We start from the raw sequence: 97,869 nt of genomic DNA on the forward strand, positions 1-97,869 counted from the left end.
ATCACCTATCTCAAAGAGTTGGGACTTCCGTTCCGCAGGGAGGGTTAGCGGGCGGGGCGGGTGAAGATTAGTTCGCGGCCGTCTTCGTCGTCCCATTGTTCGCCTGTGAAGGTGAAGCCCTGGCCGGCGATCGTGGCGAGGGACGCCTGGTTGTCGGGGCTGATCGTGGCGCGGACGGTGGTGACGGTCGGGTCGGCGGCCGCGCGTTCCTGGAGGGCGGCGAGCATCGCGCGGGCGTAGCCCTTGCGGCGGTGCGCCGGGTCGACGGAGTAGGCGATCGTGACCGTGCCGTCCTCGGGCGCCCCGTGGAAGCCGGCGTGGCCGACGACGTGCCCTTCGGGTTCTGCGACGGCGGCCCGCACGATCCACGGGGCGTGGGACGGGTCGCGGGCGAGTTGGGCGAGGCGGAGGCGCCACAGCGACTTCGCCTCGTCGGTGATGAAGTAGTCGGTGAGGGGGACGTCGGCGGCCGCGCTCGCCGTGGCGAGGTCTCCGTCCAGCAGTGCGGTCATCGCGGCGGGCGGCAGTTCGACGAGCCGGAGCATGGGCGCCTCCTTGAGTCGGGGGGCGCCAAGCATAGGGCCGGGTTTGCGGTGGTCGCGATCGATTTACCGGGCCTTCGCGTGGTGGTCGGCTAGGCGGGTGAGCAACCCGATGAGCTGTTCGCGTTCCTCAGGGGAGAGCGGCGCGAGGAGTTCGTCCTGGATGCCGGCGAGGACCTTCTCGAGTTCGCTGAGGTGGCGGGAGCCGTCCGCGGTGAGCGTGACGATGTTGCGGCGCCGGTCGGACGGGTCGGGGGAGCGTTCGACCAGGCCCTTCGCGGCGAGCTCGTTCAGCGCGGCGACGACGTCGCTGCGGTCGATGCCGGTGTCGCGGCCGAGCGCGGCCTGGCTGGACGGGCCGTGCTCGTCGAGGGCGGCGAGCAGCCGGAAGTGGTAGCCCCGGGCGCCCGCGGCGGCGAAGCGGGCGGCGACCAGGCGGTGGCTGTGCGCCGAGACGAGGTTGATCAGCCAGCTCGGGGCATGCCGGAGGCGCTCGGGCGTCCGGGCGTCGGCCGTCATCATGCCGTCAGTCTAGGGGTTGTTGGTAGGGCCAATGAATTCCGTGTTAATGTTGGTCGCACCAATGAATGGAGTGGTCATGGACCATGTGCAGGAGTTGTCGACGCTGGTCAGCCGCCTCGGGCGGTGGCTGGACGACAAGAGCCCCGGCGACGGACGCGCCCTGTTCACCGAGGACGCGGAGGCGCACACTCCGGGCGGCGTCTCGAAGGGCGTCGACGCGCTCGTGGAGCAGGCCCGCCGCAACCACGCGGTGCCGACCCAGCACTTCATCACCGGTCCGCTCATCGACGTGGACGGCGACACGGCGCTGATCAGCGCGAACCTTCTCGCCGTCTTCGCGCACGAGGGCGGTCCGCGCCTGCTCGGCGAGCGCTACGAGCTGCGGGCCGCCCGGACGCGGGAAGGCTGGCGCCTCTCCCGCGTCCAGGCCCATCCGATATGGGAAGCCGCCTGACCGCGGTCAGGGCGACGTGAGGTCGTCCGAGATGGCGCGCAGGCGTGCGCGGGCTTCCGGGTCGTATGCCTGGTCGTCCGCGCGGCCTTCGTGGAGGCCGTTGAAGAAGCGGCCCGAGACGTCGTCCAGGGCCGGGTCGGTGACGAGGCGGTGCGTCGCCTCCACGCCTTCTTCGAGGGTGCTGACCGGCGAGGAGACCATCTTGGTCGGCATGAAGGTGGCCGGGTGCAGGGCGTTCGCGGTGACGCCCGTCCCGGCGAGTTCGTCCGCGAGGTCGATGGTGAACAGGATCTGGGCGAGCTTGCTCTGGCAGTACGCGCCGAAGGGGCGGTAGCGGCGGGTGAGCATCACGTCGTCGAAGTCGATCGCCTGCTGGCCGAGGCTGCTGACGTTGACGATCCTGGCCGGCGCCGAGGAGACCAGGGTCGGGAGCAGCAGCCGTGTCAGCAGGTAGTGCGACAGGTAGTTGACCGCGAACGTCAGTTCGTGGCCGTCCGCGCTCGCCTGCCACGAATCCGGTCCGGCGATGCCCGCGTTGTTGACCAGCACGTCCAGCCGCGGATGGTCGGCGCGGACGGCCTCGGCGAGCGCGCGGGTCTCGGCCAGCGACGACAGGTCGGCCCGGTACCAGGACGTCCGGCCGCCGATCTCCTGGAGGGTCGCCTTGCCGCGCTGGTCGTCCCGCCCGTGGACGAGCACGGTCGCGCCTTCGGCGGCCAGCCGGGCGGCCAGGGCGCGGCCGAGCCCGTCGGTCGCGCCCGTGATGAGAATGGTCTGCTGATCGATGGGACGCATGCGACCCATCGTGCTCGGTGCGCGCGGACTCTAACAGGGACCGCCCAGCCTGGTATGGGATGTAACCGGCTCCGCTAGGGGCGGTCGAAGAAGTCCCGGACGAGGTCCACGAACTCGTCGGGGCGCTCCATCATCACGACGTGCCCGCTGTCGAGCTCGGTGTACTCGCTGCCGGCGATGGCCGCGGCCACCTCCCGGTGGTTCTCGACCGGGACCGTCCGGTCCTGGGTGCAGCCGACCACCAGGGTCGGCGCCTCGATCTTCGGGAGCAGGTCGCGGATGTCGAGCCGGCGGAGGAGGTCGAGCTGGCGCAGCCGCCCGTCGGTGGGCTGCATGAAGCCGTGGAGCTGCTCGATCGCCTCGGGCGCCATCGTGTTCAGGAACGCCGGGCTGTAGGCGGTCAGGGTGCCCAGGCGTCCGAAGCCGCCGGGTTCGCCGGTGAGGGCGAACCACGCGTCGACCAGCTGCCGGAGGTACCGGTCGCCGCCGTGCGCGAACCCCGCGACGGGCATCAGGCGCCGGACGAGGTCGGGGCGCAGCGCGGCAGCTGCGGCGGCCACCGGCGCGCCCATCGAGAAGCCGAGCAGGTTCACCGGCGCGGCGCCGGTGTCCTCGATCACGGCGATGAGCTGGGCGGCGAGCGCCTCGACGGTCAGCGGCGAGCCGTCGTCCTCGACGGGGTCGGAGCCGGCGAGGTCGGGCAGGACCACGGTGCGGCGGTCGGTGAAGCGGCCGACGAGCGCGTCCCACATGGCCGCGCCGGGGCCGACGCCGTGGACGAGGACGAGCGCGGGGCCGGAGCCCTCCGCCCGGTAGGTGATATGGGCGTTGCCAACGGTCAGGTTCGTCATGCTTCCGACGCTGCCAGCGCGCGGCGGGCGTGAGAAGCGGACCGCGCTGGCTAGGACAAACGATCCCAGGCTCGGCGGCGTCCGAGGACGGATCATTGAGGTATGGACATGAACCGCCGCGACCTCGCCGACTTCCTCCGCCGCTCCCGGGAGCGGCTGCGGCCGCAGGACGTCGGCCTGCCGGCGGGGCCGCGGCGCCGCACGCCGGGGCTGCGCCGCGAGGAGGTGTCGCAGCTCGCGGGCATGTCCGCCGACTACTACATGCGGCTCGAGCAGGCCCGGAGCCCGCAGCCGTCCACCCAGCTGCTGGGCGCGCTCGCCCGCGCGCTGCGGCTCACCGAGGACGAACGCGACCATCTGTACGTCCTCGCCGGGCACCGCCCGCCCGCGGGCCCCTTCGCCGGCGAGTACGTCCGGCCCGGCCTGCTCTACCTCCTTGACCGGCTGGACGAGACGCCCGCGCACATCCTCGGCGACCTCGGCGACCTGCTCGCGCAGAACGCAATGGCCGAATCGCTTTTCGGGTGCGTCTGCACCGTGGAAGGGCCTGACCGCAACATCGTCTGGCGGTGGTTCACCGATCCGTTCGTCCGGGCGGCGTACCCGCCGGAGGACCACGACCGCTACAGCCGCCTGCACGTCGCCGACCTGCGCGCCGCCGTCGCCCGCCGGGGCGGCGACGAACCGGCGCGGGCGCTCGTCCGGCGGCTCCGCGAGGCCAGCGACGAGTTCGCCCGCCTGTGGGACCTGCACGAGGTCGCCGTCCGCCGCACCAGCCGGATGAGGGTGCTGCACCCCCAGGTCGGGCCGATCGAGTTCGACGCGGAGGTCCTGCTCACGCCGGCCGAGGACCAGCGCCTCGTCGTCTACACCCCGACTCCCGGCACCGCGGCGGTCGACGCCCTCGCCCTCCTGCGCGTCATCGGCCCCGAGACTGCGCACCGCAGCCACCTCTGAGCGGTCGCCTGCCGGGCTCAGGCGGGGCGAAGGCGCCAGAGGGACGTCGTTTCGGCGGCGCGGGCCGCGTGGAGGGGGTCGTCGGGGTCGGTGGCGCGCGGGTGGACGGGCCTGGTGTCGAGCCTGCCGGCGACCTCCAGGCCGGACGACGCGAACAGCCCGCGGAGCTCGTCGCGGGTGCGCAGGCCGAGGTGCTCGGCCAGGTCGGACATGATCAGCCAGCCTTCGCCGTCCGGTTCGAGACGGCCGGGGAGGCCGGTGAGGAAGCCGCGGAGCATCCGTCCGCCCGGGTCGTAGACGGCGCGGTCGAGGGGTGACGTGGGCTTGGCGGGCACCCAGGGCGGGTTGCAGACGATGAGCCCGGCGCGTCCCTCTGGGAACAGGTCGGCTTGGACGACCTCAACGTCCACCTTCAGGCGGTCGAGGTTCTCTTGGGCGCAGGCAAGCGCGCGCGGGTCGAGGTCGGTGGCAACGACATGTGGCACGCCACGACGGGCCAGGACCGCGGCGAGGACGCCGGTGCCGGTCCCGATGTCGAACGCCGTCGTCACAGGTGGAAGCGGCGCCTCGGCGACCAGGTCCACATACTCCCCTCTGATGGGCGAGAAGACCCCGTAATGGGGGTGGATGCGGTCGCCGCCCAGCGCGGGGATCGGCACGCCCTTCACACGCCACTCATGGGCGCCGATCAGCCCGAGCAGCTCGCGCAAGGATGTGACGTAGGGCTGGTCGTCCGGCCCATAGACCTCCGTGCAGGCGTCCTGGACGGACGGTGCGCGCCGCAAGGGGATCACGTGCCCCGGGTCGACCGGTATGAGGAGCATGCCCAGCGTCCGCGCGCGCTGTGCTCGTGCCTGGCGATGGAGGTGGAAAGCCTGCGCCCCGGACGGTCCGGGCTTGTTCCTCCGCCGGCGCGGTGGCCGGTCGATCCGCCGCGCGATCGCCGTGAGCAGCTGCCGCGCGTTCTGGAAGTCGCCGCGCCACAGCAGCGCGGTGCCTTCGCAGGCCAGCCGGTACGCGTCGTCCGCGCGGGTCTGGTCGTCCGCGACCACGACGCGGCGCGGCGGCGGGGTGCCGTTCTCCGACCGCCAGCGGACGCGATGATCCAGGCCGTCCTCCCGCCAGGAGATCTCGTCCACACCAGGTACGGTATCGGGGTGCGCCTGCCCGGGCCCTTGCATGTGCTGAACGAAGGACTCGCCTTCCTCCTGGAGGTCGTGGCCATCGTCGCGCTCGCCTGGTGGGGTTTCACGACCGGCGGCAACGTCCTCGTCAACATCGTGCTGGGCATCGCCGCGCCGGCGGCAGCGATCGTCCTGTGGGGCCTGTTCGCCGCTCCCCGCGCGCGGTTCAAGGTCGCGCTACCGGTCGTCCTCCTGGTGAAGGCCGCCGTCTTCGGCGCGGGCGCGCTGGCGCTCTACGGCGTGGACCACCCCGCGGCGGCGATCGTGTTCGCCGTAGTGGCCTTCCTCAACACCGCCCTCGCCACGCTGGACCGCGAAGCGCATTTCCGTGCGGCGCCCGACGCCGACCGTTAGACCAGGCCGGCGCTGAGAAGCCGCCGCGGGTGCGCCGGAGGCCGCCCGGCACACCCGCTCGCCCGCTTTCAGGCCGGGACCTTGTCGAGGAACCCGGTCACCCGCTCGAACCGGCCGTCGTCCCCGAAGACCGCCACGTCGAAGCCGGCGGCTATCGCCTCCCCGCCCTCCGGGCCGAGCTCCCAGGTGAAGCGGGCCACGTTGTGGTGGGCGTCCACCGGGCCGGCCGGGCGGAACACCAGGCCGGGGAACTGCTGCTGCGCCGCGCCGATGAACGCGTCGATCGCGTCCCGCCCCTCCGCCACGCCGAGCGGGTCGACGTAGAGGGGGTGCTCCGTCCACAGGTCGTCGATCGCGGCGCGGCGCGCGGCCGGGTCCGTCTCGTTCCAGATGGCCAGGTAGCGCTCGACCCGCTGCTGAACGTCGCTCATGTCATGACTCCCGTCTGATCGACCGGGTTCGTTCGCCCGGATGACCCTCACGCTGCCAGCGCGGAGGCGGGAGATCGATTACGTCGGAGGTCATCCGCCCGCGGTGCCGGGCCGGGACGATAATGTCGTTTTCTCGCTAGTGGGCGCCGCCGCCATCGTCGATGCTGGGTGCATGCACGAGGACGTGGAGAGGTGCGTGCGGGCCGTCCAGTCGAAGGACGCCCGCTTCGACGGATGGTTCTTCACCGGGGTGGTGACCACCGGGATCTACTGCCGTCCGAGCTGCCCCGTCGTCCCGCCCAAGCCCGGGAACATGCGCTTCTACCCGAGCGCCGCCGCGGCGCAGCAGGCCGGTTTCCGCGCCTGCAAGCGGTGCCGGCCCGACACGTCCCCCGGCTCCCCCGAGTGGAACCACAGGGCGGACGTCGTCGCGCGGGCCATGCGCCTGATCTCCGACGGTGTCGTCGACCGGGAGGGCGTGCCCGGCCTCGCCGCGCGCCTCGGCTACAGCACACGCCAGATCGAACGCCAGCTCAACGCCGAACTGGGGGCCGGCCCGCTCGCCCTGGCGCGAGCCCAGCGCGCTCAGACGGCACGTCTCCTCATCGAGACGACGACCCTTCCGATGGGGGACGTCGCGTTCGCGGCCGGGTTCGCGAGCATCCGCGCCTTCAACGACACCGTCCGCGAGGTGTTCGCGCTCACCCCCACTGTGTTGCGGGACCGTGTCGCCAAGGGGCATCCTCCGGCCGGCTCTGGGGCGCTCTCCCTGCGCCTGCCGTTCCGCTCGCCGCTCTGCCCGGACAACCTCTTCGGCCATCTGACCGCCACCGCCGTGCCGGGCGTCGAAGAGTGGCGGGACGGCGCGTTCCGCCGCGCCATGCGTCTCCCCCACGGACACGGCATCGCGACCCTGCGCCCCCAGCCCGACCACGTCGCCTGCACGCTCAACCTCACCGACCTGCGCGACCTCACCATCGCGATCAGCCGCTGCCGCTGGATGCTCGACCTGGACGCCGACCCCGTCGCCGTGGACGACCTGCTCCGCGCCGACCCCGTCCTGGCGCCGCTGGTCGACAAGGCCCCCGGGCGGCGTGTGCCCCGCACCGTGGACGCCGCCGAGTTCGCCGTGCGGGCCGTCCTGGGGCAGCAGGTGTCGACGGCCGCCGCCCGCACCCACGCGGGACGGCTGGTCACCGCGTACGGGGACCCCATCGACGACCCCGGCGGCGGGCTGACGCACCTCTTCCCGACGCCGTCCGCCCTGGCCGATCTCGACCCGGAGGCGCTCGCGTTCCCGAAGACCCGTCGCACCACCCTCCTCGCCCTTGTCGACGCATTGGCGAGCGGACGGATCGACCTCGGTGTAGGGAGCGACTGGGAAGAGGCCCGCGCGCGCCTGTCCGAGCTACCGGGCTTCGGCCCATGGACCGTCGAGACCATCGCGATGCGCGCGCTCGGTGACCCGGACGCCTTCATCCCGAGCGATCTGGGGATCCGGGCCGCCGCCAAGTCCCTCGACCTGCCGTCCACTCCGGCCGCCCTCACCCGACGCGCCGCACGATGGCGTCCCTGGCGGGCCTACGCCGTCCAATACCTGTGGGCCACTGGCGACCACCCCATCAACCTGCTTCCGCCACACTGAGGAACCTCATGCCTGCACACGTCGTCCTGGACAGCCCTGTCGGCCCGCTGACCCTGGTCGCCACAGACGGAGCCCTGTCCGGGCTGTACATGGAGAAGCAGCGGCACCTTCCGCCTGTCGAGACCTTCGGCGCGCCCGGCGACCCGGAGGCAGAACCCTTCGCGACGGCCGCCGCCCAGCTCGCCGCGTACTTCGCGGGGGAGCTGACCCGGTTCGACATACCGCTCACCCTCCGCGGGACGCCCTTCCAGCAGCGCGTCTGGGCGGCGCTCCAGGAGATCCCCTACGGCGAGACCACCACCTACGGCGAACTCGCCGCCGAACTCGGCAACCCGTCGGCGTCCCGCGCGGTCGGCCTCGCCAACGGGCGCAACCCGATCTGCATCGTCGTCCCCTGCCACCGCGTCATCGGCTCCACCGGCTCCCTCACCGGCTACGGAGGCGGCATCGACCGCAAGCGCCACCTCCTCGACTTCGAACGCAAGGTCCGCGCCGGCGCGGGCGAGGTCATGCTGTTCTGACTCTTTGTCAGTGCCGGCGGCTAACGTGCTCCACATAGACGTTCCCCGTGGGAAGGCTGATCGAGGTGGAGTTCCGAGTCGACCGGCAGACGCTCGCCGACGCCGTCGCGTGGGCCGCGCGGACGCTGCCGACGCGCCCCGCCCTGCCCGTCCTCGCGGGCATGCTCATCGAGGTCACCGACCAGGGCGAACTGACCCTGGCCGGCTTCGACTACGAGGTGTCCGCGCACGCCCGCGAGGAGGCCGCCGTCACCGAACCGGGCCGCGCCCTGGTGCCCGGCCGCCTGCTGTCCGACATCGTCCGCAACCTCCCCCCGCACCCGGTGGAGGTCTTCACCAAGGGCTCCGAAGTGGTGGTCCGCTGCGGCCCCGCCGAGTTCGGCCTGCTGACGATGCCCGTCGAGGACTACCCGACCCTCCCGCAGCCGCCCGCCCGCGCGGGCACCCTCCCCGGCGACCTGTTCGCCACCGCGGTCGGCCAGGTCACCCCCGCCGCCGGGCGCGACGACACCCTGCCGATGCTCACCGGCGTCCGCATCGACTTCGAGGGCGACACGATGTGGCTCGCCTGCACCGACCGGTACCGCATCGCCGCCCGCGAGCTGACCTGGTCGCCGGACGACCCCGATTTCACCGCCGGCGTCGTCGTCCCCGCCCGCACCCTCGCCGACACCGCCAAGGCGATCAAGCGCGGCGCCGAGGTCGCGATCGACCTCGGCGGCGCCGGAGACACCCTCATCGGCGTCTCCGGCGGCGGCCGCAGCATGACCAGCCGCCTGCTGGACGACCAGTACATCAACTACCGGTCGCGGCTCACCGGCACCTGGTCGTCCGTCGCCGAGATCCCCGTCGCCCCGTTCGTCGAGGCGATCAAACGCGCCGCCCTCGTCACCGAGCGCGGCACCCCGATCCGGCTGGCGTTCACCGCCGACGAGGTCCGCATCCGCGCCGCCACCGGCGACTCCGCCCGCGCCAACGAGGCCCTGGGCGTGACCCTCACCGGCGACGACATCGACATCGCCTTCGCGCCCCAGTACCTCCTGGACGGCCTGGCCGGCATCGACACCGAATACGCCCGCCTCGAATGCGCCGGCCCCACGAAGGCCGCCCTCCTGACCGGCATCCCCGACAAGAAGGACGACGAGGAGGCCCCGCCCGAGACCGACACCGGCTTTCGCTACCTGGCCATGCCCGTCCGCCTGACCTCCTGACCCGCCCTGCCCGGCCGCCGTGATCGCCGGGTCAGAGGTCAAGGACGGCGAGGACGAAGCGGACTTCGCCCTCGCCCGTGTTCCCGTACGAGTGGGGGCGGTCGCCGACGAACACGGCCGCGGCTCCCTCCTCGACGAGGTCCGTCCGGCCGTCCACGCCGAGGGTCAGCGTGCCGCGCTGCACGTAGACGATCTCCTTGGTGCCCGGCACGTGCGCGTCGCTCTCCCGGGTCTCCCCGGGCTGCAGCACCCAGTTCCACAGCTCCAGCGACGGCCGCGGGTCGCTCCCGGCCAGCAGCGTCCCCGTCCCGCCGTGCTCGCCCTCCCATAGGACGACGTGCCGCTCGGGGCGGAACATCCGCACCGGCGGCTCCTCCTCCACCTGCACCAGCCGCGTCAACGGCACGCCGAGCGCGTCCGAGATGCGGATGAGCGTGCCCAGGTTCGGGTTCCCGCGCCCCTGCTCCAGCCCGACGAGCACGCCCTTGCTGACCCCGGCGCGTCCGGCCAGCTCGTCCAGGCTCCACCCGTGACCGGCCCGCAGCGCCCGCACGGTCCGCGCCACGGCCTCCCCGATCGCCTCCTGCCCGCTCAATCGCCCTCCCGCACTGCTCCGTTGACCGCGGAACCAGTCTCCCGCAGCGCCGCCCCGTTCCTGGATCATCGGCGGATGAGCCTTTGCACCTTTTGTGAGATCGTCGCCGGCCGGCTGCCGTCCAGGGATGGCGTATTCGCTTTGAGGTCGCCCGCGTCGGTCGATATAGTGTCATCTGGATTTCATTAAAGTGACCGTTGGAAGGGGCGAGATGCTGGAGCAGGTGAGGGTGGACGAGGCCGTCCTGGAGCTGCGGCCCGACTTCGCCGTGCTCGTCATGACCGCCGAAGGGCTGGTGAACGGGCCCGGCGATCAGGTGTCGCAGGCGTGGCTGGCCGACGCCGCCGGCAAGGCGGACGCCGGCGATCCGCACGTCGAGGCGTGGCGGGAGGCCTACCGGGCCTTCGGGGCCAAGCCGCAGCGGACGCGGCCGTCGGTTGACGCCCTGCTCCGGCGCGCGAACGCGCTCCCGTCCATCAACAAGGTCGTGGACGCCTACAACGCGGTGAGCGTCGAGTACGCGCTGCCGATCGGCGGCGAGGACCTCGACGCCTACCGGGGTCCCGCGCGGCTGGTCAGGGCCGCCGGCGACGAGCCGTTCGACGTGATCGCGGGCGGTGAGCCCGCCGTGGAGCACCCCGACGCGGGAGAGGTCGTCTGGCGGGACGACGCCGGCGTGACGTGCCGGCGCTGGAACTGGCGGCAGTGCGTCCGGACCCGGCTGACGGAGGACACCGAGAACGGGCTGTTCCTGCTCGAACGGCTGGAGCCGTACCCGGTCGAGCGGCTGGCCGAGGCCGGCGACCGGCTCGCGGAGCGGCTCCGCGAGATCGCGCCGGACGTGCGGATCGAGAGCCGGCTGATCGGCGGTCGGTGATGGTCACGGTCCTCGCGCTGAGCGCCGCGCTCGCCTACGGCGTCGCCGACTTCCTCGGCGGCGCCGTGGCGCGGAGGTCGACGGCGCTGAAGGCCCTGACCTGGTGCGTCCCGATGGGGCTCGCGGTCGTGCTCGTGTCCGCGGTGCTGGCCGGCGGGAGCGCCGGGGCGGGGCCGGTCGCCTGGGGGTTCGCGGCCGGGGTGAGCGGCGGCGCGGGCCTGATCGCGTTCTACCGGGCGCTGGCCCGCGGTCCGATGAGCGTGGTGGCGCCGGTGTCCGCGCTGGCCGCCGCGGTCCTGCCGGTGGCGGTGGGCATCGCCAGGGGCGAGCGGCTGGACGCGTCGGTGCTGGTCGGGGTGCTGCTGTGCCTGGTCGCGATCGGGCTGGTCAGCATGGAGGACGGCGAAGGCGGCAGGGCCGCCGAGGGGCGGCGGCTCGTGGATTCGGGGCCGCTCATGGCCCTGGTGTCCGGCACCTGCTTCGGCGTCTTCTTCGTCCTGCTGAAGGCGGCGGGGGACGGCAGCGGCCTCTGGCCGATCGTCGGCGCACGCGTCGGCAACCTGGTCGTCGTGGCGGCGGCGCTGCTGTTCATGGTGCTGCGCGGCCGCGACATCGGCCCCCGCGTGTCCGGGCGGACGCTGATCGGGCTGGCGCTGCTGTCAGGGAGCCTGGACGCGGGGGCGAACGTCCTGTACTTCCTCGCGGCCCACAAGGGCATGCTGAGCCTGGCCGCCGTCCTCACGTCCCTCTACCCCGCGATCACCGTGCTGCTGGCGAGAGCCGCCTACAGCGAACGCCTACGCGTCGTCCAACGCGTAGGCATGGCCGTAGCGATAGCCGGCGTAACCCTCGTCACCGTGGGCTGACCCCCAGGCATGCGCACGGCCCCGTCCACCCCGGCACAACCCACCATGTCGGCTGGGTCGGCGACGTCCATGGACGCAGGGAGCGGTCGAACCCGACATCATGTGAACTGCTGGCTCGTCGCGCTATCTCTCTCCGCATCGAGTGAATTAGGCGGACACCTGGACCCTGCGAGGCGGCAGAGGCCGGATGCGCCCCTTGCGACGATGGCCGCCCAGCCGGGTTGAGGCTGGACGCTGCCGTCAGGGGCGGTGCTGAAGATCGTGGATGCCTGCGCGGATCTCGGCCACTAGAGCGTGGAATGCAGGGCGCCCCAGCATCAGCACCGGGCCGCCAGGGGCTGTCGAGTCTCGCACCCCGACGACGTCCGACAGGTTGCATGCGACTTCAACGCAGGTGTCAGCGTCCTTGCTCCGGCTGCTCTTCCGCCACTCAGTACCGGTCAGGTTTTGCGGTATGGGCATGAATCGCAAACCCTCATCTCTTGGCAGCGGCGTTGATCAGTGACAGCGAGTCGTCAGGGTCGAGGGCAGCTTCGCAAATCCTCTCAAAAGCCAGCCTACAGTGAGCGACCTGCTGAGGGCTCTCCATGTAGACGACACCGAAGAAGCCTTCGGCGTAGGCGACATCGGGGTCGGCGGGTTCGGCGAAGCGAAGCATGATCAAGGATCCTTCGAGTCCGCAGTGCGTGCCCGCGGACTGCGGCAAGACCTGGATCGTGACGTTCGGGCGTGCGGCCTCCGAGGCGAGGCGGTGGAGCTGTTCGCGCATCATTGCCGGGCCGCCAATAGGGCGGCCGAGCACGGCCTCGTCCAGGACGACGTGAAGGTTCGGTGGGCTGTCCTCTCGGGTGAGAAGGGTCTGGCGCACCATGCGGGCCTGTAGGCGGCGTTCGATGTCGCTGGCCTTGCCGAGCTCACCGGCTTTGATGATCTCGCGTGCGTAGTCCTGGGTCTGAAGCAAGCCCGGAATCACCTGGGGTGCCCAATTGCCGATCTCGGCGGCGGCGTCTTCCAGGGCGACGTAGGGACCGTTCAGGACGTCGATGTAGTCGGTCCACCAGCCGCGGTCCTCGGCCTCCCGAGCGAGAGTCAAGATCGCCTCGCGGTCGGGGCTGCCGACGCCGTAGAGATTGAGCATCAACTCGACGTCGCGTTCGTTCGGCTTGTTGCGGGCGCTCTCGATGTGGCTGACCTTGCCCTGGCTCCAACCGAGCCTGGCAGCGGCAGCGGTTACGCCGAGTTCGGCCTGTTCGCGGAACTCGCGGAGGCTGCGTGCGAGGCGTCGAGCGCGCACGGATGGGATGTACCGGGGTGGCATGCCTCAACTGTCGCTTTCTGTGATCAGATAACTGCCCTGTGTGGCCAAGTGTGGCCAAAGATGAGATCCTCGCACGCAGTAATCATTACTTTCATCATGTCATCATGACGGCGCAGCGCGCATGACGCATGAAGCAGCGGTCGGATACCCGGTGGCGGAGGTGACGGATGCGCGTGGCGCCGTGAAGAGCCGCCGCGCGGTCGGGGCTGAGATTGGGAGACCTCCCCCGGCCGCGCGGCTACCACCCCGATAGAGGAGGTGCCGCCATGCTAGACGCGCCGAGGGCGGCGAACGGAACCGTGCTCGAAAGGATTGACCTGAGCGGTCTGTGCCCCGGCTGGTGCACGGAGCGAATCGACGGCCGGCTCGTCGCCAGGCGGCTTCGGCCGCTCACCGACTACCAGCTCGGCCACGGGTGCCTTGAGACGGTGACGGCGCGGTCGATCACCGAGTTGGTGATCGTCTGCGAAGCCCAGCACACCCTGGCCGGGCGGATCGAGATCGCCGAGACGGTCGAACGAGGCTTCACCGAGCCGACGACATGACCGCCGCCGTAGACGGGGTCGGCCGACCCCCATGGGACATGGCCGACACCGATCCCGGCGTCGTGCTCACCGAGGCGCACCGAATGCTGCCGGGCGTGGTCGCATGGGCGGGCGAGTTCACCGGGTCGTTCTGGCTGTTGCGCGGTGACCGCCTGGAGGAGTCCCGGGACCCGTGCGCTCTGCTCGCGCGGGTCGGCGAGATCGCCGCGTCGGCTCGACCGGCATCCCGATCGTCGAGGATCGGGTCGCCGGACGCTGGACAGCAGGGCCGCCGGCCGGACGCGGCAGTCTCACCTCAGGCACGGACGATCGGTGAGGCGGCTCCTCGACGTCCTGCGCATGGATCTGCTCGCACGCGCGCGGACGCCACCGGGGCACATGCCAGACGGGTGTCCGCCGAGTCGGCCATGCGTCCCCACTCGCCCGATCTCTTCTTCCCACCGCCGGGCCGGTTTCGGCGGTTTCTCGCGAGGTGCCGACAGTTCGTCGGTGGAGAGAACGACCCCGACCTGTGAGCGGGTTCCGCAACTGAGACCGACCACCGTCCAAGTGCGCTCATGCACGACGACATGAAGTTCACGAGTCACCTGCTGAGAGAGGGCACGTCCGCCCCCTCTCAGCAGGTGGAGCAGCGCTGAAGAGTCCGGTCAGAGGACTCCTGGAACCATGGAGAAACGCGATGCCACCTCTCGTCCCCGAACGGCCGAACGGGCTGCTCTGCCGGACAGCGAATCCCGCGGCCTGCTCGCTCGGGTCGGCGAGCGCCGGACCCCGTCATGCGGTTCGACGCGGCCGGCTGATATGCGAAGGCCCGTTGACTGTTTCTCGTCAACGGGCCTCACGCGGTGGCGGTGGTGGTGGGATTCGAACCCACGGAAGGTTGCCCTTCACACGCTTTCGAGGCGTGCGCCCTCGTCCACTAGGCGACACCACCGCGGCAGAGCCTACCGGACTCTGCGGTGCGTGAAGAACTCGATAAGCAGTGCGGCGCACTCGTCGGCCATCACCTCGGCGATGACTTCGGGCCGGTGGTTGAGCCGCCGGTCACGGACGACGTCCCACAGCGACCCCACGGCGCCGGCCTTCTCGTCGACCGCGCCGTAGACGACACGGTCCAGGCGTGCCTGGACGGACGCGCCCGCGCACATCGTGCAGGGCTCCAGGGTGACGACCAGCGTGCAGCCCGACAGGCGCCACGTGCCGAGCGAGGCCGCCGCGGCGCGCATCGCGATGATCTCGGCGTGCCCGGTCGGGTCGGCGGAGCGCTCGCGGTCGTTGCGGCCCGCCCCGATGACCTCGCCGGACGCGTTGAGCACGACCGCGCCGACCGGGACCTCGCCCTCGTCGAACGCCTTGCGCGCCTCGTCCAGCGCCAGCCGCATCGCCGGCAGGTACCCCGCGATGACGGGATCGCTCGTGTCCGCCCCGGCACGCCGTTCGCCCTGATCAGCGGGCATCTCGGGATGTGCGGCGTTCCGGCCGGCGGTGGCCGCCTCGGCCTCCTCGCCCGCGAGGGGGGACTTCGGGGGCCTGCCGGGCGGGTCAGTCACGGAGGCGGTCGAACTCTTCGCCGAAGCCGGCCTGCTCGGCGACGGCGAGGAGGGCGTCGCCGGGCAGGGCGCGCTCGCCGAGGTCGGCGAGCCGCTTGGCGTCGAGGCCCAGGTCTTCGAGGAGGGCCGGGTCGCCGGCGGAGTCGCCGTCCGGGACCTCGCCGACGAGCTGCTGGAACAGCGCGCCGAGCCCGTCCTCGCGGACGGTGGAGATGAAGGCGCGCGGCTCGTCCTCCCCGTCCAGCCGGACGACGGCGAACCAGTCGTCGTCCTGCTCGATCATCAGCAGTACCGGGTCGCCGTAGGACTCGACGGCGGCCTCCCGCATCAGGTCGGCGACGTCGTCGACGTGGTCCGCCTCGGCGAGCACGGCCTCGGTGCCGACCCATCCCTGCGGGGTCTGCGCGAACACGGCGGCGAAGTAGGACACGTGCTCATTGTGACCCACGAGGTTGCCCCGGTCACACCCCCTTTCGGGCGCCGAGGCCGGGATCGCCTGCCCGGCGACAGTTGTGAATAAACTTCGGATTTTGTCCGGTGGCGGACGGGACGCCGTCCTTCCCCCGTGTCGCAGAAGTCCGCATACTGCACAGCGGCCCCGATCCGGGAGGAGACGCCATGGGCGCGGACGAACTCACCAGGCGCGGATTTCTGGCGGGGACGGCGGGCGCCGCGGCGATCCTCGCGACGAGCGCCGCCGGGGGGTCGTCCACCGAGGCCCACGCCGCCCAGCTCGCGGCGGCGAAGCGCGCGCCCGTCAGCGAACTCCCCGATCCGGAGGAATCCGGCATCGACCACATCGTGGTCGTGATGATGGAGAACCGGTCGTTCGACCACTACATGGGCTGGCTCCCCGGCGCGGACGGGCGCCAGGCCGGCCTCACCTTCACCGACGCCGAAGGCAACGCCCACGACACCCACCATCTGAAGGTGCCGTGGGGCTGCGGCTTCCACGACCCGGACCACTCGTACGCGGGCGGACGCATCGAGTACAACGGCGGGCAGTGCGACGGATGGCTGCGCGCCGGGGAGAACGACGTGTTCTCCATCGGCTACTACGAGGGCCCCGACCTCGGCTTCCACGGCCGCGCCGCGCTCGACTGGACGGTCTGCGACCGCTACTTCCCGGCCGTCATGTCGTCCACGTTCCCCAACCGGATCTTCCAGCACGCGGCCCAGACCGACCGGATCTCGAACGAGCTGACGATCTCCGAGACCGCCACCATCTGGGACCGGCTGAAGGCCAAGGGCGTCTCCTGCCGCTACTACTTCAGCGACGTCCCGTTCACGGCGCTCTGGGGGCTCCGCCACCTCGACATCACCCGGAACATCGCGGAGTTCCGCAGCGACGCCCGGCACGGCCGGCTGCCCGCGGTCAGCTTCGTCGAGCCCGCGTTCCTCGGCGAGATCTTCCTGCCCGGCATGTCCGAGGACGAGCACCCGCTCGCCGACATCCGCTTCGGGCAGGCGTTCCTGAACGAGGTGTACTCGGCGGTCGTCACCTCGCCGAACTGGCCGCGCACCCTGTTCGTGATCAACTACGACGAGTGGGGCGGGTTCTTCGACCACGTCCCGCCGCCCGAGGGCCCCGACCCGCGGCCCGACCTCGGCACCGGGCTGCGCGGCTTCCGCGTCCCCTGCCTGCTGATCTCCCCGCGGGCGCGGCGCGGCGCCGTCGCGCACGAGGTGTACGACCACACGTCCGTGCTGAAGGCGATCGAGTGGCGCTGGGACCTGGAGCCGCTGACCGTCCGGGACGCCGCCGCCCGCAACATCGCCGAAGTCCTCGACTTCGACGGCCCGCCCGACCTGCGCGCACCCCGCTACGGCGCGAAACGCCCGATCAGCCTTGGCTGCCTGGATCCGTCGCACAGCCACACCGGCGACGACTGGGCCGGGCTCAGCGCCTACGCCCGCACCCACGGCTTCCCGCGCCCGGCCTGACCTTCTAGGAGATGGTGTCGAGGGCGCGCTCGAAGGCGGGGGCGAATCCGATGCGGCCGGCGATGCTGAGCAGCATCTCGTCCGGGTAGAGCTCCAGGTCGCCGGAGATCGCGCCGAGCTCCATCTCGTCCAGCCCCAGGTCGGCGAAGATCGACATGTCGCCGACGGGGAGGACCTGGTCGAGTTCCTCGTCTTCCGGGATCGGGATGTCCAGGTACTCCAGGACCTGGGCGGCGAGCGGCCAGTCGACCGAGGCCGTGACGTCCGACAGGAACACCATGACGTCGTCGCCGAGCAGGCGGATCGCGACGAAGAAGTCGTCGCCGACCGAGACCAGTCCGACCGTGCCGCCGAGGCTCGGCTGCTGCCGCAGCGCATGGATCAGCCCCGCGAGATCCTCGGTCAGCGCGACCGGGAGGATCTCGGCCTCCCAGCCCTCGTCTTCCCGGTACACCACGACGGCGAAGTCCGTCGCGTCCACATCCGTCATTTCCACCCCACCGGCGCGTCTCCTGCCAGGGCATGGTCGCAGATGCGGCGCGCGCTCGCGTGCCCCACCGTCAAACTCGGCGCCCCGCCCCCGGACGAGGCCGGGAGGCGGCACCACGTACTGGTACCTGGCGCCAAGAACCTATCCAATCCGCTCAGTTGATGCGGAAGGTGCGGCGGCGCAGCACGGCGTGGATCCGCGCCCGGCGGGACCGGTGCGGCGTCACGCGGGCGCGCAGCTCGCGGGCCTCCGCGAGCTCGCGCAGGAAGATCGCTCGGCGGCGCAGGTGCTCGCGCACCTGCTCGGGGGAGATGTCGCCCTGCGGGCCGGGACGCGGCGGGACGTCCTCGCGGGGGGCGCCGGCGCCTGTGACATCGGTCACCGCGTCGTCCGCGGGCGGGGGCGCGCTATCGGGAGCCTGGGCGGGAGCGGCGCCTTCGGGGCGTTCGGGGGGTTCGGGGGCTGCGGGGGGCGGCGCCGGTCCTCTCGGCTGGTGATCGCTTTCGCTGTTCATACCGCCATACTGCCCAGCTCAGCGGTGTCCTATCCTAGATCGGCACGGTCCGGCCGAGCGCGCCCGGTGGGCTACGGTGAGCCCATGCAGACCCTCGCCGTCGACCACCCCCTCGTCGCGCACAAGCTCACCACCCTGCGGGACGTCCGCACCGACTCCCCCACCTTCCGGCGCCTGGCGGACGAGCTGGTCACCCTGCTCGCCTACGAGGCCACCCGCGACGTCCGGGTCACGGAGGCGACCGTCACCACCCCGCTCATCGAGGCGCGGGGCGTCCAGCTGGCCAGCCCGAAGCCGCTGGTCGTGCCGATCCTGCGCGCCGGGCTCGGGATGCTCGACGGCATGACGCGGCTGCTGCCCACCGCCGAGGTCGGGTTCCTCGGCATGATCCGGGACGAGGGCACGCTGCAGGCGCAGACGTACGCGACCCGGCTGCCCGACGACCTGTCGGGCCGGCAGTGCTACGTCCTCGACCCGATGCTCGCCACCGGCGGGACGCTCGCCGCCGCGATCCGGCTGCTGATCGACCGCGGCGCCGACCACGTCACCGCGATCTGCCTGCTCGCCGCGCCGGAGGGGCTGAAGCACCTGGAGCAGGCGTTCTCCGACATCTCCGCGCCGGTCAAGGTGGTGACCGCCGCGATCGACTCGCACCTCAACGAGCAGGGCTTCATCATGCCCGGCCTCGGCGACGCGGGGGACCGCCTGTACGGCGTCGTCTGACCCCGGGCCGGCCGGCGCCGGCCCGCCCAGGGCACCCGATACCGGACGTGACCTGGGATGTTCGTATACCGCGACAGGGGGTACCAATCCTCTGTGGAACGCCACGCGCGTTCCCTCCGCCGTCCCGGCACAGGGGACCGTTAACGGACCGGGCGGCGCGAGCGAGCACGAGGAAACGTGATGGCTCACCAAGGGGACGATCTGCCGCGCTACGCCGCGATCGGCGAGCGGCTCATCGAGGAGTTCGACGGGGTGCACGGGGCCGACACGGTGGACCGCTGCGTTACCGCCGCGCGGTACGGCGCCGAGGAGGTCACCGGGTCGGCGCCGCCCGAATTCGTGGAACGCATCGCGCGCCGGCACCTGGAGGTGCTCGCGACGGTGGCGGCCGAGAAGCGGCGCAAGGCCAGCCGCTCCTCGCTGGACAACGCGCCATAGCCGCCGCCGGGGCGCGCCTCCGGCGGGCCCGCGGGGTTGCGGCAACGCGCCAGAAGCCTTGCTTTGCCGGTCGGGTGCGCTGTGCGAGACTGAACCGGGGTCCGTGAGTCAACGCTCCGGGAGGCAGCCGTGCCCGCCAAGAAGTACCTGACGTGGGCCGCCGTGGCCTTCGTGGCGTTCTACGTGATCAAGCAGCCGGACGGCGCGGCCCAGTCGGTGGAGAGCGCCGCCAACGGCCTCGCGTCCGCCGCCGGGTCCCTGGCCACCTTCGTCAACGCGCTCGCCTGACGGGGCCGCGATGAGACTCGTCACCCCCGGAGACTCGGCGCCGGCGTCGGTCAACAAGTACCTGCTCCCGCACGAGAGCCAGGTGATCACCGTGCGGCGGCACCCCGCCATCCTGATGGCCCCGATCGGGCTCCTGCTCGGCGGGCTGATCCTCGCGGGGGTGCTGAGCAACACGCTCGCCAGCGACGCGGGCACCGTCATCAGCTGGATCTGGTGGGGCTGGCTGATCCTCCTCGGCTGGTTCGTCTGGCGGGTCGCGGAATGGTCCGTCGACTACTTCGTCATCACCAACCAGCGGATGCTGCTCACCACCGGCCTCATCACCCGCAAGGTGGCGATGATGCCGCTGGCCAAGGTCACCGACATGAGCTTCAAGCGGACGATCACGGGCCGCATGCTCGGCTACGGGGAGTTCGTGCTGGAGTCCGCCGGCCAGGACCAGGCGCTCACGAACGTGCCCTACCTGCCCTACCCCGAGCAGCTGTACCTCGAAGTCTGCGAAATGATCTTCCCGCAGAAGGACGCGCCTCCGCCCCCGCCCCCGCCCCAGACCACCGACCCCAAGCTGCAGGAGCTCGTGGAGAGGCTGGAGGCCAACGTCGACAAGCTCGGGGGAGAGGTGGACGAGCTGGAGGGCAACGTCGACCGGCTGAAGAAGAAGCGGCCTGCGGAGGACGTCCCGACGACTCCCGATCCCAAATCCTGACCGCCAGGGTGCCGACCAGGGGAGATCCGGCCGGGAGGCGCGGCGGGCCGGAGGAAATCGGCGGTGTTCGAGATCTTGTCGGCCGGGGTCGGATAGCGTCGGCGGGTGACAGACGCCGCGACCGCCGGACGTGCCGCCGCGAACCGGCGCGCCGGAGCGCCCCCGCGGGGTGCGCGCCGGAGCGGGACAGGCCCGGCCGTGCGGCGTCGTCGATCCCGCTTCGTTGCTCTCGATGTGCGACAACCCACAATGTGCAATCATGTCGGCACCCCAGCCGCCTGTTTACTTCCGCTAAGTGAGTCCACATGCCGGGTCCAGGCAACGTCGGAGAACGCGTCCGCAACCTGCGGCTGACAAGACGCTTGTCGCAGGCGCAGCTCGCCGGTCACGACCTCTCCGACAGCTACATCTCTTTGATCGAGTCGGGCAAGCGCACGCCGACGCCGACCGTCCTGCGGATGCTGGCCGAGCGCCTCGGCTGCACCCCGGAGTACCTCGCCGAGGGCGTCGAGCCGGAGCAGCGCGCCCACCTGGAGGTGCGGGAGCGGCACGCCCACCTGGCGCTGCTGCGCGGTGACGCCGCGACCGCCGAGGCCGGTTTCGACGAGGTGATCGCCCGCAGCGACGACCCCGACCTGACGTCCCGCGCCCGCTGGGGCCGCGCCCGCGCCCTGGAGGAGCTGGGCCGGACGGACGCCGCCATCGCGCTGTTCGAGGAGCTGCGCGAGCAGGCCGAACGCGACCCGGGCCGGGCCAGCTGGCTGCCGCCCGTGATCGCGCTGGCCCGGTGCTACCACACCGTCGGCGACCTGGGGCAGGCGATCGCGCTCGGCGAGCGCGCCGTCGCGCGGCTGGAGCAGCTGGGGCTCGGCGTGGGCCACGAGTACACCGAGGCCGGGCGGATCCTGCTCCTCGCCTACGTGGATCGCTCCGATCCCGTGCGCGCGCACGATCTCGGGCGGCGCCTGCTCCGCCCGGAGCAGTCCGCGCAGGACGAGCCGGTGAGCGTCCACTACCAGCGGGCGAGCGTGCGGGCGCTGGAAGAGGGGACCATCGGCGACTCCCTGTACTTCGCCGACCAGGCGCTGGCGGCGCGCAGCGACTCCACTCCCGTGCAGAGCCGCGCTCGTCTCGCCCTGGCCGGGGCCAAGGCGCTGCTCAGGGGCGTCCTTCCGTTCTCGGCCGCGGCCCCGCCCGTTGTGCCGGCCTCCAGCGAGCTAGGGATCGGGCGCCCGCGGCCGGAGGGCTCGCGTGAGGCCGCGCAGGAGGCCCTGGAGCTTCTCCAGGGCACGGCGGATCTCGAAGGCGAAGAGTCCACCGAGAGCACCATCGCCAAGGCGCGCGCGCTCGTCCTCCTCGGCGAGCTGGACGACGCGATCGCCACGCTGGAACGCTTCCTCGACACCGGGATGGCGCTGGCCCCTCCGACGGGCACCCAGAGCGTGACGGTCACCCCGCAGCCCGGCAGCGACCTCGCGGTGCGCACGCAGAAGACCATCCTGGCGCGGCTCGTCCTCGCGCGCGCACGCGTGGCGCAGGGGGACCTGACGGCCGCGCAGGTCGTGCTGCGCGCCGCGTCGGAGCAGCTTGCCGCGCTGTCTCCGGGACGTCCGGCGGCGCACCTGTACAGGGAGCTGGGCGAACTGTACGAACTCGTCCAGGACACCGAGAGCGCCGCCGCCGCGTACCGCCAGGCCCTCCAGGCGGCGGGCCTGTCCGCGTCCCAGATCACGTCTGCGCCCTCCGGCACCAGGACGCCGTCCCTCCACGGCCCCCACGACGACCCGGGCCTGTGAGCCCGGCCGCCGTGCCTCGCACGGCACTCGGCCGCGAGCAGGTCGGACTCGCGCAGCCGGATGGCGGGCAGTGCGAGCCCGCCGTGGACGGCCCGGCCGAGCGGGACGTGTGACCGATCTCGCCCCCGAGCGGGAAGAAAGCCGACCCGATCACGCCTTACGATTAAACATAGGATGATTGGTTGACCGGAGGTTGCGGATGGCTCTGCGAACGGCTCGCCGCTCGTCGCTGGTCGACCAGGTGATCGGCCAGCTCAGGGACGAGATCGTCGGCGGTGCCTGGGCGGTGGGCGCCAAGATCCCGCCGGAGCCGGTGCTGTCGGAGACGCTGGGGGTCGGGCGCAACACCGTCCGCGAGGCCGTCCGCGCGCTGACCCACGCGGGCCTGCTGGAGAGCCGGCAGGGCGACGGGACGTACGTCCGCGCGACGAGCGAGCTGTCCGGGGCGGTCCGGCGGCGCCTGGAGACGGCGGAGCTCGTCGAGATCCTGGAGGTGCGGCGCGGGCTGGAGGTGGAGGCCGCCAGGCTCGCGGCCACCCGGCGCACCGACGCCGACGTCGCCGCCATCGCGGTCGCTCTCGCCCGCCGTGACGCCGCCTGGGCGGCCGGAGAGCACTCCGCGTTCGTCGAGGCGGACCTCGCCTTCCACACCGCCGTCGTCGAAGCCACGCACAACCGCGTCCTGACCGACCTGTACCGCGACTTCAGCGCCGCGCTCCGGGCCAGCATCGGGGCCGCCGGCGTCCTGCTCAAGCACGCCGACGTCCCCCACGGCCCCATCGCCGCGGCCGTCGAGGCGGGCGACGCCGAAGCCGCGACCAGGGCCGCCCACGCGTGCCTCGACCAGATCCTGGCCTCCACCGCACCGCCCGGCCATGAGGGGCGCCATGAGCCCTGACCACCGCGGTCACTTCGGCCGCAAAGGCCCCCGAACCGGCGAACCCGACACGCGTCATGTGCCCTGACCGCCACGACCGCTGCGGATGCAAAGCCCCGCAGCGGCAAGCCTGACGCGCGCTGTATGCCCTGACCATCCCGAACCCCGCTGCGACCACATGGAAGCACCCGCGCCGGCGAGCTTGCGCGGGCCGTGACACCGGCCGCCCGCCTCGGCTTCACGGGCTGATGCGGCGGACCGGTCGAAGACCGCGGCCGGTGGAAACGCATGACGCCGCACGCGTGCGGTGTGCAGAGGAACGTGCCCGGCGGTCGACGCCGGGAAGACGCGACGACGAGCAAGGTGAGATGAACAGTTCTGCGACGACTCCGGTTTCCCGCGTCACGGCCGTCTGGTCGCTGGCCGGGCTGGTGCTGCTGACCGTCAACCTGCGGGCGGCGATCACCGGGATCACCCCCGTGCTCGGCGAGCTGCGGGACGTCTTCGGGCTGTCGGGCGCCGAGGTCGGCGTCCTCACCACGCTGCCGGTGCTGTGCCTGGGTGGCTTCGCCGGCGTCGCGCCGGCCGTGGCGCGGCGGCTCGGCACCGAGACCGCCATCGCCGCGTCCCTCGTCATGATCACCGCGGGAATCGTGCTGCGCGTGGTGGAGTCGCCGGTGTCGCTGTTCGTTGGAACGGTCCTGGCGGGTGCCGGGATCGCGATGGGCAACGTCCTCATGCCGGCCGTGATCAAGCGCGCGTTCCCGTCCCGCGTGGGGTCGCTCACCGGCCTCGCCATGATGCTCATGGCGGCGAGCGGCGCCGTCGCGGCGGGGCTCGCGGTGCCGCTGGACGAGGCGGGCGGGTGGCGGCTCGCCCTCGCGGTCTGGGCCGTCCCGTCGCTGGCCGCCGTGCTGGTGTGGGGGCCGCTCGCGCTCCGCGGCCGCCGCGCGCCGGCCGCCCCCGCGCCGGCTCCGCGCGGGGAGGGCACGCTGCTGCGGTCCCCGATCGCCTGGTACGTCGCCGCGTTCATGGGGCTGACGTCGCTGATGTTCTACGTCCTGATGTCGTGGCTGCCGGAGATCATGCGGGACGCGGGATTCGCGCCCGCGGCCGCCGGGATGATGGTCTCCGTCATGATGATCGTCGGGATTCCGCTGGGGTTCGCGGTCCCGGTGTTCGCCGCGCGGCTGCGCGACCAGCGTCCGGTGATCGCCGGTGTCGCCGTCACGATGGCGGCGGGCCTCGCCGGGCTACTGCTCGCCCCGTCCGCCGGCTGGGCGTGGGCCGTGGTCCTCGGGATCGGCACCGGCAGCGCGTTCCCGCTGGCGTACACGCTGCTCAGCCTGCGGTCGCCGAGCCCGTCCGCGGCGGCGGGGCTGTCCGGGATGGCGCAGACGGGCGGCTACCTCCTCGCCGGCGCCGGCCCGCTCGCGGTCGGGGTGCTGCACGACGCCACGGGCGGCTGGCACGTCCCGATCGTGCTCCTGCTCGTGCTGCTCGTGCCCGAGATCGCCTTCGGGCTGCTGGCGGCGCGTCCCGGATACGTGCGCCCGGCCGCGCCGCGGCCGCGTCCGGAGAAGGCTCCCGCCGCGCTGGAGCCGGCGGCCCGCACGCGCTGACGCCGGTCAGCCCATGTCGACGGCGTCCAGGTCGAGGACGCGGGCGTGCAGGACGAGCCGCTGGTGCAGCGCCGCCCGGAGCGCGCGGTGCAGGCCGTCCTCCAGGTAGAGCTCGCCCTGCCACTGGACGACGTGCGGGAACAGGTCGCCGTAGAACGTGGAGTCCTTCGAGAGGAGGGACTGCAGGTCCATCTCGCGCTTGGTGCTGACGAGCTGGTCGAGGCGTACCTGGCGAGGCGGGATCTTGGCCCAGTCACGGGACGAGAGCCCGTGGTCCGGATAGGGCCTTCCGTCACCCACCGCCTTGAAGATCACCCTTCGAGTCTACGGCGTCGTCCTCCGGCCGGAGAAGGCAACGCAACAACATGTGTCACTCAAGTTGTCCCATACGGTAAACCAGTTACCTCCCAGTTCAGGCCGTTCGTCACAAAGTTGCGGCGTACCGTTGGCCCATGACGGGTGCGCGTCCTTCCGGTGTACGGCTCGCCGAGCTGGTGGGCGCGCTCTCCCTGGCCGTCGACCTGGGCCTGGGGCAGCCCATGGAGCACGTGGCGCGCTCCTGCCTGCTGGCCTGCCGCCTGGGGTCCCGCATGGGGCTGGACGAAGCCGACCGCGCCGCCCTCTACTACACGGCGCTCCAACGCCGTCCGGGAGGGCATGGACGGCGACATCCAGTGGGTCCAGACCTACGTGGCGGGGGACCGGTTCTTCTGCGTGTACAACGCCGAGAGCGAGGACCTGATCCGCGAGCACGCGGCGCGGGGCGGCTTCCCCTGCGACCACGTCCGCCAGGTCGGGGCCGTCATCGACCCCGTCACCGCCGAGCAGTGACCCGGCCCGCCTAGCCCGCGACATGGAAAGGCCGGTGCCCGACGCGGGCACCGGCCTCGATGTGGCGGAGGATGCGAGATTCGAACTCGCGAGCGCTTGCACGCAACACGCTTTCCAAGCGTGCGCCCTAGGCCACTAGGCGAATCCTCCACGGGGAAGCCTACCGGGTTCCGGGCAGTGATCTGACATCAATTACGGCGGAGACCGGGATCGGCCCGTAGACGTGCGGGAAGACGTCGTCACCGGCGGGTTCGTACCGGACCGGGGCGTCCAGCCGGGTCACGTCGACGGTCAGCAGCACCAGGTCTTCGCGCGGGACGCCCGTGTAGAAGCGGGCGAGGACGCCGGCGACCTGGGCCATGTCGGACGAGCAGTGGATGAAGCCCTCGTCGTCCAGCGTCCGGCCCAGCGTGGACATGGTGTACGGCGCACCGGACGCGCGGGCGGATTCCCAGTGGGTTCGTTCGGCGATGTGCAGGAGCGTGTCGCGGGTCGAGGCGGGCATGAGGCGGAGACTACGCGGGAAGCGTGGCAATCCAGGGCCGGGGATGACATAGACTCTGGGCAGACCCCTCGCATGGCGTCATCCTGTGAACCTCCCCAGGGCCGGAAGGCAGCAAGGATAAGCAGGCTCTGGCGGGTGTGCGGGGGGTCCTTTTCGCTTGTGACGCTCTGCTTCTCCAGGAGGGCGGACCCCCATGAGTCTGGCGCTGTACCGCAAGTACCGGCCAGCGACGTTCGCAGAGCTGAAAGGACAGGAGCACGTCGCCGAGCCGCTGCAGCAGGCGCTGCGCAACGGCCGGATCAACCACGCGTACCTGTTCAGCGGCCCCCGCGGCTGCGGCAAGACGTCCAGCGCCCGGATCCTCGCCCGGTCGCTGAACTGCGAGCGGGGGCCGACCCCCGACCCCTGCGGCGAATGCGACTCGTGCGTCGCGCTCGGGCCGGCCGGGACGGGCCACATCGACGTGATCGAGATAGACGCCGCGTCCCACGGCGGGGTCGACGACGCCCGCGACCTGCGGGAACGCGCCTTCTTCGCCCCGGTCTCCGCGCGCTTCAAGGTGTACATCATCGACGAGGCGCACATGGTCACCCGCGAGGGCTTCAACGCGCTGCTGAAGCTCGTCGAGGAGCCGCCGCCGCACCTGAAGTTCGTGTTCGCGACCACCGAGCCGGACAAGGTCATCGGGACGATCCGGTCCCGGACCCACCACTACCCGTTCCGGCTGATCCCGCCCGGCGTGCTGCAGGAGCTCGTCGAGGAGATCCTGCGGGCCGAGAACGTCCCCTACGAGGCGTCCGCGCTGCCGCTGGCGGTGCGCGCCGGCGCCGGCTCCGCCCGCGACACGCTCTCGATCCTCGACCAGCTGCTCGCCGGGTCCGACGAGAAGGGCATCACGTACGCGCGGGCCGTGTCGCTGCTCGGCTACACCGACTCCGCGCTGCTGGACGAGATCATCACCGCGTTCGCCGCCCGCGACGGCGCCGCCGTCTTCGCCGCCGTCGACCGGGTGATCGAGAGCGGCCAGGACCCGCGCCGGTTCACCGCCGACCTGCTGGAGCGCGTCCGGGACCTGGTGATCCTGTCGAACGTCCCCGAGGCGGGCGGGACGGGGCTGCTGAACGTTCCGCCGGACGAGCTGGACGCGATGCGGCGCCAGGCGTCCTCGATGGGGCCGGGCGAGCTGACGCGCGCCGCCGACCTGCTGCACACCGGCCTCACCGAGATGCGCGGCGCCACGTCCCCGCGGCTGCTGCTGGAACTGATCTGCGCCCGCATCCTGCTGCCCGCGGCCTACGAGGACGAGGCGTCGATGTTCGCCCGCCTGGACCGCCTGGAGCGCCGAGCGGCCGAGGGCGGCCTCGCGGGCGCCCAGCCCGGCCCGGGCATGACCCAAGCCGTCAGCAGCGCCGTTCAGCCGCATGAAGATCACTCCCCGCCCTCCCCGGAGGGCGACGCCGCTACCAGCGACAACCCCCGCCCTCCAGCAGCGCCGCCAAAGGAGCGTCCTGCGGATAACACCCGCAGCACACCCCGCGCCAGTTCGTCGGGACGTGCCGCGCAGCCGGCGCCCGCCGCGGGTCCGGCTGAGGCCGCCGGGCAGCAGGGTGCCGGCGGGGGTGTGGATTTCGGGGCCGTCCAGCGGCTGTGGCCGGACGTCGTCGAGGCGGTCAAGCAGAAGAGCCGCGCCACCTGGATGACCATCATGTCCGGGGTGCAGCCGGTGTCGCTGGACGGCAAGGTCCTGACGCTGGGCTTCGACGCGGAGGGGCGTCGCCTCGGCTTCGTCAACGGCGGACGTGACGCCGTCCTCCGCGAGGTCTTCAAAGAGCGCATGGGGGTCGACTGGCGCATCGAGACCGTCGTCGGCGGCGGAGGCGGCGCCATGGGCGGACGTCCCCCGGGTCAGGGCTCCGGAGGCGGCGGGCGAGCGGCCGGCGGGAACGGCGGCGGCTTCGGCTCCGCGCAGTCGTCCGGCTTCGGGTCGGGCGGCGCCGCGCCGGGCGGCTTCGGCGGCGCGCCGGAGGCGCAGGCGCAGCGGCCCGTCTCCCAGCAGTCCCGGCCCGCGAACCCCGTCCCGCGTCCCGCGAGCGGCGGGGGCCCGGCGCGCCAGGCGGACCCGGGTCCGATGGCTCCGCCGCCGGACGAGCCTCCGCCGCCCCCCGAACCCGCGCCGGTGGACGAAAGCGACGAGGTCGACCCCGAAGGCGACGCGGACGCCGACGGCACCGAGGCCGAGATGAGCGGCATGGCCCTCATCCAGCGCGAACTCGGCGGCCAGATCATCCGCGAGATCGACAACTCGAACCCGCAGTAGCCCCGGCCGCGGCCGTTCACAGGGAGCGGATCACCTTGGCCGGGTTGCCCACGGCGACCACGTCCGGCGGGACGTCCTTCGTCACGACCGAGCCGGCGCCGATGACGCTGTTGGCGCCGATTGTCACGCCGGGGAGCACGATGGCGCCGCCGCCCAGCCAGACGTTGTCGCCGATCACGATCGGTTCGGCGGCCTCCAGCTTCGCGCGGCGCTGCCCGGGGTCGAGTGGGTGCGTCGGCGTGAGCAGCTGCACATGAGGGCCGATCTGCACGTCGGCGCCGATCGTGATGGGCGCCGCGTCCAGGGCGGTGAGCCCGTAGTTGGCGAACGTGCCCGGCCCGACGGTGATGTGGGTGCCGTAGTCGACGTACAGCGGCGGACGGATATGGGCGTCCGGAGCGATCGACCCGAGCAGCTCCTCCAGGACGGCGCGGGCGGCGTCCTGGTCGGTGACGTAGACCTCCCCGTATCGATGGGCCAGGGCGATGGCGCGCTTGGACGCCGCCTCCAGCTCCGGGTCGTCGGCGATGTACAGGTCACCGGCGAGCATCCGCTCGCGGTTGCCGCGGGGATCCCCGGCGAAGAAATCACTCATCGATCACGATCTACCCAGGAAACGGGTGCGGACCCCGCTGTTCGACCCGGGCCGCGCGCGGCGCCGCGCCCGCCAAGATCATGACCGGCGTACTTACCGCATCATGGCGCGAACCCGTAGTCTCGGGGGACGACGTCCGGCGGCTGGCGGAGCGCCAGAGAGCAGGCCCTCGGGGGCCGGAAGAGGGAGTGCACCGTGGAACCCGGTGGTCAGCTCAACATGCAGGAGCTGCTGCAGCAGGCGCAGGCCATGCAGGAGCAGCTCTTCAACGCGCAGCGCGAGCTCGCGGAGGCCGAGGTGAAGGGCACCGCCGGCGGCGGGCTCGTCACCGCGACGGTCAACGGGCAGGGCGAGGTGGTCGGCCTGTCGATCGACCCGGAGGCGATCGACCCCGGCGATCCGGCCGACACGGCGGAGACCATCGCCGACCTCGTCCTCGCCGCGATCCGGGACGCCGCCCGCGAGGCGCAGGAACTGCAGCAGGAGAAGATGGGGCCGCTCGCCCAGGGCCTCGGCGGGCTGCCGGGCGGCGGCGACCTGCCCGGCGGCTTCCCCGGCCTCGGCGGCGGCCAGGGCGCCTGAGCGCGGACGATCTGGGAAAGGAGGGGTCCGTTGTACGAAGGGGTGGTCCAGAACCTCATCGACGAGCTGGGCAGGCTGCCCGGCGTCGGCCCCAAGAGCGCGCAGCGGATCGCCTTCCACCTGCTCGCCGCCGACCCGGCCGACGTCGAACGGCTCGCCAAGGCGCTCAAGGAGGTCAAGGACAAGGTCCGCTTCTGCAAGACGTGCGGGAACGTCGCCGAGGAAGAGGAGTGCCGGATCTGCCGGGACGCCCGCCGCGACCCCCACGTCATCTGCGTCGTGGAGGAGTCCAAGGACGTCGTCGCGATCGAGAAGACCCGCGAGTTCCGCGGCACCTACCACGTCCTCGGCGGCGCGATCAGCCCGATCGAGGGCGTCGGCCCGGACGACCTGCGCATCCGCGAGCTGATGCGGCGGCTCGCGGACGGGACGGTCACCGAGCTGATCCTCGCCACCGACCCCAACCTGGAGGGCGAGGCGACCGCGACGTACCTCGCCCGGCTCGTCAAGCCCATGGGCATCACCGTCACCCGTCTGGCCAGCGGCCTGCCGGTGGGTGGCGACCTCGAGTACGCAGACGAGGTGACGCTGGGCCGCGCATTCGAAGGACGGAGGCTGCTCGATGTCTGACACCAACAGCCCGCAGGACTGGAACGCCCTCGCCGAGCGCGTGGCGTGCCACGTCGACAACTACCTGGACGGACTGGAGGCGGTCGCCCGCGGCGACGGCGGGACGCACACGATCCCGCTGCTCCTCCTCGAAGTGTCGCAGGTCATCCTGGCCGGCGCGCAGCTCGGCGCCAGCGCCGACGTCATCCTCCCGGACAACTGGGAGCCGGAGGTCGGCGACGACCCCGACCTCGACTCCGTGCGGCAGGGCCTGTCCGAGCGGCTCGTCGCCCTGGACGAGTACGTCGAGGTCTTCGACCCGTACAAGGACACCGAGCCCACGGCGTACCGCCTGTCGGACGACCTCGTCGACGTCGCCAGCGACCTCGTGCACGGGCTCCGCCACTACAACCAGGGCCGCCCCCTGGAGGCACTCTGGTGGTGGCAGTACTCCTACTTCAACCACTGGGGCAACCACGCCGGCGCCGCGCTGCGCGCCCTGCACGCCTTCGTCGCGAACGCCCGCCTGGACGTCGCCCCCGAAGCCGCCACGGAGGCGGCCGCGGAAGTCGCCACGGCCTAAGCGGACCCGCGACGGCGTAGCCGCACGCGCGACGGTCTAACCGCATGTGGCGGGGCTGACCGGCGCCTCCAGCGCCGAGGCGACCGCCTCGGTGGCCTTGTCGACGTCCGGGCCGATCCGCCCGCCGTCCGCGGAGGCCCACGCGAACACGCCGAGGTCGTCGTCCCAGACGACCTGGGCCGTCCGCCCCCGGTACGCGACGTGCAGCACGTCGTCCTCCGGACGCGCCGCGGACACCTGCGGGGCCCGGCGCCGCAGCGCCGCGTACAGCGAATGCAGCGGCCCCCGGCGGACCCTCGGCAGCTCGTCGAACGCGCCCATCAGCTCTCCCATCAGCTCCGGCCCCGCGGCGCACCGCGCCATGGCGGGGTCGCGGACGCAACGGATCACCGGTGGACGAGACGAACCGCGGCACCCCGCCGACCCCTGCCGATACGTAGACGCTTTGCCCCGCTTTCAGGTGGTCCGCTGAGACGATCCGTGTGCCGGGTGAGCCGTCCGGAAGAGGCCGCGCGCGCCGCGCCGCGGAGGTTCGGTGAGCGGCGGCCCCGTCCGGTTCGTCGGGCCGCGGGACAGGTCAGGCCACGCGGCTCAGCAGGGTGCCGGCGTTCTGGAAGGCGTCGCTCAGGACGCGGCCGACCTCGTCCAGCTTCTTGCGGACCTTGGCGACGCCGATGGCGCCGCCGGACAGGCCGGTGGTGGCCAGGCCGGCGTCGACGATGAGGGTGCCGTCCTGCTGCGGGTGCAGCAGGATGCGGTACTTGTAGTGCGTGGCGAACGCCCCGAGGAGGAGCGCCTTGGTGCGGCTGCCCTTCTCGATGATGCAGTCGCCGGGGTTCTCCCAGGTGAAGCGGAACCCCTCGGCCTGGAGCACCTGCTCCAGGAACGGGCGGACCTGATCGGGGGTACCGGTCACCTGCAGCTTGACGGAATCGGCCATGGTGCTCCTCTTCGGGGGTGCGAATCTCAACGCTGTCGAAGCATTAGGACGAGCGTTTCGGCTCAAGTGTTCGGGATGGTGAGGAGTGAATCACATTTTGTGGTGATCCGGGGGCGTCAGACGAGCCACCGGCCGTCGCGCATCAGGTCCCGGCCGGGGATCTCGTTCACCTCGCGCCATGCCTGGATCCGGCGCGGAGTGATGCGGAACCAGCGGTACGGCGCGTCGAGCGTGCGGGGGTCGAAGCCGGTGCGCTCGGCGAACAGGTCGGCCCGTTCCCGCGGCAGCGCGGCCGGCTCGACGACCTCGACGTCGCCGTCGATCATGCACACGTCGCGGGTGCCGCCGAGCGCGAGCCGGGCGGTCCGGGTGGCGGCCAGGTTCCGGCCGGTCGGGCTGTCCGCCGGGGTGGCGGCGAGGAGGGCCTCGCCGTCCCAGTCGAAGGACAGCGGCACCAGGTACGGCGCGCCGTCCGGCGACGCGCTGGCCACCCAGACGTCGACGTCGTGGGCGAGACGGTGCTCGGTGTCGCGGCGGCGCCGCGCCCGGGGGCGCGGCTCGGCGGGACCGGTCATGGTCACTCCTTGATGGCTGGGCCGATGCGGCTGATCGCCGCCGTCCCAGCGTGTCCCGGCCGGCGGGCGGGCCGCCTCCGTGCCGGGCACGGAGACCGCTACGGATAATGAGTCGGTGTCCAGCTCAGAGATCTCCGCCCGGGAAGCCGAAGTGCTCGCGCTGGTCGGCGAGCACCTCAGCAACGCGGAGATCGCCGCGCGCCTCGTCATCTCCGTCCGCACCGTCGAGTCGCACGTGTCCTCGCTGCTGCGCAAGCTGCAGTTGCCGGACCGGCGGGCGCTCGCCCGGCACGCGGCCGAGTCCGCCCGCGCCGAGCCGGCGGCCCCCGCGCTGCCGGCGCCGTTGACGGCGTTCATCGGCCGGGCGCGGGAGCGCCGGGAGCTGGCCGCCGCGGTGCGGGAGCACCGGCTGGTGACCGTGTCCGGGCCGGGCGGGGTGGGCAAGACGCGGCTGGCGCTCGCGGTCGCGGAGGACGTGGCCCGCGACTTCGCGGACGGCGTCTGGTTCGTCGACCTCGTCCCCGTCACCGAACCGGGGCGGGTGGGCGCGGCCGTCGCGGCGGCCGCCGGCGTGGGCGAGCAGCCCGGGCGCGGCATCGACGACGCGGTGCCGGCCGCGCTCGCGGACCGCCGGGCGCTGCTCGTCCTGGACAACTGCGAGCACGTCCGCGACGGGGTGGCGCCGTTCCTGGAGCGGCTGCTGGCGGCCTGCCCGCGGCTCCGGGTGCTGGTCACGAGCCGGGCGCGGCTGCTGGTGCCGTTCGAGCGGATCTTCCCCGTCCCGCCGCTGTCCCGGGAGGGCGGGGAGGAGTCGGAGGCGGTGGCCCTGTTCATGGACCGGGCGGCGGCGGTCGGGCGGCCGCTCGGCCCGGCGGTGAGCGAGGGCGTCGTCGCCGTCTGCGAGCGGCTCGGCGGGATGGCGCTGGCGATCGAGCTGGCGGCGGCGCGGTGGTCCACGCTCGGGCTGGACGGCCTCACCGCCGGCCTCTCCGACCAGCTGCGCATCCTCACCGGCGGGCCCCGCGCCGACGACCGGCACCGCTCCGTGCGGGCCGTGCTGGACTGGAGCCACGACCTGCTGGAGCCGCACGAGCAGGCGCTGCTGCGCCGCACCTCGGTGTTCGTCGCGCCGTTCACCGCGGAGGCGGCCGCCGAGGTCGCCGGGTTCGCGCCGCTCGACCCCGCCGCGGTCGTCGACGGGCTCGGCGGGCTCGCCGAGCAGAGCCTGCTCGCCGTGACGCCGTCCGAGACCGGCACCCGGTACCACGCGCTGGAGACCATCCGCCAGTACGGGACGGAGCGGCTCGCCGGCGCCGGAGAACTGGCCGGCGTCCGGTCCCGGCACCTCGGCTGGTGCCTGGCCGGCGCCGCCGCCCTCACCGGCGCCGAAGGCGCGGACTGGCGGGCCCGTTTCGACGCCGTCGCCGAGGACATGCGGGCCGCCCTCGCCTGGGCCGCCGAGCAGCCGGAGCACCGCGCGGACGCGCACCGGCTCGCCTCGGCCATGGCGGAGCTGGCCTTCGCCCGCAACCTGCTCGGCGAGGCGCAGCAGCGGTTCGAGCAGGCGGCCGGGCTCGCCGACGCGTCCGCCGCCCCCGAGGCGCTGCGGCAGGCGGCCGCCGTGGCCGGGTGCCGCAGCCTCGACGGCGACATGTTCCGCCTGCTCCGCGCCGCCGCGGAGGCCGCCCGCCGGGCCGGGGACACCGCCGGCGCCGGCCGCGACCTGGCGTTCGCGGCGACCGTCGCGTACCGCTTCTCCAGCTCGTTCGCGCAGACCCCGCCGGTGGACGAGGTGACCGCCATGCTGGCGGAGGCCCGGAAGCTGGCCGGCGGCGCCCCCGCCGCCGAGGCGGCGGTCGCGCTCGCCGAGGCGGCGGTGGTCGCGGACGCGTTCGGCGCCGTCCAGGGCGACCCGGACAACCCCGCGCAGGAGACCGTCGAAGCCGCCCGGCGCGCGGTCGAAGCCGCCCGGCGCGCCGGCGACCCGGAGGCGGAGTCGGCCGCGCTGGACGCGCTGTCCGGCGCGCAGAGCTGGGCCGGCGACGGCTTCGCCGCCGCGGCCGCCGCGCGGCGCCGCCTCGAACTGCTGTCCGCCGGGCCGCGCACCCCCGCCCGCACGCACGAACTGATGGACGCCCTCGCCATGGCCGCCGGAACCGCCGTCGGCGTGGGCGAGCTGCCGGAGGCTCGCCGGTGGGGCGGGCGGCTCGCCGGCCATCCGCTGCTCGCCGAGGCCGGCCACCACGCCACGTCCTGGCTGCTCATCGCGGACGCGTTCAGCGGCCGCGCCGAAGAGGTGCTCGCCACCAGCGTGCGGTTCCTGGACGCGTGGGAGCACAGCGGGCGCCTGCGGTCGCGGTCGTCCGGCCCGGCCGCCGCGTCCGTCGCGATGATCCACGGGTTGCGCGGCGACGACGAGGCCCGCGCGGACTGGCTCGCGATCGTCGGCGAGTCCGGCCCGGAAGCGGACCACCGCCTCGGCTACGGCGCGGTCTTCGACGCCATGGTCCTGCTCCACCGCGGCGACGCGGACGCGGCGCTGGAGCGCGTCGCCCCGCCGCCGGACCGGGTGTGGAAGTGGGTCTGCTGGGTCTGGCTGCACTGGTACACGGCGCTGCGCGCGGAGACGGCGGTGCTCGCCGGGCGCCCCGACGCCCGCGACCGCATCGCCGCCGCCCGCGCCCGGGTCGCCGGCAACCCGGTCGCCTCCGCACAGGTCGACCGGGCGGAGGCGCTGCTCGACGGCGACCTGCCGCGGCTGCTCGGCACCGCCGCCGCGTTCGACGCGGCCGGCTGCCGCTACCAGGCGGCGCGCACGCTGGTCCTCGCCGGCGGCGAGCACGCCGCCGCCGGGCGGGCCGCCCTCGCCCGGCTCGGGCTCGCGCCCGCCCGGTAGCGCCCGCGGTCAGCCCACCGCCCGCTTCACCAGCTCGGCGATGCGCTTCTCCACCTCGGGCGTCACCTCGGTCAGGGCGAACGCGGTCGCCCACATCGGGCCGTCGTCCAGCTTCGCCGCGTCGTTGAACCCGAGCGTGGCGTACCGCGCCTTGAACTTCGCCGCGCTCTGGAAGAAGCAGACGACCTTGCCGTCCAGCGCGTAGGCGGGCATCCCGTACCAGAGCCGCGGCGCGAGGGCCGGGGCGTTCACGGTGACGATCTCGTGGACGCGCTCGGCCATGACCCGGTCCGAGCCCTCCATCTCGGCGATCTTCGCGACCACGTCCCGCGCGGCCTCCGCCGCCTTCTCGGCCTGCGAGGCGCGGCGCGCCGCCTTCTTCCGCTCCTGGGCGTGCTCCTTCATCGCGGCCCGCTCCTCGGCCGTGAACCCCTCGTACGTGCCGCTCTTGTCCGCCATGGTCACTCCCGTGGTCGTCGTCCATGATCGGCCCGGACCGTCCCGCCGGGCCGATCGCCGTGGTCACAGCCTCCCCCGGCCGGCGTCCGGGCCGCCTCCGTGCTCACCACGGAAACGTCCACGGACGCCGGGTCGGTGCCGCGTCAGGAGGGCCTGCCCGCCAGGGCGGCCTTCACCCCGGCCTTCACCCCGGCCTCACTCGGCCGTCTCTTCGCCGGCGACGATCCCGGCCGGCCGGCCTCCGGGCGCGGACCGGCGGGCCGGAGCGGACGGCGCGGTAGCTTTACCTGGTCGTAATCCAGTGGCGCGGCCTCTGTAGACTCGTCGTCCGGAACGCCTGACCCCGATCCGAGGAGCGCCCACTCGTGGCTCTTGTCGTGCAGAAGTACGGTGGCTCCTCCGTCGCCGACGCCGACGGCGTCAAGCGGGTCGCCCAGCGCATCGTCGCAACGAAGAAGGCGGGCAACGACGTGGTCGTCGTCGTGTCCGCGATGGGCGACACGACGGATGATCTCATCGACATGGCCAAGCAGGTCAGCCCCCTGCCACCGGGCCGCGAGCTGGACATGCTGCTCACCGCGGGTGAGCGCATCTCCATGGCGCTGCTGGCCATGGCCATCGCCAACCTGGGCCACGAGGCCCGCTCGTTCACCGGCTCCCAGGCGGGTGTGATCACCGACGGATCGCACGGGAAAGCCAAGATCATCGACGTGACGCCGGGCCGGATAAGGACCGCGCTGGACGAGGGCTCGATCTGCATCGTGGCCGGCTTCCAGGGCGTCTCGCAGGGCACCAAGGACATCACCACGCTCGGCCGCGGCGGCTCCGACACGACCGCGGTCGCGCTCGCCGCCGCGCTGGACGCCGACGTCTGCGAGATCTACTCCGACGTCGACGGCGTCTTCACCGCCGACCCGCGCATCGTGCCCGCCGCCCGCAAGATCCCGAAGATCTCCTACGAGGAGATGCTGGAGATGGCGGCGAGCGGCGCGAAGATCCTGCACCTGCGCTGCGTGGAGTACGCGCGCCGCTACAACATCCCGATCCATGTGCGGTCCTCGTTCAGTCAGAAGGAGGGCACGTGGGTCGTCGACAGCAGCGAGATCGAAGGACAGGACATGGAGCAGGCGATCATCTCCGGTGTCGCGCACGACCGGAGCGAAGCCAAGATCACCGTGGTCGGGGTGCCCGACAAGGTCGGTGAGGCCGCCGCGATCTTCTCGGTGCTGTCCGAGGCCGAGATCAACATCGACATGATCGTGCAGAACGTGTCGGCGGCGTCCACCGGGCGGACCGACATCTCGTTCACGCTGCCGGCCACCGACGGGCAGAGCGCGCTGACCGCGCTGAACAAGCTGAAGGACCGCATCGGCTTCGAGTCGCTGCGCTACGACGACCGGATCGGCAAGGTGTCGCTGATCGGCGCCGGGATGCGCTCCCACCCGGGCGTCACCGCCAAGCTGTTCAGCGCGATCGCCGACGCCGGGGTGAACATCGAGATGATCTCCACCTCGGAGATCCGGATCTCGGTCGTCGTCGCCCAGGACGACATCGACACCGCGGTCGCCGCCGCGCACCACGCCTTCGACCTCGACGCCGAGCAGGTCGAGGCCGTCGTCTACGGCGGCACCGGCCGCTGACCCTCCGCGCGGGCCGCGCCGCCCCGGCGACCCGCCGGGCGCGGCGCGGCCCTTCGCATCGGCGCGGTCTTTCATGCGCGGCCCTTCGTGCGCGGTCTATGCGCGGCCCTTCGCGTCCGGCCCGCCCGCCGCGCGGGTGCCGGTATGTGGGTGTTCGCGGGTGATGGGGGGGTTTCGGGAACCGCGCGGGGACGGCGGTAGTTCTGAAAATGTGCGTGCGACGATGGGTTCCGCCTCCGAATCGCCGACCCTCGCCGTCGTCGGTGCGACCGGAGCGGTCGGGGCCGTGCTGCTCGACCTGCTGTCCACCCGCCGCAACGTGTACGGGGAGATCCGCCTGATCGGCTCGCGCCGCTCCGCGGGGCGGAGCCTCCGGGTGCGCGGCCGGCGGGAGGAGGTGCGGGCGCTCGCCCCGGAGGTCTTCGAGGGCGTCGACATCGCGGTGTTCGCCGTCCCGGCCGGGGTGGCCGCCGAATGGGCGCCGGTCGCGGTCCGGCACGGCGCCGTGGCGGTCGACGGGTCGCGGGCGTTCCGGGCCTTCCGCGACGTCCCGCTCGTCGTCCCCGAGGTGAACCCCGAGCGGGTGCGGGACCGGCCGAGGGGCATCGTCGCGGGCCCCGGGTGCGCGACGCTGTCGATGATCGTGGCGATCGGCGCGCTGCACGCGCGGTACGGGCTGCGGGAGCTGGTGGTCGCGTCCTACCAGGCGGCGTCCGGTGAGGGCCGGCGCGGCGTCGACACCCTGCACGCGCAGCTGGAGAAGGTCGGCGGCGACCGGGCGCTCGGCAACCGCGCCGGCGACGTCCGCGGCGCCGTCGGCGACCTCGGGCCGTTCCCGGCGCCGCTCGCGCTGAACGTCGTCCCGTGGACGGGGACGCACGAGCACGGCGGCTGGACCTCCGACGAGATCGGCCTGCGCGACGAGACCCGCCGCGTCCTGGGCCTCCCCGGGCTGAAGGTCGCGGCGACCTGCGTCCGCGTCCCCGTGGTCACCGGGCATTCGATGGCCGTGCACGCCGTGTTCGAGGAGCGCACCGACCAGCGGGAGGCGCAGGAGGTCCTCGCCCGCTCGCCCGGCGTGGTCCTGTGCGACAGCCCGGGAACGCACGAGTTCCCGACGCCCGCGGACGTCGCCGGCACCGACCCCACGTGGGCGGGCCGCGTCCGGCGCTCGCTCGACGACCCGCGGGCCCTCGACCTGTTCCTGTCCGGGGACAACCTGCGCAAGGGCTCCGCGCTCAACACCGCGCAGACGGCCGAGCTGATCGCCGCCGAGCAGGCCGGCTGAGCCCGCGTCCCGCCCGGCCGCCCGCGCCGCCGTCCCGGCCGGGACGCGGCCGCGCCGCGGCGGCCGGGCCCGCGGCATGAGCGGGACGCCGCGCGCGGGCTTTAGGGTGGCATGCGTGACCGAGACGAAGGCCGTGAAGTCCGAGCAGACGCGGGCCGTGATCGTCGAGACGGCGCTGCGCCTGTTCCGGGAGCGCGGATACGAGGCGACGACGATGCGGGCGATCGCCAAGGAGGCGGGCGTCTCGGTCGGCAACGCCTACTACTACTTCGGGTCCAAGGAAGAGCTGATCCAGGCGTACTACGACGAGCTGCAGGAGGAGCACGTCGCCGCCTGCCGGGCCGTCCTCGACACCGAGACGGGGTTCGCGCCCCGGCTGCTCGGCGTGCTGCGGGCCCGCGTCGACACGATGGTCCCGTACCACGAGTTCGCCGGGAAGTTCTTCAAGTTCGCCGCCGAGCCGACCAGCCCGCTCAACCCGTTCAGCGCCGAGTCCGGCCCGGCCCGCGAGTCGGCGGTCGCGATCTACCGCGAGGTCGTCGAAGGCTCCGACCTGAAGATCGACAAGGAGTTCCGCGCGGAGCTGCCCGAGCTGCTGTGGATCTACTCGATGGGCATCGTCCTGTACTGGGTGCACGACAGCTCGCCCGGCTGCCGCAAGACGTACCTCCTCGTCGAGCGGACGGTCCCGCTCGTCGACCGCATGGTGTCGATGTCCCGCCTGCCCGGCTTCAAGTCGGTGACGCGCGAGCTGGTCGGCATCATCCGCGAGGTCCGCGGCTGACCGCCGCCCGGCCGGCGGCCGCGGGGGTCAGCGGAAGGTGATGTCCCAGTGGTCCTTCTCGCGGGCGAACACCGTGCCGTCCGGTGCGCGGTGGAGGCGGGCGCCGTCGCCGCGCGTGCCCGCGGCCGGGTAGCGCTTGATCGCCCGGTCTACGCACCGGCTTGGCGCGATGTCGAGCTTGTAGCCGTTCGCGTGGCTGTAGGTGCCGGGCGCGTGGCCGCGCTCGGTGCCGCCGGTGACGGTGACCTTGCAGCCGCTCGACTTCGCGAAGCCGATCAGGCCCTTGACCGTCCCCCAGCGGACGCCCTCGAACGAGGTGCAGGTGCGGATCGTCCGGTCGGAGCAGCCCCCGGTCGAACGCCACCGGATGCCGTTGCCGCGCAGCACGTACTCGGCGAACCGCTGCTCCAGCCGCAGCGACTCGGGCAACTCGGGCAGGGAGCCCTTCTCCGGGACGTCCTGCGCCGACGTCAGCGTCGCGTCGCCGGTATCCGGCGGAGCGGGTGACGGCGTGCCTTCCTGCTGTGCGGGCGTGCCGGGGGTCAGAAGGGCGTCGCGAGTGGGGGTGCCGCCGGGCGACGGGCTGGGCGATGCCGGACGAGGAGCCGGCGGCGTCTTCGGCGACGGTGCGCCGCTCGGCTCGGACGAGATCTCGTCCGGGGCCGGTGTGCTCGACCCGGCCGTGTCGGGGACGGCCCCGCGCGCGGGCGGGGCGGCGAGTACCGGGGCGGGGGTGAGGGTCGTGGCGGCGACGGTCAGGGACATCGCCAGCGCCGTGAGGCGGCGGGCCGGGCGGCGCCGGCCCGGTATTCGGTCGGCGAAGGCGTGCCGGACGTGCGCGTGGGCGTGCCGCGGGCGTGTCATCGTGCTCCCCCCATCGGTGATCTTCGATTACCGGGGGGTGGGCCGCGCCGTCATGATCAGCGGCCGGTCCGTGCATGCCCGAGGTCCGATCTTGTAAACCGGGGGGCGGGCGGCCGTCCCGCCCGTCCCCCGGAAAGATCACGACATGCCGAGATGTTTGCGGGCGAAGTTCATCTCCGCGGCCATCTGCGCGATCCGCTCCTCGACGACGAGGGAGCCGTGGCCCGCGTCGTACCGGTACACCTCGTGCGGAAGGCCCAGCTCGGCGAGCCGGCCGAGGTAGTTCTCGATCTGCCGGATGGGGCAGCGCGGGTCGTTCTCCCCGGCCAGGATCAGCACGGGCGCCCGCACCCGCGAGACGTAGGTGATCGGGGACGACTCGCGGTAGCGGTCCGGGACCTCGTCGGGCGAGCCGCCGAACAGCGAGCGGTCGAACGCCTGGAGGCCCTCCATCTCGTCCTCGTACGCGGCGACGTAGTCGGCGACGGGAACGGCGGCGACGGCGACGCTCCAGTCGTCCGGCCGCGTGCCGATGCCGAGCAGGGTGAGGAAGCCGCCCCACGAGCCGCCCGTGAGCACGAGCCGGTCCGGGTCGGCGAGGCCCGACTCGACGGCCCAGTCGCGGACCGCCGTGATGTCCTCCAGCTCGGTGAGCCCGACGCGGCCCTCGATGGCGTCCCGCCACTGCGAGCCGTAGCCGGTGGAGCCGCGGTAGTTGACGCGGACGACCGCGAACCCGTGGTCGACCCACGCGGCGGCCGCCGGCGAGAACGAGTCGTCGTCCTGCGCCGTGGGGCCGCCGTGGACGTCGAAGACGGCCGGGTAGGGCCGGTCTCCGTCCGGCTTGCTGACCAGCGCGTGGATGCGGCCGCCGGGGCCGTCCACCCACACGTCCTCCACGGGGACGGACGGCGGCGCCGCGGGCCCCGGCGGGGTGAGGACGACCTCGCCGGACGTGGAGCGGATCACCGGCGGCTCGGCCGCCGACGACCAGGAGAACTCGACCGTGCCGTCCGGGCGGACGTCGGCGCCGCCGATCACCCCGCGCGGCGTGTCGATCCTGGTGAGCCGCCCGGAGCCGAGGTCGTACCGGTACAGCTCGTCGCGCGCCTCGTGCGAGTGGGAGACCAGCAGGGCCGTCCCGTCCGGGTACCAGCCGGCGCCGATCTCTCCGGGCAGGTCGAGGACGATCTCGCGCTCGGTCCCGGCGACCGGATCCCAGATGAGCATCTCGTCCCGGCCGCGCCGCTCATGGTCGACCAGCAGCCGCGGATCGCCGTCGACCGGGGAGAACCCGGCGCCGTAGACGCCCTTGCCGGGGCCGTCCCACAGGTCGGCGACCGTGGACCCGTCCGGGCGGAGCACGCGCAGCGCCATGTGCCGGCTGTCGCCGTGCTCGCTGTGGCCGATCGCGATGAGGGTCTCGTCGCGCGAGAGGGCGGCGACGTGGGCGTCCTCCGCGTGGTGGTAGAGCACCTCTGGCTCCGCCCCCGGGCGGCACAGGTGGATGGTGTTGCCCTGCTCGGTCGTCCGCCCGACGACGGCGAGCCCGCTGCGGCCCAGGGACAGCCCCGAGGGATAGGACGGCTCCAGCCCGGGAACGGCGGGCTCGCTCTGCGTCCCCTCGAACGGGACGCGGTTCCAGACGCCGAACTCGTCTCCGTCGGTGTCCGCGAACCACCACACCCATTCGCCGGACGGGTCGATGGCGCCCATCCACGTTCCGTTGGGGCGATCGGTCATCTGCCGCTGCGCACCGGTCTCCCGGTCCCACGCGTAGATCTCCCACGTCCCGGTCGCGTTCGACCGGTAGATGCTGCGGTGCGGGGCGTCACGCGCCCATCGGGGCAGGCTCATCCGGGCGGCCCGGAAACGCGCCTTCCAGCGCTCGTCGTCGACCATGCCCCCAGTATCCCGACCTCAGGAGGTGGTGAGGCGGCCCAGCAGCTGGTCGATCGCGGCGCGGACCTGGCGGTCCATGGCGCGCGCGAACCCCGCCTCGACCGTGACCTGCGCGCCGGGCCGCAGCCGGGCGAGCGTGTCGGTCAGCTCGGCGAGGTCGTGGTCCTCGATGCTCTTCACGACGTGCGTGGTGATCAGCCGGACGAACATGGCGGCGAGGTCGTCCATGCTGCGCTGGAGCTCCTGCCCGGCCGACAGCACCGCGTCGAGCGGCACCCCGGCGCGGACGAGCGTCACGGTCGCCTCGAGCTGGCGGCGGCTCCAGTGGGTGACGCGGTCTCCGTCGACCTCGATGTGGCCGAGCGCGACGGCCCGCTCGACCGCGTCCGGGCCGACCTCGCCGGGGAACAGCGCCGCCAGCTCGTCCAGCGTCATCGTGACGGGGACCTCGTTCGACCACGGCGCCGTCACGGCCTTCTCCACGCCGAGGACGGCCTCGATGTCGCGGCCCTGCTCCCACGCCGCCAGCAGTTCCCGGATGCCCTCCAGGGTGTGCCCGCGTTCGAGCAGGTTCCCGATCATGCGGAGGCGGGCGAGGTGGTCCTCGGAGTAGAGGCCGATGCGCCCCTCGCGGCGGGGCGGCGGCAGCAGCTTGCGCTCCTGGTAGTAGCGCAGCGTCCGGACGGGGACGCCGGCCGCCGAGGCGAGCTCGCCGATGCGGTACTCGCGGCCACCGCCGCCGGGACGGTCCTCCGCCGGCTCTTCGCCCTCCGTCGGCTCTTCGCTCACGGGCGCCAGCATATTCGCGGGCGGAGCCGATCGCGTGCTCCGCCGGCCGTCACGGGGCCCGCCGCGCGGTCCTGATCCTGCGTTGTCGGCGGCGCCGCCGCTCCTTCGACGCCGGTGCCGGGTCTACGGCGAGCAGGTCGCGGAGGGTGCGGGGAAGGATGTCCTCGCGCCGGTCGGTGAACGGTGAACGCATCGAAAGATCTCCCTGTCGGAGTGTCAGGCGGCGGTGGCCAGTTCCGGGTACGCCTCGGACACGGTGCTGAGCGCCCAGCGCATCCGGGTGCTGTAGATCTCGGGGTGGTCGCCCGCCTCCTGCGCGACGAGCGCGAGGCAGACGGTGCGGTCCCCGCCGCAGGCGCCGATCCGGTCGGCGATCGCCGCGCGGACCCGCTCGGCGGAGGGGCGGTCGGACTGCTGCAGCCCGCTGCAGAACAGGATCTCCGCCAGGTCGGAGGTCGTCATCGAGGTGAGGGTCGGCGTGTTCGACATCGTGTGCCTTCTTCCTGCGGAGGGGCCTCGTTCCCCTGCTGCCGGATATGACTCTGCCCGCCGGGTGAATTAACCGCCATAGGGGAAAACCCCTAACCGCGCCCGAGTCATCCCTGATACGGCGGCTTATCCGACCCCGGTCCGGCGGGCTCCGGACCGCGGATCCCGTCCGCGAGCGCCGCCCGGAACGCGCGCACGGCCGGATGCTCCCCGCCGCCCCGCCGGGAGGCGGTGAACAGCCGGCGGATCCGGTCCTCCTCCGGCAGCCGGACGACCGGGACCGTCGGCGGGCGCCCCGCCCACACCAGGCCGGGCAGCAGCGCGGCGGCGTGGCCGCGCTCCACCAGCCGCAGGTGGAGCAGCAGGTCGGTGGACTCGAACCGCACGTCCGGCTCGAACCCGGCCGCGCGGCACAGCCTCACCGCCCACTGCCGGGACGCCGTCCCCACCGGCTCCATGACCCACGGGACTCCCGCCGAACCGCGCAGGCCGGCGCCCGGCGGCGCGTCGCCCGGCAGCGCCAGCCGTATCTCGTCCTCGCCGAGCTCGGCGTACTCGATCCCGGCGGGGCGCGGCCCCGGCTCCCCCGGGTACTCCTCGGTGATCACGAGGTCGAAGTCCCGCGCGAGCAGCGCGGGCAGCGCGCTCTCCGGCTCCCGCTGGGTGATCTCGATCCGCAGCCGCGGGTGCGCGGCGCGCAGCCGGGTGAGCGCGTCCGGGACGAGCGCGAGCGCGGCGGTCTGGAACGCGGCGACCCGCAGCACCCCGGTGATGCCCTCCAGCGACGCCGCGAGATCGGCCTCCGCGCGTTCGAGGCGCTCCAGCACCGCCTCGGTGTGCGCGACGAGGATCTCCGCCTGCGGCGTCAGCCGGACCCGGCGCCCCGCCGGCTCCAGCAGCGGCACCCCGGCCTCCCGCTCCAGGACGGACAGCTGCTGCGAGATCGACGACGGGCTGTAGGAGAGGGCCTCGGCGACGGCGGCGAGCGTCCCGCGGTGCTTCAGCTCGCGCAGCAGGCGGAGCCGGTGCAGATCCAGCATGGTCGTCCCATTCGTCGGCTGAACTGATGATTATCGCTCGAAAACATTCGCTGGACCGACCATAGGCGGCTGCGGAAGCGTATCGGCCATGGCCAACGCCCCCGCCCGCTGGTTCGCCCGCGCCGCCGCCCGCGCATGGACGTGCCCGCCCGCGCCCCGCGACGTCCCCGCCTTCCACCGCGCGCTCCCCGGATACGCCCCGACACCGCTCGCCGAAATGCCGCCGCTGGCCGCCGAACTGGGCGCCGGGCGCGTCTTCGTGAAGGACGAGTCGTCCCGCCTCGGACTGCCCGCCTTCAAGATCCTCGGCGCCTCCTGGGGGATCTACCGGGCGCTCCGCGAGCGGCACGGCCTGCCGGACGTCCCCCTGCGGCGGCTCCGCGAGGCGGGTTCCGTCCGGCTGGTCACCGCCACGGACGGCAACCACGGCCGCGCCGTCGCCGCGATGGCCCGCCTCCTGGACCTGCCGGCCGACGTCTACGTCCCGTACGGGGCGCACCCCGCCGCCATGGCCGCGATCAAGGCGGAGGGCGCCGGCCTCACCGAGGTCCTGGGCCCGTACGACGAAGCGGTGCGCCTCGCGGCGGACGCGGCGGCCGCCGACCCCTGCGCCCTCCTCGTGCAGGACACCGCATGGCCCGGCTACGAGCGCGTCCCCCAGTGGATCGTCGAGGGCTACTCCACCCTCTTCACCGAGATCGACGAGCAGCTGGCCGCGGCCGGCGCCGCCCCGGCGGGCCTGGTGGCCGTTCCGGTCGGCGTGGGTTCGCTCGCCCAGGCGGCCGTGACCCACTACAGGTCGGGCTCCGCCAGACCGGCCGTCCTCTCCGTGGAACCGGACGCCGCGCCATGCGTCCTGGCGAGCCTCCACCGGGACGAGCTAGTGACCGTCGAGACGGGCTCGACCGCCATGGCGGGCCTCAACTGCGCCACCCCGTCCACCCTGGCCTGGCCCGTCCTGCGCCGCGGCCTGGACGCGGCCGTCGCCGTGTCCGACGCCGACACGGCCCGCGCCGCGGAGGACCTCGCCGCCCTCGGCGTGTCCGCGGGCCCCTGCGGCGCCGCCTCGCTGGCCGGAGTCCGCGCCGCCCTGGCCCACCGCCCCGGCCTCGCCGCGGAGACGATCGTCCTGCTGAACACCGAGGGCCGGGCGGCCAACCCCTTCCTCGGCTGACCCGCCGTCCCGCGATGGACCGCCGCCTCACTTAGGACATTTCGGAGATCAAGGAGCGAATCCGGCCTACGCGCCGGTAACATACCCCTACCGCGTCCTCGCGGGATTGCTTTGCTCTCGGCCCACAATCCCAGCCTGAGCTGGGAACGAGTCGCGAGGGGGTCGCACGGTGACAGGGACGAAGCCCGATCTGCAGCGGTTCCTCGCCGACCGCGTCGACGAGATCTCCGCCGAGATGGTCGGCGAGATCGCCGCCCGCGTCCCCGCCTACACGCATCTGCGCCCCGGCGAGATCTCGAACCTCGTCCAGGAGGCCATCGCGGTCTACTCGGGGGCGCGCGAGCCGCGCGCCGTGCTGCCGGTGTTCCGCGCGCTCGGCGCCAGCGAGGCGTGCGCGGGGCACGACGTCCGGCACCTGGAGTCGGCGCTGCGCACCGGCGCCCGCGTCCTCGTCCGGCGGACCGCCGGCGCCGCGGCCCGCCTCTACCCGCCGACGGCGGAGTTCATCACGGTCATGGAGACCGCCTTCACCGCCGAGAGCGCGATCGTCGGCGCGGCCGTCGCCGCCCACCGGCGGGCGGCGCGCCCGGCCGTGGCGCGCCGCCTCCACCCGCTGCTGAGCGGCGACTAGCTCTTCTGGACGGCCCTCTCGTTCGGGACGCAGTGCGTCATCTGCAGGCCGGTGACGTCCCGCGGGCCGTTCTTGCCGAGGTTCGCCAGCCGCTGCCGGTCCTCGTCGGTGAGGTCCTGGCCGGGCAGCGGGTCCAGGTGCTCGACGTCGCCCGGCGAGATGCCGAGGCCCTCGCCGACGCGCAGCCCGAGGTCGTCCTCGACGAGCAGGAAATGCCACACCATCCGCTCCTGGACGGGACGGGTGCACTGGGAGATGAGCTCCACGAAATTGTGCACGAGGTCGTCGCGCTCCCAGTCCTCCATGAGGCAGTAGCGCTGGCCGGCCTGCTTGTAGTCGTTCGTCCGCGCGATGCGCTTGCGCGTCAACCGGCCCCGGATCTCCGGGCCCTGCTCGTCGTGCGACGGGTACTCGCCCTCGCGCAGCCCGCCCATGATGGACGGCTCGTAGTTGACGTGCGGGTTCTCGCCGGCGGCGTCCACCTGGTAGGCCATCTGCCCGTCGCGCTGGTTCGTCCGCACGTTGGCGCCCTTGGCGCGGTTGACGGGCAGCTGCAGGTAGTTCGGCCCGACCCGGTAGCGCTGGGTGTCGCTGTAGGAGAACGTCCGCCCGACGAGCATCTTGTCGTCGGAGAAGTCGAGCCCGTCGACCAGGACGCCGGTGCCGAACGAGATCTGCTCGTTCTCCGCGAAGTTGTCGTCGACGGTCCGGTCGAGGACGATCCGGCCGACCGGCTTGGCGGGGAACTCGTTCTCCGGCCACACCTTGGTGTCGTCGAGCGGGTCGAAGTCGAGCTCCGGATGCTCGTGGTCGTCCATCATCTGGACGAGCAGCTCCCATTCGGGGAAGTCGCCGCGCTCGATGGCGTCGCGGAGGTCCTTCGTGGCGTGCCCCAGGTCGTTCGCCTGCACGGCGGCGGCGTCCTCCGCGGTCATGCTCCGCACGCCCTGCTTCGGCATCCAGTGGTACTTGACGAGCTTCGTCTCGCCCGCCTCGTTGACCCACTTGTAGGTGTTCACGCCGAACCCCTGCTGGTGCCGGTAGTCGGCCGGGATCCCGCGCGGGCTGAACACGTTGACGAGCATGTGCATCGACTCGGGCGTCTGCGACATGAAGTCGAAGATCCGTGCGGGCTCCTGCCGGAACGTCACCGGGTCCGGCTTGAGGGCGTGGATGACGTCGGGGAACTTGATGGCGTCCCGGATGAAGAACACCGCCAGGTTGTTCCCGACGAGGTCCCAGTTGCCGTCCTCGGTGTAGAACTTGATGGCGAATCCGCGCGGGTCCCGCGCGGTCTCCGAGGAGTCCCGCCCGCCGATCACGGTGGAGAAGCGCAGCGCGATGGGGGTGCGCTTCCCCCCGCCCTGGAACAGCTTCGCGCGGGTGTAGGTCCCGATGGGCTCGTCGCCCCATTTCCCGTACGACTCGAAGAACCCGTACGAGGTGGTGCCGCGCGCGTGCACGACCCGTTCCGGTATCCGCTCCCGGCCGAAGTGGCTGATCTTCTCCAGGAACTGGTAGTTCTCCAGCGTGGCGGGGCCGCGCGACCCCACCGTCCGCTGGTTCTGGTTGTCGTAGACCGGGTGCCCCTGCCGGTTGGTCAGGACTGGACGATCGTCCCCCGGCTGCGGTCCCTTGCTCGCAACGTCCGTCACGACGCCTGCTCCTCTCCGCGGCTTCCGGTGCGGCCCTACCCGAAAAGGGGCAAGTAAACGGCCCGGAACGGGAGAACCTCGCCGGTGGCACCGCATACCGGGACGGCCGGGGCGGACGCGTCACGCGCGGAGGGCGGCCGCCAGCTCGTCGAGGTGACCGGAGACGGGGCCGAGGGTGAGGAGGCCGCTGCCCGCGCCGGCGAGTTCACCGGCGGCGGGGGCGAGCGCGTCGCGGGCGCGCCGCATCGTCTCGCGGTCGTCCACGGCCAGGGCCGCGCGGGCGGTCAAGCACCACAGGGCCTCGAACAGCAGGTCGCGGGGCGGGACCCACCTGATGTGGCGGCACGTCGCCGAGGACCTCGCCGCCGACCACACCGTCATCTGCCCCGACCTCCGCGGATACGGGGCCAGCGACAAGCCGGGCGGCGGCTACTCGAAGCGGGTCATGGCCGCCGACGTGGTCTCCCTGGCGCGGGCGTTCGGCCACGAGCGGTTCGCGCTGGCCGGCCACGACCGCGGCGCCCTCGTCGCCTTCCGCGCCGGGCTCGACCACCCCGGCGCCGTCACCCACCTGGCCTGCCTCGACGTCCTGCCGACCCTCGACATGTGGGACGTCATGCACGGCGCCACCGCCGCCGTCGGCTTCCACCTCTACCTGATGGCGCAGCCGCCCGGCCTGCCCGAACAGCTGATCGCCGGGGCCCCGGACGCGTTCTTCGGCCACTTCCTCGACCTGTGGGGCAACGACCCGTCCGCGATCCCGCCGGACGTGCGCGCCGCGTACCTGTCCGCGTGCCGCGACGCGATCCCGTCGATCGTCGCCGACTACCGCGCGTCAGCCGGCGCCGACGTCGAGCACGACACCGCCGACCGCGACGCCGGCAACCGGCTGCGGATGCCCGTCACCGTCCTCCAGCAGGACTGGGGCGCGGCCCTCGGCTACGACGCCGCCGCGCTGTGGCGCGCCTGGGCCGACGACCTCGACCACGGCACCGTGACCTGCGGCCACTTCATGGCGGAGGAGGCCCCCGAGGAGATCGCCGCGTCCCTGCGCGCCCTCATGGCCCGCTAGGAGGCGGAGCTGCGGGCGGCGATCAGCGCGGCGAAGCAGTCGCCGAGGACGGCGTGGTCGAACTCGGCGTGCTCGGCGAGGTGGGCGCGCCGCGCCGCCGACACCTCCTCGTACTCGGGCCGCAGCGCCCGGACGGCGTCGAGGTCGGGCACCGCGAGCCGCTTGCGCCACCGGCCCCTGACCTCGATCAGCCCCCGGTCGGCGGCGTCGCCCCGGCAGAGCGCGAACACCGCCGAGCTCGGGCGGCGCCGGCTCAGGGCGGTGCCGATCAGCGCCGAGCGCAGCCCGTGCCGGTCGTCCCCGGACCCCCGCCGCACCAGCGCCTCCAGCCGGCCTTCGCCGTCCGCGTGGTCGGAGATGGCCCGCCACAGGAAGCCCTCCAGGCCGCGCGGGGCCGGCTTGTTCTCCACCTTGCGCGGGGCGGCCCTGACGAATGACGCGCCGCCGAGCACGAGGGTGTGGATGGGCTCGGCGGGCCTCAGCTGCTCCACGGTGATCCAGCCCTGCCGCCACAGGTTCCAGATGCCCGCGTTCAGCAGGTTGGCCGCGGTGTCCAGGCCCTTGACCACCGCCCCGAGCACGGGTTCGGCATCGGTGTCGCGGCCGTCGCTCGCGGGAGCCCAGAGCTCGGCGAACAGGTAGAGAAGCGTCGTGGCCGGAATGCCGGAGGATCCCATCGGCGGCCTGCCCTCGTCATGCTGTGCGTCCCCCGACCCGGTCGGACCTTACCAGGGCGGTCCGCCCTGCGTGGCCGCCCACACCCACACGTAGAGGATGAACCCGGCCGCCAGCAGCCCCAGCAGCAGTTCCCAGTTGAGCGGCGCGCTGTGTCCCCGTTTTCGGGCCATGGTCATCGTCCGTTCGTCCGGCGTACTCGGTCGATCGCTCATGTAGCCGGACGTTCCGCCCTTAACCTCAGCGGACGGCAAACAGCGCCCCGCCCCATCGTGTCCCGTCACTGGAAGTAGTTCTGGAACCCCTGCGCCAGCGAGTCGGCCATGCGCTGCCGGAACGAGGCGCTGGACATCTTGGCCGCGTCCTCGGGGTTGGACATGTTGCCGCACTCGATGAACGCGGCGGGCACCGTGGAGAGGTTCAGCCCGCCGAGGTCGTCGCGCCGGTCGAGGCCGTCCTTGCCGATGTAGGTGGCGAACGGCATGCCCGTCCCCGCGCGGTAGGCGTCGCGGATCGCGAGACCGAGGCGCAGCGAGTCGTCCACGATGCCCTTGTTCTTCCCGACGGGCAGCGGCACGATCACGTGGAAGCCGTGCCCGGACGCGGCGGCGCCGTCCGCGTGGATCGACAGGGTCGCGTCCGCCCCCGCCCGGTTCGCGATCGCCGCCCGCTCGGTGACGCACGGCCCGACACCGGTGTCGTCCTCGCGCGTCAGCGTCACCTCGGCGCCCTCGTTCCGCAGCACCTTCGCGAGCCGGTTCGCCAGGTCCCAGGTGAAGGCGTGCTCGCTGAAACCATCGGGCGTGCTGGTGCCGGTGGTGTTGCACGGCTTGTGGCCGTTCCCGACGAAGACCTGCTTGTTGATCTCCTCCGGATGGGACGCGTTGCCGCCGTTGTGGCCGGGATCGAGCACGATCACCTTGCCCTTCACCGGGGACGCGCCCCCGGCGGCCGTCCCGCCCGGGGCGGACGCCGCCGTCCCGCCCGGGGTCTCCGTCCCGCCGGGCGATGGAGTCTCCGTCCCGCCCCCGCCGGACGACCCGCTGCACGCCGCCAGCAGACCGAGACACAGTGCGGCTCCGGCCGCCCGACCCCACACGAACCCCCGCACGAGCCCGCCTCCCCCCGAAGACCGCCGGCCAGTATGCACTCAGCGTAACCATGCCTCCGGGCGGGACACCTGGGGAGGTCCCGCCCGGAGTGCCAGAGGGGTCAGCTCTTGGTGAACTGGGCGATGGCGCCCAGGGTCACCACGTCCGCGAGGTAGCCGAGGTGGGTCTGGCAGGCCACGAAGTGGTTGTTCGCGCCGTTAAGGCGCGTGCTGGTGTAGGGGATGATGATGCCGTCGCACGGCGAGTACCAGGTCGCGTACTTGGTGTTCCCCGGCGTCTCGTCGCCCGCGCTGATCTGCAGGATGAAGGACGAGCCGGGAAGCATCTGCCGGCACGTCTCGAAGATGGTGCACGCGGCCGCGTACGTCGTCCCGTGGTTGGCGCCCGCGATGGACGCCAGGTGCGCCACGTTGGGGTTGCCGTTCAGGACCTTCAGGTAGTACTGGCTGACCAGGCCGCCCATGGAGTGGTTGACGATGTCCACCTGGGACGCACCCGTCCGCGACTTCACCTGGTTCACGAACGAGGCGAGCCCGGCGGCGTTCTGCCTGTTGTCGCCGTAGGAGTTGTACTCGTACGCGAACAGCTGGTCACTGCTGTACCCGGCTGCGCGGAACACCGACATGGCCGTGACCCAGTTGGACGCGCTGCCCGTGTAGCCGTGCACGAAGACGACGGGACGCGGTCCGGCGGCGTTCGCCGGGGCCAGGCCGAGCCCGAACGCCGCCAGCGCCGCGCACAGCGCCACCAGCGATCCGAGGATCCGTTTCATGAAGCCTCCAGGGGTGGGGTGAACCAACGCCCTGAACTGTGAACCCTCGGATCCTCGCGCGCATCGGCGAAATCACCAGCCTTGCGCCGCGGCGGCGGACGGCGGGCCGGCGGCCGCCGGGGTCAGGTCGACCAGACGAGGCCCTTGGCGCTGCCGTCCGTGATCCGTCCCGTGGCGGTGCCGTACTGGATGACCTGGAACCGCACCCGGTAGCCGTTGCGCACCGTGTCCGCGGCGACGTTGTAGTGGAGGAACGTCGCGCCGTTGCTGGCGAGGTATTCGGCGATCGGACCGTTGTCGACGTGGCCGCCGGATTCGGCGCGCTCGATGACGCGCGCCTGCAGCTCCGTGCCCGGTGGCAGCCCCTCGATCCGGACGTTCGCGGTGAGCGCGTAGCGGGCGGAACCGATGATCAGCGAGGGCCCGCCCTGGTTCCAGTGGTGGTGCGCCGAGTCGGAGTACTCCTTGCCCCAGTTGACCGTGACCCACTCGCCGGGCGGGAGGTCCTGCGCCTCCGTCATCCCGACGGACACGTAATCCGGCATGTCGTCCTCCTCGATCTCGGCGGGCATCCCGGCCCGCACCCACGCGTACAGCTGGTCGCCGGGGCAGGACGTGGCGTACACGTCCCGGTGCCCGAGCTTCGCCAGGTTCCGGCCCGCCCGCCGGCCCGCCTCGTCGTACAGCGCCCGGATCGACCGGGTGGCCGCCGACGTGGCGTCGCCGTCCCGCCCGATCATGCAGACGCCGATCCCGGACGCGTTGTGGCCGGGCGCGTGCGCGCCGACCGTCAGCCATCCGCGGCCCTCGTAGATGCGGCCCTGGACGTCGACCAGGAAGTTGTAGCCGATGTCGGACCAGCCGCGGGTGTCCATATGGAAGTTCTGGATCGACCGCACCGACTGAGTGGTGGGGCCTTCGGAGTAATGGACGATGAACTCCGTGCGGGCCCCCCAGCTGACCGTCGAGCGGGACCGCGGGGCGCGGGCGCCCCACTCCTCCCGGCTGATGATGTCCACGGCCGGTCCTCCCAACGGGGTTGCAACGTGACCGGAAAGCGTAGGCGGTAAGCCACTGGCGTTCGCCTCGAACCGGTGAATAGCGGTCTAAGCCACACCAAGATCGGCCTTTACCCCGCCTTTTCCTCATCAACCAACAAGCTGGTCGAAGGCATCGGACGCGGAACGCGACGATGCGATCACCGAAGGCACGGCCGGCCGACCGGGAGGCCCCGGCCGGCTCTCGGGCGTTCAGCGGTGGTCGTTTTCCTTCAACTCGATGACCCACGCCCGCCGCTCGGCGATCTTGCCGTCCCGCATGACGAACACCTCCGCCATGGACAGGCGCATCGCGCCGCCGGCGGCGCGCTTCACCGCTCCGGTCATCTCGGCCATGACGACGTCCCCCTGTTCGACCATGCGGACGACGTGCAGCTCGGGCGGGTTGAGGAGTTCGGGCGGACCGTCGATCGCCCGGTCATAGGCGTCCTTGCCCTTCAAGTGGAAGGCGCCGAAGACCGTCCACTCGATGTCGTCGGTCAGGCAGGACAGGATCTGCGCGTGGTCGTTCTTCCGGAACCCGTCCAAGTAGGTGTTGACGGTGTCGATGTTCCGCGACAAGGCGGTACCTCCAATGTGCCCACCGGGGAGCGATGCGAGGCTCCCCTCTCTTGGAGAGGTCGGGGCGGGCACTGCATTCTCGACATCGCTCGGCGCACCCGAATCCCCGGCGGCATCGCGGTCACGCGTCGTCTCTGGGCCACTCCGGGCAGTTCTCCGGGGTGCAGGTGGAGGCGTGCAGGATGAGATTGCCGCGATCGCCGTACCAGCGCTCGATAGTGGCCTGCCGTCCGGGAAACGCGCGCTCGGCGGCCTCGGCATCGACCCGGTCGAATACGCCGTAGAACAGGGGGTGCCCTGCGAACAGCTCGATCTTCTCCGAGCCCATGGGCCACGTGGCACTGTGCGCGTCGATGTCGAAAAGCTGATCGGGTTCCGGCCGATTGGTCATGGGGTCAGTTTATGGCGCAGAGTAATCAGACGGTGTCAGAACGCTGAACTCCGCCACTCGCGGAGCCGGCCGGCGGGCTGGATGGAGGACGCGAACGAGTGCATCGCGCCCCGCCTCGGCCTTCCCCGACTACCAGGCCGTGGAGGAGCGGCTCCGCCGCTGAGCGTTCCCGCTAACGCGCGGACTTCGCGCGCTCGTAGTGCCGGGCGGCCTTGGCGCGGTTGCCGCAGACGGCCATGGAGCACCAGCGGCGAGTGCCGCTCTTGGTCGTGTCGTAGAAATGCAGCACGCAGCCAGGATGCGCACACACTTTGATGCGCCCCGGGGCCTCGGTCATGAGCCGGAGGAAGTCGGCGGCGGCCAGCCAGGACGGCAGCCACGCGGGGTCATCCGTCCGCGGATGCTCCTCCGAACCACCGGGGCCGAGCCGCAGGTGCAGCGCACCGCGTTCGAGCACCCGATTGAACTCGTCCACCGTCTCAGGGGACGGCCCCTGGCTCACAAGCGCCAACAAGATCTCGCGCGTCGACACCGTGGCATCGAGCGTCGCCCGATCGGCCACGGCGCGATCGTCCAGCCCCGCCGAGCGCAGCCACACGGCCAGGCCCTCGACGGAGTCGAGCAGGTCGTTGGGAGCGCGATCGCCCCTCCACCGCGTGTTGAGCAGATCAAGGCAGAGCGGCTCCCCGACCAGCGGCCGGGGATCCACGGCGGCCCGCTGCCGCACCTCATCCTCCTCCTGCACGCCGCGATTCTACCCGTCTATCGCCACTTAGCCGGTTGACTGGCGATCTCCTAACCATCTATCGTCCAATCACTAGTTAGGCCAGACTCGGGCGAGGAAGCCCGGGAGAAGCGAGGTGTGACATGGGGACGGTCGCCATCAAGGCACTGCGGACGGGCCACGTCGGGTTGAACGTGACCGACCTGGACCGGTCACTGCCCTTCTACCAGCGCGTCTTCGGCCTCGACGTCCAGGCCGAAGGCAAGGAGGCCGACCGCCGCTGGGCCTTCCTCGGGCGGGACGGGCAACTGCTGCTGACCCTGTGGCAGCAGAGCGACTCCCCCTTCGGAACCCGCTCGGCGGGCCTGCACCACCTGGCGTTCCAGGTCGAGACGATCGACGAGGTGAAGTCCGCCGAACAGGTGCTGCGCGAACTGGGCGCCGAGTTCGTCCACGACGGCGTCGTCCCCCACGCCGAGGGCGCCGCGTCCGGCGGGATCTTCTTCACCGACCCCGACGGGACACGGCTGGAGATCTACGCGCCCACCGGCGCCGACACCGCACCCGCCCCCAGCGGCCCCGCACCGACCTGCGGATTCTTCTAACCCGTGAAGGAGGCCGCTGTGGCGGCCGACCTCTACCACGAGGGCGAACGAGCCGTTCAGCGGCGCGCCGGACTGCACCACGGCGGGTCCCCCGCACCCGCCGTCCGCACCGAGATCCCCGAAGTGGCGCGCAGGTTCCTCCTCCAGCAGCCGATGGTCGTCCTCGGCGCCGCCGATGCCGACGGCCGGATATGGGCCACCCTGCTCACCGGCCGGCCCGGCTTCATGCGCGCCGAGGACGCCCGCACCGTCACCATCGACGCCCGGCCGGGCCCGGGCGACCCGCTCCACGACCGGCTCACCGCCCCCGCACCGGTCGGCATGCTCGGCATCGAACCGTCCCGCCACCGCCGCATGCGGATGAACGGACACGCCGTCCCCACCCGGCACGGCCTGCACGTCACGCTCGACCAGGTGTACTCCAACTGCCCCAAGTACATCCAGAAACGTGAATACCGGTGGGACCCGTCCGAAAGCCCCGGCCGACCGCAACGGTCCCGCGCACTCACCGGCCACCAGCAGCGGTGGATCGCCGGCGCCGACACGTTCTTCATCGCCACCTCCGACCGCGACGGCAACGCCGACGCCTCCCACCGCGGCGGCAACCCGGGATTCGTGGAAGTCGTGTCGCCGACCGAGCTGCGCTGGCCCGACTACGTCGGCAACGCCATGTTCAACACGCTCGGCAACCTGGAAGTCCAGCCCCGCGCCGGACTCGTCGTCCCCGACTGGCACACCGGCGCCCTCCTGCACCTGACCGGCACCGCCCGCACCGACTGGGACCCCGCGCACGCCGCCGAAGTACCGGGCGCCCAACGACTGGTCGAGTTCACCATCACCGACGTCATCGAGATCGCCGCCGCCGTCCCCCTGCGCTGGAGCACCCCCGTCCCCTCCCACTTCAACCCGCAGTAACGGCAGAGCCCCCGTCCACCTTCGGTGAACGCCCTTCCAGGCGGAGTCAGAGGATCATGTGCGATCGGGCTCGGGCACCAGCGCGGTGGCGAGATCGTGCACGACCGCACGCAGGCGGGTGACGCCCCCGTGCGCGGTGATCCGCCGGACGAGGTCACCGTCGAACGAGCCGAGCAGCACATGGGCGAGGAATTCGGTGTCGGCATCGGGACGCAGCTCGCCGAGAAGCTCGGTCAGATGGTCGTGCCAGCGCCGGTAGGTGGGATCGTCGTACTTGCCGTCCGCGCAGGCCTGCTCGTGGGCGGCGATCAGTGCGATGTTCCGCGCGGCGAGCGTGGCCAGCTCGTCCAGGAAGGCCACGAGCCGGGTGCGAGGCGGCGCACCAGGACCCAGCGGCGGCGGGCCGCCTTCGATCGCCTCCCCGATGCGCGCCGCCCGCTCGGCGAGCAGCTCCCGGAACAGCCCGGTGCGGCTGCCGAAACGGCGGAAGATGGTGCCCTTGCCCACGCCGGCCGCCGCGGCGACCGCGTCCAGCGAGACGTGTTCGGGCCCGTGCAGCGCCAGCAGTTCCTCGGTGGCCCGCAGGATCGCCCGGCGATTGCGGACGGCGTCCGCGCGTATGCCGGGCATCAGGACCTCCATTGGTATCCGGACCGTCAGTCCGTATAGTATCCCGGCAACAGAGCGGACCGACGGTCCGCTTACGCCATGGAGGTTTCCCTGTGAAGGCACTGATCGCCGCTCCCGACAGCCCCCGTGGATTCCAGCTCGCCGAGGTCCCCGAACCCGTCCCGGCCCCCGACCAGGTACTGGTGGAGGTCCGGCACGCATCGGTCAACCATGGCGAAGTCCGCCACCTCGGCTTCCAGCCGGCCGGCAGCGTGCTCGGCTACGACGCGGCCGGACACGTCGTCCAGGCGGCCGAGAACGGCACCGGACCCGGCGTCGGAGAACGCGTCGTCGCGTTCGGCGCCGGCGCCTGGGGGCAGCGCGCCGCATTCGGCACCGACAGCGTCGCCGCCGTCCCCCCGTCGCTGGACCTGGCCGAAGCCGCCGCCCTCCCCCTGACCGGCATCACCGCCCTGCGCACACTGCGCGCCGCCGGCTCGGTGCTGGGCCGCCGCGTACTGATCACCGGCGCGTCCGGCGGCGTCGGACGGATGGCGGTACAGCTCGCCCGGCTCGGCGGCGCCCACGTCATCGCCTCGGTCGGCTCCCCCGAACGCGCCGAGGGCCTGCGCGACCTCGGCGCGGACGAGATCGTGACCGGGCTCGACGACATCGACACCCCCGTGGACCTGGTGCTGGACAACGTCGGCGGCAACCACCTGGTCACGGCCTGGAACCTGCTGCGACCCGGCGAGACCCTGCAGAGCATCGGCTGGGCGTCCCAGGAGCCTGCGACCTTCCCACCGAACTCGATCTTCGCCCTAGGCGCGGCCAAGACACTGCGGTCGTTCGGCGACATATCCAACCCAGGTCCCGACCTGGCGACCCTCACAGACCTCGCCGCCCGCGGCACCATCACCGCACAGGTCGGCTGGCGCGGCCCCTGGACGAACCTGGAAGACGCCATCACCGCCCTCCTGGGCAGACGCGTCCTAGGAAAGGCCGTCCTGGACATCGAATGACCCGGCACAACCGCCAGCGAGCGGCCGCTCCCTTGTCTGGACAACACACAGCTCACACGGGGGCCGAGGGGAATCTCGGCAGGTGTTGTGATCAGGGCGATCACCCCATACGGCAGTAGAGTGACCCTCATGCCGGACGATCCGTCGCGACCGATCAGCGAAGAAGACCGCGACACGGCCGTGCGGCGCCTGCAGGACGCGTATTCCAAGGGCCACATCTCGCACGAGGAGATGGACGAACTCCTCCAGCAGGCTCTCACCGCCAAGACGCACGGCGATCTCGCGGCGTCTCTGGCCTCGCTCCCTGAGGAGAAGGCGGACACGTCCACGATCGCCGCCTTCAGCGGACGGATCCGGCGGCGCGGCGCATGGCGGGTGCCTCGCAAACTCAAGGTCGAGTCCGGGCTCGCCAAGGTGGACCTGAACCTCGCCCGGGCGATCATCGAGCACCCAGTGGTCGACATCGAGCTGCAACTCGGCACCGGCCGGGCAAAGATCACGGTCCCGCGTGACGCGGTCGTCGACGTCGAGAACCTGCGCACCGTGTGGAAGGACTCCTACTACAAGCCCCGGCCCCCCTCCCGCCCCGGCGGCCCCAAAATCCGAATCTCCGGCACCATGGGCTTCGGACGCCTGAAAATCCGCCACGCCCGCCGCTAACCACATTCTCGGCGGGCAGAACGGGTCTTCGCCTCCGGGGCAGGCCCTTGGCGGATGACCACCAAGGGGTGCGCCAGGATCTAGGACATGGGCCCGACTGCTGCTGACTACCTCTGGTTCGAGGATCGCTTCCCGGACCTCGCCGAGGCGTACTGCTTCACGTTCGTCCGCGACTTGCTCCCCTCAGAGATCCTCCAGCGCCTTTCCGGACGCGAGGAACCCGCCTTGACAGGTGCATCAGCGTTGGTCGATGCGGCCTATGAGCTCTTTGACCAGCCGGACGGGACACGACAGCTCATCGCAATGACACGTCTTGGTCCCTGGACCCTGATGATCGAGCCCAACGGCTACCTCGGCGTCAGCGAAGAGATAGCGCTGCCGGCTTCAGCGGGAACGAGCTGGATCTCACACTTCACCAACATCAACGCCCTCGACGCGTTTCTCTGGGCAGAGGACACGGTTACGCGCCTGTCCTTCGAACCGATGTTCCCCGACACCCGAGGGGGCAGCACCCCTGACGAACACTTGGACCTCATGAAGCGAATCGGCTTCCACTTTGAGGACGACCCCGAACCCGACCTCTCACCTTGGGCGGCCTTCGCCCTCGCCGAGCACCTGACCGGCGTCACCCTCACACCGGAACTGCTCCAAGAGACCACCTTCACCTGCGGCAGCGCCAAAACCAGTTGAGGACGTCCCCACACCGCCGATCTCAACTTCAAACCCACCATCCGCGACCTACGCCACGCCCACGCCTCCTGGCTCCTCAACGGTCCCACCGCATTCCGTCGATCAACCGCCGCACCTTGTTGACCCGCGTGTCCACCACAGAGCCAGTCAAGCCGAACGGCGGAACCCGCCGAGCGCCGACATCCCGCGCAACCAGGCATTCGAGCCGATGACTGGTGCCACCCTGATCGCCGGGTTGAACGAAATCTCACATCCCCAGCCCGGCCTCACTACGCTGGCCGGCGTGACAAGCCTGAGCGATGCCGAACTGGACGCCATGGTCGAGCAGGCCATCGTCGACGCTTATGACGAGCACGAGCAACACACCGCGTTCCATAGTCTGCTGGAAGAGCATTTGATCATGCCCTTCCAGACCACTGTCCTGGGGGTCGAGGTGACCGTCACGAAGATAGATCTTTCGCCTGGTGGCGAGATCGTCGGGATCTGCACCCGCGGCAAGCACCGGCAGGCCATCGGGATTCTAGATCTACCGCTTCCGACACCACGCCCGGCGGGCGCCGAATGGATCGACGCTTACCGGCACTGGGCCTGCTGACGACGAGCAAAGATGAGCGAATACCAGTTCTACGAGTTCCTGGCCGTCGACCAGCCCCTGGACGAGCGGCAGCAGGCCGAAGTCCGCGCCCTGTCCACCCGGGCACGGATCACCGCCACCAGTTTCACCAACGAATACCACTGGGGAGATTTCCGGGGTGACCCGCGGACGATGATGCGGCGCTACTACGACGCCCATCTGTACGTCACCAACTGGGGAACCCATCAGGTGATGCTTCGCCTTCCCCGCACGCTGCTCTCCCTCAAGGCCGCCGAGCCGTACTGCATCGACCCCTACGTCACCGCAGAGGTTTCCGGCAAGCACCTCATCCTCGACCTGACCAGCCAGGACGAGGGCGGCGACTGGATCGAGGGCGCCGACGACTCCCTCTCGGCGATCATCGGAGTCCGTACCGAACTCGCCGCCGGGGACATGCGCCCTCTCTACCTCGCCTGGCTCGCGGCCTACGGAACCTGGGAACGCGACGAGGACGCCTTCGACCAGGACGAAGACGACGAACTCGAGCCGCCGGTGCCCGCAGGGCTGCGTTCCATCACCGCCCCCCAACACGCTCTCGCCAACTTCCTCCGCCTCGACCCCGACCTCCTCCAAGTCGCCGCACAGACGAGCCCGCCCCTGGCCGAGACCAAGGACGACCCCGGCCGACTCGCCAAGTGGATCGAAGAACTACCTCCGAAGGAGGGAAAGGCTCTCCTCCTCCGGGTCGCGCAAGGTCAGGGACCCCAGGTCCAGATGGAGCTACTCCGCCGTTTCCGCGGCGAACCCGACGCCGCGAGAGACGACCGTCCCCGGCGCACGGTGGCCGAGCTGCTGGACACCGCCGCCGCACTCCGCCACGAGCGTGAACGCCAAGCCGAGGCGGCCCGCGCGGAGCAGGAGGCCCGCCGCGAGCAACAGCGCGCGGCGGCCCGCGAGAAGAGACTCGACGCCATCGCCCGCGACCCGGAAATCACCTGGGTACGGGTCGACGAACTGATCGACGCCCGCCGACCGTCCGACTACGACGTGGCGGTCGAACTCCTCAAGGACCTGCGGGCCGTCGCCGACCGCGCCGGCCTCCTCCAGGAGTTCACCGCACGGCTCACGCACCTGCGCCGAAAGCACCACCGGAAAACGGGCCTCATCGCCCGCTTCGACCGCGCCGCCCTACTCGCGGCACGGTCATGACCACGGTCTGAGAAATGGACACAGGGAAGCCAAACCCACGTTCTGGCCGACGAGCTTCAAAGTCGTGACTGCGGTACTCCATTTACCGTGACTGCGTCATCCAAATTACCTGCAGTGGGCGGAAGGATGGTTGCCGCGCTCGGCTGCTCGCCGAGTCCACTGGTTTCAGTCTTCTCAGGGCGAAGCGTTGGCTCCGACTGGGGCGCGTTAGGGAACGGGATTTCGATGTAGCTGAGGAGGCGCTCGAGTTCGCTGTCCAGGCCCTGTTGGAGAGGAGTTCCGTCCTTGCCGAAGGAGTCGATCTCATTCTCTATCAGCACTTGACCGGTGCGCTCATGGGTGACTCTGACGTGCAAAATTCCGCTGATGTCGTAGCGAAAGTGAATGAGGACCGCGTTGTCGTCCGGAATGCGCTCGGGCTTGGGAAGCCTGACCTCAAGCCGCGAGAGTGGAAAGGCGCGGTCGCTGTCGGCTGGGTACCCTTCTTCTCCTTCGATGATTTCTACGTTGAGTGAGGATGCGCCAGGCTTCGCAGGAGTGAAGCGTTCCTCACCTTTCGCGATCAACGTGCTGTTGCGCTTGATGATCGGTTTGAAGCCCTTACGGGCTCCCGCGGCGAAGGCCGTTCCGAGGGCGTGGCTGCTGACGAGAGTGAACTGTTCATACTTATCGGGATCGTCTAGGGCCGCTGAGTAGATGGCTGCGCCCCGGGCCACCGCCGTCATCGGATGGCACAGCCCTGGATCGACGATGCGGTCCTCACCTAGAAGTTGGCCGACGGCCTCGCGGGCTTCAGGTATCTGCGATGTTCCGCCGATCATCAGGACGGAATCGATGTCGTCAGGGCCGTAGCGTAGGTCGTCTAGAGCCTGCTGGAGGGGCTCCATGGCGTGATGAATGAGCGGGGTAACTGCTGTCAGATACTCATCGCGAGAGATAGTGACCGTGGTGCCCAACTCGGGGATGTCGAAGGGGATCTCCTTCACCTCACGGCGGGACAGTGCAATCTTCGTAAGTTCGACATTGCGACGCCACCGCTGGCGTTCTTGGCGGGTCAGACGCTCAGGGACCTGCCCCAGCTTTCTCAGGATGAGACGGGCCAGGGTCTCGTCAAATTCCAGGCCACCGAGCGCAGAGACACCACGGGAAGTCTGTTCCTCGAAGTACTTGCCGTCGTACTCGAGGATGGTGACGTCAATGGTGCCGCCGCCCCAGTCGAACACCAGCAAGTTTCCGGGGATGTCGACGTCGTTGACGTAGGAAATGGCCGCCGCGGTCGGCTCGTTGAGCAGGGCCTTGACCTTGATGCCCGCCAGTCTGGCCGCAGCACGTGTCCGGTAACGGGCACCACCCGTCGCGTGTGCCGGGACGGTGACGACGGCTTCTGAAAGCTCGAGGAGATTACGTTCGCCAGCGGACTTCATCTGCGCGAACAAGGATGCCGCCACAGCGGTGCTGCGGAAGGGCTGGTCGGCGATCCATACGTGTTCCTCGCCCAAGTGCGGAGTTCCCGACTCGTCCGGGTCAGTACCCGTCGCGGCCCGGGTGCCCAGTAGCCGTTTGACGGCGTCGACGGGCTCGCCTCGTGTCGTCTTAGCTGCCCAGCCGAAGCACAACGTGCGCTGCAGGTCCCGGACCGAGAGGACGGATGGGAACAGCGCTTCGAACTCGGGCTGGTACCACTGGGCCGGCACGCTCTCGCTGCCGACCGGCAGTACCTCCGTACCGCCGTCGTTGTATCGGGCGACGACCGAGTTGCTAGTGCCGAAGTCGATTCCGTAGGTCAAGGCCTCCTCCGAGGCTGCTGGTCGTCGGTCTTCGCGGTGCTGAGTCTCTGAGGAAGAATGCGCGCTACTGGAACGGAGCCATGAGCCGTCGGATTCGTGGAAGCTGCCTTCTTGCTGGAATGAACGGGAATAGCTTCGCTATCCCTCCCGGCGAAAGGCTCCCCTGGTGGCGACGGTTCCTCCTCTGCTAGGCCGTCTCCCAGGGACGAAGCCCCATCGCTGCTTGTGGTCCGGTACTGTCCAAGCCGCCCTTGCCCCTCGCCAGCATGTGCAGCAACAGCGGATTGCCGACTGACCCCCTTCGCCTCTTCGATTTCAGCCGTTGTCCCGCTGTCCTTTCCATGCCGCTTGCTACCGTGTTCCCGCGACAGTCGGCCGTGAGCTTTGCCAGCGGGTAGGAGCGAGGCCTCAGCTACCTTGATCCACCCGCGTTCCACTATCCGGCCGGAGTCGGCTTCGACATAGGCCGGGGTGACCAGCTCGTAGTCCTCTGAGCTGTCGGTCGGCGCAGGAGATGAACCGGGGGCAACCGCCAGATTGAAGGGGGACAGATCAGCTAGGTCCGAAACCCGGCGCAGTCCGGCGTGCTCCATCTCAGCCGAGATTCGAGCTTGCAGGCTGGAGAGACTGTTCGCTTGTGCGGCGGCGCGGTCGATCACAGCCAGTTGCGCCAGGTGTCGTTCCCGTACGCGCATGCCCTCCACGATTCCAGCGCGCACTGCTTCGGTGATCTGCCGACCGACGGCCTGCACTGCGCGAGCTGTCTCGGTGTCGGCCTCGGGATCGCTCGTGTTGGGAACGGCGGCCTCGGTCAACGCCGCAAGCCTCTCGTCAATCTTTGGCTCGACAGCAGCGAGCACAGACTTCAACAGCGCGGCTGCATCGTAGGTTTCCGGTTCTACCCTCGGATGGCCATGCCCGACGGTGACCACGATCTGTGGGGAGGTAACATCCGTTGCTTTGTTGCCCTTGGTTCCTCCGCGGCGTGGCTGAGATTTCCACCTCTGGACGGCCTCCTGCTTCTTTGGCTCCTTGGCCGATCGCTTCCGATGATTGCGTGGATGACCTTTGTCCTTGTTAACTTGCTTGACGCTGGCGCTCTTCTTGGGAGATTTGGCGGCTCCCTTACGATTCTTGTCCATCGCTGATCATCCTCTGGAATTTAGCTTCTGTTGCTCGCGTTTCCGAAACCAAACCAACGTATCCGCAGGCAGCCAAGACGATGCCCTGTGCCGCGCGACTGCGAGCAAACTCCTGTTCATGGGGGGCAGGTGGCGGGGTCCTGCGATGCATAGGCGTCCCATCGCCATCAGTGTTGCGGCCATTGGTGCGCGGATTTGCCCACTTATCCGGCATCAAGGGCAGGGCGAAGGGTGCCACGGGAGCCCGTCCGCGTTCCCATCCTTGGATCGCGTCTTTGGCTTCATTGACTTTGGCTTCTCCGTCTGCGTCGAGAGATCTACGCAATTCTCGCCAGCGGTCCTTCCAACCTGCAAAGCCGTCTGATACGCCGAGAGCGGCATAAGGGTTGAGTATGGGAGCACTTTGATGCTGGTCCTTCAGGGTGCGCAGAATCTCTCGGTTTGTTGCGAGGCGCAGTTGTGCCTCCTGTGGAAGCTTGTCCTCGCTCAGCGCCTGCCCTGGCGCCGGGGTGAGAACACCCAAGGCGTCATCGTACTTCGGTTCGCGTCCCACGCGGATCACCTTGAGGTAGGCAAGGGCATTCCTGGCCTCCCAACCTACTGGGGCCCGGGAATCCTCCAGCGACGTGGCGTTGTCCCAGGCAGTCCGGAGCATGACCTGGTACTTCCGTTCGTCTCCGTGTAGTCGCGCCAGGTGGGCTACCCGGATGCCTTGAAGGATCCGGCGTACCAGCAGCCACCGCACATATGGCTTATGCTCACGCAGGCTGACCGCAGCGTTGGGCGCGAGCCGTTCCAGCGCTGGCCACAACCACCTCTGATCTGTGAGCTCCCTCGGGAGCTTGCCGGTGCGGCGTACGTTCTGCAACGCGATGGCCAGCTGGCGCTGACCACCCCTCAGCGCGTCTATATCCTGCAGCATCTCGACATCGCCGCGGGCGAGCCGAGCGCTGAATTCGCGACGAACCAGCTCCTCACGCCAATCGAGTGTTAGCAGCTCTTCCCCGTTTATCCGCCGGGGGGCAAGCCGAGCCAGCAGGTAGAGGCGGTGTTCCCCGCCTTCAGGGATGGCCTGAGCACTGACCCGCCCGGCGTCGATGAGGTCGTCCACGACTGGTAGGGGAAGGTACTCGAATAGCTGATGTTGCCGATCCATGGGGATCTGGACATACCTGCTGCGCTCATAGTCTGCGTACAGCTGCCACGCCGTCTCCACGTTGGGGTCTGCTTCGGGACCTTCTTGACTGGTGACCATGCCGGGCGATCGGTCGAGCAGTGCCCGGGCGCGTGCCACTTGGTGCACGGGAAGCACCGAGAGCCCGGCCTGATGGCCTTGCCATAGAAGCGAGACGGCCGAGACCGGTGGAAGCGGAAGGACTGCACGGACCACGGCTGACGCCAGCTCTGTCGCTGACATCGAAGCCATCGCTAGATCAAGTTGTGCTGCAGAATGCCCAGCCTCACGTACGGTCTGCGCCACCACAGAAGCGGCGTCGAGGGCCTGCTGCCACTGCCGTTGTGAGGTAAACCCTGGTGGGGGCTCCTGAGGGGTCGGCGTAGTCGGCTCGCCGCTCGCCGGACGTCCTGTCTCGCGGCTTTCTGCAGGAGCGTTGGCTGCTGGCTGTCGGTGCTTCCGTTGCTCGATCCGTGCCATGCGCCGCTGCCGCTCAAGGCGCAACAGCTCATCCCGATCGGGCAGCGTTGGCCCAGAGTTGTCCTCCGGGTCGGCATGTGAAAACAACGGCCCCGTGGTCACGGCTCCTCCTCGAACGCGTTCAGGTCGCTGGTGACCACGGCCGGGGTCCGGTCAAGGCAATAGGCGTCCACAAAGGCCACGCGCGTGGCGAGTTCCTCCCGGGCGACGTAGCGAGTCCACTCCCGCAGCCGTGAGGCCATACAGTCCTGGAGCGCGGCTTCCAATGGATGTTTGACGATCACGGCAGTGGCCTCCTCGGAGAACTCCGTCTCCACCAGGGCGAGGCTCCCGAGCGGTGTGCTCTGCACCTGGGCATCGAGTTCCGAACGGTCCTCCGCCCAGCGCTCCAGCAGGATCCCGTGCCGTTCGACGTCTACCTGCAGAGAGGCACCACGCAGGACGCTGATGAGGTCGCGCGCCAATCGCCAGTCCAACAGCGGGTGGAGCCGGGTGTTGGAGTAGTCGCGTAGGCACTGGTAGCAGGAACTGCCACAGATGGCCGCGTGCTCCTCGCCAAGGGTCTCGCTGTAGTCGCCGACCGCGTCCAGGAACTCCTCGATCCGGTCGGGAGACCCCAGATAGGTACTGAAACCCGCCCCGTTCTCCAGGCTGTCGGAAAGGTACGCCATGACGGGAGAGGAGGCCGACGCCGAACCGTGGATTCCCGCCAGCAGTTCCTCTGGCTGCACGTCCAGTAGCGGTGCCGCCGCCCGCCGTAGCAAGGCGGCCAGCGAGTACCAGGCGGCGCGCCGCCCGTGGTAGGAGTCGGGGAAGCCATCCGACTGCGCAGTGCGTGAGATGTCGAACCGCAGGCCCCGGCTGGTGTCGAGTGGGCTGCGGGCACCGATGAAGAGCATGTCGGTGTGCTCGGTGGCGCCCAGCGCGGTTTCGAGGTCGAAGGAGGCCCGCGAACTGTCGAGGGCGTAGTACCCCTGCCATGCGGACTCCGACCGTTTGAACCGGAACAGCCGACCATGGTTGCTGTTGATGGTGTAGCGGTCACCGGTCCCGCAGTGGACGACGAGCCAGTCATCCGCGCTGCGCACCACTCTGGGCGCGTCCTTTTCCAGGTCCGTCGCGGTACGTGAGCTGGCACCACCCTTGCCCCATTCACGGATGCCGTCGTAGTCACGGGGCGTCCCGCCGCGAAACCCCGCCGGCTCGCGGACAGGGAAGGCGGAATAGTTGCCCTCACCCGCGCCGCAGGCAGGGCAGAACTCGGGTTGTGTGTTGGCCTCGGCTGCCTGGATGTGTGCGCACACTCGGCACATGGCCAGTTGCCGCTCCGGCCCAAAAGCCTCTGCAGGCTTGGGCTTTCGCAGCCCGGGAGTGAACGAGACGACTCCCATGGATCGATACAGGCGGCCGTCCCGGGGGGTCTCCGCGCCTGGTGCGAACTTGCTAAGTGCCACGCTCAAGTTGCGATCGATGGCTTCGGGGGGCGGCCAGGGAAAGCTGCGTTTGGGCAGGTCGGTGAAGAGCAGCCGGACCCGGGTGGGGAACCCGAACATTGGGAGTAGGCCGGCCTCGGCGAGGCGCTGACTCAGCTCAGCATGACCAATGGCTTCCACTACCTCGTCTACCTGGTCCAGGAGTTCCTTGACGCAGGCCACCGGATCCAGAGAGGCGACCGACTCGGGCGTCTCCGCCTGTAGCGCGTTCCCCACGGCTCGGATGGCTTCTTCGTTCTGCCCTATCCAATGGAGCACAGCGTCCTTATGCGCGGGCCAGTCCGCAGCAAGGCCGAACCGGCCGTGGATGTTGTGAGTCAGCTCCAAATCATTGAGGGCGGTGTCCGCAGCGATCGTGTCGAAGGCCTGGCGCAGGACCTCACCGAACAGAACGCGCTTGAAGATCACGGGCATGCCCAGCGCGAGATACGGTGCGGGGGTGGCGGCGTTGGTGATCTCTTCTGGTCGAGTGAAGTAGTGCTGGTCGTGGCTGTCCCCGCGGCATACGGTCAGGGCGATGGCAGAGGGGCTATCCCGGCGGCCGGCGCGGCCGACGCGTTGCTGGTAGTTGAAGCGGGTGGGTGGCATGTTCGCCATAAGCACCGCGTTGAGGGCCCCGACGTCGACACCAGCCTCCATGGTGGTGGTCACTGACAGCACCTCGATGCCGTCGGCCTTCGGTTCGTCCTGCTCGTCCAGGAAGATGTCCTGAAAGCGGGCCTGCCGCGCCTGCGCGTCCAGGCGGTCGGTTTGGCCGGTAAGTTCCGCCGTGCGCAGGGGGAAGTTGCCCGTCCGGTTCCTGGCCTTCCAGGCGTAGTAGTCCTCATTGAGGACGCCGGTGAATCGGCTGTGCTCGGTGGGCAGAGGAGTTTGACATTTGGTGCACAACCCGGCCCCGCGGTGCAGATGGGGCCGCTGGCAGGTCGGACACGTCCAGAACCGGCCGTCTCCGGGGCGCAGCGCCACCTTGGCGGGGTCGATGGCGTACTGGATGACCGCAGGCCCCCACACGGAGAGAACTCGATCTTGGATTTCCTGCACCTCGACGCCGAGGCGCTGCGCAACGCGCTCCCAGTAGCGCCGCAGCGGGACCGGAGGCCTCGCACTTCCGGGACGCATCTCGGTGAATCGGCGCATCTGGCCGAGAATCCGCAGGCTGGCGCGGGCCATTGCCAGATCGGAATCCTGGGGAACGTCCAGAGGGCGGCGGTCGTCAGTAAGGCTCAACCAGCCCAGACCTAGCGACTCGAAGTCTCGTCCAGCGCCGGAGAAGAGGGACAAAAGGAACTCCCGCCGCAGGTTGTCGTCGACCCGCTGCAGGAACTCCTCCTGTTGCGGGGTGAGTCCCGCCTTGATCTGCCGGTTTCCAGACCAGTCGAAGAGCGTTGTCCAGCGCACCCCGTCACGTTCCTGGAGGGAAGCGGCCGGTCCACCGGGATGAGTGCCATGTTCCAGGAGCATCCCGCGCAAATCTGCCTGGAGGTCATTGAGTGACGGCAGACGGCCGAGAATGGCTTCCAGCTCCGGCTGCCTCTCCGGCTCGGCCATGACATCGTCCGTCAGGATGTCCCGCAGTGCGGAGAACTCTCGTGGGTAGCGAGCACGCAGTCGCTGCATTGCGGCCTTGAGTGCCTCTTGATCCGTGCCGCGTCGATCCGCGTAGTACTGCTTCACCAGTTGCAGGTCGGCGTGGGGATCTCCCTGCTCGGTCACGGCTTGGGCGGCAAGGAGGCGCAAGAGGTCCTGGTAGTGGCGCAATGTCAAGCCGCTGGCCAGCTCGGAGGCGGCATCCCTGCTGTCGGAGAAGGCGATGACCTTGCGTTCGTCCTTCGGTAGGTGCCCGAGCACCTCGCTGATCAGCACCTGGTTCAGCTTGTCGAAGCCAGTGCGCATCCGGCGGATGGGAGCGGCGAACAGGCGGTCTTCCAACTCCCGCCATGAGCCGTCGGGATCCCGGTTGATCTCACGGATATCTCCGCATGCTGGGCAGCGGGTCGGAAAAGGCGGAAGTTCCCGCAGATCCAGGGCTGGCTTGCCGTCCTTCCCACGCTCAGGGACGAGGTGGAAGGACCATCCCGTGTAGTCCACCTTCTTGTTGGCCAGCCGCCCGGTGCCCGGCTGGTAGTCGCTCCGCCGGAACTCAAAGCTCACTGAGGGGCCCTCGCTGAGGCGGGAGGCGGTCCAATGCAAGGACTCGAGCACCGGCTGGTCCGTACGAGGCCAGTAGACGATGTAGTTGCCTGCGTTAGGTACCCCGCTCGCCTCATCGGGAAGTAGATCGAATTCTGGGAAGTCGGTGTGCAGGAACCCCCTGAAGGACTCCTTGCCCAGGTGGGCAGGATTGGCAAATCCGCCAAGCATGAGATCACCGCAGTTCTGGCAGCACAACAACTCCAGCACGCGGGCACCGCAATTGCACCGCGAGGTCGGCTCGCGGAAGAGTCGGCCGACGCGGCGCCGAGGATCCTTGTCGACCGGGACGTCCGGGCATTGCGGGTCCGAGCATGCCCAGATCCCTGGGACGTTACGGAAGAACAGGTGAGCTCGAAGCTTGGGCAGCGCTGGGTCAGAGGCGTTCTGCAACGCAAGCAGCAGACCGCGCAGCGCCTTCTCTCGCACCCGCTCATCCGACACGCCCGTGAACAGTTCGCCCGCGACCTGGGAAATCGTGACTGCCCTTGGCCTGCCTCCAGGCGCCAGGACACGCTTCACTGCCGACCCTGCGTGGGTGTGCTCAAGCAGTGCGTCGGCTTCCGATGTCGACGGGGTCCGGTCGGCGGCGGTGGACAGTTCACTTGCGTGCGCGGTGAGGTCCGTCGGGCCGGCCCCAGGCAGGACCATCGCCCCGGGGATGACCTTGTGTCGCCCTCTGGGCAGGGCGAAGAACGTTTCGAGAAACTCGTCGTCCCGACCGGCCTCCAGCGAGGCGGAGGCCGCCAGCACCCGGAACTTTTCCGGCGTCTGGTCCAAGCCAAGCCGGTGGCGCAGGTTTCGCAGTAGATAGGCGACCTCGGTGCCGGCGGTGCCCCGGTACATGTGCAGCTCGTCCATGACGAGGGTGAAACGGGCCTCGGGGGTGCTGTGCAGCCATCGGCGGGTCGCCTCGAAGATCGATGCCTCCTGGGGACGCAACAGCATGATGTTCAGCATCGAGTAGTTGGTGATCAAGATGTCGGGCGCCGTGGTCTGCATGTCCCATCGCGCGTGCATCTCCGCGCCACCGACCCGGGGAATGAAGCTCAGAGCTTTTTGCGCGGCTTCTTTCTCGGCGTCCCCCGTGGCTTCCGCGACCTTCCCTTCGGCACGTCGCCGACGGTTCTCGAGCTCCTCCAGGTACTCCCGGAGCCGGGCCCGCCCCAGATAGGAGTCGGGCGGACCAGCGACCGGCGTGGCGCTGGTATAACGGCCGAAGTAGAAGCGGTGGCCTGACCGGTGCTGGTCCAGCCAATCGTGGGCCTCGTCACTGTCCAGCGCACGGCGCAGACGAACCAACTGATCGTCGGCCAGCGCATTCGTCGGATACAGGATCAGTGCACGCAATGCTGCGGGGTGTCCGCGTTCACCGGAGCGGCTCGGTACGTACTCTTTTCCTGAGCGCCACCAGGCGGGTTGGACGGCGCCGTGGCCTTTCCAGCGGGCCGACTCGGCGACCAGATCGGCGATAACGGGCAGCATGAACGCTTCGGTCTTGCCCGAGCCCGTTCCCGCCGTCACGACGAAGTCGCGGCCCTCGCCGCACGCGGTGACGAGCGCTTCGTGCTGGTGCCGGTAGAGGCTGTCGACTCCTTCCGGCAAGGCAAAGCGAGCGAACTCCGCGGCCTGCGGATGCGCGTCGGCAGCCTGGAAGGACTCTGCCAGAGACATGCCGCTGGAGACGTATTGCGGACGTAGTTCCAGTAGTGGCTCTCGCCAGGTGCCGCCGTCGGTGTCGAGCAGGGCTCGCCGCTCGGCCATGACCGATGAATCGTCGACCCCGAAGGGGGTGTCGTAGTAGCGCATCAGAGTTTCCCTGAGCGCCTGGAAAGTGCTGGCGATGTCGCTGGATGCCTGGGAGACGCTGTCTGCCATCACTTCGCCTTCCCGGGTGCAGACTTCGGCTGCAGGACCTCGAGTTCTTGTTGGAGGGATCGCGCCAATCGCTCAGCTGCCGCGAGGGGCACGTTGTCATAGCGGACGGTCTGGGCCAGGTCACTGAAGCAGGGGTGCAGACCCGTGCACAACACGACGGCGCGCGCATGGAGCGGCGGAAGGGGAGCACCCCAGTCCACGAAGAAGGTTCCGACCCGCTCGCGGCCGGTCCCCGACTCGGGACGCCACCGCATGACACCTCTTCTGAGCCGGGCAAGCTCCAGGTACACGCCGTATTCGTGCTCGGTGCTCAGCCATCTTGTGCCGCGCCGGACCTGGACCAGCCTTGACCAATCGGAGCTGCGCCACCGATACAGCCCGTCCTCGTTGTAGGAGGCGGCAGGCAGGTAGGAACGTTCTTCCAAGTCGTAACGCTGGATGGTGTGGATGTTGCCCGGCGCTGGCGGTGCCGCTTCGTCTCCCTGCACAAGATCCGGTAGGAGGTCGAACATCTGCAGGGCCGCACATGGGGTGAAGGAGAATCCTGCAGCGGTCGCGCTTGGTGGCAGTTCATCGGGGGAGTCGTACTGCACGAGCAGGGAATCTGGGACGGGGATGTCCCCCTCAGCCACCTCGTTCATCACCTGGTGGACGATCGCCCACTCCTTCTCCGCGGCTTCTACAGCACGTTCGTCTGCGACGGTCCGCCGGCCGATGATCAGTGCTAGCCCGTCCGAGGACGGCAACCGAGTCAGCGTGGGCGGGGCGATCGACCAGATTCCGCGCCGCCAGTCCACATCCAGGTGACCGAGCGCGGAGACATCACGTATCCACCGTCCCTCCGCGCCGTCGCGAATCTCCAGCCCGCGGCTGCGGGCAGTGCGCAGAATTCGAGCTCGCAGATCCGTCACCTTGCCGCCGCCGAGCTCGCTGACCCAGCGCAACAGCAGGTTGCTGATGCTGATCAATTCTCGACCTCCTCGGCGAGGCGGACGCAGGCCTTCCACAATGGGTCACGGCCACACTCAGCAGCCTCCAGGACAGCAGCGGCCCAGGGGTGGTGCTGGGGACCGGGCTGGAAATTCGGCTCGACTGGGAAGGCCGGTTCCACCTGCCAAGTGCCTTTGCGTCGCTGCACAATCCAGCCACCCGGACCGTGGAGTTCGAGTTCGAAGTAATAGCTGGAGGGTGCGTCGTTCAGCCGCGACCACCATGCCGGCGGCTCCGGCTCGGCCACCGTCCAGGCACGCCCGTCGCAGGAGACGAACAAGGTTTTCTCTGCGCCCCTACGGCAAAGGACGACACGAGGCACGACATCCACGCCTGCCAGACCGACCTCAGCACCCCTTATCAGTGCCGCTGTTGACTGGTCAGTGACTGTAGCGAACCCTTCGGCGGACGCTTCGGCGACGCGGAAGCCCACTACCTCCTTCGGCGCTACCAGGTCCGGGAGTCCTTCAGCGGTTATAAACGAGACCTCAGTGTCCTCGATCTCGACGGCGTGCCTGCCGGCTGCCAGTTGCCGTGTCCACAGCCGGATCGACTCACCCGGATGCGGGAACGCTGGGTCGGGCGGCTGCCCATCGAGCAGTACTTGGCCGGTCGCGCCGTCGGGCATCACGAGATCGGGCTCGCCCCCGGTCAAGTAGAGGCGTTTGTTGATCTGTGGAGCCAGCGGCAGCCCACCTTCCAGGTAGGGCTTGTATCGCGGCGCGGGTTGTGTCGCCAGCATGGCGCCTTGTACGTCGCGGATCGCCTGCTTCAACGTGACCGCGTCGTCGAAGAGGACACGGAAGCGCAGGGACCAACCTTCCGGCACCCACGAGAGCTTCCCAGCCTCGCGAGCCTTTCCGGTGGAGGCGGCGCGCTGCAGTACGGCTTCCAGGTCTCCCTCGGCCTCGGGAGCCGCGAGGATCATGTGCTCTTCGCCGGGGACGAACCGGTCGACGCTGGTGCGGCAGTCCAGCAGGGCGTTGTGGCACAGGACGACCAAAGACGATGGCGGGCGGCTCACCGTGACATCCTCACCACGGAGCTGGACACCCTGCCGCAGCGTGTGCGCATCAGGCAGCTTGAGCCCATCTACGTTGTAGTACTCGGTGTCTCCAAGCCTGCGCAGCGTCACTCCGTCAGGTAGCGAGTACTCTGCCGCCCCTTTACGGGGAAGCCGCGCCAGCCAACCCAGCCTCCGGTTCTCGAACCGCACGAGCAACTCGGCCCGAGGAATCCCTAGCTTGACGTACTCCGGCGAGCCGTCCCACACGTTGGCGAGGTTGCCCAACAAGCGTTCCACAATGGGACGAAGCTCCGGGTCGTCCATGGCACGCTGAAACCCACGTGAGAATCTCTCTCGCTGGCCCCAGTACCTCAGCAGGCGCAACAGCCTGCCGCCTGGTATGGGCCACGCCGCGTCATCGCGCTGACGCATCGCGTAGAAGAACTGTGGCAGCAACTGCCGGTCCGTGCCCCGCAGTAGCGACTGCGAGATTGCGTAGCCGATCCGGCTTTGGTTGCTGGGGAGATCCTCCGGGGAGGGAATGGTGCATAGCCCGCGGTAGGCACCCCACTGGGTCTGCCAGGAGGCCAGCCGCTGCCACATATGCGCGATCGGGAGATAGTTGTGCGAGGCCAGGACACCATCTCGCTCGGTGAGCAACTGGGAGAACTGATCGTGGTAGTTGCTCGCTCGATGCCGCCCATCGTTGGCCATCCTGGTCGCCGCAATGACAGAGCAAGCGAGTAGCGGCAGCACGGCCGGCGCGTCGTCGCTGTTGCGCACGCGCACTTCGTACTGCTCGATGGCGTCGTACGGCTTCGGGCGCTCCGGCCGGACAACCTGCTTGACCGCCTGCACGAGAGGCAGGTCCATGTCGAAACGCTTCTGTAGAGCTGCCGCCTCCGCGTCATCGACGTACATGACGACGGGATGGCCGTCCCAGTCCGGGCTGAAGAAGGCCTCCTCCAGCGCGTGCTGCCACGCTGCGTACGCTCCGAAGCCCATGCCCCCACCGCTCCCGCCCTCGCCGACAGCCCGGCTGCAGATGCCCCCGGTCCGCCGTCGCGGTGGCTGCCATGATGAAACGAGGCATCGCGGGCAAAACCATACTTTGACGGGGCGACTTTGTGAACAGCATCGTCCATCGATAGGTGTGAAGCTTGCCCGGTAGAAGTCCGCCGAACTCGACCTGCCTTAGCATCAGGAAGATGCCTCTGCGCAGGAGGACGGAGAGTCAGTGCGGTCGTCCCTCTGTCGCCTTCGACCGATCGTTGGAGGGCGGCTGCCCGCTACTGATCTTGAAGGGTAGGAATCCGTAGCGTCACCGGATAAGCACACCGATGTGTTTCCGTCAGTACAACAGTGGTATGCGGTATCAGGTTGCGGGCAGACGGCTGAGGGCCTGGCCAGGCGAGAGCAGATCCGTTTCCAAGCGGCTGAGTTGTTCGCGGCCGGGATCGCCCCGCGGGAGGTGGCGCGGCGGTTGCGCGTGACGCGGCAGATCTCGGACCGTCAAGCCTTCACCGTCATCGGACGAAGTTGAGATCGTTCCGCTTCACGCTTGCCACGAGGGAGGCAAAACTCTCCGAGGAGAGCAAGAGGTGACCGCTGCTCGGTGCCTTGCTGTCTCGTATGCCAATAGCGTCGTCCAGCCGGGCGACCTCCACGCACTGGCCGCTAGTCCCATCGCTGGACTGGCTGCTCTTGCGCCATTGGGGGGAAGTCACGTCATCGTCTCCATCAGGTGCTTGATCAGACTCCGACTGGAGTCTACGGGGAGGGCGACCGCCCCAATGCGGTCGAACCTGTCAATAAGGCCGTCCACCTCCGAAGCATCCGCAACAAGACGGCCTCCGGTAGGCGCCTCCACGTAGCCGACCTGGCCTTCCTTGACCTTGATGACCTTGAACGGTCCGTCGAGTCCCGGATTGGCTCCGGCGGTGTTCGGGACGATCCTGAGCATCACGTTGGGCAGATGGGACAGCTCGATGAGCCGGGCGAGTTGCTCCCGCATGACCGCCTTGCCGCCCACCAGGCAGGGCAGTGCGGTCTCCGCGAGCACCACCCACAGGTCAGCGGGGCTGTCGTTGGTCAGGATCTTCTGCCGCGCCATGCGCGCCTCGACCAGTGCGTCAATGCCCGGCTCGCGTCCTTCGACCAGGAGGGCGCGTGCGTACGCGGGTGTCTGGAGCAGCGCGGGGATCAGCTGGCCGCTGTAGATCTTCAAGACGCTGGCGCGCCCTTCGGAGTCGGTGAAGTTCTTGAACCAGTTGGGGTCGTGTCCCAACCGCGCGTACCAAAGCATGATCGTGAACGTGCCGCCGGTGTTCCATTCCCGGTCCAGGGTGGCAGCCTGGGCATCGGTCAGCTTCGCCTCGCAGTTCTCCAGTCTGGAAATCGAGGAACGGGCGCAGTTGAGGAGCCTGGCCAGCGCATGGCCCGACATGCCGTGCTGCATCCGCTGAAATCGCAGGTAGTAAGCCATCCAAGCCCACATCGACGACCGGGGTTCGGGGGACTCGTTGATGTGCATGAGCGTTCCGCCCGTCAGCTGAATTTCCAGGTGCTCCAAGGAACGGGGACACCGTAACCGTCACGGAGCACGCTTGTCCCGAAAACCTCAAGGTCGCAGCGTGGAATCGGGAAAGCGAGTCATAGTGGACAATCTGGAACAAGAAATGCATCCAGGACGTCGGCAACACCTTCTGACCTGGCTGGCAGACCAATTGCAGCGCTACGAGCTCTGTCCCGAGGTTCTATGGACAGGGCCGAACGCCGTCCTGCGCGTAACCAACCACCGGACGAAGGCCACCCGGTTCGTCGCCTGCGTCCCCGCGCCCCAGATGGCGACGTGGGCCTGGGTATGGTCCAACGACTGGGCCTTGATCACCGATCCCCGGGCCGTCCCTGTGATCGCGGAAGCGATGAGCTCATGACGACATGGACCGTCCTTGGCCGCGTGAGCCTGTCGGCCGTCCCGGAGAGCGTGGGGCAGGCTCGCCGCTTCGTCGCCGAGGTCCTGGGCGACACCGACCGTACGGCGACAGCACAACTGCTGCTTTCCGAAGCCTGCACCAACAGCGTAAAGCACTCGGACTCGCGCCACGGTGGCTCGTTCACCCTCACCCTGTTCGACTGCGGCAGTTCTCTGCGATGCGAGGTGATCGACGCAGGCGGGCCGACAGTGCCGGCCCGTCGTCAGGGTACGGAGCTCCGCGACCATGGCCATGGCATCGTCCTGATCGAGGCTCTGGCCGCCCGTTCTGGGTATCACACCGACGAGAGCGGGCGCCTCCACACCTGGTTCGAACTCACATGACGACCAAGGGCGCGCTGGCCTGCATGCGGGAATCAGGCTTGGGCTACCCAAGTCGTGTGTCTCGCCCGCGCCTCAGAGGCAAGGATCTCTCTGAGCTGCTCGCCCGTTCGACCTCTTGTTTTGATGGCGTGGCAGTTGGGGCAGAGAGCGATCATCTGAACAGGGTGGTCGCGCCCCCACATGGCTCGATCCTGGACGTGGTCTACTTCAAGTATTGGGTCACCGTTCCTGGTCACGTCATTGGGCTGACCGGTGCACAGCGGGTTCTCGCATTGACCGCCGCTTCGGATCAGTACGGCCTTGCTGGCGGCCGTAGAGCGTACAGGCTGCTCACGAGCAGTGGTTGAAGTGCGGTCGTGGTCGCCACGTGCTTCAGCGGCCTCTACAATCCGACAGAGACGCAGATAAGCTTCCAGCTGGTCTGATTCAGTAGCCAGTGATACGTCAGCGCGTTCTTGGTGCAGGCCGATTTGCATCAGCAACGCCTCTGGCGGGGCACCTTCGAAAAAACGCGTGCCGAGTATCGTGATGGCTTCTGTCCGGGCCGATTCGCTAGACGCAAGGAGTTCGTACACCCAAGCCGTGAGGCCACAGTAGGGATCTTGTTCTTCAAGCCAGCTGATCGGTTTGCCGTGTGCGGCTGGGATGGCTCCAACATGGCCCGGCAACTCCCATAGCGCTGTATGTGCCAGTGCAACGATGGGAAACTCAGGGGTCGGCCTTGAACTCGGCTGGCCGTACTCGCGCATTAGCTGGCGCAGCTCGGCATGGGCATCTCGCCAGGGCACAAGGCGTGGACGGCGGTGTGCTGCCCTTCCGAACGCCCAGAGAAGGGTAATCGGCTGATGTCGGGCAGGTCCATCAGCGGTGCTGGCGATCCGTAGCGTCTCAAGGATCTCAATCAGGCGCCGTCGAGGTGAGACCGGCTCATCGTTGATCACCTCGAAGCCCAGGCGTGTGAGCAGCCGGACGACTGTCTGGCGACCGCCGGAGAACTGATCGGCGGTCAGCGGCCGACCTGTCACGTGGCGGTACGCCACCCCCACTATGGCCTTGGAGTCGTAGTAGACACCATCGTGGTAGAGGAAATACTGGCGGGCTGGGTTGAAACCGTAGCGGTCTAGGAAACGGTGACGTCCAAGCTCGTCACACTCGGCGATCGCGTGGAGGACGGCCTCGCGTGTGATCACCTGCAGATCCATGCGGTCATGATATGCCCGATTTGGTAAGGATTCCCAGTAGGTCCTCGGCTCCTGGCAGGCGACGAGTATCGATGAGTCGGCTCATTGGTTGTTGACTCTCCAGCAGGTGGTCTGTGATGTAGCGCGCTTGGACTGCTGTCCGGCGTCCAGGCGCGGCCGGAAGCGGTTCTGCTCTCGAAGCGCGACGGCCGGCATGGCCAGCTGATGCCGTTGTCCTCTTACCCAATAGCTGAGACTTACCCCTGTGTGACGAGCATTGGCGAGTTGAACGGCGCTTTGCAGCCGAGAGGGATAGTCTGCTGGCGGCCTCTCGGAGAGCTGAATCCTCCATAACTCTGCGGCACGCCCCAACCCGCCGCAACGGCGAAAGGGATTGCAAGTCACATGCCGGCAGTATTTGGCTCCTGCACTGCTTAGAGGCTGCAAGGTAGGACCGTGTCGCGACACGTTGCGGATTCATGGAAACCCGCCGCACACACTCCTGTGGTGCGGGACCGGGCGCGGTCCAGGACGAGTCGATCGGAGGTGGAGCGACGAGCGACGAACAGGTCAACCAGACACGCAAGCTGCAGCGACGTTCGCAGCTTGGCGGAGGACGCCGACGGGATCGGGAGATGAGGTTCCGAGTCAGCGACCAGGAGTACACGGAAATCCGTGCGGCAGCCCAACGAGCAGGAGCCGCCTACGGAACATTCATCGTCCACACCGTCCAGGCAGCCACTCGCCAGCACAGATTTGGACACCAGCCGACCGCGGAACTCTGCGAAGAACTGCGCGGCATCGCGCGACAGTTGAACCGAATCGGCGTGAACCTCAATCAACTGGCGCGCATCGCGAACGCGACGGGACAGGTGCCTGGGGAACTGCCTGCTGCATTGTCGTATCTGGAGAACGTCCTCCGCAGAGTGGACGCTTCGTCCGTCGAGATCGGTCGGCTCCTACGTTGATCGGCAAAGTCACCCGCGGCCAGGGCGTCGCAAGGCTGCTGTCCTACCTCTACGGCCCTGGCCGGCGCAACGAGCACATTGATCCGCACATCGTCGCGGGTTTCCGACTCCCCATGGCCCTGGAACCTGGCCTCGATGCGAGAGGCGATCGGGACTTCCGCCACCTGGTCGGTGTCCTGACATCCCCACTCGACACACTCCGGCACACACCCCTGGCGTTGCCGATCTGGCAGTGCTCGATCCGAGCGGCCCCAGAGGACCGAACCTTGTCGGACGATGAATGGGCTGACATCGCCGAAGAGGTGATGCACCAAACCGGATTCGCCCCCCGAGGTGACGACCAGGCATGCCGCTGGATCGCAGTACGGCACGCCGACGACCACATCCACCTCGCTGTCGTCCTGGCCCGCGAGGACGGACGCAACCCGAACGTCCACCGCGACTATTACAAGGTCGCCGACGCCTGCCACACCGCCGAGGAACGTTACGGCCTCACCCGAACCGCCCCCGCCGACCGCACAGCCGCACCTCGACCGACCCGAGCCGAGACAGAACTTGCCCATCGTAAGAACTGGCCGGAGCCTCCTCGCACCACCCTTCGCCGGCACGTAGCCACCGCAGCCGCGGGAGCCGAAACCGAGGACGACTTCTTCGCCGCCCTCGAAGATGCTGGAGTGCTGGTCAAGACCCGTGAGAGCGCCCGCAGTCCTGGAGAGATCACCGGTTACGCGGTCGCGCTTCCACACCACACCAACCAAGAAGGCCAACCGGTCTGGTTCTCCGGAGGAAGGCTCGCCGCCAACCTCACCCTCCCCAAACTCCGCCACCGTTGGTCAGCTCCACACGGAAGTATCCCCTTTGACCGGCGCGCCTTTAGCCGCAGCATCGAGCTGACTCGCCAGGAACGATCTGCGGCCTACCAGCAGGCCGCCCGAGCCGCCGCCACGGCCACCTGGCAGATGCGCCATATTCAGGACCCGGCCGTCCGCGCTGACGTGGCCGCCGCGACCTCCGACGTCCTACACGTGACCGCAGCAATCACCGGCAACAGAGAACTCGCGCGCACTGCCGACTTCTACGACCGCGCAGCTCGCGAACCCTACGGATGCCAGCCACCACCGACGCCCTACGGCGCGAACCTTCGCGCGGTTGCCCGAGCCCTGGCTTATTCCGAAATCCGAGGACGACGCGGTCACCGTCCGGACCTTGTGAGCGTCCTCTCCCATCTCATGCTGCAACTCGCCGCCCTAATCGAGGCGATCGCAGAGTCTAGGCAGCTCCAGCACCGTGCCGCACAAGCAGCAGCCGCACGCAAAGCTGCTGCGCAACTCACCAAACTCGGCCGGCCAGATCCACGACCGCCGTCCCCGACGTTGCCTCGGATGCCAGCGCACCTCACTGCGGGGCAAAACGCTGCACGACTCGCGGCCGCCGCGTTCCCCGTCCCCCTCAGCCACCATCTGACAGAAAGCCCGTATCAATCCACCGGAGCCGCATGTCCGCAACCCGGTCCGCACCGCCGCCGCGGCCCATCGCGGTAGCTCGACCAGCAAGACTCCCACGCCACGCCGCGCGGGGTCGTGGCGTAATGATCAGAGCAGTCGCATACTAACGGAGCGCAAACAACTCTAACGATGCGCAAGCAATGTACCGGTGCAGTGTTCGGAAGGACGAACCTGCGCTACCTCGTCCCCACCACACAAGAGAGGCGTAGCCATGACCGACCACAGTTCCCACGTGAGACCCGCACCCACAAGGACATGCCTACATGACCGACTACATGCCGGCTCCTGGTGCCGCTGGTAACGACGACGAGACCGCTCAGCTAGCGGTCAACTTGTATGAACACGTCCGCCAGCTCAACTACGCCACGGCTGGCCCACCGAGCCTCACCCTCCCCTCCACCGCGTACACCGTTCTCGGCAACCTGAGCGCAGCCAGCTACGGTCTGGATCAGCTCCTCGACCAGATCAACCGCTTCTTCCTGCGCGAACTTCAAGCCGACCGCCTCGGCCACGACGACGGCGAAGACCTCACCGACGTCCTGAGCCGCCACGGCCAAGCCTTGGCCGACGCAAGGCGCCACACTCAAGCCCTCTGCGCGACCCTCAGCGAAGCTCAATCCGCCATCAACGCCGTCCACTCTCGCCCCACCCGCGGACGCGAGGCGTCCCCGATGACCAGAGGCGAGACACATCAGGACGACGCCGGCGTAGCAGCAGCGGCGAACGACTTCCCCAGACCAATCACCGACCCAACGCTCCTCGCACCGCCTCCAGCCGGTGAACGACACAACCCCATCCACTTCCCCCGCCGCACGAACCTCCCGGAGGCCTGAGCATGGAACCCATGACCCATGAGGAACTCGCCGCCCTCCCCACCACAACCACCATCGAGACCGCCGCCCGCGCCCTCGGCCTCGGCCGAACCCGTGCCTACCAACTAGCTCGCGAGGGGCACTTCCCCTGCAAGGTCATCCGAATCGGCACCAGCTACCGAGTCGTCACCGCCGACCTCCAGCAGCTCGTGTCCAGCAACGAAAGCCCTTGATCTGGACAAGCCTCCTTGCTTAGGCGCGCTTGGCAGCGCGGCGCTATCCGCGACACGGCTACCAGCTGCTTCGATGGCTCCCGTCCCTAAGTGGGGCACACCGGGGTAATGGAGGGCGACCGGCCAGGCCGTGCCACATCCACCGGGCGAAGTATGCCGATCTGGGTGAGAGCATGCCGTCACCGTTGCTGGCGTACACGCTGCAGTGCGGACCTCTCGGCCTGAGCTCGCGCCGGGACCTGGCACAGGCATGAAGGCCTACCGCGTCGTCTGTTGCAGAAGGCCGGGGATGGAGTCGCCGCACACCTGCAAGATGGGCCCCAGCATCCCATGAGCCATCCATCACCTGACGAACCCCTGGGGGTCGGCGGCACCGGCCGCGTTCGCGCTGGAGGTGACGCCGTGACCATCCGTTAGTACGCCGTCCGTCTCGGTGGCGCCGGTGGCCACATCTCACTCCTCAGTGGTCTCTGATGCCGTCGTCGCTCCGAGGGCTTTGACGAGGCGGTCCCTGATCCTCTTCTTGCGCTCCTCGAAGAAGAGGAGGTAGTCGGCCAGGTCCAGCGGCAGTCCGTCGAGGTCGTTTTCACTGAGGTACGTCTTCCGCTTTGCGGCGTCCGGGAACGCAGTGTCGGACTTGACCCAGTCGGCAGGAAGCGTGGCCTGCTTTTCAACGTTCACGGTGCCGGGAAGGAGTTGCAGGTTAGGCAGGAGGTTGACCGTCTCCTGGTAGGCGTTGATCTTCTCCTCGGGGATGCCGGACGCGGCGAGCTTCTTCTTCGTGAAGCGTGACCTCGGGAAGATGTGGTCCTCGTGGAACTGCTTACTGAGATCCAGCCCCGGATATAGCACGGACAGTACTGGGAAGGTTCGCTGCCCGGCGTACTTGAGATTCAGTAGTTCGTCGATCTCGGCGGCATCGAACGACAGGCTCTTGCCGACCGCGGTCATCGCCGCTTCCACATCGGCGACCGGGAAACGGCCAGTGGTGTTGGCGGTGAGTACTTCGCGGATTCGGGTGAGGGTGGTGTCGAGACCGGAGCCCCACACCCCACGCTTGATCAGCGAGCGCGTGACCCAGTGCTGGAGCGCGAGCCGGTCAGCGGCATCGGCACTGGAGTCGAGGTAGGAGTCACTTGCACCCCGTAGGTGAAGGTAGTGGGCAATCGGAATGATGACGCTGTTGGCCGTAAGGTTGCGTTCGTTGTAGCCGAACTGCTGAAGCAGTGTCGCCGCTCGTAGGAGGGCGCCCTCGATCTGCGGCCACGTGGCCTCGACCTTAGCCATGTTCGCTTGGGTGAAGTTCGAGACTTTGAAGCGGAGGTCGACGCCGGCGATGCTGAGTGCTGTCTTGAGGACGACGTCCTTGGAAAAGGAGAACTGACGCCCAGCGTTGCTGTTGAGGTCGCGCACGAGTGAGCGGACCTCCTCCCGAGCGTCGAGTTCCCGCCACTGGTTGGTCGCCATGGAGAGCAGCAGATCGGAGTAGGACAGCGTGGTGCCGCCACTGTTGACCCGGACGAAGATTTCCAGCACCTTGTCGGGGTCTTGATCTGTGACGAGGAAGTAGTTCATGGGCTTGAGGACCCGAACCGCCTCGTACAGGTCGTAAAGCCGCTGGAAAGCGGCACCCGAGTTCGCAATTCTCCGCTGCTCCAGCTCCTTCATGATCGCCGGACCAGCATTGGCAAGGTCGAAAACAGCGCCTACGCGGAACCACTTGTCTTCCGCGTCCTGCCCGGCTGCGGCCTCCTTGTCAGTGAGGAACCGCAAATCATACTTGAGGCCGAGCTCTTCGTCTTTAGGGTCCTCGACCAAGTTGAGATAGAGCTTCTTGACGGGGAACGCGTCCGGGCTGTTCCACCACGCGTACTTCTTCTTCTCGGCGAAGCTGCCGTACAGGGCAATGTTGAGTGACGTCAGCCGCTGCTGACCGTCAAGGACGGCGGTCGTCCCAGTGCCCGCAAGTACTGTCGCCTTGTCGGCGTACGGATTGTCGCGTTCGTGGTAGTGCGTGAGGAATTCGTAGAACGTGTAGGACTGCGCCGTCTCCGGCTTGACGTTCCAGAGCAGGAATGAGCCGACCGGGTAGCCGCGCATCAGGCTGTCGAAGAGCTTGACGATCTGGCCGGTGCCCCACACGAATTCTCGTTGAATGGCAGGCATGAGGTACTCGCGCCTGTGGATCGCGATGAGCATCTCCTCGACGCTGAGCGGGGTTTGGAAGGACATACGCAGGCTTCTCCGTTCATTGCGTAGTAGGGCGAGTTATCGAGGAGAGCCTTCGGGGCGTTGCGCGGAAGTAGTCAACCTTGAGTGCGCCCATGTGCCCTTCGATGAACTTGAATCCCAAGTCTTCGGCCTCCCTCGATCACCGATCCATCTTTCCCTGTCCAGGCAGCTGGCGCGACCTCACAGGCAGTCGAAGTGGCGGCGGAAATCCTGCGGTAGGCCCCCTCCACTACAGGTGGGGCTGGCGTCATGGTGTGGGTCGCCGTCAGCAGCATGTCAACTGCCTTCGGTGTGGGACATTGGGGGCAGGTTTCCGGGTGCAGATGGAACCTTGCGGGAGGAGGTTGCCTCGTTCGCCGTCCCAAGACTCGCTTGTTGACCTGGCGGCCAGGGGATACGCGCTCCGCCGTCTCGACGTCGGCTAGGCCGAATAAGCCGTAGAACGGCGGGTGTCCAGAGAACAATTCGATCTTTTTGGAGCCCATGGGCCGCGTGAATCTACACATTTCAAGCTCAGATAGCTGATCGTGTTCCGGCTGGTTGATCGTATCCGCAACCTACTGCGACGGTAGTCGACTGGTGACTGAACATCAACACCAGGAGGTGATGGCTGTCCGATGCCGTGATGGCGCCAGGAGCCGCGTTGATCCGGAAGCCGCACATTCCCCGACCGTCGGTCACGCGGGGTCCCCGTGGGACGCCCGCCGAGAGGAGATGGCTTGAGGTACGAACGTTCGGCCCGGTTCGAGGAGCTGTGCGCGGCTCATCTCGAGCATGTCACGGGCTACGTGCGGCAGCCCATGGGCGATGTCGATGACGCCGCGGACGTGATAGCCGAGACCTTCCTGGCCGCCTGGCGCCGCCTCGACGACGTCCCGCCAGGCGATGAGGCGCGCTTCTATCTATACGGCGTCGCGCGGCGGACGCTGGCGAACCTGCACCGCGGGCAGCGGCGGCAGCAGGATTTGATTGCCAAGATCGGCCGGAACCTCGCCGCAGACCTGGCGGGGGATTCCGAGATAGGAGTTCACCGAACGACACACGCTTCTACCCCGAAAGCATTACCGCAAATCCGGCCTCATAGTCCGCTTCGACCACCACGCCCCCATCGTCACGCCTCTGCCTCGCTCCCCGGGCGGGCTAGCCACACCCAGCGGGACGGGGTGCGTGTTGCTGGTTGCCGAGTACCCAGCCGTCATGTCATGCAGCTCATGCGTTCTCTGCATGGCGAGCTTGCGTTATGAGGGTGCCCACGTGGTTCGAGCTCGGAGACGGCTCTATGTGGGACGTGATCCTCACAAAGCCGTGGGCTTGGAGGATGGTTGTCCAGGTGTCTGGGTCGTAGGACCAGCGGTAGAGCCAGACTTGGGGGCCGGTGAAGCCGGCGCCGTAGATGCCCTGGACACCGTAGGAGCCGGGTACGGCCGGGGCGTGGGAGAAGACCAGCTTGCCGCCAGGATTCAGGCGGGCGTGGACGAGCGGAAGCAGGTCGTCGGGGTTGGTGAACCAGACCGCGCCCCAGATGGAGTAGATGGCATCCCAGCGCTGGTCTGTGGCGGTGAGGTAGTCGATGACGTCGGCGTGTTCGAAGCGGGCCGAGGGAAGGTGGCCCCAGCGGTTCCGGGCGCGCTGGCACTGGGCTTCGGAGATGTCGACCCCGGTGGCTGTAATGCCCTTGGTTGCCAGGGCCGCTACGGCGTCGCCTCGGCCTGAGCCAAGTTCTAGTGCGGTGAGCGGGTCGCCGAGCAGTTCGTCGCCTGGACCGTGGCCGGGGTACTGCGTCCAGCCGAAGGCGTTCTTGAGGGCCTCCTCTGGCACTTCGTCGGTGACGCCCTCGGCGTAGTGATCCCAGTAGCTGGTGCGGTCGTTGACGCTGGTCGGCATAGGTGCGGGCCCCTGAGGAGTGGGTGGTGGGACCCGTGTCACGGTAGCCGCGGAGCGAAAAGAACACTGCTGGTTCGTCTTCAAATGCAGCGAGGGGCCGACGCCTCTGCGGCGCCGGCCCCTCAGCGGGATGTGGTCAGTGGCAGTTGCTACCGGGGTAGCAGGGGGTGCACTTGGCGAAGTCGGCCTCCCACAGCGGCCAGTCGATCGCGAAGCCGTTGGCCTCGATGATGTGGGCCGTCCGCTCGACGGAACCATCGTGCTTGAACTCGATCGCCGGGATGTGCTCCAGGAAGCGGCCGAAGTGGCGGTCGCAGAACTCGCGGTAGTTGCGGGTGTCGAGGATGAACCCGTGGACGGCGATGTCGACCAGCGGGCCACAGCCGATCTCCAGATTCTCGCCCCACTTTTCCATCGCGGTGATGAGGTAGGCGACGGCCTGCCCGTACAGACGCTCGGCCATCACGGTGTCGAAGGGGTGGTCGCGGACGAGGAGGGCGATCTGCCGCTCCCACACTTGCGTGTCGACGTATGACTTGGGGTCTCTGGGCTTGGTGCCCGTCCGGTCGACGTCCTGAACAGTTCCGGTGGTCATGGTGGGCCTCCTGGAGCGAGTGACCTGCCGTGAGTTCGGCGGTCTTGGCATCACTGTCGGCTGGTTGGGGCGACGTGCGGAGGCCGGCGTGCAGGTCGTGGACGCGGTGTGCATGTTCTGCACGCCCACTGGGACTGGGCCGGGTGTTGGGCTTACGGTCGAGGGTTGAGGTCACGGGATGCCGCAGCGGGCGGCCAGGCCTCGGAGTTCTGGAGACGTTCGGCCGGAGACCAGGAGGCTGGTCACCAAGTCGCGGACGGCGGGGCGGGAGTGTGTTTCTTGAGGGGCCGCGCGCTCTGCGTGCAGGAGTGCCTGTAGACACTGGTCGCGGCGTCCCCACATCCCGTACGCGCGGGCGATGTCGGTGAAGTAGCGGGCTCGGCGTTCGAGAGTCGGTAGAGACCGGGGCGTGAGCTTACGGGCGGCTGCGATCGCGGCAGCGGGATCGCCTGCGGCGTATTCGGCGGAGATGAGGTGGAGCTGGACCGCGGTGGAATTGAAGCCTCCACCGTGGTCGCGTAGGAGTACTCCTCTGCCGAGTTGCGCTGCGGTCGCCGCTGCTTGTTCTGTCAGCTGCCGCATGCCGGAGCGGTCGCCGGCGTGGGCGGCGGTGTAGGCGGCTGACATCACCAAGAGTCCGCGTTCGGCGGTGAGTGTGGAGTCGTGGCCTCGGAGCATCTCGTCTTCGGCCATGTCCAGTGCGATCTGCGTCGCTTGGGTGTGCCATCCCGCGCGGCGGGCCAGCACAGCGAGGTTGCGTGCTGCTTCGCCGGCCGCCAGGGGGCTACCGGACGTGGCCGCGAGGGTCCGGGCTCGGTCGGCAGCGATCCAGCCGAGCTGATCGTCCAGCTTGATCATGATTCTCGTGACGAGGTTGTACGTCTCGGCGATTACGGCGCAAGCCGCTTCTCCTGCAGAGTGTCCGCTGTAGATCAGACGGGGCAGGGCGTCGGCGAGTCGGCTGTACTGGCAGTCGTCGTAGTCACGGATCGCCGCTCTGAGGGCGGGACGGAGTTGGGGCGACGGTATGGGGCGGCCCGGGTGGCCGGTTCCGAGCATGGCGTCGCGGACACGAGCCAGGAGGAAGGCTCGCGGATTGGCTTCGGGGCCGGCCGCTGCTGCGACGGCGGCACGGGCTGGTGCGCTGGCGGCGGCAGCGGTGACCGCGAGGCCGGTCAACAGCTGGCGGCGCCGCACATCGTCCTCCGCGGGTGGGTTGATCGTCACCGTAGCGGTGATGCCCAGTGCGGTTGGGGTGATCTCTAGAACTTCGGCGAGGCGTTGGAGAGTGGTTACGTCGTCCAGAGGTTGGGCGCCCGTCTCCAGGCGGGAGATGGTGGAGCGAGAGCAGTGGAGGCGGCTGGCCAGGTCGCGTTGCGTCCAGCCGTGGGCGACGCGGGCGGAGCGTACGAGCATGCCGAGGCTCGGGCTCATGGCGGCCCCCGTGATGAGAGGAACGAGCTCGGGAGAGTTATGCCCGTCGAGGGAGTCGTCCGCAGCCAGGGTGAGGTGGCCGTGTTGGGTCGGTTACATCGCCCGAAGTCGCGTGTTGGAGGCGCTGCCAGCATCGCGAGCGTTCGACCAGTTTGGGTGCTGGACGGATGGTTCCCGTTTGAACGTTGGGCAGGCGGGGCGGTTGTCGCGCGGTGCTGGTCCGGGGCGGACGGTGTCCGTGGGTGGCGGCGGAGTTCGCGGACAAATGACGGACAAAAGATCTTGAGGCCGGTCTCCTGTGTGGAGATCCGGCCTCTGACTTGGCGTTTTCTGTCGGGGTGGCGGGATTTGAACCCACGACCTCTTCGTCCCGAACGAAGCGCGCTGCCAAGCTGCGCTACACCCCGGTGGTGGCTGCCCGGGAGGTCGTACGTGCTCCCGGCGCCTAGACCACTGTAGCGGATGGTGAGGGGTGCTGCGTCCCTATTTACGGGCTGTGAAGCCGGTCACGGCGCCCGACGGGGTGAGTTCTATGGCGGTCAGGCCGGCGGTGGTCAGCCAGGTGCGGAGGTCGGCTGCCGTGCCGGGGGCGCCGAAGATGCCTGCGCGTTGCATGGCGGTGATGAGGGGGTCTCGGCCGGCGCCTCGGACGAGGGTCGTGCCGGTCAGGGTGCCTCCTGGGCGTAGGACTCGGGCCAGTTCGCGCAGGGCTGCGGCGGGGTCGTCCAGGCAGTGGAGGCCGTTGTAGGTGACGCAGGCGTCGAAGGTGGAGGGCGGGAAGGGCAAGGCGTAGATGTCCGCCTGGAGGAGGGTGCGGGTCTTGCGGCGGGCTCGGGTGAGCATGTGCCGGGAGATGTCGGCCGCTATGTGGCGGGGGTTGTCGCCGACTGCCAGGCCGCCGCCGCAGGGGATGTCGAGGGTCAGGGCGTTGGGGTCCTGGGCGGCGATTGCGTCCCGGAGGTTGGCTATGTCGTAGTTCCAGAGGACGCGGGCGCCTATGCGGGCGAGTGTGCGGGTCTGGACGGCATAGTCGTAGAGGGTGGCGAGCAGTGTGGCGGTCTGCCAGTTCACCGGGGGACGAGGGTGAGGAGGGACGCCTCCGGGGGGCAGCAGAAGCGGATCGGGGCCTTCGGGGACGTGCCGAGGCCCGCGGAGACGTGGAGCCAGGAGCCGCGGTGCCTGTGGAGGCCCTTCACGCGGGGGCGGTCGATGCCGCAGTTGGTGGCGAGGGCTCCGTAGAAGGGGACGCAGACCTGGCCGCCGTGGGTGTGGCCGGCGAGGAGGAGGTCGTAGCCGTCCGCGGCGAAGCGGTCGAGGTTGCGGGGCTCGGGGCTGTGCATGACGCCTATGTGGACGTCGGCCTGGGGGTCGACGGGGCCGGCGATCTTGTCGTAGCGGGCGCGGTCGATGTGGGAGTCGTCGATGCCGCCGAACTCGACGTCGAGCTCGCCCACCTTGAGGCGGCCTATGCGGTTGTTGAGGTCGAGCCAGCCGGCGGCCTGGAGCGCGGAGCCGAGTTCGCGGTAGGGGAGGTCGGGTTCGCGGTGGTTGCGCTCGTAGTCGGACTTGCTCGTCCGCCAGACGTAGCGCAGGGGGTTCTTGAAGATCGGTGAGAAGAGGTCGTTGGAGCCGTAGACGAAGACGCCGGGACGGTCGAGGAGGGGGCCGAGGGCTTCGAGGAAGGGGCCGATCGCGTCGCGGTGGGAGAGGGTGTCGCCGGTGTTGACGACGAGGTCGGGCTCCAGGGCGTCCAGGGAGCGGACCCAGTGGATGAGGCGCGTCCTCCCGGGGGTGAGGTGCGCGTCGGAGATGTGCAGGATCTTCACCGACGGACGGCCTGGCGGCAGCACCGGCACGTCGACGCGGCGTAGGCGGAACCAGTTCCGCTCGATCACCGAGGCGTACCCGAAGGTCGCGGCCCCCGCGCCCAGGAGGCCCAGGGGCACGGCGTAGATCTTTCGCACGACTCTCCCTTCTCAGGGTCCCATGCTTTCAGAGATGGGCACCGCGCGGTAATCCTGATGAGGCAGAAGGTGCCGGACGGGCATGATGTTCGGCATGACCCTGAAGGAGAAGCTGGAGACCGACCTCTCGTCCGCGATGAAGGCCCGGGACGAGGTGCGCACGCGTACTTTGCGGATGGCGCTGACCGCGGTGAAGAACGAGGAGGTCGCCGGCAAGCAGTCGCGCGAGCTGTCGGACGACGAGGTCGTCAAGGTGCTCGCCCGGGAGGCGAAGAAGCGCCGCGAGGCCGCGGCGGCGTTCGGTGACGCGGGGCGCGAGGAGCAGGCGCAGGCGGAGCGGGACGAGGGCGCGGTGCTGGAGGAGTACCTCCCGGCGCAGCTGTCCGATGAGGAGCTGACCGCGCTGGTGGCGGACGCGATCGCGCAGACGGGCGCGGCCGGGCCCCGGGCGATGGGGCAGGTCATGAAGGTCGTGAACCCGAAGGTCGCGGGGCGCGCCGAGGGCGGCCGGGTCGCCGCCGAGGTCAAGCGGCAGCTCGCTGAATGACGGAGGGCCCGGCGGGGGCGCCGGGCCCGCGGGTCAGTCGTCGTGGCCTCGCGCGGGCTTCTTGCCGCTGCTGATGTACAGGATGACCGTGGTGCCCGGCGGGACCTCGGTGCCCGCGTCGGGTGACGTGGACACGACCGTCCCGCGCGGCTGATCCGAGTCGACGGATCCGGACGCGACCCTGGCCTGCAGGTCGGCCGCCGCGAGCTTGGACTTGGCGTCCGCGACGGTCGCGCCCTTCACCTTCGGGACGCGGGTGGTGTCGCCGAAGTCGCGGGACGGGGTGCGGAAGCCCGGGGCGGGCTCGCCGGCCAGGGCCCGCTGCATCGAGGTCCGCCAGAGGGGGCCGGGGATCGTCGCGCCGTAGACGCCGTACACCTTGTACTGCCAGGGGCCGCGGTAGTCCCAGTAGGCGACGGCGGCGGCGAGGTTCGGGGTGAAGCCGGCGAACACGGCGCAGGTGAACTCTTCACAGGTTCCGGTCTTGCCGGCGGCGGGGCGGCCGATGCCGAGCCCGGCGGCGGTGCCCTTGGTGAGGACGCCCTGCAGGATCGAGTTCACCTTGTCGGCGACGTCCTCGTCCAGGGCCTGGTGGCAGTCCTGCTTGGGCAGCTTCAGCTTCTTGCCCTGCGGGTCGACGACCTCGGTGATGGAGATGGGCGCGCAGTACTTGCCGCGGGCCGCGAAGCCCGCGTACGCGGCGGCGAGGTGCACCATGTCGATGTCGTTGACGCCGAGGACTTGGGACGGGATCGGCAGGAGCGGGTTCCCGTTGCCCTGCTTCATCCCGAACTTCTCCGCCATCTTCACCGCGTTGCAGACGCCGACGCGCTTCTCCAGGTAGGCGTAGAAGGTGTTGACCGAGTGCCAGGTGCCGGTCTTGAGGTTGAAGTTGCCCTTTTCGCTGTCGCCCGCGTTGGACACCGTCCAGGGCGGGCCGCCGCCGATCAGGTCGTTGTCGTACTTCTTGTTCTTCCAGGTCCCGGTGTAGCGGCACGGCTGGTATCCGCCGATCGTCGCGGTCTGCGGCGAGTTGATGGTCGTGCTGACCGGAATGCCCTGGTCGATGGCGGCGGCGAGGGTGAAGACCTTGAAGGTCGAGCCGGCCGATACCCCGTTGTTGCGGCCGTGGAAGTAGTCGGCGGCGAGGTTGATGGTGGTCCGGCCCTTGCCGGGGCCGAACCGCTTGCTGACGCCGATCGCCTTGATCTTGCCGGTGCCGGGCTCGACCATCGCCTCCGCCGCGACGCGGTTCCCGCCCGGGGCGACGTTGCTGCGGAGCGTCTTGTCGACGGCCCGCTGCTTCTTCATGTCGATCGTGGTGCGGATCGTGTAGCCGCCCCGGTTCAGTTCGTTGACGATGTTCTGCTGCTGCTTCGGCTTGAGCGACCAGTACTTGCCGTCCGACAGGATGTTGAGCATGTCGTACTTGACGTACTCGCAGAAGTACGGCGCCTTGCTGGTCTGGCAGCCGCCGACCGGGTCGGTGCGGTTCAGCTGGATCGGCTTGGCGGCCTCCTCGTCGGCCTGCGCCTTGGTGATGTGCCCGAGCTGAGCCATCCGGTAGAGGACGACGTCACGCCGGTGACGGGCGTCCTTCGGGTTGCGGATGGGGTCGTAGGCGGTGGGGTTCTGCGTGATGCCGGCGAGCAGTGCGGCCTGGCCCAGGTTCAGCTTGGACGCGGGGACGCTGAAGTAGCGCTTCGCGGCCGCCTGGACCCCGTACGCGCCCGCGCCGAAGTAGGCGATGTTGAGGTAGCCCTCAAGGATCTGGTCCTTCGTCATGCGCTGCTCGATGTCGAGCGCGTAGCGGAGCTCGCGGAGCTTGCGTCCGACCGTGGGAGCCGTCGCGTCGCGGTACTCCTTCTGCGTCCGGGCACTGTCGACCAGCAGGTTCTTGACGTATTGCTGGGTCAGCGTGGACCCGCCCTGCGTCTGCTCGGACTCGACGTTGGACGCCAGTGCGCGGATCGTGCCCTTCAGGTCGAGCGCGCCGTGCTCATAGAACCGCGAGTCCTCGATGTCGATCATGGCCTTGCGCATGATGGGCGCGACCTGGTCGAGCCGGACGGACTCGCGGTACTTGTCGAAGAACGTGGCGACCTGCTTGCCGTCCGCGGAGTACATCACCGTCTTCTCGGACGGCGGGGCGGTCTTCAGCTGGCTGTCCATGTCGTCGAAGTTGTTCGCGGCGTCGCGGGCGGTCAGCCCGGCGCTGCCGACGGCCGGCAGCGCGATGAGGGCGACGATGAGGCCCGCCACGCCTGCCGCTCCGAGCAGCTTGAGCAGGGTGGAGGCATCCTTGACCCGGTTTGTTTTCGCAACGCGCACGGGGTCTAGGGTACGCGGGACGAGAGGTGCATTAGGGACACGTCCCCCAGCGTCCGCCGGTGATTCCGGCCGCCGGCCGTTCCGGGCGAGACGTTCGTCCGGTATGCCCTCATCATGACAACCTGCGTCGTGTCTGGCGCGTCAACTACAGGTAACTAGTCCGTTCCGGCGGTATGGCCCCGGTGGGCTATATCGAGAATGGGCCCATCGGGGGCTGTTGAAACGTCCCTCGCTTCCGTAAGTTCTTCCCCACGGCTTTCGTTTGGCGGCCTGACGTCCGCGCCCGTCCGGCCAAGGAGCGCAAATCGACACAGACCCTAGGGGAGTGGGGCCAAGATGTGGATCACGGATTGGACCGCCCGCGCCGCCTGCCGTAACGCGGACCCAGACGCCCTGTTCGTGCAGGGAGCGGCGCAGAACCGGGCCAAGCTCATCTGCCGCGGCTGCCCGGTGCGGACGGAGTGTCTCGCCGACGCCCTCGACAACAGGATCGAGTTCGGCGTCTGGGGCGGGATGACCGAGCGCGAGCGCCGGGCGCTGCTGCGGCGGCGGCCGGACGTGCGGTCCTGGCGCGACCTGCTGGAGACCGCGAAGGAGGAGTACGAGCGGTCGGTCGAGACGGAGGACGAGCAGGAGCTCGTCGCCAGCTGACCTTCGGGGCGGGCCGTGCGCGGCTCGTCCTGGCGTCCGGCAGCGGCACAGTCCAATAAAGTGCGGCCGCGGGCCCGCACCGTTTTCGCGGTGCGGGCCCGCGGCCGCGTCCTGTTTCCGGCTCGGCGGTGCTTCCGGGGAGCGGGTCGTCCCTTGCTGGGCGGAGCAGGGTTCCGGAGGCGTGACCGGCCCTCGGGTCGTTGGCCTCCGGGCATGAGCGTCCCCTCGGAGTTCGCCAAGGGACGATCAAGATAGCGCCGCCGTGCAGCACATCGCCGCTGGTCGGGGGCGTGATCACCGTAGTGTCCGTGCCGGCGTGCCGATCTTGGGAGGCGGCGCGCCTTCGTTCACCGGACCGAGGGGGCACGTCTTGAGGGGACGCTGGAAGATCACCGTCGCGGCCGCCGGAGTGGCCGCCGGAGCGACCGCCGCGGCGTCCGCGGCCTGGCCGGCCGCCGCGGGGACCGCGTCCGACCGCACCGGGCCGTGGGTGCTGATGGCCCAGGAGGGCTTCGACCGGCCGCTGCGAATCGACGGCGCACCGTGGCGCCTCGACCCGCAGGGGCCGCACAGCCCGTGGAACGTCGACGCGTTCGACGACGACGGCGAGGCGTGGACGAAGATCAGCGGCCCCCTGTTCAAGAAGCAGCTGGCCACCCTGAACGTGTTCCGCAAGCGCGTCGAGTTCGGCCGCGGCGGATGGCTGACCGCCGAGATCGCTGCCGTCGACAAGGACCGCGACGGCCGTCCCGACTCGCGTCCGGGGCTGTCCAGCGCGTCCCTGCCGGGCGGGCAGAAGGTCGCGCGGATCTCCGAGCCGAGCTGGGACGCCGGGGTGCTGATCCGACCCACGCGCCCGCTGCCGCCGCGCTACCGCGTGGAGATGACGCTGCGCGGCATCGACTTCGGCGGCAAGCGGCACGGCACGTTCGACTACGGCGGCAAGCACAACGGCTACCGGCGCGAGCCGTGCAAGACCCGCTACCCGTGGACGTTCCAGGGCGCGCTGCCCGGCAAGTCGCGCTGCCAGTACCCGGACGTGACGCGGGAGAACGGGTTCTACTACCTGACGATCCTCGACTACGCGACGCCCGCGCCGCACGGCAACCCGGGCATCCACTACCGGCGCAAGGTCATCATGGACGGCTACTACAGCGACGACGCCCGCTGGAAGAACGCCGGGACCTGCAACCCGAAGACCGGGAAGATCTACCGGACGTTCGACGGCACCTTCAACGGCATCAACGCGCTGTTCGTGCGGGGCGACAAGTTCCGCGAGGCCGCCAACAACAACATCAGCAACGAGTACTACATCAAGACGGCCTGCGGGAACGTCTCCATGGACAAGCCGTACGGCCCCGGCGGACGGTTCAAGGAGCACTTGGCCAGCGCCGAGATCCGGCCGGAGCTCATGCCGGAGGCCGCGTACCGTTTCGCCGTGGAGCGCGACGCCACCGGGTACACGCTGGAGATGAGCGGCCCGTTCCTCCACATCGGGCAGGCCACGCTGCGGGTCCACCATGACTTCGTGGAGGACGGCCGTCCGATCTGGCACTACAACCAGACGCCGGGCGAGTACGACGGCCGCTTCGACCGGCGGCTCCTCCACAAGGGCCCTGCCGGGACGTACGTCACCGAGCACACCTGGCCCAAGGGCTCGGCCTACCCCGACTCCTTCATCATCGGCGACCCGCACCTCAACTACTACGAGGGCTCGGCATACGTGGACGACATCCGCCTGTACGTCCCGAAGGACGCCAAATAGCCCCCTGCGGCGGCGGGCCGGTTATCCACAGAAGCGAGTTCTAGTGGTGCGCGCCCGGAGCCGGGGCCACCGTGGAGGCGGCAGGGAACGACCGGCTCCGGGGAGGACGCATGGGGACGGGTCAGGCGGCGGTGGGGGCCGAGGTCGGGGCGGCGAGGTCCTCGCCCACCTGCCGGAGGCCGTCCAGGTCGTGGACGTCCTCGGCCTGGGCGGGGACCGCCGTCACCGGGACGGTCGGGTGCGCGGACGCGAAGTGGTCGCGGAGGCGCTCCTCGCGGGCGGCCAGCTGCATGCGGTCGGTGTGCAGGCGCAGCAGGGCCGCGGTCAGCGCGTGCTCGCCGCGCTCCTCCAGCGTCTCGGCGGCGGCCTGGCTGCGGGCGGCGGACAGCGCGTCGCCCGCGGACTCGTGGACGCGGTTGACGACGAGCCCGGCGAGCGGCATGCGCTCTTCGGCGAGGCGTTCCACGAAGTAGGACGCCTCGCGGAGAGCGTCCGGCTCGGGGGCGGCGACGACGAGGAACGCGGTGCCGGGGGTCTGCAGGAGCTTGAAGGTCTTCTCGGCGCGCTCCCGGAACCCGCCGAACATCGTGTCGAACGCGGCGACGAACGTCTGCACGTCGCGGAGCAGCTGGACGCCGAGGACCTTGTTGATGGCCCCGGTGAACATGCCGAACCCGGCGCTGATCACCTTGACGCCGAAGCGGCCGCCGGTCTTGGCCGGCGCGGCGAGGATCTTCATGAACCGGCCGTCGAGGAAGCGGCCCATGCGCTCCGGGGCGTCCAGGAAGTCCAGGGCGTTCCGGGACGGCGGCGTGTCCACGACGATCAGGTCCCAGGCGCCGGAGCGGTGCAGCTGCCCGAGCTTCTCCATCGCCATGTACTCCTGCGTCCCCGACAGGCTGGACGACAGCGACTGGTAGAAGGGGTTGGCGAGGATCTGCTTCGCCCGGTCGGGGTCGGCGTGCGCCTCGACGATCTCGTCGAAGGTGCGCTTCATGTCGAGCATCATCGCGTGCAGCTCGCCGTCGCCCTCGATCTCGATCTTGCGCGGGTTGTTGTCGAGCTCCGACAGCCCCATCGACTGGGCGAGCCGCCGCGCCGGGTCCACGGTGAGGACGACGACGTCCCGCCCCCGCTCGGCGGCGCGCACCCCGAGCGCCGCGGCCGTGGTCGTCTTCCCGACCCCGCCGGAACCGCAACACACGATGATCTTCGTGCGCGGGTCGTCGAGCAGCGCGTCGACGTCCAGGACGGGAGGAGTCTTGCTGGTCGGGCTCATCGATTCACCTCTGCCGTTCCGCGTCCGGCGACCCGCCGGGCTCGCTCCGCACGCCGGCGTACCGCGGCGGGTTTCGTCGTGTGCGTCGCCGCCGAGGCGACCCAGGAGACGCCCGGCCGCGACGCGGCGCCGGTCGGTGCCCGGTCGCGCGTCCTCGGTTCTGCGGCGTGGTCAGGTGGGGCCGGCGGGAGGCGCCTCCGGGCCGCGGGGCGGGTGGTCATGCGGCGCCTTGGGCGCGGAGGGCGGCGGCCAGGTCGTAGAGGCCGGCGAGGTCCATGCCGTCCGAGAGCATCGGGAGGGTGTAGCGGGGGCGGTCGATCGAGTCGAGGCGCTCCTTCTCGCGGCGCTGGAGGGCGGTGCGGCGGGCGTGGTCGGCGGCCTCGGCGGCGAGGACGGCGGCGATCTGCTCGGCGTCGTGCTCCAGGCCGGCCGCCTTCACGCCGCGGACGATCTCGTCGGTGTCGAGGGTGCCGGCGGCGGCCGCGGCGAGGTCGTCCTCGCTGAGGACGGGCTCGTGCTCCATGTTCACGATGACGCCGCCCACCGGGAGGCCGACCGCGGTGAGGTCGCGGATGCCGTCCATCGTCTCCTGGACGGGCATCTCTTCGAGGAGGGTGACGAAGTGCACGGCGGTCTCGGGGCTGCGGACGACCTTCATCACGGTGTCGGCGTGGTTCCGGACGGGGCCGACCTTCGCGAGCCCGGAGACTTCCTCGTTGACGTTCAGGAACTTGGTGATGCGGCCGGTGGGCGGGGCGTCCATGACGACGGCGTCGTAGACGAAGGCGCCGTCCTTCTTCTTGCGGCGCACCGCCTCGGACGTCTTGCCGGTGAGGATGACGTCGCGCAGGCCGGGGGCGATGGTGGTGACGAAGTCGACGATGCCGAGCTTGGTCATCGCCTTCCCGGCGCGCTTGAGGTTGTAGAACATCTCGAGGTACTCGATGAGCGCCTCTTCGGTGTCGACGGCGAGCGCGTACACGTCCCCGCCGTCCGGGGCGACCGCGACGCGGCGCTCCTCGTACGGGAGGGGCGGGCAGTCGAAGAGCTGGGCGATGCCCTGGCGTCCCTCGACCTCGACGAGCAGGACCTTGCGTCCCCCGGCGGCCAGGGCAAGGGCGAGGGCGGCGGCGACGGTCGTCTTGCCCGTGCCGCCCTTCCCGGTGACCACATGGAGGCGTACGCCGTCCCAGTCGGTGTCTCTCGCGCTCACCCGATCGACCATATCGTTCACTCGGCAAACACTTCAGAGGGCGCCCGCCCGTATGCAAGTGATCCCTGACACGGTTCCGTGCAAGATCATCCGTGCTGGCGTTGTACACGGGCGTGCCCGCGCGGTTAGCTGGGAAACGTGAGCCGTCCGCGGGCGGTTCCGTCTGGATCCTCGCGGGTTCAGAGTTCCGCCGGCGTCCGGGCGATCCCCGGGCCCGGCCGTCCACGCGAGAAAGGTGCCCGTGATGGAAGCGGTGGCACTCATCATCCTGCTCATCATCCTCGTCGGCGGCCTGCTGGTATTGGCGTCGTCGGTCCGCGTGGTGCAGCAGTACGAGCACGGGGTCGTGTTCCGGTTCGGGCAGGTCCAGCGGGGCGGGCAGCTGCGTCCCCGCGCGGTGCGCGAGCCCGGCCTGACCGCGATCGTGCCGATCATGGAGCGGATGCAGAAGGTCAGCCGGCAGACGATCACCATGGGGGTGCCCGGGCAGGACGGCATCACCCAGGACAACGTGAGCGTCCGCGTCGACGCCGTCGTCTACTTCCGGGTGGTCGACCCGGTGAAGGCGATCGTCAACGTGCAGAGCTACGGGCACTCGGTGTCGCAGGTGGCGCAGACGTCCCTGCGGTCGGTGATCGGCCAGGCCGACATGCAGGAGCTGCTCGGCGAGCGCGAGAAGATCAACAAGCGCCTCCGGGTGATCATGGACGAGATCACCGAGGGCCCGTGGGGGGTGCTGATCGAGCGGGTCGAGATCAAGGACGTCTCGCTGCCCGAAGGCATGAAGCGCTCGATGGCCCGGCAGGCCGAGGCGGAGCGGGAGCGCCGCGCCCGCATCATCACCGCGGACGGCGAGTTCCAGGCGTCCAAGCGCCTCGCCGCCGCGGCGGAGATCATGTCGCAGGACCCGGCGGCCCTCCAGCTGCGGCTGCTGCAGACGGTCGTGGAGGTCTCCGCCGAGAAGAACAGCACGCTGGTCATGCCGCTGCCGGTGGAGATCCTGCGGTTCTTCGAGCGGGCCGCCGGCGGTTCCGGGCGGCAGTCCGAGGCCGGCGACGAGAAGGACAAGCCCGGCCTGGCCGAGCGCCTCGCCAGGGCCGAGGAGGACCTGGCCAAGGCGGCGGAGCAGACCTCGTCGCTGCAGTCGGCCGAGGACGTCCCGCCGGTCCTGGGCCTGGACGAACCGAAGCACGAGTCCTCGTCGTCCGGCGACCGCCGCGGCATAACGAGCGGCGACCCCGCGTCGGACCTGGCACCCGACCGCTCCCACGAAACCCGCCGACCCAGCTGACACGCCTGGCCAAGGAGCGGGCCTCCAAAGCGCCAGGTAGTGGCTTGCGGGCGTGCAGATCGGGGCCGCTCGCGTTCGTTCTCCGGGCGTCCGGGCCTGCTGTGCGGCTAGG

99 protein-coding genes, 3 tRNA genes, 1 other RNA gene and 3 pseudogenes are annotated in these 97,869 nt (G+C 69.9%); 47 read left to right on the forward strand and 59 right to left on the reverse strand.

What is annotated here, in order from left to right; translation table 11 throughout:
- Nucleotides 1-44: 44 nt before the first annotated feature.
- A complete protein-coding gene (locus ACIWVC_RS07415) occupies nt 45-545 on the reverse strand; it encodes a GNAT family N-acetyltransferase (RefSeq protein WP_396446453.1) in 501 nt (166 codons plus the stop codon).
- A gap of 63 nt (nt 546-608) precedes the next feature.
- A complete protein-coding gene (locus ACIWVC_RS07420) occupies nt 609-1,064 on the reverse strand; it encodes a MarR family winged helix-turn-helix transcriptional regulator (protein ID WP_396446452.1) in 456 nt (151 codons plus the stop codon).
- A 76-nt stretch (nt 1,065-1,140) separates the two neighbouring features.
- Between ACIWVC_RS07420 and ACIWVC_RS07425 the strand changes: the two genes are divergently transcribed.
- Nucleotides 1,141-1,518, forward strand: a complete 378-nt coding sequence (locus tag ACIWVC_RS07425) for a nuclear transport factor 2 family protein (RefSeq protein ID WP_396446451.1) — start codon at nt 1,141-1,143, stop codon at nt 1,516-1,518.
- Between the two features lie 6 nt (nt 1,519-1,524).
- Here ACIWVC_RS07425 and ACIWVC_RS07430 read toward each other — a convergent pair whose 3' ends face one another.
- Nucleotides 1,525-2,313, reverse strand: a complete 789-nt coding sequence (locus tag ACIWVC_RS07430; RefSeq protein ID WP_396446450.1) for an SDR family NAD(P)-dependent oxidoreductase — start codon at nt 2,311-2,313, stop codon at nt 1,525-1,527.
- A 74-nt stretch (nt 2,314-2,387) separates the two neighbouring features.
- A complete protein-coding gene (locus ACIWVC_RS07435; RefSeq protein ID WP_396446449.1) occupies nt 2,388-3,164 on the reverse strand; it encodes an alpha/beta fold hydrolase in 777 nt (258 codons plus the stop codon).
- Between the two features lie 102 nt (nt 3,165-3,266).
- Between ACIWVC_RS07435 and ACIWVC_RS07440 the strand changes: the two genes are divergently transcribed.
- Nucleotides 3,267-4,121 carry a helix-turn-helix transcriptional regulator gene (locus tag ACIWVC_RS07440; protein ID WP_396446448.1) on the forward strand — a complete coding sequence of 285 codons (855 nt, stop codon included), beginning with the start codon at nt 3,267-3,269 and terminating at the stop codon, nt 4,119-4,121.
- A 17-nt stretch (nt 4,122-4,138) separates the two neighbouring features.
- Here ACIWVC_RS07440 and ACIWVC_RS07445 read toward each other — a convergent pair whose 3' ends face one another.
- Nucleotides 4,139-5,260, reverse strand: a complete 1,122-nt coding sequence (locus ACIWVC_RS07445; RefSeq protein ID WP_396446447.1) for a methyltransferase — start codon at nt 5,258-5,260, stop codon at nt 4,139-4,141.
- A gap of 18 nt (nt 5,261-5,278) precedes the next feature.
- On the opposite strand from ACIWVC_RS07445, the gene ACIWVC_RS07450 reads away from it, so the two are divergent.
- Complete coding sequence (locus tag ACIWVC_RS07450) at nt 5,279-5,659, forward strand: YrdB family protein (RefSeq protein WP_396446446.1); 381 nt, start codon at nt 5,279-5,281, stop codon at nt 5,657-5,659.
- Between the two features lie 68 nt (nt 5,660-5,727).
- Here the strand turns inward: ACIWVC_RS07450 and ACIWVC_RS07455 are convergent, their stop codons facing one another.
- Nucleotides 5,728-6,090 carry a nuclear transport factor 2 family protein gene (locus ACIWVC_RS07455; RefSeq protein ID WP_396446445.1) on the reverse strand — a complete coding sequence of 121 codons (363 nt, stop codon included), beginning with the start codon at nt 6,088-6,090 and terminating at the stop codon, nt 5,728-5,730.
- Nucleotides 6,091-6,262: 172 nt separating this feature from the next.
- Here ACIWVC_RS07455 and ACIWVC_RS07460 point away from each other — a divergent pair, with 172 nt between their 5' ends.
- The 3 genes from ACIWVC_RS07460 to dnaN all read left to right on the forward strand — a co-directional run bounded on the left by ACIWVC_RS07460 (nt 6,263) and on the right by dnaN (nt 9,467).
- Entirely contained in the window at nt 6,263-7,735 is a 1,473-nt protein-coding gene (locus ACIWVC_RS07460) for an AlkA N-terminal domain-containing protein (RefSeq protein ID WP_396446444.1), read from the forward strand.
- Between the two features lie 8 nt (nt 7,736-7,743).
- Entirely contained in the window at nt 7,744-8,256 is a 513-nt protein-coding gene (locus ACIWVC_RS07465; RefSeq protein ID WP_396446443.1) for a methylated-DNA--[protein]-cysteine S-methyltransferase, read from the forward strand.
- 65 nt (nt 8,257-8,321) lie between these two features.
- Nucleotides 8,322-9,467 (forward strand): DNA polymerase III subunit beta, encoded by a 1,146-nt coding sequence (gene dnaN / locus ACIWVC_RS07470; protein ID WP_396446456.1) that lies wholly within the window; start codon nt 8,322-8,324, stop codon nt 9,465-9,467.
- Nucleotides 9,468-9,498: 31 nt separating this feature from the next.
- Here dnaN and ACIWVC_RS07475 read toward each other — a convergent pair whose 3' ends face one another.
- Entirely contained in the window at nt 9,499-10,062 is a 564-nt protein-coding gene (locus ACIWVC_RS07475; protein ID WP_396446442.1) for a helix-turn-helix domain-containing protein, read from the reverse strand.
- Between the two features lie 190 nt (nt 10,063-10,252).
- Here ACIWVC_RS07475 and ACIWVC_RS07480 point away from each other — a divergent pair, with 190 nt between their 5' ends.
- The gene (locus ACIWVC_RS07480) at nt 10,253-10,939 is read left to right on the forward strand and encodes a B3/4 domain-containing protein (RefSeq protein WP_396446441.1); all 687 of its coding nucleotides are present in this window, start codon (nt 10,253-10,255) and stop codon (nt 10,937-10,939) included.
- Nucleotides 10,939-11,805 (forward strand): EamA family transporter, encoded by an 867-nt coding sequence (locus ACIWVC_RS07485; protein ID WP_396446455.1) that lies wholly within the window; start codon nt 10,939-10,941, stop codon nt 11,803-11,805. The genes ACIWVC_RS07480 and ACIWVC_RS07485 overlap by 1 nt, the downstream gene beginning before the upstream one ends.
- 240 nt (nt 11,806-12,045) lie before the next feature.
- Here ACIWVC_RS07485 and ACIWVC_RS07490 read toward each other — a convergent pair whose 3' ends face one another.
- Together ACIWVC_RS07490 and ACIWVC_RS07495 are read right to left on the reverse strand one after the other, a co-directional pair.
- Nucleotides 12,046-12,267, reverse strand: coding sequence for a DUF397 domain-containing protein (locus ACIWVC_RS07490; protein WP_396446440.1), 222 nt, complete (start codon nt 12,265-12,267; stop codon nt 12,046-12,048).
- Between the two features lie 13 nt (nt 12,268-12,280).
- A complete protein-coding gene (locus ACIWVC_RS07495) occupies nt 12,281-13,123 on the reverse strand; it encodes a helix-turn-helix domain-containing protein (RefSeq protein ID WP_396446439.1) in 843 nt (280 codons plus the stop codon).
- Between the two features lie 266 nt (nt 13,124-13,389).
- Between ACIWVC_RS07495 and ACIWVC_RS07500 the strand changes: the two genes are divergently transcribed.
- On the forward strand, nt 13,390-13,668 hold the full coding sequence (locus ACIWVC_RS07500) for a hypothetical protein (protein ID WP_396446438.1): 279 nt from the start codon (nt 13,390-13,392) through the stop codon (nt 13,666-13,668).
- A gap of 846 nt (nt 13,669-14,514) precedes the next feature.
- Here ACIWVC_RS07500 and ACIWVC_RS07505 read toward each other — a convergent pair.
- The 3 genes from ACIWVC_RS07505 to ACIWVC_RS07515 all read right to left on the reverse strand — a co-directional run bounded on the left by ACIWVC_RS07505 (nt 14,515) and on the right by ACIWVC_RS07515 (nt 15,648).
- Nucleotides 14,515-14,602: transfer RNA gene (locus ACIWVC_RS07505), tRNA-Ser, on the reverse strand.
- 10 nt (nt 14,603-14,612) lie between these two features.
- A complete protein-coding gene (gene tadA, locus ACIWVC_RS07510; protein ID WP_396446454.1) occupies nt 14,613-15,050 on the reverse strand; it encodes a tRNA adenosine(34) deaminase TadA in 438 nt (145 codons plus the stop codon).
- Nucleotides 15,051-15,210: 160 nt separating this feature from the next.
- Complete coding sequence (locus ACIWVC_RS07515; RefSeq protein ID WP_396446437.1) at nt 15,211-15,648, reverse strand: hypothetical protein; 438 nt, start codon at nt 15,646-15,648, stop codon at nt 15,211-15,213.
- A gap of 188 nt (nt 15,649-15,836) precedes the next feature.
- Here ACIWVC_RS07515 and ACIWVC_RS07520 point away from each other — a divergent pair, with 188 nt between their 5' ends.
- Nucleotides 15,837-17,162, forward strand: coding sequence for an alkaline phosphatase family protein (locus tag ACIWVC_RS07520; protein ID WP_396446436.1), 1,326 nt, complete (start codon nt 15,837-15,839; stop codon nt 17,160-17,162).
- 4 nt (nt 17,163-17,166) lie between these two features.
- Here the strand turns inward: ACIWVC_RS07520 and ACIWVC_RS07525 are convergent, their stop codons facing one another.
- A complete protein-coding gene (locus tag ACIWVC_RS07525; RefSeq protein ID WP_396446434.1) occupies nt 17,167-17,652 on the reverse strand; it encodes a tRNA adenosine deaminase-associated protein in 486 nt (161 codons plus the stop codon).
- Nucleotides 17,653-17,806: 154 nt separating this feature from the next.
- Nucleotides 17,807-18,034: a hypothetical protein gene (locus ACIWVC_RS07530; RefSeq protein WP_396446433.1), complete on the reverse strand. Its 228-nt coding sequence runs from the start codon at nt 18,032-18,034 to the stop codon at nt 17,807-17,809.
- A 216-nt stretch (nt 18,035-18,250) separates the two neighbouring features.
- Between ACIWVC_RS07530 and upp the strand changes: the two genes are divergently transcribed.
- From upp to ACIWVC_RS07565, 7 genes and pseudogenes are all read left to right on the forward strand, one after another.
- Entirely contained in the window at nt 18,251-18,889 is a 639-nt protein-coding gene (gene upp / locus ACIWVC_RS07535) for a uracil phosphoribosyltransferase (protein ID WP_396446432.1), read from the forward strand.
- Between the two features lie 180 nt (nt 18,890-19,069).
- Nucleotides 19,070-19,327, forward strand: a complete 258-nt coding sequence (locus tag ACIWVC_RS07540; RefSeq protein ID WP_396446431.1) for a hypothetical protein — start codon at nt 19,070-19,072, stop codon at nt 19,325-19,327.
- A 129-nt stretch (nt 19,328-19,456) separates the two neighbouring features.
- Nucleotides 19,457-19,615: a hypothetical protein gene (locus tag ACIWVC_RS07545; protein WP_396446430.1), complete on the forward strand. Its 159-nt coding sequence runs from the start codon at nt 19,457-19,459 to the stop codon at nt 19,613-19,615.
- Nucleotides 19,616-19,625: 10 nt separating this feature from the next.
- Nucleotides 19,626-20,135 (forward strand): annotated as a pseudogene (locus ACIWVC_RS07550) (PH domain-containing protein); the annotation flags it as partial.
- Nucleotides 20,136-20,626: 491 nt separating this feature from the next.
- Nucleotides 20,627-22,117, forward strand: coding sequence for a helix-turn-helix domain-containing protein (locus ACIWVC_RS07555; RefSeq protein WP_396446429.1), 1,491 nt, complete (start codon nt 20,627-20,629; stop codon nt 22,115-22,117).
- Between the two features lie 199 nt (nt 22,118-22,316).
- The gene (locus ACIWVC_RS07560; protein WP_396446427.1) at nt 22,317-23,015 is read left to right on the forward strand and encodes a FadR/GntR family transcriptional regulator; all 699 of its coding nucleotides are present in this window, start codon (nt 22,317-22,319) and stop codon (nt 23,013-23,015) included.
- 347 nt (nt 23,016-23,362) lie between these two features.
- The gene (locus tag ACIWVC_RS07565) at nt 23,363-24,616 is read left to right on the forward strand and encodes a CynX/NimT family MFS transporter (RefSeq protein ID WP_396446426.1); all 1,254 of its coding nucleotides are present in this window, start codon (nt 23,363-23,365) and stop codon (nt 24,614-24,616) included.
- A gap of 6 nt (nt 24,617-24,622) precedes the next feature.
- On the opposite strand, the gene ACIWVC_RS07570 is transcribed toward ACIWVC_RS07565, so the two are convergent.
- On the reverse strand, nt 24,623-24,931 hold the full coding sequence (locus ACIWVC_RS07570) for a type II toxin-antitoxin system VapB family antitoxin (protein ID WP_396446425.1): 309 nt from the start codon (nt 24,929-24,931) through the stop codon (nt 24,623-24,625).
- 159 nt (nt 24,932-25,090) lie between these two features.
- Here ACIWVC_RS07570 and ACIWVC_RS07575 point away from each other — a divergent pair, with 159 nt between their 5' ends.
- Nucleotides 25,091-25,447, forward strand: a complete 357-nt coding sequence (locus ACIWVC_RS07575) for a DUF4242 domain-containing protein (protein WP_396453950.1) — start codon at nt 25,091-25,093, stop codon at nt 25,445-25,447.
- A gap of 62 nt (nt 25,448-25,509) precedes the next feature.
- Here the strand turns inward: ACIWVC_RS07575 and ACIWVC_RS07580 are convergent.
- Both ACIWVC_RS07580 and ACIWVC_RS07585 read right to left on the reverse strand, forming a co-directional pair.
- Nucleotides 25,510-25,597 (reverse strand) — tRNA-Ser (locus ACIWVC_RS07580).
- 10 nt (nt 25,598-25,607) lie between these two features.
- Nucleotides 25,608-25,952: a DUF952 domain-containing protein gene (locus ACIWVC_RS07585; protein WP_396446423.1), complete on the reverse strand. Its 345-nt coding sequence runs from the start codon at nt 25,950-25,952 to the stop codon at nt 25,608-25,610.
- Nucleotides 25,953-26,011: 59 nt separating this feature from the next.
- Between ACIWVC_RS07585 and ffs the strand changes: the two genes are divergently transcribed.
- An RNA gene (gene ffs / locus ACIWVC_RS07590) (signal recognition particle sRNA small type) lies at nt 26,012-26,107 on the forward strand.
- Nucleotides 26,108-26,145: 38 nt separating this feature from the next.
- Entirely contained in the window at nt 26,146-28,269 is a 2,124-nt protein-coding gene (locus ACIWVC_RS07595; RefSeq protein WP_396453942.1) for a DNA polymerase III subunit gamma and tau, read from the forward strand.
- 16 nt (nt 28,270-28,285) lie between these two features.
- On the opposite strand, the gene ACIWVC_RS07600 is transcribed toward ACIWVC_RS07595, so the two are convergent.
- Nucleotides 28,286-28,864, reverse strand: coding sequence for a sugar O-acetyltransferase (locus tag ACIWVC_RS07600; protein WP_396446421.1), 579 nt, complete (start codon nt 28,862-28,864; stop codon nt 28,286-28,288).
- Nucleotides 28,865-29,059: 195 nt separating this feature from the next.
- Here ACIWVC_RS07600 and ACIWVC_RS07605 point away from each other — a divergent pair, with 195 nt between their 5' ends.
- From ACIWVC_RS07605 to ACIWVC_RS07615, 3 genes are read left to right on the forward strand one after another with little or no spacing between them, the layout of a single operon-like run.
- Nucleotides 29,060-29,446 (forward strand): YbaB/EbfC family nucleoid-associated protein, encoded by a 387-nt coding sequence (locus ACIWVC_RS07605; RefSeq protein WP_396446420.1) that lies wholly within the window; start codon nt 29,060-29,062, stop codon nt 29,444-29,446.
- A 30-nt stretch (nt 29,447-29,476) separates the two neighbouring features.
- Nucleotides 29,477-30,076, forward strand: coding sequence for a recombination mediator RecR (recR, locus tag ACIWVC_RS07610; RefSeq protein WP_396446419.1), 600 nt, complete (start codon nt 29,477-29,479; stop codon nt 30,074-30,076).
- Complete coding sequence (locus ACIWVC_RS07615) at nt 30,069-30,638, forward strand: DUF5063 domain-containing protein (RefSeq protein WP_396446418.1); 570 nt, start codon at nt 30,069-30,071, stop codon at nt 30,636-30,638. The genes recR and ACIWVC_RS07615 overlap by 8 nt, the downstream gene beginning before the upstream one ends.
- Nucleotides 30,639-30,674: 36 nt before the next feature.
- Here the strand turns inward: ACIWVC_RS07615 and ACIWVC_RS07620 are convergent, their stop codons facing one another.
- From ACIWVC_RS07620 to ACIWVC_RS07630, 3 genes are all read right to left on the reverse strand, one after another.
- Nucleotides 30,675-31,028, reverse strand: a complete 354-nt coding sequence (locus ACIWVC_RS07620; protein WP_396446417.1) for a hypothetical protein — start codon at nt 31,026-31,028, stop codon at nt 30,675-30,677.
- Nucleotides 31,029-31,215: 187 nt separating this feature from the next.
- A complete protein-coding gene (locus tag ACIWVC_RS07625; RefSeq protein WP_396446416.1) occupies nt 31,216-31,578 on the reverse strand; it encodes a hypothetical protein in 363 nt (120 codons plus the stop codon).
- Nucleotides 31,579-31,694: 116 nt separating this feature from the next.
- Nucleotides 31,695-32,153 carry a pyridoxamine 5'-phosphate oxidase family protein gene (locus ACIWVC_RS07630; RefSeq protein ID WP_396446415.1) on the reverse strand — a complete coding sequence of 153 codons (459 nt, stop codon included), beginning with the start codon at nt 32,151-32,153 and terminating at the stop codon, nt 31,695-31,697.
- A gap of 115 nt (nt 32,154-32,268) precedes the next feature.
- On the opposite strand from ACIWVC_RS07630, the gene ACIWVC_RS07635 reads away from it, so the two are divergent.
- Nucleotides 32,269-35,049 (forward strand): ATP-binding protein, encoded by a 2,781-nt coding sequence (locus tag ACIWVC_RS07635; RefSeq protein ID WP_396453944.1) that lies wholly within the window; start codon nt 32,269-32,271, stop codon nt 35,047-35,049.
- 9 nt (nt 35,050-35,058) lie between these two features.
- Here ACIWVC_RS07635 and ACIWVC_RS07640 read toward each other — a convergent pair whose 3' ends face one another.
- Nucleotides 35,059-35,508: an iron chaperone gene (locus tag ACIWVC_RS07640; RefSeq protein WP_396446413.1), complete on the reverse strand. Its 450-nt coding sequence runs from the start codon at nt 35,506-35,508 to the stop codon at nt 35,059-35,061.
- 365 nt (nt 35,509-35,873) lie between these two features.
- On the opposite strand from ACIWVC_RS07640, the gene ACIWVC_RS07645 reads away from it, so the two are divergent.
- The 3 genes from ACIWVC_RS07645 (at nt 35,874) to ACIWVC_RS07655 (ending at nt 39,220) form a co-directional block, all read left to right on the forward strand.
- Nucleotides 35,874-37,148 (forward strand): aspartate kinase, encoded by a 1,275-nt coding sequence (locus ACIWVC_RS07645; protein WP_396446412.1) that lies wholly within the window; start codon nt 35,874-35,876, stop codon nt 37,146-37,148.
- A gap of 223 nt (nt 37,149-37,371) precedes the next feature.
- Nucleotides 37,372-38,436 carry an aspartate-semialdehyde dehydrogenase gene (locus ACIWVC_RS07650; protein WP_396446411.1) on the forward strand — a complete coding sequence of 355 codons (1,065 nt, stop codon included), beginning with the start codon at nt 37,372-37,374 and terminating at the stop codon, nt 38,434-38,436.
- Nucleotides 38,437-38,551: 115 nt separating this feature from the next.
- A complete protein-coding gene (locus tag ACIWVC_RS07655; RefSeq protein ID WP_396446410.1) occupies nt 38,552-39,220 on the forward strand; it encodes a TetR/AcrR family transcriptional regulator in 669 nt (222 codons plus the stop codon).
- A gap of 27 nt (nt 39,221-39,247) precedes the next feature.
- Here the strand turns inward: ACIWVC_RS07655 and ACIWVC_RS07660 are convergent, their stop codons facing one another.
- The 6 genes from ACIWVC_RS07660 to ACIWVC_RS07685 form a co-directional block, all read right to left on the reverse strand.
- Nucleotides 39,248-40,084: a hypothetical protein gene (locus ACIWVC_RS07660; RefSeq protein ID WP_396446409.1), complete on the reverse strand. Its 837-nt coding sequence runs from the start codon at nt 40,082-40,084 to the stop codon at nt 39,248-39,250.
- A 138-nt stretch (nt 40,085-40,222) separates the two neighbouring features.
- Nucleotides 40,223-41,986 (reverse strand): prolyl oligopeptidase family serine peptidase, encoded by a 1,764-nt coding sequence (locus tag ACIWVC_RS07665; protein WP_396453946.1) that lies wholly within the window; start codon nt 41,984-41,986, stop codon nt 40,223-40,225.
- Between the two features lie 18 nt (nt 41,987-42,004).
- A complete protein-coding gene (locus ACIWVC_RS07670; protein ID WP_396446406.1) occupies nt 42,005-42,775 on the reverse strand; it encodes a MerR family transcriptional regulator in 771 nt (256 codons plus the stop codon).
- A 49-nt stretch (nt 42,776-42,824) separates the two neighbouring features.
- Nucleotides 42,825-42,968, reverse strand: coding sequence for a hypothetical protein (locus ACIWVC_RS07675; RefSeq protein ID WP_396446405.1), 144 nt, complete (start codon nt 42,966-42,968; stop codon nt 42,825-42,827).
- Between the two features lie 23 nt (nt 42,969-42,991).
- Nucleotides 42,992-43,264: a hypothetical protein gene (locus ACIWVC_RS07680; protein ID WP_396446404.1), complete on the reverse strand. Its 273-nt coding sequence runs from the start codon at nt 43,262-43,264 to the stop codon at nt 42,992-42,994.
- 107 nt (nt 43,265-43,371) lie between these two features.
- Nucleotides 43,372-44,304 carry a LysR family transcriptional regulator gene (locus tag ACIWVC_RS07685; protein WP_396446403.1) on the reverse strand — a complete coding sequence of 311 codons (933 nt, stop codon included), beginning with the start codon at nt 44,302-44,304 and terminating at the stop codon, nt 43,372-43,374.
- Nucleotides 44,305-44,392: 88 nt separating this feature from the next.
- Between ACIWVC_RS07685 and ACIWVC_RS07690 the strand changes: the two genes are divergently transcribed.
- A complete protein-coding gene (locus ACIWVC_RS07690) occupies nt 44,393-45,478 on the forward strand; it encodes a pyridoxal-phosphate dependent enzyme (protein ID WP_396446402.1) in 1,086 nt (361 codons plus the stop codon).
- A gap of 169 nt (nt 45,479-45,647) precedes the next feature.
- Nucleotides 45,648-46,109, forward strand: coding sequence for a hypothetical protein (locus ACIWVC_RS07695; RefSeq protein ID WP_396446401.1), 462 nt, complete (start codon nt 45,648-45,650; stop codon nt 46,107-46,109).
- Here the strand turns inward: ACIWVC_RS07695 and ACIWVC_RS07700 are convergent.
- Nucleotides 46,106-47,764 (reverse strand): catalase, encoded by a 1,659-nt coding sequence (locus ACIWVC_RS07700; protein ID WP_396446400.1) that lies wholly within the window; start codon nt 47,762-47,764, stop codon nt 46,106-46,108. The genes ACIWVC_RS07695 and ACIWVC_RS07700 overlap by 4 nt on opposite strands.
- Before the next feature lie 120 nt (nt 47,765-47,884).
- Nucleotides 47,885-48,052 (reverse strand): hypothetical protein, encoded by a 168-nt coding sequence (locus ACIWVC_RS07705; RefSeq protein ID WP_396446457.1) that lies wholly within the window; start codon nt 48,050-48,052, stop codon nt 47,885-47,887.
- A gap of 37 nt (nt 48,053-48,089) precedes the next feature.
- Here ACIWVC_RS07705 and ACIWVC_RS07710 point away from each other — a divergent pair.
- Nucleotides 48,090-48,836, forward strand: a pseudogene (locus tag ACIWVC_RS07710) (alpha/beta fold hydrolase); the annotation flags it as partial.
- Here the strand turns inward: ACIWVC_RS07710 and ACIWVC_RS07715 are convergent.
- The 8 genes from ACIWVC_RS07715 to ACIWVC_RS07750 all read right to left on the reverse strand — a co-directional run bounded on the left by ACIWVC_RS07715 (nt 48,833) and on the right by ACIWVC_RS07750 (nt 54,150).
- The gene (locus ACIWVC_RS07715) at nt 48,833-49,513 is read right to left on the reverse strand and encodes a hypothetical protein (protein WP_396446399.1); all 681 of its coding nucleotides are present in this window, start codon (nt 49,511-49,513) and stop codon (nt 48,833-48,835) included. The pseudogene ACIWVC_RS07710 and the gene ACIWVC_RS07715 sit on opposite strands and share 4 nt — an antisense overlap.
- Nucleotides 49,514-49,561: 48 nt before the next feature.
- Nucleotides 49,562-49,684: a hypothetical protein gene (locus ACIWVC_RS07720; protein ID WP_396446398.1), complete on the reverse strand. Its 123-nt coding sequence runs from the start codon at nt 49,682-49,684 to the stop codon at nt 49,562-49,564.
- A gap of 107 nt (nt 49,685-49,791) precedes the next feature.
- Nucleotides 49,792-50,622, reverse strand: coding sequence for an N-acetylmuramoyl-L-alanine amidase (locus ACIWVC_RS07725; RefSeq protein ID WP_396446397.1), 831 nt, complete (start codon nt 50,620-50,622; stop codon nt 49,792-49,794).
- 101 nt (nt 50,623-50,723) lie between these two features.
- On the reverse strand, nt 50,724-51,395 hold the full coding sequence (locus ACIWVC_RS07730) for an esterase/lipase family protein (protein ID WP_396446396.1): 672 nt from the start codon (nt 51,393-51,395) through the stop codon (nt 50,724-50,726).
- 122 nt (nt 51,396-51,517) lie between these two features.
- Nucleotides 51,518-52,414, reverse strand: a complete 897-nt coding sequence (locus tag ACIWVC_RS07735) for an N-acetylmuramoyl-L-alanine amidase (protein WP_396446395.1) — start codon at nt 52,412-52,414, stop codon at nt 51,518-51,520.
- Between the two features lie 231 nt (nt 52,415-52,645).
- Nucleotides 52,646-53,014, reverse strand: a complete 369-nt coding sequence (locus ACIWVC_RS07740; RefSeq protein ID WP_396446393.1) for a nuclear transport factor 2 family protein — start codon at nt 53,012-53,014, stop codon at nt 52,646-52,648.
- Nucleotides 53,015-53,135: 121 nt separating this feature from the next.
- Nucleotides 53,136-53,405, reverse strand: a complete 270-nt coding sequence (locus ACIWVC_RS07745; protein WP_396446392.1) for a hypothetical protein — start codon at nt 53,403-53,405, stop codon at nt 53,136-53,138.
- Between the two features lie 172 nt (nt 53,406-53,577).
- Entirely contained in the window at nt 53,578-54,150 is a 573-nt protein-coding gene (locus ACIWVC_RS07750) for a CGNR zinc finger domain-containing protein (protein ID WP_396446391.1), read from the reverse strand.
- Between the two features lie 122 nt (nt 54,151-54,272).
- Between ACIWVC_RS07750 and ACIWVC_RS07755 the strand changes: the two genes are divergently transcribed.
- Both ACIWVC_RS07755 and ACIWVC_RS07760 read left to right on the forward strand, forming a co-directional pair.
- Nucleotides 54,273-54,734: a VOC family protein gene (locus tag ACIWVC_RS07755; protein WP_396446390.1), complete on the forward strand. Its 462-nt coding sequence runs from the start codon at nt 54,273-54,275 to the stop codon at nt 54,732-54,734.
- Nucleotides 54,735-54,737: 3 nt separating this feature from the next.
- On the forward strand, nt 54,738-55,649 hold the full coding sequence (locus tag ACIWVC_RS07760; protein WP_396446389.1) for a pyridoxamine 5'-phosphate oxidase family protein: 912 nt from the start codon (nt 54,738-54,740) through the stop codon (nt 55,647-55,649).
- Between the two features lie 54 nt (nt 55,650-55,703).
- On the opposite strand, the gene ACIWVC_RS07765 is transcribed toward ACIWVC_RS07760, so the two are convergent.
- Nucleotides 55,704-56,279 (reverse strand): TetR/AcrR family transcriptional regulator, encoded by a 576-nt coding sequence (locus ACIWVC_RS07765; RefSeq protein WP_396446388.1) that lies wholly within the window; start codon nt 56,277-56,279, stop codon nt 55,704-55,706.
- 92 nt (nt 56,280-56,371) lie between these two features.
- Between ACIWVC_RS07765 and ACIWVC_RS07770 the strand changes: the two genes are divergently transcribed.
- The 5 genes from ACIWVC_RS07770 (at nt 56,372) to ACIWVC_RS07790 (ending at nt 60,413) form a co-directional block, all read left to right on the forward strand.
- Nucleotides 56,372-57,280, forward strand: coding sequence for a zinc-binding dehydrogenase (locus tag ACIWVC_RS07770; protein WP_396446387.1), 909 nt, complete (start codon nt 56,372-56,374; stop codon nt 57,278-57,280).
- Nucleotides 57,281-57,409: 129 nt separating this feature from the next.
- Nucleotides 57,410-57,940: a DUF1707 domain-containing protein gene (locus tag ACIWVC_RS07775; protein ID WP_396446386.1), complete on the forward strand. Its 531-nt coding sequence runs from the start codon at nt 57,410-57,412 to the stop codon at nt 57,938-57,940.
- A gap of 87 nt (nt 57,941-58,027) precedes the next feature.
- A complete protein-coding gene (locus ACIWVC_RS07780) occupies nt 58,028-58,630 on the forward strand; it encodes a DUF6461 domain-containing protein (RefSeq protein WP_396446385.1) in 603 nt (200 codons plus the stop codon).
- 208 nt (nt 58,631-58,838) lie between these two features.
- Entirely contained in the window at nt 58,839-59,225 is a 387-nt protein-coding gene (locus tag ACIWVC_RS07785) for a calcium-binding protein (RefSeq protein ID WP_396446384.1), read from the forward strand.
- A 12-nt stretch (nt 59,226-59,237) separates the two neighbouring features.
- Complete coding sequence (locus tag ACIWVC_RS07790; RefSeq protein ID WP_396446383.1) at nt 59,238-60,413, forward strand: hypothetical protein; 1,176 nt, start codon at nt 59,238-59,240, stop codon at nt 60,411-60,413.
- Between the two features lie 56 nt (nt 60,414-60,469).
- Here the strand turns inward: ACIWVC_RS07790 and ACIWVC_RS07795 are convergent, their stop codons facing one another.
- The 8 genes from ACIWVC_RS07795 to ACIWVC_RS07830 all read right to left on the reverse strand — a co-directional run bounded on the left by ACIWVC_RS07795 (nt 60,470) and on the right by ACIWVC_RS07830 (nt 75,038).
- The gene (locus ACIWVC_RS07795) at nt 60,470-62,200 is read right to left on the reverse strand and encodes an Hsp70 family protein (protein WP_396446382.1); all 1,731 of its coding nucleotides are present in this window, start codon (nt 62,198-62,200) and stop codon (nt 60,470-60,472) included.
- Nucleotides 62,197-63,342 carry a hypothetical protein gene (locus tag ACIWVC_RS07800; RefSeq protein WP_396446381.1) on the reverse strand — a complete coding sequence of 382 codons (1,146 nt, stop codon included), beginning with the start codon at nt 63,340-63,342 and terminating at the stop codon, nt 62,197-62,199. Before ACIWVC_RS07800 ends, ACIWVC_RS07795 begins: the two co-directional genes overlap by 4 nt.
- Nucleotides 63,326-64,453: a hypothetical protein gene (locus ACIWVC_RS07805; RefSeq protein ID WP_396453948.1), complete on the reverse strand. Its 1,128-nt coding sequence runs from the start codon at nt 64,451-64,453 to the stop codon at nt 63,326-63,328. Before ACIWVC_RS07805 ends, ACIWVC_RS07800 begins: the two co-directional genes overlap by 17 nt.
- 641 nt (nt 64,454-65,094) lie before the next feature.
- Complete coding sequence (locus tag ACIWVC_RS07810) at nt 65,095-70,557, reverse strand: DEAD/DEAH box helicase (protein ID WP_396446379.1); 5,463 nt, start codon at nt 70,555-70,557, stop codon at nt 65,095-65,097.
- Nucleotides 70,557-71,525, reverse strand: coding sequence for a hypothetical protein (locus ACIWVC_RS07815; RefSeq protein WP_396446378.1), 969 nt, complete (start codon nt 71,523-71,525; stop codon nt 70,557-70,559). The genes ACIWVC_RS07810 and ACIWVC_RS07815 overlap by 1 nt, the downstream gene beginning before the upstream one ends.
- Nucleotides 71,522-73,558: a hypothetical protein gene (locus tag ACIWVC_RS07820; RefSeq protein WP_396446376.1), complete on the reverse strand. Its 2,037-nt coding sequence runs from the start codon at nt 73,556-73,558 to the stop codon at nt 71,522-71,524. Before ACIWVC_RS07820 ends, ACIWVC_RS07815 begins: the two co-directional genes overlap by 4 nt.
- A gap of 521 nt (nt 73,559-74,079) precedes the next feature.
- Nucleotides 74,080-74,280 carry a DUF397 domain-containing protein gene (locus ACIWVC_RS07825; RefSeq protein ID WP_396446375.1) on the reverse strand — a complete coding sequence of 67 codons (201 nt, stop codon included), beginning with the start codon at nt 74,278-74,280 and terminating at the stop codon, nt 74,080-74,082.
- Complete coding sequence (locus ACIWVC_RS07830) at nt 74,277-75,038, reverse strand: Scr1 family TA system antitoxin-like transcriptional regulator (RefSeq protein ID WP_396446374.1); 762 nt, start codon at nt 75,036-75,038, stop codon at nt 74,277-74,279. Before ACIWVC_RS07830 ends, ACIWVC_RS07825 begins: the two co-directional genes overlap by 4 nt.
- A gap of 447 nt (nt 75,039-75,485) precedes the next feature.
- Between ACIWVC_RS07830 and ACIWVC_RS07835 the strand changes: the two genes are divergently transcribed.
- Nucleotides 75,486-75,872 (forward strand): ATP-binding protein, encoded by a 387-nt coding sequence (locus ACIWVC_RS07835; protein WP_396446373.1) that lies wholly within the window; start codon nt 75,486-75,488, stop codon nt 75,870-75,872.
- Nucleotides 75,873-75,904: 32 nt separating this feature from the next.
- Here ACIWVC_RS07835 and ACIWVC_RS07840 read toward each other — a convergent pair whose 3' ends face one another.
- On the reverse strand, nt 75,905-77,074 hold the full coding sequence (locus ACIWVC_RS07840) for a hypothetical protein (RefSeq protein ID WP_396446372.1): 1,170 nt from the start codon (nt 77,072-77,074) through the stop codon (nt 75,905-75,907).
- Nucleotides 77,075-77,532: 458 nt separating this feature from the next.
- Here ACIWVC_RS07840 and ACIWVC_RS07845 point away from each other — a divergent pair, with 458 nt between their 5' ends.
- From ACIWVC_RS07845 to ACIWVC_RS07860, 4 genes are all read left to right on the forward strand, one after another.
- A complete protein-coding gene (locus ACIWVC_RS07845; RefSeq protein ID WP_396446371.1) occupies nt 77,533-78,021 on the forward strand; it encodes a MobC family plasmid mobilization relaxosome protein in 489 nt (162 codons plus the stop codon).
- Nucleotides 78,018-79,562, forward strand: a complete 1,545-nt coding sequence (locus ACIWVC_RS07850) for a relaxase/mobilization nuclease domain-containing protein (RefSeq protein WP_396446370.1) — start codon at nt 78,018-78,020, stop codon at nt 79,560-79,562. Before ACIWVC_RS07845 ends, ACIWVC_RS07850 begins: the two co-directional genes overlap by 4 nt.
- A 227-nt stretch (nt 79,563-79,789) precedes the next feature.
- Nucleotides 79,790-80,359 (forward strand): hypothetical protein, encoded by a 570-nt coding sequence (locus ACIWVC_RS07855; RefSeq protein ID WP_396446369.1) that lies wholly within the window; start codon nt 79,790-79,792, stop codon nt 80,357-80,359.
- 11 nt (nt 80,360-80,370) lie between these two features.
- Complete coding sequence (locus ACIWVC_RS07860; protein WP_396446368.1) at nt 80,371-80,571, forward strand: helix-turn-helix transcriptional regulator; 201 nt, start codon at nt 80,371-80,373, stop codon at nt 80,569-80,571.
- A gap of 453 nt (nt 80,572-81,024) precedes the next feature.
- Here the strand turns inward: ACIWVC_RS07860 and ACIWVC_RS07865 are convergent, their stop codons facing one another.
- A complete protein-coding gene (locus tag ACIWVC_RS07865) occupies nt 81,025-82,770 on the reverse strand; it encodes a DUF262 domain-containing protein (protein ID WP_396446367.1) in 1,746 nt (581 codons plus the stop codon).
- 833 nt (nt 82,771-83,603) lie between these two features.
- On the opposite strand from ACIWVC_RS07865, the pseudogene ACIWVC_RS07870 reads away from it, so the two are divergent.
- Nucleotides 83,604-83,699 (forward strand): annotated as a pseudogene (locus tag ACIWVC_RS07870) (RNA polymerase subunit sigma-24); the annotation flags it as partial.
- 6 nt (nt 83,700-83,705) lie between these two features.
- On the opposite strand, the gene ACIWVC_RS07875 reads toward ACIWVC_RS07870, so the two are convergent.
- The 7 genes from ACIWVC_RS07875 to ACIWVC_RS07905 all read right to left on the reverse strand — a co-directional run bounded on the left by ACIWVC_RS07875 (nt 83,706) and on the right by ACIWVC_RS07905 (nt 88,680).
- Nucleotides 83,706-83,834, reverse strand: a complete 129-nt coding sequence (locus ACIWVC_RS07875; RefSeq protein WP_396453952.1) for a hypothetical protein — start codon at nt 83,832-83,834, stop codon at nt 83,706-83,708.
- A 178-nt stretch (nt 83,835-84,012) separates the two neighbouring features.
- Nucleotides 84,013-84,687, reverse strand: a complete 675-nt coding sequence (locus tag ACIWVC_RS07880) for a class I SAM-dependent methyltransferase (protein ID WP_396446365.1) — start codon at nt 84,685-84,687, stop codon at nt 84,013-84,015.
- Nucleotides 84,688-84,823: 136 nt separating this feature from the next.
- Nucleotides 84,824-85,282, reverse strand: a complete 459-nt coding sequence (locus tag ACIWVC_RS07885) for a glycine-rich domain-containing protein (protein WP_396446364.1) — start codon at nt 85,280-85,282, stop codon at nt 84,824-84,826.
- A gap of 171 nt (nt 85,283-85,453) precedes the next feature.
- Complete coding sequence (locus tag ACIWVC_RS07890; RefSeq protein WP_396446363.1) at nt 85,454-86,716, reverse strand: helix-turn-helix transcriptional regulator; 1,263 nt, start codon at nt 86,714-86,716, stop codon at nt 85,454-85,456.
- Nucleotides 86,717-87,049: 333 nt separating this feature from the next.
- Nucleotides 87,050-87,123: transfer RNA gene (locus ACIWVC_RS07895), tRNA-Pro, on the reverse strand.
- 76 nt (nt 87,124-87,199) lie between these two features.
- Entirely contained in the window at nt 87,200-87,787 is a 588-nt protein-coding gene (locus tag ACIWVC_RS07900; RefSeq protein ID WP_396446362.1) for a class I SAM-dependent methyltransferase, read from the reverse strand.
- Nucleotides 87,784-88,680 (reverse strand): metallophosphoesterase, encoded by an 897-nt coding sequence (locus tag ACIWVC_RS07905; protein WP_396446361.1) that lies wholly within the window; start codon nt 88,678-88,680, stop codon nt 87,784-87,786. Before ACIWVC_RS07905 ends, ACIWVC_RS07900 begins: the two co-directional genes overlap by 4 nt.
- A 94-nt stretch (nt 88,681-88,774) precedes the next feature.
- On the opposite strand from ACIWVC_RS07905, the gene ACIWVC_RS07910 reads away from it, so the two are divergent.
- The gene (locus tag ACIWVC_RS07910) at nt 88,775-89,227 is read left to right on the forward strand and encodes a GatB/YqeY domain-containing protein (RefSeq protein ID WP_396446360.1); all 453 of its coding nucleotides are present in this window, start codon (nt 88,775-88,777) and stop codon (nt 89,225-89,227) included.
- 33 nt (nt 89,228-89,260) lie between these two features.
- Here the strand turns inward: ACIWVC_RS07910 and ACIWVC_RS07915 are convergent, their stop codons facing one another.
- Nucleotides 89,261-91,558: a penicillin-binding protein gene (locus ACIWVC_RS07915; protein WP_396446359.1), complete on the reverse strand. Its 2,298-nt coding sequence runs from the start codon at nt 91,556-91,558 to the stop codon at nt 89,261-89,263.
- Nucleotides 91,559-91,894: 336 nt separating this feature from the next.
- Between ACIWVC_RS07915 and ACIWVC_RS07920 the strand changes: the two genes are divergently transcribed.
- Nucleotides 91,895-92,209 (forward strand): WhiB family transcriptional regulator, encoded by a 315-nt coding sequence (locus ACIWVC_RS07920; protein ID WP_396446358.1) that lies wholly within the window; start codon nt 91,895-91,897, stop codon nt 92,207-92,209.
- 370 nt (nt 92,210-92,579) lie between these two features.
- Complete coding sequence (locus ACIWVC_RS07925) at nt 92,580-93,974, forward strand: hypothetical protein (protein WP_396446357.1); 1,395 nt, start codon at nt 92,580-92,582, stop codon at nt 93,972-93,974.
- Between the two features lie 121 nt (nt 93,975-94,095).
- On the opposite strand, the gene ACIWVC_RS07930 is transcribed toward ACIWVC_RS07925, so the two are convergent.
- On the reverse strand, nt 94,096-95,253 hold the full coding sequence (locus ACIWVC_RS07930) for an ArsA family ATPase (RefSeq protein WP_396446356.1): 1,158 nt from the start codon (nt 95,251-95,253) through the stop codon (nt 94,096-94,098).
- A gap of 217 nt (nt 95,254-95,470) precedes the next feature.
- Nucleotides 95,471-96,466: an ArsA-related P-loop ATPase gene (locus ACIWVC_RS07935; RefSeq protein WP_396446355.1), complete on the reverse strand. Its 996-nt coding sequence runs from the start codon at nt 96,464-96,466 to the stop codon at nt 95,471-95,473.
- A 244-nt stretch (nt 96,467-96,710) separates the two neighbouring features.
- Here ACIWVC_RS07935 and ACIWVC_RS07940 point away from each other — a divergent pair, with 244 nt between their 5' ends.
- On the forward strand, nt 96,711-97,757 hold the full coding sequence (locus tag ACIWVC_RS07940) for a slipin family protein (RefSeq protein ID WP_396446354.1): 1,047 nt from the start codon (nt 96,711-96,713) through the stop codon (nt 97,755-97,757).
- Nucleotides 97,758-97,869: the final 112 nt, after the last annotated feature.

Origin of the sequence: Actinomadura sp. (assembly GCF_044508335.1) — a bacterium.
GTDB lineage: Bacteria > Actinomycetota > Actinomycetes > Streptosporangiales > Streptosporangiaceae > Spirillospora.

Coding starts and splice junctions, on each gene's coding strand:
- ACIWVC_RS07440 (WP_396446448.1), top strand. CDS start 3,267: ATGGACATGAACCGCCGCGACCTCGCCGACTTCCTCCGCCGCTCCCGG.
- ACIWVC_RS07615 (WP_396446418.1), top strand. CDS start 30,069: ATGTCTGACACCAACAGCCCGCAGGACTGGAACGCCCTCGCCGAGCGC.
- ACIWVC_RS07755 (WP_396446390.1), top strand. CDS start 54,273: ATGGGGACGGTCGCCATCAAGGCACTGCGGACGGGCCACGTCGGGTTG.
- ACIWVC_RS07640 (WP_396446413.1), bottom strand. CDS start 35,508: ATGGCGGACAAGAGCGGCACGTACGAGGGGTTCACGGCCGAGGAGCGG.
- ACIWVC_RS07600 (WP_396446421.1), bottom strand. CDS start 28,864: ATGAGTGATTTCTTCGCCGGGGATCCCCGCGGCAACCGCGAGCGGATG.
- ACIWVC_RS07460 (WP_396446444.1), top strand. CDS start 6,263: ATGCACGAGGACGTGGAGAGGTGCGTGCGGGCCGTCCAGTCGAAGGAC.
- ACIWVC_RS07840 (WP_396446372.1), bottom strand. CDS start 77,074: ATGGATCTGCAGGTGATCACACGCGAGGCCGTCCTCCACGCGATCGCC.
- ACIWVC_RS07730 (WP_396446396.1), bottom strand. CDS start 51,395: ATGAAACGGATCCTCGGATCGCTGGTGGCGCTGTGCGCGGCGCTGGCG.
- ACIWVC_RS07880 (WP_396446365.1), bottom strand. CDS start 84,687: ATGCCGACCAGCGTCAACGACCGCACCAGCTACTGGGATCACTACGCC.
- ACIWVC_RS07540 (WP_396446431.1), top strand. CDS start 19,070: ATGGCTCACCAAGGGGACGATCTGCCGCGCTACGCCGCGATCGGCGAG.
- ACIWVC_RS07865 (WP_396446367.1), bottom strand. CDS start 82,770: ATGCTCATCGCGATCCACAGGCGCGAGTACCTCATGCCTGCCATTCAA.
- ACIWVC_RS07775 (WP_396446386.1), top strand. CDS start 57,410: ATGCCGGACGATCCGTCGCGACCGATCAGCGAAGAAGACCGCGACACG.
- ACIWVC_RS07690 (WP_396446402.1), top strand. CDS start 44,393: ATGGCCAACGCCCCCGCCCGCTGGTTCGCCCGCGCCGCCGCCCGCGCA.
- ACIWVC_RS07910 (WP_396446360.1), top strand. CDS start 88,775: ATGACCCTGAAGGAGAAGCTGGAGACCGACCTCTCGTCCGCGATGAAG.
- ACIWVC_RS07940 (WP_396446354.1), top strand. CDS start 96,711: ATGGAAGCGGTGGCACTCATCATCCTGCTCATCATCCTCGTCGGCGGC.
- ACIWVC_RS07890 (WP_396446363.1), bottom strand. CDS start 86,716: ATGAGCCCGAGCCTCGGCATGCTCGTACGCTCCGCCCGCGTCGCCCAC.
- ACIWVC_RS07500 (WP_396446438.1), top strand. CDS start 13,390: ATGCTAGACGCGCCGAGGGCGGCGAACGGAACCGTGCTCGAAAGGATT.
- ACIWVC_RS07485 (WP_396446455.1), top strand. CDS start 10,939: ATGGTCACGGTCCTCGCGCTGAGCGCCGCGCTCGCCTACGGCGTCGCC.
- ACIWVC_RS07625 (WP_396446416.1), bottom strand. CDS start 31,578: ATGGCCGATTCCGTCAAGCTGCAGGTGACCGGTACCCCCGATCAGGTC.
- ACIWVC_RS07685 (WP_396446403.1), bottom strand. CDS start 44,304: ATGCTGGATCTGCACCGGCTCCGCCTGCTGCGCGAGCTGAAGCACCGC.
- ACIWVC_RS07830 (WP_396446374.1), bottom strand. CDS start 75,038: ATGGCTTACTACCTGCGATTTCAGCGGATGCAGCACGGCATGTCGGGC.
- ACIWVC_RS07920 (WP_396446358.1), top strand. CDS start 91,895: ATGTGGATCACGGATTGGACCGCCCGCGCCGCCTGCCGTAACGCGGAC.
- tadA (WP_396446454.1), bottom strand. CDS start 15,050: ATGCGGCTGGCGCTGGACGAGGCGCGCAAGGCGTTCGACGAGGGCGAG.
- ACIWVC_RS07455 (WP_396446445.1), bottom strand. CDS start 6,090: ATGAGCGACGTTCAGCAGCGGGTCGAGCGCTACCTGGCCATCTGGAAC.
- ACIWVC_RS07675 (WP_396446405.1), bottom strand. CDS start 42,968: ATGCGTTCACCGTTCACCGACCGGCGCGAGGACATCCTTCCCCGCACC.
- ACIWVC_RS07930 (WP_396446356.1), bottom strand. CDS start 95,253: ATGAGCCCGACCAGCAAGACTCCTCCCGTCCTGGACGTCGACGCGCTG.
- ACIWVC_RS07885 (WP_396446364.1), bottom strand. CDS start 85,282: ATGACCACCGGAACTGTTCAGGACGTCGACCGGACGGGCACCAAGCCC.
- ACIWVC_RS07415 (WP_396446453.1), bottom strand. CDS start 545: ATGCTCCGGCTCGTCGAACTGCCGCCCGCCGCGATGACCGCACTGCTG.
- ACIWVC_RS07785 (WP_396446384.1), top strand. CDS start 58,839: ATGACTGGTGCCACCCTGATCGCCGGGTTGAACGAAATCTCACATCCC.
- ACIWVC_RS07585 (WP_396446423.1), bottom strand. CDS start 25,952: ATGCCCGCCTCGACCCGCGACACGCTCCTGCACATCGCCGAACGAACC.
- ACIWVC_RS07495 (WP_396446439.1), bottom strand. CDS start 13,123: ATGCCACCCCGGTACATCCCATCCGTGCGCGCTCGACGCCTCGCACGC.
- ACIWVC_RS07745 (WP_396446392.1), bottom strand. CDS start 53,405: ATGACCAATCGGCCGGAACCCGATCAGCTTTTCGACATCGACGCGCAC.
- ACIWVC_RS07465 (WP_396446443.1), top strand. CDS start 7,744: ATGCCTGCACACGTCGTCCTGGACAGCCCTGTCGGCCCGCTGACCCTG.
- ACIWVC_RS07720 (WP_396446398.1), bottom strand. CDS start 49,684: ATGGCCCGAAAACGGGGACACAGCGCGCCGCTCAACTGGGAACTGCTG.
- ACIWVC_RS07565 (WP_396446426.1), top strand. CDS start 23,363: ATGAACAGTTCTGCGACGACTCCGGTTTCCCGCGTCACGGCCGTCTGG.
- ACIWVC_RS07630 (WP_396446415.1), bottom strand. CDS start 32,153: ATGACCGGTCCCGCCGAGCCGCGCCCCCGGGCGCGGCGCCGCCGCGAC.
- ACIWVC_RS07855 (WP_396446369.1), top strand. CDS start 79,790: ATGACCGACTACATGCCGGCTCCTGGTGCCGCTGGTAACGACGACGAG.
- ACIWVC_RS07555 (WP_396446429.1), top strand. CDS start 20,627: ATGCCGGGTCCAGGCAACGTCGGAGAACGCGTCCGCAACCTGCGGCTG.
- ACIWVC_RS07665 (WP_396453946.1), bottom strand. CDS start 41,986: ATGGTCGACGACGAGCGCTGGAAGGCGCGTTTCCGGGCCGCCCGGATG.
- ACIWVC_RS07520 (WP_396446436.1), top strand. CDS start 15,837: ATGGGCGCGGACGAACTCACCAGGCGCGGATTTCTGGCGGGGACGGCG.
- ACIWVC_RS07860 (WP_396446368.1), top strand. CDS start 80,371: ATGACCCATGAGGAACTCGCCGCCCTCCCCACCACAACCACCATCGAG.
- ACIWVC_RS07820 (WP_396446376.1), bottom strand. CDS start 73,558: ATGGGCTTCGGAGCGTACGCAGCGTGGCAGCACGCGCTGGAGGAGGCC.
- ACIWVC_RS07430 (WP_396446450.1), bottom strand. CDS start 2,313: ATGCGTCCCATCGATCAGCAGACCATTCTCATCACGGGCGCGACCGAC.
- ACIWVC_RS07525 (WP_396446434.1), bottom strand. CDS start 17,652: ATGACGGATGTGGACGCGACGGACTTCGCCGTCGTGGTGTACCGGGAA.
- ACIWVC_RS07490 (WP_396446440.1), bottom strand. CDS start 12,267: ATGCCCATACCGCAAAACCTGACCGGTACTGAGTGGCGGAAGAGCAGC.
- ACIWVC_RS07800 (WP_396446381.1), bottom strand. CDS start 63,342: ATGGACAAGAATCGTAAGGGAGCCGCCAAATCTCCCAAGAAGAGCGCC.
- ACIWVC_RS07595 (WP_396453942.1), top strand. CDS start 26,146: ATGAGTCTGGCGCTGTACCGCAAGTACCGGCCAGCGACGTTCGCAGAG.
- ACIWVC_RS07835 (WP_396446373.1), top strand. CDS start 75,486: ATGACGACATGGACCGTCCTTGGCCGCGTGAGCCTGTCGGCCGTCCCG.
- ACIWVC_RS07715 (WP_396446399.1), bottom strand. CDS start 49,513: ATGGGATCCTCCGGCATTCCGGCCACGACGCTTCTCTACCTGTTCGCC.
- ACIWVC_RS07560 (WP_396446427.1), top strand. CDS start 22,317: ATGGCTCTGCGAACGGCTCGCCGCTCGTCGCTGGTCGACCAGGTGATC.
- ACIWVC_RS07810 (WP_396446379.1), bottom strand. CDS start 70,557: ATGGCAGACAGCGTCTCCCAGGCATCCAGCGACATCGCCAGCACTTTC.
- ACIWVC_RS07680 (WP_396446404.1), bottom strand. CDS start 43,264: ATGTCGAACACGCCGACCCTCACCTCGATGACGACCTCCGACCTGGCG.
- ACIWVC_RS07780 (WP_396446385.1), top strand. CDS start 58,028: ATGGGCCCGACTGCTGCTGACTACCTCTGGTTCGAGGATCGCTTCCCG.
- ACIWVC_RS07765 (WP_396446388.1), bottom strand. CDS start 56,279: ATGCCCGGCATACGCGCGGACGCCGTCCGCAATCGCCGGGCGATCCTG.
- ACIWVC_RS07845 (WP_396446371.1), top strand. CDS start 77,533: ATGGAAACCCGCCGCACACACTCCTGTGGTGCGGGACCGGGCGCGGTC.
- ACIWVC_RS07425 (WP_396446451.1), top strand. CDS start 1,141: ATGGACCATGTGCAGGAGTTGTCGACGCTGGTCAGCCGCCTCGGGCGG.
- ACIWVC_RS07660 (WP_396446409.1), bottom strand. CDS start 40,084: ATGACACGCCCGCGGCACGCCCACGCGCACGTCCGGCACGCCTTCGCC.
- ACIWVC_RS07420 (WP_396446452.1), bottom strand. CDS start 1,064: ATGATGACGGCCGACGCCCGGACGCCCGAGCGCCTCCGGCATGCCCCG.
- ACIWVC_RS07435 (WP_396446449.1), bottom strand. CDS start 3,164: ATGACGAACCTGACCGTTGGCAACGCCCATATCACCTACCGGGCGGAG.
- ACIWVC_RS07650 (WP_396446411.1), top strand. CDS start 37,372: ATGGGTTCCGCCTCCGAATCGCCGACCCTCGCCGTCGTCGGTGCGACC.
- ACIWVC_RS07790 (WP_396446383.1), top strand. CDS start 59,238: ATGAGCGAATACCAGTTCTACGAGTTCCTGGCCGTCGACCAGCCCCTG.
- upp (WP_396446432.1), top strand. CDS start 18,251: ATGCAGACCCTCGCCGTCGACCACCCCCTCGTCGCGCACAAGCTCACC.